Below are 115343 nucleotides of genomic sequence, written 5' to 3'. Positions count from 1 at the left end.
CCAGCGCCGAGCGCATGGAGCGGATGATCCGCCAGCTGCTGGACTTCGCCCGGGCGCGGCTGGGCGCGGGGCTGCCGGTGGTGCGCTCGCGCTGTGACCTGTTCGACGTGGTGCGCGGCGCGGTGGACGAGTCGCGCGCCAGCCAGCCCCACCGCGAGGTGTTGCTGGACATGCGCGGCGACGGGCGCGGCGCGTGGGACGCGGACCGGCTGGAGCAGGTGGTGACCAACCTGGTCTCCAACGCGCTCAAGTTCAGCCCGCCGGAGTCGCCCGTGCGCGTGAGCGCGGAGGGCCTGGCGTCCGAGGCCGTGCTGCGAGTGCACAACCTGGGCGCGCCCATTCCAGCGGATCAGCTGCCGTACGTCTTCTCCGCGTGGCGCCGCGCCGGCCGCAGCGACCGGGAGCGCGGTGCGACCGGAGGACTGGGGCTGGGGCTCTACATCACTGACCAGCTCGTGAAGGCCCACGGCGGCACCGTGCAGGTGAGCTCCACGGAAGCCCAGGGGACGACCTTCACGGTGCGGCTGCCGCGAGGCTGAAAAAGCTACGGGTCTGATGACTCGTGGACGGAAGCGTTGCGTCGGCCCTTCCGGATGCGCAGGGGCGCCCCCACCCTGGGGGCATGGTCCCATCCGAAAAGCAAATCTTCGCCCAGAGCGTGGAAGCCCTCTTCGTGCGTGCGCTGGGGCCGTACCTCACGCGGGACGGACGCCAGAAGCTGAAGGCCGCGGGCCTGAACCTCTCCGAGCCGCTGCGCCCCCACTACTCGCTGGACCAGTGGCGGCTCTTCCTGGACGTGGCGGCGCGGGACGTCTTCCCCGGCCAGCCCCTGGAGGCGGCCTACCTGGAGCTGGGCGCCCGCTACCTGAAGGGCTTCCAGCAGACGTCCGTGGGGCGGGCGAGCATGCAGCTCGTGACGCACCTGGGGCCGCGCAAGACGCTGGAGCGCGTGCCGTACAACCTGCGCGCGGGCAACAACTTCAACGAGGTCCGGGTGGAGGAGCTGTCCGGGGAGGACGCCACCCTGTGGGTGAAGGACGTGCTGGCGGACAACCCCTTCTTCGCCTGCGGGTTCCTCGCGGAGACGCTGCGCGCGTCGGGCGCGGGCTCACCGGAGGTGAAGCCCATCGCCTTCGACGGGACGGCGGCGACGTACCGGCTGACGTGGTCGCAGGCGAAGTCGCAGCGGCCCGCGGGCACGCTGGCGCCGGTGCGCCGGCTCTATGGGTAGCGCACGGGCGCGGGCGGATCATCCGGCGGCAGGGGGATGAACTCCGTCTCCTTCGGCACGGGGGCGAATCTGCCTTCCTTCCAGTCCGCCTTGGCGGCCTCCAGGCGCTCCTTGGAGGACGACACGAAGTTCCAGAAGAGGTAGCGCGGGCCGTCCATGGGCTCGCCGCCCAGCAGCATCATCCGCGCGGAGGACTCCGCCTTGAGGACAATCTCGCTGCCCGGCTTGAACACCAGCAGCTCGCCCGGCTGGAAGCGCGTGCCCTCCACGTCCAGCGTGCCCTCCACGAGGTAGAGGCCCCGCTCCTCGTACTCGGCGGAGAGCTTCAGGCGCGCTCCCGCCTCCAGCTTCGCGTCCGCGTAGAACAGGTCGGAGTGGGCGCGCACGGGGGACTTGCCGCCGTGCACCTGGCCCGCGATGACGGTGAGGTGGATGCCCTCGCCGTCGATGACGGGGAGCGTGTCCGCGGGGTGGTGGACGAAGGCGGGGGCGACCTCCTCATGTTGCTTGGGGAGGGCCACCCAGGCCTGGATGCCGAAGAGGCGGCCGCCGGCGGCGCGCGTGTCCGGGGCGGTGCGCTCCGAGTGGGCGATGCCCTGGCCGGCGGTCATCCAGTTCACGGCGCCGGGGCGGATGGGCTGCACGAAGCCCAGCGAGTCGCGGTGGAGGATTTCGCCCTGGAAGAGGTAGGTGACGGTGGACAGGCCGATGTGCGGATGCGGGCGCACGTCCAGGCCGCGGCCGGGGTCGAAGTCCGCGGGGCCCATCTGGTCCAGGAAGATGAAGGGGCCGACCATGCGGCGGCGCGCGGAGGGCAGGGCGCGGCGCACGTGGAAGCCGTCGCCCAGGTCGCGCACGCGCGGGACGATGAGCGTCTCCAGCGAGGGCGGGGGCTCACGGCCCTGCAGGTCTTCATCCCAGTTCATGGTGTGGCTCCTTTTTGAACGGGCGCAGTCTGCCCCAGTTCCGGTGGTCGCGCCGCCCTGCTTCGTCAGGAGAACCCGCAGTAGCGGCTGAAGCCGCCATCATCCGTCCTGCACGCCGAGCCTCCGGGCGAGTCGGGGCAGGGACAGACGTCGGGCGCGTCGCACTGGCTTGAGTCGGCGCAGGGCTGCTGACAGGTGTCGGCGTCGATGTCGTGCGCATGTTCGTGGATGCAGACGCGCCCCTCCGGGCAGTCCGCGTTCGTGTCGCAGCTGTGCGTGCCAGTGGTGCAGCCCGCGAGCGCCATCAGGACCGCGAGCCCGAAGAGACAACGCTTCATGTGGAGGCATCCTTTCCAGGAGTGGGGATGCCGCTTCGACCTACGCGGCCACCCCGGACGGCGGCGCGAGGGGCCGCTGGGTCATGTCCACCAGCACGCCGATGATCCGCTGCTCCCGCGCGTCCCCGGCGTGGGCCTCGCCCCACAGCGTCAGCCGCCGCACCTCGCCTCGCGCGCCCACCACGCGGAAGTCGAGCGCCAGCTTCACCAGGGGCCGGGTGGAGGATGCCAGCCGTGCGGCCACGGTCATCCGGTCCTCCGGGTGCAGCCGAGCCAGCAGCGCCGTCAGCGGCTCCTCGGCGGGCAGGGAGGGCTGGCCCAGGAGCCCCTCCGCGCCGGGGCCCCAGCGCAGGAGCCCCTCCGGCATCCGCAGGTCGAACAGCGTCACGGACGCGGCGCGGAGGGCCTGCTGGAGCCGCGCCTCGTTCTGGTGCAGGGCCTCCTCCATCCGCTTGCGCTCGGTGATGTCCCGGCTGATGCCGAACAGGCCGAACACCCGGCCCTGTTCGTCCCGCAGCACGCCCTTGGTGGACAGCCACACCCGGCCCGGCTGGCCGGACTGCGCCTCCTCGTAGGTGAGCGTCCTGCGGAAGGCCATGACCTCCCGGTCATGGGCCACGTTGGCGCGGGCCTCGGCGGGCCACAGCTCCGCGTCGGTGCGGCCCACCACCTCCTCCACCCTGAGGCCCATCAGCTGCGCGCCCGCCGCGTTGATGCGCGTGTACTGGCCCTCCAGGTTCTTCGTGTAGATGGCGTCGGTGGAGCCCTGCATCACCGCCTGGAACAGGGCGCTCGCGTGCCGCGGGGACTCCTCGCCGGGGCGCTGGTGCGAGGTGTCCTTCGTGCACGGGGCCTGCCCGGACATCGTGCCCGGGGGCGCATGGAGTTCCCGGGGCTGCTCGGTCAACCAGACGTACAGCCGTCCCTCCCGGGCGCGCGCGGCCCGGACGCGCAGTGTGTGCACCCTGGAGCCCGTGTCCCAGTGGAGCCACTGTTCCGAGCGCAGGCCCGTGGCGAGCGTCATCCCCCACGCCGCGCGCAGGCCTCCCCAGGTCCGCCGTGTGGCGAGGAACAGCGCATCCTTCAGCCCGTCCCCCAGCAAGGCCTGCGCGGCGGGGTTGGCGTACTCGCAGAGGAAGTCGTCGGGCGCTTCCGGCCCATCCCCTTCCGGCCGCAGCACGAGGAATCCATCGGGGTTGAGCGCTTCAGTCGCGAAGTTCGACGCGGAGGACGAGGACATGCCGGAGGCCTGGAGCAGGGCTGGGGATGGGCGGAACGGCGGGGGCGCCTGCGATCATCTTGCGCGTGGGCAGTGCGTCCGGATCCGTCCCCCGGGTCGCACGCGCTGTCGTCCACGAGACGCATCGGGCCCGGAGGGCGGCGCTCTGCCCGGCGGACGGTGTCCGGTGCTCGCCGCCTCAGTGAACCGAACCTGAGCGGGATTTCGGTATCACACTTACCTTCGCGTTCACGTTCCCGCGTACGTCGCTCGCAAGTCCTCCATCTTCACGAAGTAGCGTTGAGGCCACGCTATGGTCGCTGATCCTGCGCGGATGAGGACCGTGTAGTCATGCGCCTCGTAGAACGCCGCGGCGCGCGCGTTCTTCGCGTCCACGACGACGACGAGCCCTCCAATCTCCGCATTGACGCGCAAGGCCCTGCGGTGGGCGTCATCGAGCAGGTGCTCCCCGATGCCCATGCCCTTGCACCGCTCGTCGCGAGCAAGGCGCCCGATGAGGATGGCGCGAATCGGATAGTCCGGAAGCCGCCGGGTGACGGGCTCGGGCAGGCTGCTGCGCTCCAGTTGGATCCAAGTGAGCGTGTAGAAGCCAAGCACGGACGGCAGGTCGGGTCGTCCGTCGGGACGATGGATGACCCAGGTCCGGTTCTCTTCGCGCCGTCCCTGCTGCGTGGCCTGTTGTTGGAAGTAGCGGCTGAGTGCCTCTTCCTCGCAGCGGAAGCCACTCGCGGCGTCCCTGCTGGTGATGGCCGTGAGCTCAGGAAACACGAGGGAGGCCGTCATGGCGGCGCCCCCCTTCTTCTTTCCGGAGCGTCAGCGGGCCTTCTTGCGCGCGAGCTTCCGCAGCCGGGGCAGGGGCTTCGCCGGCTTCTCCAGCTCATCCACGAGCCGGTCGAAATCACTGTCGGGTAGCACGATGCGGCCTTCCTCCCGGGCGTTCCACTCCAGCCGGGTGAGGGAGGGGGAGCTGTACTCCGCGAGCACCTGATGCTTCTCGTCCACGAACGCGACGCGGCGGCCCAGGCTCGCTTCGAGCACCGCCTTGGCGAAGAAGCCCAGGGCCTCCTTGATGACTTCTGTGTTGTCGATCTGGAGCTTGCTTCGAAGCTGTTCGAGTTGGGTTCCATAGGGCGCAGGAAGGGTTGCCTGCAGGCGGTAGGAGGAAGTCGTCATGGCGGGACTCCGTTGCCAACGGCTTGAGGGGAGCAGGAGCTTCTTCTGCGCACGGGCACGGATGCGTAGGTCAGTACCCACTAAGAATTCAGTAGAAATCTACTGACGTCCCAGCTGCTTTCAATCTGCCATCAGGGGAATGCACGGAGTCAGGTGCCACCGGAAAGGCGACACCCCAGCAGGTGAACGCTGCCCGCCTGAGTGCCCTACGTCCTGAGTCCTGCAGGGGAGACGAAGCCGTCGCGATGCAGGAGGTATACGCCGGGCCTCCGACATCCCCTCTCACCTGGGCGGTCGGATGCTCCGGAAACCTGTCCGACAGTCGGACAGGTTTGGGCCTCCGGCTCTCCTGACCCGGGCGGTCGGATGCGCGACCCGCCGTCCGTTGACGCCGCGCTGTACCTGTGTTCAGGCTGGCCCTCTGGGAGCCCGCCATGTCCCCTCAAATCGCCCTCGCCTTCACGTCGGAGTTCGCGGCCCATCCGGCGCTCGCCGCCTTCCACCCGGTGGTGCGGCGGTGGTTCGCCTCACGCCTGGGCGAGCCCACCCGGCCGCAGATTGAAGGCTGGCCCCTCATCCACGCCGGCCACGACGTGCTCATCGCCGCGCCCACGGGCAGCGGCAAGACGCTCACGGCGTTCCTCGCCGCGCTGGACTCGCTGTTCCGCCTGGCGCTCGACGGCACGCTGCCGGACCACACCCAGGTCCTCTACGTGTCGCCCCTGAAGGCCCTGGGCAACGACGTGCAGAAGAACCTCCTCCAGCCGCTGGAGGAGCTGATGGCCCTGGCGCGCGAGGAGGGCTACGAGCCCCAGCACCTGCGCGTGCAGGTGCGCACCGGCGACACGCCCGCCGCCGAGCGCGCCCAGATGGTGCGCCGCCCGCCGCACATCCTCATCACCACGCCGGAGTCCCTCTACCTCTACCTCACCGCCGAGCGCGCCCGCGCCACCCTGCGCCACGTGCGCACGGTCATCGTGGACGAGATCCACGCGCTCGCCCGCGACAAGCGCGGCAGCCACTTCGCGCTGTCCATGGAGCGCCTCAAGGCCCTCACCGACGTGCGCCCCCAGCTGCTGGGCCTGTCCGCCACGCAGAAGCCGCTGGACGCCATCGCGGGCTTCCTCACCGGCACCTCCCTCACCGAGTGCAAGCGCGTGGAGGTGGGCCACCAGCGCCCGTGGGACCTGAAGGTGGAGATCCCGGACGCGGAGCTGTCCTCCATCGCGAGCCACGAGATGTGGGGACAGGTCTACGACCGGCTCATCCAGCTCTCCAGCGAGCACCGCACCACGCTCGTCTTCGTCAACACGCGCAAGATGTCCGAGCGCGTGGCGCACGACCTGGGTGAGCGCCTGGGCCAGCAGTGGGTGGCCGCGCACCACGGCAGCATGTCGCGCGAGATGCGCCTGTCCGCCGAGGAGCGCCTCAAGGCCGGCCAGCTGCGCGTGATGGTGGCCACCGCGTCGCTGGAGCTGGGCATCGACGTGGGCAACGTGGACCTCGTCGTGCAGCTGGGCACCACCAAGGCCATCTCCGTGCTGCTCCAGCGCGTGGGCCGCGCCGGCCACCACAAGGCGGGCATCTCCAAGGGCATCCTCTTCGCGATGACGCGCGACGAGCTGGTGGAGTGCGTCGCGCTCCTCAACGCCGTGCGCGAGGGAGACCTGGACGCGGTCCGGATTCCGAAGAAGCCGCTGGACGTGCTGGCGCAGCAGATCGTCGCCGCGTGCGCGTGCGAGGAATGGGACGAGCGCGCCCTCTTCAGCGTCTTCCAGCGCGCGTACCCGTACCAGGACCTCACCTGGGAGGAGTACCAGCAGGTGCTGGACATGCTGTCGGAGGGCGTGGCCGAGCGTCGCGGCCGGGGCAGCATCCACCTGCACCGCGACCGGGTGAACCAGCGGCTCAAGGGACGCCGGGGCGTGCGCATCACCGCGCTCACCAACGGCGGCGCCATCCCGGACACGTTCAGCTTCAGCGTCACCGCGCAGCCGGAGGGCAAGGTGGTGGGGACGCTGGACGAGGACTTCGCGGTGGAGTCCTCGCCGGGAGACATCTTCCTGCTGGGCAGCACCGCGTGGCGCATCCAGCGCGTCATGGGCAGCACGGTGATGGTGGAGGATGCGAGGGGCGCGCCGCCCAACGTGCCCTTCTGGCGCGGCGAGGCGCCGGGCCGCACGGACGAACTGAGCCTCCAGGTGGGCCGGCTGCGCGAGGAGTTGCTGCGCCACGATGATCCGGCGGGCTTCCTGGAGAAGCTGCTGCGCGTGCCGCCGCCCGCGGTGGATGCGCTCTTGGGCTACCTGCGGCTGGGGAAGAAGATGCTGGGCGACGTGGTGCCCAGCCACACGCAGATTGTCGCCGAGCGCTTCTTCGACGAGGCGGGCGGCATGCAGCTCATCATCCACGCGCCGTTCGGCAGCCGCATCAACCGCGCGTGGGGCATGGCGCTGCGCAAGCGCTTCTGCCGCTCGTTCGACTTCGAGTTGCAGGCGGCGGCCACGGAGGACGGCATCCTCCTGAGCCTGGGGGAGCAGCACTCGTTCCCGCTGGCGGACATCTTCGACTTCCTGCACCCGGACAACGTGGAGGAGGTGCTGGTGCAGGCCATCCTCCAGGCGCCCATCTTCGGCACGCGCTTCCGGTGGGTGGCGTCGCGAGCGCTGACGCTGCACCGGATGATGGGGGGCAAGCGCGTGGCGCCGAACCTCCAGCGCGCGCGCAGCGAGGACCTGCTGGCGGCGGTGTTCCCCGCGCAGGTGGGCTGCCAGGACAACCACGGCGGCGGGGACGTGGAGCTGCCGGACCATCCGCTGGTGAAGCAGACGATGGACGACTGTCTGCGCGAGGCGATGGACATCGACGGGCTGCGCGAGGTGCTCCGGCGCATGAAGGACGGGCGCATCCAGTTGGTCGCGCGCGACGTCCCGGAGCCGAGCGTCTTCGCGCACGCGCTCATCAACAGCCAGCCCTACACCTTCCTGGACGACGCGCCGGCCGAGGAGCGCCGCGTGCGCAACGTGGCCCTGCGCCGCGCGATGCCGGCGGAGGACGCGGCGGCGTTCGGCGCGCTGGACGCGAACGCCATCCGGCAGGTGGTGGAGGACGCCGCGCCGCCCATGCGCGACGAGGACGAGCTGCACGACGCGCTGTTGCAGCTCGTGCTGGTGCGCGCGTCGGAGGTCCCGCGAGGGCTGGAGGCGGGGCTCTTCAAGCAGGGCCGCGTGGCGTGGCTGGAGCGTCAGGGCGGGCGGTTCCTGGTGTCAGCGGAGCGGGGCAACGCGGTGCGCGCGCTCTTCCCGGACGCGGTGACGCAGCCGGTGTTGCCGGTGCTGGAGTACGATCGGCCGGTGGAGCGCGACGCGGCGGTGCTCCAGGTGGTGCGAGGCCGGATGGAGATGGTGGGGCCCACCACGGTGACGGAGCTGGCGCGGCTGACGCTGTTGGATCCGGACGACATCAACCTGGCGCTGCACAACCTGGAGAGCCAGGGCAGCGTGCTGCGCGGCCAGTTCCGCGCGCAGGACGACGTGCCGGTGGCCCGGGACGCGGATGGCAGCCCGGTGCTGGAGTGGTGCGACCGGCGGTTGCTCCAGCGCATCCACCGGCTGACGGTGGGGCGCCTGCGCCGCGAGATTGAGCCGCTGAGCCCGCAGGACTTCATGCGCTTCCTCTTCCGGTGGCACCACCTGGAGGACGTGGACGCGCTGCGAGGCTCCACGGGGTTGCTCAAGGCGGTGCGGCTGCTTCAGGGGTACGAGGCGCCGGCCTCCGCGTGGGAGCGCTTCCTGTTGCCCGCGCGCATGCGCGGCTACACGCCGGACCTGATGGAGCGCGCGTGCTACGCGGGCGAGGTGGCGTGGGGGCGGGTGACGCTGAAGGATCCGCCGAAGCCCGCGGGGCCGCGCCGGGGTGCGCCGGTGGAGGCGCCGGAGCCGGTGGTGGCGAAGCGGTCATCGCCCACGCGCAACGCGCCGTTGACGTTCACGGTGCGCGAGGACCTGGAGTGGATGCTGGCGGCGGCGCGTCCGCACGCGGTGCTGGCGGACGGGGGCGTGTGGACGCCGCCGGACCTGAGCGCGGCGGCGAAGGACGTGGTGGGCGTGCTGGAGCGGCGGGGCGCGTGCTTCTTCCAGGACCTGGTGACGCGGGCGCGTCGGCTGCCGGCGGAGGTGGAGGACGCGCTGTGGGAGCTGGTGGCGAAGGGGCTCGTCACGGCGGACGCGGTGCAGAACCTGCGCATCCTTCAGAGCCCGGCGCACCGCAAGCGCCAGAAGCTGCTCAACCGTGGCGGCCCGGGCCGCTGGAGCCTGCTGGCGCCGTCGGAGCCGAAGTCGCAGGAGGAGGTGACGGAGTCGCTGGCGAAGCTGTTCCTCCAACGCTACGGCATCGTCTGGCGCGACCTGGTGATGCGCGAATCGCTGGCGCCCACGTGGCGCGACCTGCTGTTCGTCTACCGGCGCATGGAGGCGCGGGGAGAGCTGCGAGGCGGGCGCTTCGTGTCGGGCTTCGTGGGTGAGCAGTTCGCGCTGCCCGAAGCCGTGGACATGGCGCGAGCGGTGCGGAGAGCGGCTCCGTCCGGCGTGCGCATCCAGCTATCCGGAGTGGATCCACTGAACCTCACGGGCGTGGTGACACCGGGCCCGCGCGTGGCCGCGCTGCCGAACAACGTCGTCACCTACGTGGATGGGATTCCGCAGGGCGTGGACGCGGTGGAAGAAGCGCCGGAGAACGAGGACGCGGAAGTCGATGGGCCTCTCGCGCAGGTGAACTGACTCCTCTCGCTGGAGTGGGACGCACGCGGTTTGATAGGCATCCGCGGTCACCTTGTCGCGGGACCGTGGATGCCAACGAACCTGTACTGGATGGTGTTGTTCGTGGCGCTGGGATGTTCGGCGCCGCATCCGGACATCCGTGTCCGCCAGCTCGCCAATGGCATGTACGAGGTCGAGGGACCTCTCGCGGGTCCCTTCAAGACGCGCGAGGAGCTGGCTCAAGTCGCCTGTGAGCGGATGACCCGGATGCCCGGCGCATCGACCCTGCATGGCCGGCAGGGCAAGGAGTACTGCGCGCTCTGGTACTACTCCCCCCAGGCGGAGGCCTACTTCCTCAGCTTCTTCTCGGACCTGGGAGGGGACGGGCCTGGAGGCCGGAAGTATTGCAAGGTGCCGCTGGTGCTCAGGGATGCCAACACCCACGAGCCCGTCATCCTGGGGCCCGCGCATCCGCATCCCCACAATTGGGAGTTCTCCCGCGAGGACATGGGCGCGAACCACGAGCCGGACTGGTCGCCCTGGGGCTCTGCTCGTTTCGTGGACAAGTCCGGGCGTATCTGGGAGCACGAGCTGCTGCTCTTCTACGGCCCCCGGAATGGCGGATGCCTTGCGTACGACTACAACTATTCCTCCCGGGTCGTGTCGGCATTGCGAGGTGGAAGGTGGATCCCCATCGGGAAGGCTTCTGGAGCGGCAGGGGACTTCAGCTTCGACCTGTTCGAGGGGCAGTCATGGTTGCCGTAGTCGTTCGCAGGGAGGTTTCGCGATGAAGACGTCCATGGGGATCGCTCTGCTCTGCGTTCCACTGACCGGGTGCTCCCTGCTCGGGTACCACAAGGTCAAGAAGGCCGCGTGGGCACCTCCCGAAGAGGCAGCCGCCGTGGTGTTCCCGAACTCGTTCAAGGAGGGTGTCCACCTGGGAGGCCCCATGATGGCGGCCCTGGAGGTCGCGATGAACGAGTTCCTGCCTCCGGGCGCGGAGCTCCAGACCCAGGATCCCGACAAGCGAATGGCGCAGTGTCTTTCCAGGAGAAGCTCCTACGACACCCATGTCCTCCAGTCGGGAGACGACCTGTTCTTCGTGTGGTTCTCTCCGCAACCGTCGCGCTGTGGCTTGAACGAGCCCATCCTGGATGGAGGCGCCGTCTACGCGATCGACGGACAGGGACGCATCCTGGACAGGAGGTAGCGGTGATTCGATTCGGACCGTGGAGCACCACCCTGGGACTGGCCGCGGGCTTTGGCTCGCTGGTGTGCGTGCTGCTCCTGACCGCTTCCGGGAATCGCCCGGCGAACCGGATCCTCGCCGCGCTGCTCGGCGTCTCCGTGCTGCGGCTGATGCCGTATGTGCTGGGCTTCGCGGGCTTCTATGACGCTCATCCCTGGCTGTCGTTCGCGCCGTTCGACCTGGGCCTCGCGACCGGGCCGCTGCTCTACCTCTACGTCCGCCGCCTCGTGACACCCACGCTGCCCGCTCGCGCGTGGCGGCACTTCGTTCCCGCGGGCGTCATGCTCGGCTACACGCTGTGCGCCTTCGCGCTGCCCCTCGCGGCGAAGCTGCGCTGGAACGACTCCGTGCATGCGCCGTGGATTGCTCCCCTGGAGTCCACCGCGAACATGCTCTCGCTCGCGGCGTACCTGGTGGCCACGGTCCGCTTCCATGGCCGCTACCAACACTGGCTCGTGGAGCACGTCAGCGACCGGGACGCGCACCGCCAGCCGTGGATCGCGACCGTGCTCGTGTCGCTGGAGCTGGGCTGGACCGTCACCGTGGGCTTCGCGTTCGTGGACCGGTTCCTGACACCCCTGAGCTACTACGACCGCTTCCCCCAGTACCTGCTCTTCGCTGCCATCGTCCTCTGGTTGGGACTGGAAGGCTGGCGCCATGCCGGCCACCGCTTTCCCCAATGGACACTCCGTACCGACGGCGCCCCGGTGCCCGACCGCGACTGGGCCGCCCTGGCCTCCGGATGGGAAGCACGCATCCAGGGCGCGGGCTGGTGGCGCGAACCCGGCCTGACCCTCTCCGATGTCGCCCGCCGCCTGGGCACCAATGAGAGCTACGCGTCGCGGGCCTTCAACCGGGGACTGGGCCGCAACTTCAACGCCGTCATCAATGCCATGCGCGTGGCCGCGGTGCAGGAGCGGCTGGCCTCCGGCGACCCGACGCCCCTGCTGACGATGGCGCTGGAGGCGGGCTTCGCCTCCAAGGCCAGCTTCAACCGCATCTTCCGTGAACACACCGGCCTCAGCCCCACGGGGTGGCGGACGGCTCAACAAACGAAAAACCGCACCCGTCCTGGACTTGAGACGACGGAGGAGGAAGTGCCGGCGTAGCTCTTGCGGTCATGCTGCTTCCCTCGCTGGCCCTGACCCTGCTCCTCGCGGTTCCCGCTCCTCCCTCCGTCACGCTGGACGCGGCGAAGGCGCGTGCCGACGTCGCGCTCCTCCGGCGTGCGCTGGAGACCCTCCATCCAGGCCTCCACCGCTATCGCGGCAAGGCCGAGACACGCGCCGCCTTCGCACGGCTGGAGGCGACGGCGTCACGAACCATCACGGACCTGGTGCTCTGGCGTGAGGTCTCGCTGCTGCTGGCCGGCATCCACTGCGACCACACCCAGGTGGAGCTCCCGGAAGCCCTGGACGCCTGGCGCCGCGTTCAGCCCACGCACCTGCCGCTGCGCTTCAAGCTCATCGAAGGACGGATGATCGTCGTGTCGAACGACGGTCAGCCTGGCGCCCCACCTCCCGGTGCCGAGCTCGTCACCCTCAACGGCGTCCCCGTGCCCCAGGTGTTGAGCACCCTGGGCCGCACCGTCGCCTACGACGGGAGCGCGGATCAGTCCATCGCCGCCAAGCTGGGCTCCGACAGCGACCTGATGGGAGACGACTTCAACGAAGCCTGGCCCGCCTTCCATGGCTTCCCGACGCGCTGGGAGCTCGACTGGAAACGCTCGGAGGACCGGCGGCTGTCGCACGCCACCCTGGAGCCCATCCCGTTCACCCGGTGGACCGCGCTGCCCTGGCCAGGCAGTCCCTACCGCGACGAGTTCTACAAGGCCATCCACTGGAGGCTCGACGGGAAGACCGCCACGCTGCGCATCGACACGTTCGTGAACGACCGCAACCCCGTGGACCCCGAGGCCTTCCTCGGGGGCTTCTTCAAGACGCTGAAGGCCCGCGGCGTGGGACACCTCGTCCTCGACCTGCGGGAGAGCGGCGGCGGTTCGGATGACGTGGCGGTCGCGCTGGGGCGCTACCTGCTCCCCGAGCCCTTCGTCTGGTTGAAGCCAGCGCTGCTCAAGGCCATCCGCTACGGAGACCTGCCCCAGCACCTGGAGAGCTGGGGCAATCGCCAGGAGCTCTTCGAGCCGCCGCTCGACGGCTTCCGCCGCACGAAGGATGGAGCGTGGGAGCGGCTGCCACGTCAGGACGAAGCCGCACGGCAGCTCCAGGCCCCGTCGCCGGACCGCTTCACCGGAAGGGTCACGGTCCTCACCGGCCCCATGAATGCCTCGGGCGTGACGATGACGGTCGCGCTGTTGAAGGAGAAGGGCGGAGCGCGGCTGGTTGGGGAGGAGAGCGCGGGCAGCGCGGAGGGCCCCACGGCCGGACGCATCTTCCTCCTGACGCTGCCCCACAGCGGCCTGCGGATCCGCATTCCCAACGCCTGGAACCGGACGAACGTGGACCACTTCCTCGCGGGCCGTGGCGTGCCGGTGGACGCGACGGTCATCCCCACGCTCCTCGACTTCGAGGCGGGACGGGACCGCGTGGCAGAAGTCGCGAAGGCCTCCGCGCCACCCGCCGTTCCCACCCTTGCGTTCGCACTGGCAGGCAGCTGGAGCGGCACGCTCGACTACCGTGACTTCGGAAGCGACCGGCGTGTGGTCCTCCCCACGCTGCTCACTGTCACGGGGGAGGGAGAGGAGGCCCGCCTCGACTTCACCTTCGATGATGGTCCCGGCAAGACGGTCCGCGCGGCGCAGGTCCTGCGGATCCGCGCGGGCGGCGCCGAGCTCGAAAGCGCGGAAGGGGACGCCACCGGAAGAATGCGCATCCTCGAGCGTCGCGGAGGCAGCGACACCCGTGAGCTGACCCTGGTGGCGGAGGGCTCGGGACACGAGAACGGAACACCCGTCGAGGTGCGCACGGTGTTGAGCCGGCGCGGCGCCGTCCTCTCCCTCAGCCGGCTCACACGCCATCCCGGTGAACCGTTCCTGCTCCGCCACGTGTACCGGCTGTCTCCGCGACCCTGAGCCCCCGGACATGGGGGCGCGTGAACCGGTCCGACTGTCGGACCAGTTGGGCCGGACCCGTTGAGCGGTGGACGGCATGGACGTGAAGGAGGCCAGGCGCCACGAGCCCGCTTGGGTGCGACGCGTCATGCCCGGGGAGCCTGCCCGGCGCCCGGCTTGATGTTTGCTGGCAGACTCTCAGAGCTGAGGTTCTAGGTTTCTGGGTGATGTTTTTAGGCTTAGTTCTTCTGAAAATAGCTCATGTCGGATTGAAAATAGGCCAGTCCAGGCCTACAATGCATCGCGTCAGTTCTCTGGAGAGGTGCGGCGATGCAGAAGTGGATGGCGATGGTCCTGCTGGTGGGCGTGGCGGTGGCGGGCCTCCTGGTGGCCCCGGCGGCGCAGGTGAAGCAGGGCGGCCCCATCAACGCGGCGGACACCGCGTGGCTGCTCACCGCCACGGCGCTGGTGCTGCTGATGACGCCCGGCCTGTCGTTCTTCTACGGCGGCATGGTGCGGCTGAAGAACGTGGTCTCCACGCTGATGCAGAGCTTCATCGCCATGGCGGTCATCAGCGTGCTGTGGGTCGTGGTGGGCTTCAGCCTGTGCTTCGGCGACAGCTTCCACGGCCTCATCGGTGACCCGCGCACCTTCTTCATGTTCAGCGGCGTGGGCGGTGAGACGCACCCGGACCTGGCGCCCACCGTGCCGCTGCTCCTCTTCGCGCTCTTCCAGCTCAAGTTCGCCATCATCACCCCGGCGCTCATCACCGGCGCGTTCGCGGAGCGCGTGCGCTTCAAGGCGTACCTGCTCTTCATGGTGCTCTTCAGCGTCTTCATCTACGCGCCGCTCGCGCACTGGACGTGGCACCCGGAGGGCTTCCTGCGCCAGTGGGGCGTGCTCGACTTCGCGGGCGGCACCGTGGTGCACATGTCCGCAGGCCTCGCAGCGCTCGCGGGCGCCATCGTCCTGGGCCGCCGCCAGGTGCACCTGACGCACGCCACGCACGCGCCCGCCAACGTGCCCTTCGTGATGCTCGGCACCGGCATGCTGTGGTTCGGGTGGTTCGGCTTCAACGCGGGCTCCGCGCTGTCCGCCTCGTCGCTGGCCACGCTGGCCTTCGCCACCACCAACACGGCCTCCGCCGCCGCGATGCTCGGGTGGATCGCCTTTGACTGGCTGCGCGGCCGCAAGCCCAGCGCCATGGGCGCCTGCGTGGGCGCGGTGGTGGGCCTGGTCGCCGTCACGCCCGCCGCGGGCTTCATCACCGTGGGGCAGAGCATCCTGGTGGGCCTCGTCGCCAGCTTCGTCAGCAACGCCGCCGTGCACTTCAAGAGCCGCACCGCGCTGGATGACACGCTCGACGTGTTCCCCTGCCACGGCCTGGGCGGCATGGTCGGCATGCTCCTCACCGGCGTGCTCGCCAAGGACGTGGGCCTCCTCTACGGCCCCACGCGCACCTTCCTCATGCACCTGCTGGCGCTGGTCGTCGTGTCCGTCTTCTCCTTCGTGGGCTCGTACCTCCTCTACAAGCTCGTGGACCGCATCGTCCCGCTGCGCGTCACCCCCGCGCAGGAGGAAGAGGGTCTGGACCTGAGCCAGCACGGAGAGACGGTGGGCGAGGTCCCCACCGTGGCGCTCGCCGTGCCCACGCCGCCCGCGCCCGCCGCGAGCACGTCCACCGCCCCGGAGCACGCCGCCCCCTCGGAGCCCGTGCCCGCGTAGCAGAATCCTCCTGGTCACTCCGATGGTCACGGGGCCCCTCGCTTCACGCGGGTGGGCCCCGGGGTTCTTTGGGGCTCCAGGCGTGCGGGCCCCGCGAGGCCGGAACCTGTCGGGAAGGGGATGGGCGCAGCCCCCGCTGATCATTCGCGCGGGCAGCTCCCTGTCCGGGCCCCGACTCCGGCCTGCCATGCATTGGACGTCTGGACATGCCCGAGCGCCCGCGGCGTTGAGTCAATGCCTGCCATGGATGGAAAAGGCTGGCTTCGCCGGGGGGAATGCATGTTGCGGAAGTGCAAGGAATTGAGAATCGCCTTGTTGGGAGCCGTGCTGACGGTCAGCGGATGCGAGAAGGAGGCATCGCCCGCGCAGGCGCCGCCGGTGCGGGACACCCAGGATGACGCGGAGGCCGGCGCGGGAGGCACCGTCTCCAGCATCGGCGAGCTGCCCTTCGTGTCGGGCCTGTCGGTCGCCGAAATCTTCGCCCAGAAGCTGGAGACGCCCACGTCGCTGGGGGAGACGACGGCGGTGCACGTGAAGCTGCCGCCTCCGGCCAACCGGATGCTGGCGGACAGCCTGGTGCGCGTGGTGGGGGACCCGGACCGTCCCACGGTCCTGTTCCGCTCCGACACGCTGGCCCGGCTGGGCACGATTCCCGCGAGCCCCGGCCCGGAGTTCTTCACCCTCTTCTCGCAGCTGCCGGACTCGGAGCTGCAGCGCCGCGGCGAGAACGAGCGCCGGCTGGCGTCGGGCGAGTACGGGATGCCCACCCGGGAGACCGTCCTGTTCAACGGCCGCCACCCGGCTGCCCGTTACGAGGGGCTCCCCGTGGACGCCGACGGCTTCGGGAAGGGCGCGCTGGTGCCGTTCACGAGCTGCCCCCAGATACCGGCCTCCACCCAGGCCCAGTGGGAGCGGACGCTGATGATCCGCGACCCGGCCGTGGTGCTCGACCCCGCGCGCACGTGGGACCCGTGCACCGGCGCGGGAACGAAGGGCGGGGTGTGGACCTTCGCGCACCTCATGCGGGAGATGGCCCAGGGGTCCGGCTCGCGCCCGGAGGCCTTCGTGCTGAACTGGCTGTCGCTCTGGCTCAATGACTTCCAGGCCAACGGCGACACGGTGCCCGCGCGCCGCAAGATGTATGACGAGGTGATTGCCCCCTGGGCCACCGCCAGCGGCGCGACCTCGTCCCTCCAGCTCAACGCCTCCACGGGCCGCTGGGAGGTGACGCTGAGCAAGCCGCTGGACCTGGACATCGCGCCCTTCCGGCTGCTGTCCATCGTCAACCGCATCGACCTGGCCGGCACCGAGGACGACTCCGGCCGGCCGTCGGACCCGGGTGAGCTGCGCTTCCTCTTCGGGCTGACGCGCCCCTCGCCCTGGGGAAACGGCGGCACGGAGGCGACCTGCAACCTCAAGCCGTTCACCCTCATCTTCGAATACGGCGTGCCGGGCGAGGGGTGCCCGGCGGTCATCGGCTGGGCGCGGCAGTGGGCCGGGCTGGGGAGCTACGCCACCTTCAACCCGGCCTACCGCGCGCGGCTGGCCTTGATGACGGAGAGCGTCGTCCTGCGGGGCCGCGCTCCGGGCAAGGGCAACGGGAACGCGCTGAACCAGCTTCGCACCAACGAGGTCGCGCTGGGGTTTCCCTGGGAGCTGCGGGAGTTCCGGCTGGTGGATCAGCACCCCGTCACCGGCAAGGACAAGCCCTCCAACGGGTGTCTGCGCGTCCACACGATGGCGCTGACTCCCGATGACGCGACCCATGACTTCCGGACGGACCCCGACGTGGACGCCTTCGTGCGCACGACCGTGAAGAACGGCGTCGAGCAGCCGGTGACGGTGCCCACCCAGTGCTCCGCGAACTTCGTCGTGCCGCGCACGCTCAATGGCAGGCCCTTCCTGGGCGCCAACTCGCAGGTGGCCCCGCCCACGCACTGGGAGGCGCTCAACGTGGTCCCCACCGACGCCACGGAGGTCTGCGCGCGGAAGGAGTTCTCCGCCAACACCTGCAATGGCTGTCACTTCAAGGACACGGGCACCAACGACTTCTCCGGCGTGAACAACCTCGCCTTCACGCACGTCAGCCCCACGTCGGGCATCCCGGCCCGGCAGTCGAAGTTCCTGACGGGCGGGGGCAGCGGCTTCATGTTCGTCGTGCCGGACGCCCAGTTCGGGGCCGCGGTGACGTCGTGGCCCTTCGCGGACCTGCTGCGCCGGCACCAGCGGCTCCAGGAGCTGGCCGGCTGCACCACGTGCGGATGGTTCATGGACCTGGACGCGGGCTACCTGTCCCGGATGGAGGCGCTCGCCGGGAGCGTACCCCTGGACATGCCGTCCGGCTCACCGGCCCCGGCGCTCACGGTGGGCCCCATCCGCGACGTCGAGGTGGTGAAGCAGCTGCTGGAGATGCGCCCTGGCTTCAGGACGCGGCTGCGGGAGCGGCGGCTCGACTTCCTCCTGCCGCCCGCGGCCCGCGTCCACTGACGGGGCGCGGCCCTTAGAACGCGCAGTCCTGGCCGCGCGTGGGCAGCACGGAGGCGGCGCCGGACAGCCAGGTGTCCAGTGCGCGCGCCGCCTCGCGGCCGTCCGCGAGCGCCCAGACGATGAGGCTCGCGCCCCGGCTGGCGTCACCCGCGCAGTACACGCCCGGCGCGGAGGTGGCGAACTTCGCGTCCACCTGCACCGTGCCGCGCGGCGACAGCGTCACGCCCAGCTCCTCCGCCAGCCGGTCCGTCTTCGGGCCGGTGAAGCCCATGGCCAGCACCAGCAGGTCCACCTCGAACACCTGCTCGGAGCCCGGCACCTCCACCAGCCTGGGCGCGCCGCCCGGTTCGCGCTGCACCTCCACGCGCACCGCGTGCAGCCGCTTGAGCTGGCCGTCCTCGCCCTCCAGCCGCTTCGTCATCATCGCGAAGGCGCGCTCTCCACCTTCCTCCTGGCTGGAGGACGTGCGGAACACCAGCGGCCAGCGCGGCCACGGGTTCTCCTTCGCGCGCACCTGCGGCGGCGCGGGGAGGAGCTCCACCTGCATCACGTTCGTCGCGCCCTGGCGCAGCGCCGTGCCCAGGCAGTCCGAGCCCGTGTCGCCGCCACCCAGGATGATGACGCGCTTGCCTTGTGCCTCCAGGCGCGCGTCCGGTGGCGCTCCCGCCGTCACCACCTGGTTCTGGTGCTCCAGGTAGTCCATGGCCTGCACCACGCCGGATAGCTCGCGGCCCGGCACGTCCAGCTCGCGGGCCTTGCGCGCGCCCAGGGCCAACACCACGCCGTCATACTGCTCGCGCAGCGCGCGCCAGCCCGGAGCCGCCGCCACGTCCTCGCCGACGCGGAAGACGATGCCCTCCGCCTCCATCAGCGCGATGCGGCGGTCCAGCACCGCCTTCTCCAGCTTGAAGTCCGGGATGCCGTAGCGCAGCAGTCCTCCGGCGCGAGCGTCCTTCTCATACACCGTCACGCTGTGCCCGGCCGAGTTGAGCTGCGCCGCCGCCGCGAGCCCCGCGGGGCCGGAGCCCACCACGGCCACGCGCTTGCCCGTGCGCCGCGCGGGAGGCCTTGCCTTCACCCAGCCCTCCGCGAAGGCGCGCTCTGAAATCTCCTTCTCCATCTGCTCGATGGTGACGGCGTCCCGGTCGATGGCCAGCACGCACGCGGCCTCGCACGGCGCGGGGCACAGCCGCCCGGTGAACTCCGGGAAGGTGTTGGTGCGGCTGAGCACCTGGTACGCCTCCCGCCACTGGCCCCGGTACACCGCGTCGTTGAAGTCCGGGATGAGGTTCCCCAGCGGACAGCCCTGGTGGCAGAAGGGGATGCCGCAGTCCATGCAGCGCCCCGCCTGCCGCTTCGCCTCGTCCGGCGCCAGCGGCAGGTGCAGCTCCCGCCAGTCCTCCAGGCGCTCCGCCTTGTCCCGCTTGGGTGCGGGGACGCGCTGCCACTCCATGAACCCCGTGGGCTTGCCCATGGCTCAAGCCCCCCCGCCGACGACGTGGAGCTGCTGCACGCCCGTGGCCGGTGGTGGCCTGCGCGCCGCCCTGCGCGCCTGGAGCACCCGCTTGTAGTCGGAGGGCATCACCTTCATGAACTGCGGCACCATCAGCTCCCAGTTGTCGAGCACCCGCCGCGCCAGCGCGCTGCCGGTGTGGTGCAGGTGGCGTTCAATCATCCCGTGCACGAGCCAGATTTCCGACTCGTCCACCAGCGACTCCAGCTCCACCATCTCCAGGTTGCAGCGCTCGCGGAAGGTGCGCTCGCGGTCCAGCACGTACGCGGTGCCGCCGCTCATGCCGGCCGCGAAGTTGCGGCCCGTCTGGCCCAGCACCACCACCACGCCGCCCGTCATGTACTCGCAGCCGTGGTCGCCCACGCCCTCCACCACCGCCTGCGCTCCGCTGTTGCGCACCGCGAAGCGCTCGCCCGCGAGCCCCCGCAGGTACACCTCGCCGGCCGTGGCGCCGTAGAGCACCGTGTTGCCCACCAGCACGTTCTCCTCGGGCGTGAAGCGGCTGCCCTCCGGCGGGTAGACGATGATGCGTCCGCCGGACAGCCCCTTGCCCAGGTAGTCGTTGGTGTCGCCCTCCAATTCCAGCGTCACGCCCGACGCGAGGAACGCGCCGAAGCTCTGGCCCGCGGAGCCCTTCAGCTTCACCCGCAGCTTCCCGTCCGGCAGCCCCTGCGCGCCGTGGCGGCGGGCAATCTCGCCGGACAGCATGGCGCCCACCGCGCGGTGCGTGTTCGCCACCGGCAGGGACAGCATCAGCGGCGGCCCGCCCGCGAGCACGGACTGCGCCTTCGCCAGGAGCTCGTGGTCCAGGTGGTCCGACACGTCCTTGCGGTGCGGCGCCTGGCAGTGGCGCGGCTCGGTGGCCGGCGCGGCCGGCGCGGCGAGCAGCGGGGACAGGTCCACCTTGCGCGCCTTCCAGTGGTCCACCGCCGCGCGCTGGCGCAGCAGGTCCACGCGGCCCACCAGTTCGTCCAGCTTGCGCGCGCCCAGCTTCGCCATGTGCCGGCGCAGGTCCTCCGCCAGCAGCAGGAAGAAGCTCACCACGTTCTCCGGCGTGCCCTGGTAGCGCTCGCGCAGGGCCGGGTCCTGCGTGGCGATGCCCGCCGAGCAGGTGTTGAGGTGGCACTTGCGCAGCATGATGCAGCCCACGGACACGAGGCTCGCCGTGGCCAGGCCGAACTCCTCCGCGCCCAGCAGCGCCGCCACCAGCACGTCGCGCGCGGTGCGCAGGCCGCCGTCCACCTGCACGCGGATGCGCGAGCGCAGGCCGTTGTGCACCAGCACCTGCTGCGTCTCCGCCAGCCCCAGCTCCCACGGCAGGCCCGCGTGCTGGAGGCTGGAGAGGGGCGAGGCGCCCGTGCCGCCCTCGTAGCCCGCCACCACCACGCAGCCCGCGCCCGCCTTGGCGACGCCCGCGGCGATGGTGCCCACGCCCACCTCGCTCACCAGCTTCACGCTCACGCGCGCCTTCGCGTTGACGGACTGGAGGTCGTAGATGAGCTGCGCCAGGTCCTCGATGGAGTAGATGTCGTGGTGCGGCGGCGGGGAGATGAGCGTCACGCCCGGCGTGCTCCAGCGCACGCGGGCAATCCGCTCGTCCACCTTGTGGCCCGGCAGCTGGCCGCCCTCGCCGGGCTTGGCGCCCTGGGCCATCTTGATTTGAAGCTCGTCCGCGTTGACCAGGTACTCGGCGGTGACGCCGAAGCGCGCGCTGGCCACCTGCTTGATGGCGCTGCGGCGCGAGTCGCCGTTCGCGTCCTTCGTGTAGCGGCGGGACTCCTCGCCGCCCTCGCCGCTGTTGGACTTGCCGCCCAGCCGGTTCATCGCGATGGCCAGCGTCTCGTGCGCCTCCGCGCTGATGGACCCGAAGGACATGGCGCCGGTGACGAACCGCCGCGCCAGCTCCAGCGCGGGCTCCACCTCCTCCAGCGGCACCGGCGTGCAGCCGTCCGTCACCACGTCCAACAGGCCGCGCAGGTTGCTGTGCTCGCGCGTCTCGTCGTCCGCCAGCTGGGAGTACTCCTGGAACCGCGCCGCGTCGTTCGTGCGCACCGCCTCCTGGAGCTTCGCCACGGTGGCGGGGTTCCACTTGTGCCGCTCGCCCTGCCGGCGCCAGCGGAACTGCCCGCCCACCGGCAGCAGGGCCTCCTCGCCGTCCGCGCCGGCGCCGAAGCCGCGCGCGTGCCGCTCCGCCACCTCGCGGCCCAGCTCCGGCAGGCCCACGCCCTCCACGCGCGACGACGTGCCGGTGAAGTGCTTCTCGATGAGGCTTCGCTGGAGCCCCACCGCCTCGAAGAGCTGCGAGCCGCGGTACGACTGGAGCGTGGAGATGCCCATCTTGGACATCACCTTGAGCAGGCCCTCCTCCAGGCCGTGGAGGTACTGGGCCTGCGCCTTGTCCGCGTCCGCCTTCAATTCGCCCGCGTCCGCCAGCGCGCGCAAGCTGTCCAGCGCCAGGTACGGGTTCACCGCGGACACGCCGTAGGCGAACAGGCACGCGAAGTGGTGCACCTCGCGCGCCTCCGCCGTCTCCAGGACGATGCCCGTGTACATGCGCGTGCCGTCGCGCACCAGCCGCTGGTGCACCGCGGACACGGCCAGCAGCGCGGGGATGGCCGCGTGCGCGAAGTCCACGCCCCGGTCGCTCAGCACCAGGATGCTCGCGCCCGCGTCCACGGCGTCCACCGCCGCCGTGCACAGCCGCTCCACCGCGACCTCCAGCGCCGTGGCCGCGCCGCCCGCGTGCGGGTACAGCAGGCTCAAGGAGCGCGGCTCGAAGAGGCCGGTGTCGCCGCGCAGGTTGGCCAGACGCGCCAGCTGCCCGTTGGTGAGGATGGGGCCGGGCAGGGACAGCCGGTGGCACTGCTCCGGCGTCTCCTCGAAGGTGTTGCCCTCCGGGCCCAGCGCGGTGGCCAGCGTCATCACCAGCGCCTCGCGCAGCGGGTCGATGGGCGGGTTGGTGACCTGCGCGAAGAGCTGGTGGAAGTAGTTGAAGAGGGTGGGGGCCTGGTCGCTCAGCACCGCCAGCGGCGTGTCCGTGCCCATGGAGCCCGTGGGCTCCTTGCCCGTCTCCGCCATGGGGATGAGCGTGGTGCGTACGTCTTCATCCGTGTAGCCGAACGCGCGCTGCAGCCTCCACAGCGCCTGGCCCTTCAGGCGCGCGGGGGCGGGGACGGCGGGCAGGTCCTCGAAGGTGAAGACGTTGCGCTGGAGCCAGCGGCGGTAGGGCCAGCGTGACGTGATTTCACGCTTCACCTCCTCGTCCTCCAGGATGCGCCCCTCCGTCGTGTCCACCAGCAGCATGCGGCCCGGCGTCAGCCGGCCCTTGCGGCGCACCTGCGACGGGGGCACGTCGATGACGCCCGTCTCCGACGCCAGGATGATGCGGTCGTCCTCCGTCACCAGGTAGCGCGCGGGGCGCAGGCCGTTGCGGTCCAGCGTCGCGCCAATGAGCTGCCCGTCCGTGAACGCGATGGCGGCGGGCCCGTCCCACGGCTCCAGCAGCGACGCGGAGTACTCGTAGAAGGCGCGGCGCTCGTCGCCCATCTCCTTGTTCCCCTCCCACGCCTCCGGAATCATCATCATCATCGCGTGGGGCAGGGTGCGGCCGCCCAGGTAGAGCAGCTCCACCATGTTGTCGAACTGCGCGGAGTCGCTCTTGCCCGGGACGATGATGGGCCACAGCGGCTCCAGGCTGCCGCCCAGCTTCGCCGTCTGGAGCAGCCCGCGCCGCGCCGTCATCCAGTTGCGGTTGCCACGCAGTGTATTGATTTCACCGTTGTGCGCGATGAAGCGGAACGGCTGCGCCAGCTCCCACGTGGGGAAGGTGTTGGTGGAGAAGCGCGAGTGCACCAGCGCCAGCGCGCTGACGAACTCCGGGTGCCGCAGGTCCGCGTAGAAGCGCGGCAGCTGCCGGGGCAGCAGGAGCCCCTTGTAGATGAGCGTCTCCGACGAACAGCTGGCCACGTGGAAGCGCCCCTGCGGATCCACGCCGCGCGCCTGCACGCGGTTCTCCACCAGCTTTCGGATGCGGTAGAGCTTGCGCTCGAAGGCGCTGGGCACCACGCGGCGGCGCGCGATGAAGAGCTGCCGGATGACCGGCGCGGCCTGGCGTGCGAGCGGCCCCAGCTCCTCCGGCGCCACCGGCACGTCACGCCAGCCGAGCAGCCGCTGCCCCTCCTCCTCCACCACGTCCTCGAACAGCGCCTCGCACGCGCGGCGCGCCTCCGGCTCCGGCGGCAGGAACACCTGCGCGACACCGTACTGGCGGCGCGGCGGCAGCTCGAAGCCCAGCCGCGGCGCCTCATGGTTGAAGAAGCGGTGCGGCAGCTGGACCAGGATGCCGGCGCCGTCCCCCGTCTCCGGGTCGCGGCCTGCCGCGGCGCGGTGGCTCAGCCGGTTGAGCAGCTCCAGCGCGTCCTCCACGATGCCCCGCGAACGCTGCCCCCGGATGTGGGCCACGAACCCCACACCGCAGGCGTCGTGCTCGGTCTCCGGCTCATACAACCCGTAGCGCGGAGGGAGGGTGAACGGCATCGTCGGGACCCCTTTCCCGCATGACGCGGGAAGCCAAGCTGTGGAGCTTGCAGGCTAACGCGGCGTGTCGCGCCCCGTAAAGACAGGGTGGGACGGGGGGTCGAGTCACCGCGTGGAGTGGTGCCGGGGGAACAGGCCCCACGTGAAACCTCACGCTCAGTGCGCCCCTTGCCGCGTGCATCGGTGGAAGGGCAACAGTCGTCTACGATGAACGGCCAACATTCAGCGCGATTGGTTCTTTTCAGCGGCCGGGCTGCTTCCCATCCTCCGGGGACCTTGGCACTGCTGCAGCGGTTGAAGACGGAGACGCGCCCGCACCACGAGCGCACGGAGGGCGTGGTGCGTCTCATGGACGCGCGGCTGACGCCCGCGGACTACCAGCGCCACCTGGAGGACTTCCACGGCCTCTACGCGCCCCTGGAGGCGCTGCTCGCCGGGCCCCTGTCGGCCCTGGAGCCGGCGCTGGACCTGGAGGCGCGCTGGAAGACGCCGCTGCTGGAGGCGGACCTGCGCGCCATGGGGCACGACACGGCCTCGCTCGCGCGGCTTCCTCGCGCATCCCCGCTGCCGGCCCTGCCGGGGCTGGCGGAGGCGCTGGGCTGCGCGTACGTGCTGGAGGGCTCCACGTTGGGCGGCCAGCTCATCCTGCGCCACCTGACGCGCCACTTCGGCCCGGACGCGCGCGTGGGGAGCTTCGCCTTCTTCCGGGCCTATGGCGACCGGGTGGGCCCCATGTGGCGCGCCTTCGGTGACGTCGTCACCCGGGCGTCCGAACGGGCGGCCTCCGAGTCCTTCGACGCGGCCGTCGTGCAGGGCGCCCGCGACACCTTCGACACCTTCGCCGCCTGGCTGATGCGAGAGCACGATGTCCCCGTCCGTCTCTGATGCCGACCTCAGCGTCTGTGACCGTGAACCCATCCACCTGCTGGGCGGCATCCAACCCCGGGGCGTGCTCATCGCCTTCGGGAAGGACACGGACGCCATCCGCGTCGTGAGCGCCAACGCGGCCGCGCTGCTCGGCGCAGGGCCGGACGCGCTCCTGGGCAAGCCCCTCGCCGGCGTGCTGCCGCACGGGCTGCTCGCGCGCGTGGAGGCGGGCGCGGGGCCGGGCCCCGTCACCGTGGAGGTGTCGGGGCAGCGCTGCTCCGCGCTCCTGCACGACAGCGACGGGCTGCGCGTGCTGGAGCTGGAGCCGCTGCCGGACGAGGACGTGGGCGCGGAGGAGAGCGCGCTGGGCGCGGTGCAGCGGCTGGTGTCGCCGTTGGCGCGCGCGAAGGGGACGGCCGCGCTGCTCCAGGAGGCCGCGGACGCGGTGCGCGAAGTCATCGGCTACGACCGGGTGATGGTCTACCGCTTCCACGCGGACTTCCACGGCGAGGTCGTGGCGGAGAGCGTGCGCGAGGGCGTGGACTCCTTCCTGGGCCTGCACTTCCCGGCGAGCGACATCCCCGTGCAGGCGCGCGCCCTCTACACGCGCCACCCCGTGCGCCTCATCGCGGACGTGGACGCGAAGGTCGTGGGGCTGGTGCCCCCGCTGCTGCCCGGCACCCAGCGCCCGCTGGACCTGTCCGGCGCCGCGCTCCGCAGCGTGTCGGAAGTCCACCTGGAGTACCTGCGCAACATGGGCGTGGGCGCGTCCTTCAGCGTGTCGCTCCTGAAGGACGGGCAGCTCTGGGGCCTGATGGCCTGCCACCACCTGACGCCCCGGAAGGTGTCCGCCGCGCGGCGGCAGGCGTGCGAGGTGCTGGCGCGGCTGCTGTCGCTCCAGCTGGCCGCGGAGGAGCGGGGCCTGGAGGCCGCCGCCCAGGCACGCCGCGCGTCGCTGCTCAACGCGCTGGTCATGCCGAAGCTGGGCGAGCGCACCCCCGCGCGGGCGCTGGAGGCCCAGGCTCCGCTGCTGATGGAGCTCACGGGCGCCCACGGCGTCGCGCTGGTGCTGGGCGCGAGCGCGGGCCCCGAGTCGTCGCCGCTGCTGCTGGGCACCACGCCGTCGGCGGAGGAGGTGCGCGCGCTGGTGGCGTGGCTGTCGGAGCGGGAGCTGCCGGACGACGTCCTCCACGTGGACCGGCTGGGGGACGTGTACCCGCCGCTGGCCTCGCGCGCGGACGTGGCCGCGGGCCTGCTGGCGGTGCGCCTGGATCCTTCCGTGCCGCACTTCGCGCTGTGGTTCCGGCCGGAGGTGGCGCGCACCGTGTCGTGGGCCGGCAACCCGAACAAGCCCGTGCGTCCGGAGCCCGGCCATGAACGGCTGCGCCCCCGCGCGTCCTTCGACGTGTGGCGCGAGGAGAGGCGGGGCGCGTCCATGCCCTGGTCCATGCAGGACCTGGAGGCGGCGCGCGCGCTCAAGGGCGCGCTGGTGGGCGTGGTGCTGCGGCACGCGGAGGAGCTGGCCCGGCTGTCGCGGGAGCTGGCCCGCTCCAACGCGGAGCTGGACGCGTTCGGCGGCACCGTGGCGCACGACCTGAAGGAGCCCCTGCGCGGCATCCTCCAGTACAGCTCCTTCCTCCAGGAGGACTTCGGCCCCGTGCTGGGAGAGGACGGCCGCGCGCAGCTGGAGTCGCTGACGTGGCTGGCCAGGCGCACGCACGGCCTGCTCGACGACCTCTTCGAGTACAGCCGCCTAGGCCGGCTGGACCTGTCGTGGGAGGAGACGGACCAGCAGGCCCTGGTGGACGACGTGCTGAAGACGCTGGGCGCGAGGCTGGAGGAGGGCAGGGTGGAGGTCCGCCTGCCCCGCCGCCTGCCGACAGTGGCGTGTGACGCCGTCCGCATCCGCCAGGTGTGGGCCAACCTCATCACCAACGCGGCCAAGTACCAGACAGCCGAGCCGCGCTGGGTGGAGGTGGGCTTCGTGGGTCCGGGAGAAACGCGGCCACAGGCGGCGCGTCATGCCTCCGCGCCCTACCTTTTCTACGTGAGAGACCCCGGCATCGGCATCGCACCGCAGTTCCACGAAGCCATCTTCGAGCTGTTCCGCCGCCTGCACCCCGCGCAGGCCTATGGCGGCGGCACGGGGGCGGGGCTCGCCATCGCGCGCCGGCTGGTGTCGCTGCATGGCGGCGCGCTCTGGGTGGACTCCGCGCCGGGGAAGGGCTCCACGTTCTACTTCACGCTGGGCGAGGGACCGCGCTCATGACGCCGCTGCTGCTGGTGGAGGACAGTGATCCGGACGCGGAGGCGCTGATGCGCATCGCGAAGCGTATGCCGCTGCCGGTGCCGGTGGTGCGCGTGCGCGACGGCGAGAACGCCTTGGACTACCTCTACCAGCGCGGCGGGTACGCGGACGCGGAGCGCCCGGTGCTCATCCTGCTGGACCTGCACATGCCGGGCATCGGCGGGCGCGAGGTGCTCGCCACGCTGAAGGCGGACCCGGCCCTGCGCTCCATTCCCGTCATCATCTTCTCCTCCTCCGTGGAGGTGGAGGACGTGGACGGCGCCTACGCGGACGGCGCCAACAGCTACCTCTTCAAGCCGGAGGTCGGTCCCCAGCTGCAGGCCACCGCCGAAGCCCTCCATGCCTTCTGGTTCAAGGCCGCGCGCCTGCCCGTGTCCCAGGCCCAGGAGCCGGAGGCATGAGCCTGCGCGTGCTGCTCGTCGACGACGGCATGGCGGACCGCCTCGCGGTCAGCCGCGCGCTGGCGCGTGACCCGGACATGAAGTGGGAGGTGGTGCCGGTGTCCTCCGCGGAGGACGCGCTGGCGTACCTGTCCGCCAACGGCGTGGACGCGATGCTGCTCGACTACCACCTGCCCGGCATGAACGGCGTCTCCCTGCTCCAGCAGCTGTCGGCGCTGGGGCTGCCCCAGGTGCCCGCCGTGGTGGTGCTCACCGGCAGCGGCAACGAGCGCGTGGCGGTGGACGCCATGAAGGCCGGCGCCCAGGACTACCTGGTGAAGGAGGCCTTCAGCCCGGAGCGCCTGCGCCGCAGCCTGCGCGCCGCGGTGGAGACGATGCGCATGACGCGCGAGCTGGAGGAGCGCCGCCTGCGCGCCGAGCGCGCCGAGGCCGCCGCCCGCGAGGCCCTGGCCGTGCGCGACGAGCTCTTCTCGCTGGCGACGCACGACCTGAAGGGCCCGCTGCAGATCATGACGCTCAACGCGCAGGTGCTGCGCCGGCAGATCCCCGCCGCTTCGATGACGCCCGCGCTGGAGACGCGCCTGGGCCACATCGTGCGCGCGGCGCACCGCATGGGCGAGCTCATCGACCACTTCCTGGAGGTGACGCGCGGCCAGGAGCGCCCGCTCAAGCGCGAGCCCCTGGACCTGCTGGCCATGGTGCGCGGCAAGGTGCGCGAGCTGGAGGCCAACGCGTCGCGCCACCACTTCATCCTGGAGGTGCCGGACGGGCGCGACTTCACCGGCGAATGGGATTCGCACGCCCTGGAGCGCGTGCTGGAGAACCTGATGGGCAACGCGGTGAAGTACAGCGCCGCGGACTCCACCGTCATCGTGCGCCTGTCGGTGGAGGACGGGGACTCGCAGCAGTTCGTGCTGCTCGCCGTGACGGACCAGGGCATCGGCATCCCGGTGGCGGACCTGCCCTTCGTCTTCGAGCGCTTCCACCGCGGCCGCAACGTGTCCCAGGACGTGTCCGGCAGCGGCGTGGGCCTGGCCAGCGCGCGCCGCATGGTGGAGCTGCACGGCGGCACGCTCGCCGTGGAGAGCGTGGAGGGCCAGGGCTCCACCTTCACCGTGCGCCTGCCCCGGGGCATCCCGCTCTCCGCAGGCCCCACGCCGGCCCCGCCAGGGCCCGCGCCCACCAGCGGCGGCCCCGAGTACACCGCGTCGTGACGCGAAGGCCTCAGGGCACCGCGGGCACGCCGCCGCGCAGCATGAAGAACACCACCACGCCCGTCACCGACACGTAGAGCCAGATGGGCGCCAGCCACCGCGTCACCTTGCGGTGCCGGGCGAACTGCTGCCGCCAGGAGAAGTAGAAGGCCACCAGCGCCAGCGGCAGCACCGGCATGGACAGCAGCACGTGGCTGGCCAGCAGCGTCAGGTACAGCGCGCGCAAGTCGCCCACGTAGCGCGTGTCCCCGTGCACGAAGTGGTAGGCGAGGTAGCCCACCAGGAACAGCGCGGACGCGATGAACGCGCTCACCATCAGGTTCTGGTGCACCCGCCGCGCGCCGCGCTTGATGGCCACCCACCCGCCCAGGAGCAGCGCCGCCGCCGTCGCGTTGAGCCCCGCGTTCACCGCCGGCATGAAGCGCAGGTCCACGCCCATCCCCGCGCCTCCGCGCCGGATGAGCAGCAGCCACGCCAGCAGCGCCAGCGCACCGGCGGACACCACGCCGATCGCGATGAAGAAAGAGCGGTCGCGGGTGGACGAGGACGACGGGGACAGCCCGGAGGCGGCGTTGGACATGCCCCCTTGTGGCCTGCGTCCGGCCCGGCTTGCAACAGCGCTTCCGAGGGGAGGCCTACAGACACCGATATGTCGGTTGAATGGAATCGGTTAGGTCGGCTGGATTACAAACCGGAAATTCCCTCATACTCTCAGACACTGCGTCACCCCCGACCCCCCCTCTCGGAGGTTCACCGTGTTCAGCGTGCGTTGTCTTGCCCCCCTGGCGAGCGCCGCCCTCCTGCTCGCCCTGCCCGCGGCCGCTGAAGAAGCGGTGTGCGCGCCCGTGGCGAAGGTTCCCTTGGAGCGGCACCTACGTCAGCTTTCTCTCGATTTGCTGGGACGTCCTCCGACGATGGAGGAGTACAAGGCGTTCCAGGCCAAGGGCTCCGTCACGGCGGACGACGTCCGCAAGATGATGAAGGACGAGTCCTTCTACACGCGGATGCGCGAGTTCCACCGCGCCCTCCTGCGCTCCAACATCAACGGCAGCGTGCAGGGCAACGGCGACTACCGCGTGTCCGGCACGCCGCTGAGCTTCGCCGGCAACAACTCCAACGCGCTGCGCGGCGGCCAGAGCCAGCGCTGTGACGGGGAGATTGCCCAGGACGCCTGCAAGGCGAACCCGCAGGACGCGCACCAGGACAACTCCACGCCGCCCGCCTGCCGCGACGCGCAGGGCGTGCCGCTGCCGGTCAGCTACGACTACGACCCGAACTTCTACCAGTGCCGCCAGCTGGACGTGAACGCCACGGAGCCGGAGCTGAAGTTCGCGGACTGCAACGCGCTGAAGGCGAACGCGACGTACGGCAAGTACGTGAACTTCTGCGACAACCGCTACAACAGCACCGCGGGCAAGTCCGTGGGCTACCTCTGCCTGCCGGACCCGAACAAGAACACCACCAACGTGCTGGTGGCGTCGCCGGCCACGGGCGTCATCACCGCCTGGGTGCAGCCCGGCGGCGGGACGGGGCTGAGGCTGGATCGCTGCGGGTTCGACATCAGCAAGGACTCCGGCGGCAAGGACCTCCCGCTCGGCAAGTGGAGGCCGCAGACGGGCTGCGTGCAGCGCGAGGGCTACGTCACCACCGCGGTGCAGCCCTACTGGTCCACCACCACGGACCCGGTGAAGGTGTGCGCGGTGGAGGCGCAGGACCGCCCGACGAACCCGTACACCGGCGAGTCCTGTGAGACGGCGCGCTTCAACGGCGACCGCAGCTGCGGCTGCGGCGACAAGATGCGCCGCTGCGAGGTCAGCGACGTGCACACCGCGCGCGTCGCCGCCTTCAACGAGGAGCCGCTCTTCATCACGGACTCCGTGGTGCGCAACGACGAGCCCTACTTCAACATCCTCACCACCCGCCGCTCCTACGTGAACGGCCCGCTGTCGGAGTTCTACCGGCAGCGCCAGGGCGTGGGCGTCTTCAGCGTGAAGGCCCCCGCGGACAGCGCGGTGCTGCCCGCCGTGACGTACGCGAGCACCACCCAGTGGAGCGAGTACGTGCGCGACAGCACCCACTCCGGCGTGCTCACCACGCCCGCGTTCCTCTACCGCTTCCCCACCCAGCGCGCCCGCGTGAACGAGTTCTACGAGGCGTTCCTCTGCAAGCACTTCGCCCCGGCCGCGGACGCGTCCCTGCCGCCCCCGGACGACGCCTGCAACCGCGAGAACAACCTGGCCAAGCGCTGCGGCTGCAACTACTGCCACGCCACCATCGAGCCCACGGGCGCGCACTGGGGCCGCTACGCGGAGCGCTCCGCGCTGTTCCTGTCCCCGGACCAGTTCCCCCGCCTGGACGTGAAGTGCCGCGACTGCGCCCTCAACGGCGACACCGGCTGCGGCGGCGAGTGCAGCCAGTACGTGATGCAGGCCTTCGACGGCGACGGCGCCAACTCGCTGGGCCTCCTGAAGACGTACCTCTACCGCACCGCGGACGAGGAGAAGAACATCGAGGGCGGCCCGCAGGCGCTCGTGCGGCGCATGATGGAGACGGGCGACCTGGAGCGCTGCACCGTCAAGCGCATCTGGAACGAGTTCCTGGGCCGCGCGATGACGGCCGAGGAGCAGCGGCTGTACCTGCAGACGCTGTCGCAGGACTTCGCCAAGAACAACCACAGCCTCAAGGGCCTCATCGAGCAGGTGGTGATGTCCGACGCGTACCGGAGGATCGACTGATGCGCCGCCTACTGTTGACCGCGCTGCTCGCGCTCGCCACGGGCTGCACGCAGGGCTCCGTGGACGTCCCCGCCAAGCCCGTCCCGCTGGACGCCCAGCTGGACCCGGTGCCCAACCCGCACGGGAACACGGACTCCATCGACCCCCTGCCGGACCCGGAGGCCCAGGGCGGCAGCGTGGGCCGCGCGCCCCGGCGCCTCACCGTCGCGCAGCTCAAGGAGTCCATCCGCATCGCCGTGGGCATGGAGTGGGATGAGCTGGAGGCGCGCGCCCAGTCGCTGGGCCGCGCGGACTACGCGCTCATCACCACGGAGAACACGGAGCCCAACCTCGTCTTCGCCCGCTTCCTGGACGACGGCGCGCGCAAGGTCTGCATCGCCCAGGCGCAGAAGGACATCGCGCAGGCGGACGTCACCCTGCGCACCCTGGGGCGCACGCTGCCCTCGCCCATGAGCGACCTGACGAAGCTCACGGACGCGCAGGTGAACGAAACGCTCGTGTACCTCTCCACCCGCTTCTGGGGCGCGCCCCTCTCCGGTGACGAGCTCACGCGCTACGCGACGTTCTTCCGCAAGGCCGCCGCCCGGGCCGAAACCCTCAAGAAGCGCGACCAGGCGCTGGCGGTGGTGTGCATCGCCATGCTGACGGACTCGCGCTTCATCACCTACTGACCTTGACGGTGCCTGCGATGAAGAAGACGCCCCAAGACGAACTCAGCCCCGAGCGCCGCACCTTCCTCAAGGCCGGAGCCGGCTTCATGGGCTCCCTGCTGCTGGGAGGCATCCCCTTCAAGGCCGTGGCCCAGGCGACGAACCTGGCCGCGCCCGACCGCTGCTTCGTGTTCGTGTACTTCAGCGGCGGCTGGGACCAGCTGCTCGCCTTCGACCCGCGTGACCCGGCGGTGTTCACCGCGGACCGCGTCTCCGAGACGCGCATCATGCCGGGCTACAACCTGCTCACGGACTCGGCGTTCGCGCAGACCCCCATCGTCCCCAAGGAGCGCGCGGGCGCCGGCCCCGCGACCATGACCTTCGGGCCCGCGGTGGGCGCGCTGTCGGACCACTACGACCTGATGACGGTGGTGCGCGGCATCAACATGAGCACGCTCACCCACGAGGTGGGCTACCGCTACTTCCTCACCGGGAAGATGCCCATTGGCAGCGCGGCGCGCGGCTCCTCCACCGCGACGGAGATCGTGGGCCAGATGAAGCCCACGGTGCCCATCCCGTCCATCGCCCAGGGCGTGGAGTCCTACAACGACCGCTACGGCGGCTACGCCAACGCGCTGCGCGTCAGCGGCCTGGCGGACCTGGTGCTCACGCTGGATCCGCCCAGCGCGGCGCGCCAGCTGGACAGCGAAATCGAGAAGAGCCTCATCGACCTCAACGGCCAGCCCATCACCTGCGAGGAGCAGGCGCTCACCGCGCGGGGCGTGGGCACGTCGTATGAGAGCAGCCGCGCCCAGATGCAGACGGTGATGGAGAACAAGCTGTCGGACTCGTTCCGCTTCCAGCTGGCGGCCAACCAGTCCGTGCGCGACTTCTACGGGCTCAACAACCAGGCCTACCCGTACAACAGCGCCGCGGGCCGCGCCGCCATGGTGGCCACGGCCCTGAAGAAGGGCATCAGCCAGTGCGTGTCCATCAACCTGGCCGGCGGCCTGGACACCCACTTCGGCACGCAGCAGACGCACGCGACCAACCAGCGCGCGGGCTTCAACGCGCTGAACCTGCTGGTGAATGACCTCCGCCAGACGGCGCACCCCGGCGGCGGCAACTTCATGGACCACACCACCATCCTGGTGTTCAGCGAGTTCGCTCGCACGCCCACCATCAACGCCACCGGCGGGCGCGACCACCACCTGTCCAACAGCTGCCTGCTGATGGGCGCGGGCATCAAGCACAACCTGGTGGTGGGCCGCAGCGGTGACATCGGCATGTCGCCGGGCACGGTGGACCTGCGCACCGGCGCCAACGACCCGAACGGCTCCAACATCTTCCCCGAGCACATCATCGCGACGGTGCTGGCCTCGGCGAAGCTGGACTACAGCATCACGCGGGTGGACCCGCTGCGGTTCATCCTTGCCTGAACCTTGATGAGCACTCCCCTCATGCGTCCCCGGCCGCGCCACGGTTCCCCCACCGTGGCGCGTTTCCTCCCCCCCTCGCTCCTGCTGTTGTCCGCGGTGCTGTTCTCCGCGTGCGGCGAGGACGCACCGCCGGGCAGCGACCCGGCGAAGCCCGCTTCATTCACGGCCACCCAGGTCTCCACGGCGCAGTCCCTGGCCGCGGTGCCCGGCTTCGCGGACCAGTCCGGCGGCGGCATCTTCGCCACCGCTGACGGCGCGGCCGTGCGCCTGCGGTTGGACGGCACCAAGGCCGCCCTCGCCGCCCACCCGCGGAACACCGCGACGCCAGGCGCCGTGCGCGCCACCTTCCGCCTGGGGCCGCACAGCGCCCTGGTGGAGACGGACAGCGGCCTGTTCCTCGCGGACCAGGGCTGGCTGATTGAACCGCTGTGGCAGGAGGTGCTGGGCACCGGCATCGTCGCCACCGCGCAGACGGCGGACGGCGCCGCGTGGATTGCCCACCCCACGGGCCTGTTCCAGATCCAGGGGGGCGTGCTCGCGTCGCTGAAGCTGTCCGGGCAGCCGCTCACCGGCATCACCACCATGACGGCCGCGCCCGCGGAGGACGGCCTCCCGGGCCTGTGGTTCGCGCGCGAGGGCAAGCTGAACGTGGTGGTGGCGTCCGCGCCGGGCGTCTACCAGGTGCGCGGCACGGACGCGCCGCTCGCCGGCGGTGAGACGGTGCAGACGTTGGCCGGGCTGAGCGCCGGCACGGGCACGGCGGGCGAGACCTGGGTGCTCACCAGCACCCGCCTGATGCGCCGCAACACGGACGGCTGGAGCACCGTGGCGCTGCCGTCGCGGCCGGAGCAGCTCTTGGGCGCGGGGCGCTACCTCTGGGCCCGCGCGGGCGACCGGCTCTACACCTACGACGCGGACGCGAAGGTCTGGGGCGTCGCGGAGGGGCTGCCTTCCGGCTCCGTGACGCTCCTGGCTGCGGACGAGAGCGGCTGCGCGTGGGTGCGCGTGGGCGACAAGGCCATGGCCGTCAGCCAGACGCCCGCGCCGCGCGTGACGGGGATGCACCAGGGCATGCTGGTGGTGGAGGAGGGGCTCGTCGTCCAGGCCCACCTGCCGCCGGGCAGCACGCCCAAGAGCGTCCACTTCCAGCTGGAGGGCCAGGAGGTCCAGGCGACCGGGCCCGCGTACAGCTTTGGCGGCCTGGAGGCGGACGGGGAGACGCTCAAGGCGTTCTCCTTCGCCAGCCTGCCGCCGGGCGGGCACACGCTGGCCGTGGTGTCCCGCTTCGAGGACGGCACGGAGGCGCGGCGGAACCTGCCCTTCACCTACCAGCCGCTCACCACCACCCCCAGCTACGCGCGCGACATCCGGCCCATCCACGAGGCCCGCTGCGCCAAGTGCCACACCACCAGCCCCGGCCGGCCGCTGAACACCTACGAGCTGTGGAAGTCCAACGCCCAGCTCATCAACGCGGCGGTGCGCGACCTGCGCATGCCCGCGGACGGGCCGTTGGATCCGCAGGGCATCGCCCTCATCCAGCGCTGGGTGTCGTCCGGCGCGCTGCCCTGACGCCCCCTGCTTCACGACGGCTTCTCCTGATTGCATGCGCCCGTCCTCCTCCCCGGGAGGACGGGCGCCCCCTTCCGAGGCACCCCCATGAAACGTCTCATCCGCGCGGCCCCCCTCGCCGCGCTGCTGACCCTGGGCTGTGACGGTGAGCTCAAGCCCGCCGAGCAGCTCCCCTACGTGGGCCCGTGCGACGGCCTCGCCCCGCTGACGCTGTCGGCGGAGCCGACGACGGTGCGCTCCGCGGGCGTGGCCACGCTGACGGCGGGCGGCGGCAGCGGCCACTACAGCTTCCGCGCGGAGCCGGGCGGCTCCTCCGGCGACATGCGCGGCAACCGCTTCGTCGCGGGCGCCACGCCCGGCGAGGACACGCTGACGGTGGTGGACGACCAGTGCGGCGGCGCCACCAGCGTGCGGGTGAAGGTCATCGCGGGCTTCGGCGTCGCGCCCGCGCGCGCGATGCTGCGGCCGGGCACGTCCTTCCAGATTGCCCTCGAGGGCCTGGTGGGAACGGCGACCTTCACGCTCACCACCAACGGCTCCGGCGCCACGCTCACCGACACGGGCGTCTACACGGCGGGGCAGGTGGAGGCGCAGGACGTCCTCACCGTGCGCGACACGAAGTCCGGTGACACGGCGGTGCTCCAGTACACCGTGAGCAAGGCGGCGAAGCTGGTGGGCGACCCGCCGTACCTGGGCGTGCCGGCGGGCTCGTCCGCGCCGCTGGGGACCTCGGGCGGCACGGACCGCGTGACGTGGACGAAGAAGTCCGGCCCCGGCTCCATCGTGAACGGCCGCATCGTGGTGGCGGCGGGCGCGTCCGGCACCATCGTGCTGGAGGCGAAGGACGCCTTCACCCCCGACGTGGCCACGGTGTCGGTGCGCGTGCTGGACGAGCTGACGCGGCCCCTCCTGGCGCACGGCAAGCTGTCGGACGTGGCCACGCTGGTGACCGCGGACTTCGACGGTGACGGCATCCAGGACCTGGCGGTGGGCCAGCGCGAGAGCGAGCTGTCGCGCCCCACGGGCGGCGCGGTGTTCGTCTACAAGGGCAGCGCGTCCGGCCTGCCCGCGAAGCCCACCTGGGTGTTGATGGGGGAGACGGAGGGCGCGCTCTTCGGCGACATGCTGGCCGCGGGCGACCTGGACGGTGACGGGCGCGCGGACCTGGCGGTGTCCTCGCCGGGCGCGGACGTGACCATCGGCGACTCGGGCGCGGTGTACCTCTACACGTTCAAGGCGGGCCAGGCGCCCGCGCTGCTGAGGCCCGCGCTCACCGGCCTGGGCCGCGGCGGGTTCGGCACGGGCCTGGCCATCGCGGACGCGGACGGCGACGGCGACCTGGACCTGTTCGTGGGCTCGCCCGGCGGCGACCTGTCCACCCTCTCCGGCATCAGCCGGCGCGGCGTGGTGGACATCTTCACCCTCACCAGGGGACAGCCCATCCCGGACCTGCCGACGGTGCGCCTGGGCGGCCAGGACCTGGAGGCGAGCGGCAAGTTCGTGCTGCGCAGCAACACGGAGCTGGGCCGCGCGCTCGCGGTGGCGGACCTCAACGACGACGGCCGCCCGGACCTGGCGGCGCTGCACCGGCTGACCCGCTACAACGCGGACGGCAGCACCAACGGCCAGCAGATGGCCGTGGCGGTGTACTTCGCGCGCGCCTCGGGAGCGCGCTACCGCTCCGCCGCGGACCTGTACGTGCTGGCGTCCAACACCGCGGTGGAGACGCTGAACAACGAGGGCACCTGGCGCCTGGGCACCATCCCCGGCGAGGGCAGCCGGCCGCCGTTCCTCGTGGTGATGGCGGACAAGGCGGACTCGCCGGACCTGCGCACGTCGGGCGGCGTGGCGGCGCAGCAGGACGCGGGCGGCGCATACCTGTTCGACCTGCGGGGCGCGAAGCTGGTGGACGACCCGGCGGCGGTGAACCCCCCGACGGTGGCGCTCTCGAACGCGTTCGCGCGCTTCTATGGCGACGCGCGGAGCATCACCGCGACGCGCAGCTGGGCGGTGATGGACGTGGACGGCACGGCGGGGCCGGAGCTGCTGCTGGGCGCGCCGTACGCGTCGGTGACGGTGGGCACGACGACGCTGGGCAACGCGGGCAAGGTGCTGGTGTTCCCGCTCACCGGCCTGGCGAAGGACACGGTGATGAACAAGCCGCTCGCGGCCCTGGGCGGCGCGGCGAAGTCGGAGGTGCTGGGCGCGGGGCTCGCGGCGTGGACGCTGCCGTCCGGCCCGGTGCTGGCGGGCTTCTCCGGCCGCGCGTCGTCCGCCACGGGCGCCTTCACCGGCCGCGTGGACGTCTTCACGAAGGCCGGCGCGACGGTGGCGGACTGGACGCGCAGCGGCCTGGACGTGACGGCGAAGGCCAGCGTGGAGCGCTTCGGTGAGTCCGTGGCGGTGGCCCGGCTGGGCAGCCGCGTGATGGCGCTGGTGGGCGCGCAGGGCTTCTCCGGCCCGGGCCCCAACAACGACGGCGCGGACCTCACCGTGGGCCGCGCGTACACCTTCGACACCGCGGAGCCCGGCAAGGCCACCGTGGCGGGAGAGGGCGCCAGCTCCCCGTGGTACGGCGGCCGCAACGTGGGCGTGGACGTGGCGTTCACGGACTTCAACGGCGACGGCCGGCCGGACCTGGTGGCCGGCGCCACGGGGCTCGTCATCCCGGCGACGAACTCCGCCGCGACGGAGCGCGACCCCTACGTGCAGAACGCCTGCATGACGACGAGCACGCAGTCGCTGGGCGGACTGCTGGTGTCGGCGGGGCAGGCGGACGGCACCTTCAAGCCGGCCTGGCGCGTGTTCGCGCCGTCCGTGGTCGCCACCTGCGACGACGCGGCGGCCACGAAGTGCAAGCGCACCACCATCGGCCGTGGCGTCGTGGGCGGCTTCGACTTCAACAACGACGGCAAGGAGGACCTGGCCGTGCTGCGCGACCGCGGCATGGACGTGTTCCTGGGCCGGGCGCCGGAGGACGCGTCGCTCGCGAAGCTCACGCTCGCCTGCGACCCCGCGTACTCCTGGCCGTCCACGCCCATCGTCTGGCCGCCCGCGCAGTGGAGCACCACCTCGCTGCCGCAGACCTCCGCCATCGCCTCCATCGGCGACCTCAACGGGGATGGCTGCGACGAGGTGGCGTGGCGCTACTCGGACAACACGCACTCGGGCATCGTGATTGCCTATGGCCACGACGCGGGTGGCACGCGGTGCGGGGGGCGCACGACGGGGGCCACCGTGCGCATCGCGGGCGACGCGGAGGTGTCGCGCGCGCTGATGAACCTGGGCGTGGCCACCACGCGCGCGGGGCGGTTCCTGGGAGACGCGCGGGACTTCCTCGCGGTGAGCGCCAACAACTACCTGGTGGACGGCGTGAGCCAGCAGGCGGTGCTGCTCATCCCGACCTCCGCGCTCACCCCCCCCGCCTCCGGTGAGAAGCTGCTGGACGTGGTCGACCTGGCCCCGCTGAACCTCACCTGGCGCGCCCGCGCGGTGAGCTTCGGCACGTCGCTGTCGGGCGGCAGGGACCTCACCGGCGACAGCATCCCGGACCTGTGGGTGGGCGCGCCCAACGCGTCGGTGGCCGCGGACGGCGACGGCGCGGCGTTCCTCTTCGCCGGCGGCGCGAAGTCCACGGGCCCGCTGTCGCCCTTCCTGCTGGTGGTGGGCGACGGCGCCGAGCGCTCCTTCCTCGGCCAGTCCATCTCCGTCGTCCCCGGCTCCGGAGGCTCGCCGCCCACGGCCGTCATCGGCGCGCCGAGGAGCTACCGCACCGGCACGCAGAACGGCACGGCGTACTCGCTGCCGCTGCCGTTCTGAGTCACGGCCTCACGCCGCGGGCGGGGCTTCCGGAGGCACCTTCGCCTCCGGGGCCTCGTCGCGGTTGGCGAGCGCCGCCGCCGTGAGGATGAGCGCGCCGCCCGCCAGCAGCGACGGCGTGAGCGGCTCGCCCAGGAGCGCCACGCCCAGCGTCACCGCCACCAGCGTGTCCAGCAGCGCCATGGCGCCCAGCGCCGCCAGCGAGATGCGCGGCAGCAGCCAGTACAGGCACTGGTAGGTGAGCACCGTCCCGCCCAGCGCCAGGTACAAGAGCGCGCCCACCGCCCTGGGCGTCCAGTGCGCCGGCTGGTTCCACTCCAGCAGCGCGGACGCGGAGAGCAGCAACACGGCGCTGCTCAAGGTCTGCACCAGCGTGAGCAGATGCGGCGGCACGTGTGTCATGTGACGGCGCAACAGCACGTTGGCCACCGCCACCACCGACGCCGCGAACAGCGTCATCAGGCAGCCCAGCACCACCTGCCCGGAGAAGCTGAGCGACGCCAGCTCCTGGTGCTGGAGGGCCACCACGCCCGTCAGGCCCAGCGCGGCGGCGAAGAGCTTGCGCGCGGTGAGGTGCTGATCCGGAAAGACGATGCGGCCCACCAGCAGCAGCCACACGGGGAAGGTGGAGAAGAGGAGCGCGGACCAGCTGGAGGGGATCCACTGCTGCGCCACGAAGAGCAGGCCGAAGGGCACCGCGAGCTGGAGCACGCCCAGCCCCGCGATGCGCCACCCCGTGCCGCCCCCCAGCGCCGTCCCGCGCGAGCGCGCGAAGGGCAGCAGCGCCACCCCGGCGACGAGCATGCGCGTGCCCACGAAGCGCAGGGGCGGCAGGTCCTCCAGCCCCACCTTCACGGCGGCCCAGGTGGAGCCCCAGAGGATGAAGCAGGTGGCGTAGGCCAGGGACACCTTCCACCGCGGCGCGGGCTTCGCGGCGGGGGTCACGACGGTCACGGACGACATGGCGGCGCGGGCAGTAGCACGCGCCGCCCCCTTCCGGGAAACATCCGCTCAGGGAGCGGCGCGTCAGCCGTCGGCTCACTCGTCCGGCAGCAGCTGCTTCACGCGGAGCACGGGCGCGAACAGGTCCCCCACCGCGTCCAGGCGCTTCTTCAGCGTCTCCAGGCGGAAGCGGTGCGGATCCAGGCGGCCGTTCACCTCGCTCCAGTCCAGCGGCGCGGAGAAGGGCGCGCCCTCCACGGCGCGCAGGGAGTAGGGCGCCACCACCGTCTTGCCGCGCGCGTTCTGGCCCGCGTCGACGTAGAGCCGCCCGCCGCGCCCGCGGATGGAGCGCTCCGTGGTGGCGATGTCGCCCAGCTCCTCCTCCAGCTCGCGCGCCCGCGCGTCCGCGAACGCCTGGGTGCGCGCGTAGGTGTGGCCCGGCGCCAGGGGTACCAGCACGTGCAGGCCGCGCTTGCCGGACGTCTTGGGGAAGGACTTGAGGCCCAGCTCGTCCAGGCGCGCGTGCAGCAGGGTGGCCACCTTCACCACGTCCTTCCAGCCGCCGGTGCCGGGGTCCAGGTCGAACACCACGAAGTCCGGCTGCGCCAGCCGGGGCGCGTGCGACAGCCACATGTGCAGCGTGAGCGCGGACTGGTTGGCCAGCCACAGGAGCGCGGACGTCTCCTTCACGTTCACGTGGCGCAGCGTCTTGTCCTCGTGGCGCACGCGCAGCGTGGGCATCCACGCCGGGATGCCGGACAGCTCGTGCCGGAAGAAGCCCGGCGCCTGGATGCCCGCGGGCCACTGCTGGTGGGACAGGGGCCGGTCCGCGAGCACGGGCAGCAGCAGCGGCGCCACCTGCTCGTAGTAAGCAAACACGTCCGCCTTCGTCAGGCCGGACTCGGGGAACAGCACGCGGTCGCCGTGCGTGAGGGCCACCTCCGGCGCGCGTGCGGACTTCGCGCGTGTCGCCTTCGCGGCGGGCGCCTTCCGGGTCGCGGTGCGCGCGGCGGTCTGCGCCGGTACGCGGCGCGAGCCCCTGCGCGCGGCGCCCTCGATGGGGGCCGGGTGCTCCCGCACGACCTCCTTGGGCGCCTTGTCGATGCGCAGCCCCTGGAACACGGGGTGGCGCAGGCGGCCGTCCTTCGTCCACTCCGTGAAGTTCACCTGGGCCACGTACTTCGGCTTCACCCAGACGGTGTCCGTGTTCGTGGGCGCATCCACGGCGGACGGCTTCTTCACGCGCGTGGCGTCCAGCAGCCAGCGCAGCTCGCGGCGGTCCTCGGACGTGTAGCCCGTGCCCACCTTGCCCACGTCGTGGAAGCCGTCCTTGCCGCGCACGCCCACGCGCAGCGCGCCAATCTCCGACTTCGCCCGCTCGTTCTTGATGGGCAGGTACCCCAGGATGACGACCTCCTGGCCCGCGACCACCTTCAGCTTCAGCCAGTCCCCGGAGCGCGTGCCCGTGTAGGGCGCGTCCTTGCGCTTGGCGATGATGCCCTCCCACCCCTTGCGCCGCGCCTCCAGCAGCGCGCGCGACAGCGACAGGTCCAGCTTGTCGGAGAGCTGCAGCGGCGGCTTCACGGAGGCCATCAGCCTCTCCAGCCGCGCGCGGCGCTCCTCGTAGGGAAGCTCGCGCAGGTCCTCGCCGTCCAGCCACAGCAGGTCGAAGACGACGAAGCGCTGCTCCGCGCCTTCCTCCGTGTGCTGCAGCAACTGGAAGCGCGAGCGGCCCTTCTCGTCGAGCGCGACGACCTCTCCGTCCACCACCACGTCGCGCGCGGGCAGCTGCCGCAGGCACGCCGCGAGTCGCGCGAAGCGGCCCGACAGGTCGTTGCCCCGGCGGCTCTGGAAGGCGAGCTTCCCGCCCGTGACGGCGCACACCGCGCGGAAGCCGTCGTACTTCACCTCGTAGGCGTGCGTCTCGTCGTGCACCTCGTCGGACACCGCCAGCCGCGCCAGCATGGGCGGCCACACGCGCTCCAGCAGCTTCTCCGGCGAAGACGGTGGGCGGGCCGCCTTCGAGGGCTTGCGCACGGTCTTCTGGCGGCGGGCCCCGGGCACCGCGCGCACGGGCGCGGCGGGCTTCTTGTGGCGCAGCACCCCTGGCTTGCGCGGGCCGTGCGTCTTCACCTGGCCGCTCTTCACGGACTCGGGGCGCTCCACCGTGACGTCGTAGCCGGGCTTGGCGTACTCATCCTTCGCCTTGAAGAAGAGCCACTGCGCCTTGCCGCCGCGCGGACGCGTGCGGATGAGGTGCCAGCGCCCCTTGAGCTTCGCGCCGTGCAGCAGGACCTCCAGGTGCCCGCGCTTCAGCTGCGTCGCGGCATCGCCGGGAGGCACGACCTCGAAGGTGCCGGACTCCCAGAGCAGCGAATCACCGCCGCCGTACTGCTCATCCGGGATGTGCCCCTCGAAGTCCGCGTAGGAGCGCGGGTGGTCCTCCGTCTGGACCGCGAGCCGCTTCACCGCGGGGTCGTGGCTGGGGCCCTTGGGGATGGCCCAGCTCACCAGGACGCCGCCAATCTCCAGCCGCAGGTCGTAGTGCAGCCGGGTGGCGTCGTGCTTGTGGATGACGAAGACGGGAGCGCTCGACTTCGGGGCCCTCACGTCCGGGGACGGCTCGGGCGTCAGGTGGAAGTCACGCTTCGTCTTGTAACGGCGCAGCCGGCGCTGGGTGTCTGAAGTCTTCACCCTCCAACGCTCTGCACAGGAGAGCGGGCGCGCAATTCCTCACATCGGTTGGTGAGCAGGCAGGGAGGCAGGCGCTCCTCGCGCGGACCTCGCACCTGATTTTCCGGCCACATCCCCGGAATGGCCCCAGGCAGCCCGCTCGCCCTGGGCTCGAAGGAGGGGTGAGGCAGGGGACGGCGGTTGGTTCCGGGAGGATGAATCCCCACATTGTTCGGGCCCGAGCATTCGCATTCCCGGTTGGAGGAGGCACCCCATGGCCAACAAGTCCGAAGTGGATCGCCTGCACAGCCTGGCGCAGCTCGATGCCGACGCCGTGGGCGCGTACGACGTGGCCATCGCCCGCATCGGACCGGCCCTGGTGCGCGAGCGCCTCAACCACTTCCGCGCGGACCACCTGCGCCATGTGCAGGACCTGAACACGCTCATCCGCCACTTCGGGGGGGAGCCGGTGACGCTGCGCCCGGACCTGAAGGGCTCCGCGATGAAGGGCCTGACGGCCATGACGGGGCTGATGGGGACGGAGGCCACGCTGTGGGCCATGCTCGGCAACGAGGAGCTGTTCGACCGGGCCTATGAGCTGGCGCTCCAGTTCGAGTGGACCCCGGAGGTGAAGGTCCTCATCCGGAAGCACCGCGAGGACGAGCGGCGCCACGGCACGTGGATCCGCGACGCGGTGCGCACCCGTCCCTGGGCGCAAGCCCGCGTGCCCTTCATGGACGTCGCCGAAATGGGCGCCTGAAGCCGCTACCGCGCGTCGCGGCGAACTGGCATACGCTGCCGCGCGTGAGCGACATCACTGTCTACCAACCCGACTTCCTGTTCGTGGACGGGCGTTTCCACGAAGGCCGTGCGCTGGCGGTGGGCGCGGATGGCCGAGTGCTCGGCGCGGTGCCCGAAGGGGCGCGCGTGGAGCGGCTGGCGGGGCGGGCGCTGCTGCCGGGGCTCGTCAACGGCCACTCGCACGCGTTCCAGCGGCTCATCCGCGGGCGCACCGAATACGTGGCGTCGGCCGGCGGGCAGGACGACTTCTGGTCCTGGCGCGAGGCGATGTACCGCGCCGCGGAGGCGCTCACGCCGGAGGAGATCCACGTCGCCTCCCGGCAGGTGTTCCTGGAGATGGTGCTCGCGGGCATCACCACGGTGGGCGAGTTCCACTACCTGCACCACCAGCCGGACGGGACGCCCTACGCGGACCGCAACGCGCTGGCGCACGCGGTCATCCGCGCGGCCACGGACGTGGGGCTGCGCATCTGCCTGCTGCGGGTGGGCTACGCGCGCGCGGGCTTCAACGTGCCCGCCAACCCGCGCCAGCGCCGCTTCATCGACGCGGACGTGGACGCGTTCCTGTCCACCACGGAGGCGCTGTCGCACGCGGTGCGCGGAGACGCGCGGGTGAGCGTGGGGCTGGCGCCGCACAGCGTGCGCGCGGTGTCGAAGGACTGGCTGACGCAGGTGGCCCGCACGGCGCCCGCGAGCATGCCCATCCACATGCACGTGGCGGAGCAGCCGAAGGAGATTGAGGCGTGCCTCGCGGAGCACGGCCGCCGTCCGGTGGAGCTGGTGGCGGACGTGGGCCTGTTGGGGCCGCGCTTCACGGCGGTGCACGGCGTGCACCTGACGGACGCGGAGGTGACGCTGCTGGGCCGCGCGCAGGCCACGGTATGCGCGTGCCCGTCCACGGAGCGCAACCTGGGCGACGGCATCGTGCCGGCGGACGCGCTGGTGAAGGCCGGGGCGCGCGTGAGCTTCGGCTCGGACAGCCAGACGGTGGTGGACCTGCTGGACGAGGCCCGTCAGCTGGAGCAGCACCTGCGGCTGGTGCGGCTGCGCCGGGCGGTGCTGGACCCGGGGAAGGGGACGCTGGACGGGCTGGCGGCGCGGCTCTTCGACATGGCCACGGTGCAGGGCTCGCGGAGCCTGGGGATGGGCACGGGCACGCTGTCGCCGGGGGCGCAAGCGGACTTCTTCACGGTGGACGTGCAGCACCCGTCGCTGGTGGGCGCGAGCCCCGCGTCGCTCCTGCCGGGCATCGTCTTCGGGGCGGCGGGAGGCGCGGTGCGCGACGTGGCGGTGGCGGGCCGGCTCCTGGTCCGGGACGGCCGGCACCCGCTGACGGAGGAGAGCGGCCGCGCCTTCCAGCAGCTCGCCCGGCGCCTCTACCCGTAGAGGGGGACGGGGTTCGATATGGCGGGCTCGCCACTGCGTTGACGGCCCATGGCGCGGGATTTTCCGCGGGAGGACGTGGATGCGTGCAGGAGTCTGGCTGTCGCTGGTGATGCTGGTGGGGCTGGCGGTGGGGGGCTGCGCCGGGCGGCAGGACCTGGAGACGCCGGACTACGAGGCCATCTACGACCTGCCGCTGGAGGAGATGTGGCCCCTGGTGCGCGAGTACTTCACGGACGCGCACCTGCCCTACCGCGAGGACCGCGGCAGCCTCGTCCTGGAGACCGAGTGGAAGCAGGAGTTCGGCGGCTCGAAGATCGCCGGCTACTGGCACCGCTACATGGTCATCGGCAAGCGGGAGACGCCGACGAAGAGCAAGCTGTGGATCATCCGCATCACCAAGTCCGTCAACAAGACGCTGGCGCAGCCCGGCAGGCAGCTGGACTGGGGCACGAATCGGGGACTCGGAGGCGACCCCTCGCAGCGGGATCAGTTCTCGCTCGGCAACGGTGATTACTCCATCTCCGTCGAGGACGAGGCGGACCGGCTGGCCTTCCCGGTGGGGGAGAACGCCTTCTACGTGGACTCCGGGCAGGGCACGCGCGACCTGACCATGGAGTGGCGCGTGTTCCGGGGCATCATGCCCAAGCTCGCGAAGAAGCAGCAGGTGAGCGCAGAGCAGCAGGTGGCGAAGGCCCCGGGCGCGAAGGACGCACCGGCGTTCACCGAGTGCGGCCAGTCCATCCTCGGCCTGAAGAAGCAGGCGAAGGCGGGCGGCGTGCTGCTGCTGGGTGAGCTGCACGGCACGCAGGAGGTGCCGCGCTTCATCGCGCAGTCCGTGTGTCAGCTCGTCACGGTGGGCATGCCGGTGACGGTGGGCCTGGAGCTGCCGGTGGAGAACGAGGATCGCATCACCCATTTCCTCCAGAGCCAGGGCGGTGATGTGGACTGGCTCAAGCTGATGGAGGCTCCCTTCTGGCGCAGTCCGTACCCGGACGGCCGGGGCAGCGAAGCGGTGGCCAACATGCTGGAGCAGCTGCGCCAGCTGCGAGCCCAGGGGCTGGACGTGGCGGTGTTCGTCTACGACCACCCGAAGCTCTCCGGGCAGAAGCGGGAGGAGGCGCTGACGCAGACGGTGCTGGCTCAGGTGAAGGCGACGCCACAGCGCTTCCACCTGGTGGTGAGCGGCAACGTCCACTCGCGCACGGCGAAGGGCCTGCCCTGGGACAAGCAGTACCGGCCCATGGGCTACCTGCTGAAGGACCAGCTCGACGACGTCACCGCATTGGACATGGCCTACGACAGCGGCACGGCGTGGATCTGCGCGGCGGATGCGCAGGGGCGCAAGCTGGACTGCGGTGTGAAGAGCGCGAAGGGCAAGGACAACGGCGACCGCTTCTTCGTGCACACCTGGAGCTCCGCGAACAAGGACGGCTACCACGGGGTCTTCTACGTGGGGCACGTGAGCGCGTCCGAGCCCGCCATCCACAAGGGGCTGGGGAATCCGGACGCGGCGCCCGTGCCGGAGTCCGCACCGGGCTTGTAGCTGGCGCGGTGGCGATATGCGCCCGGCGCGCGCGGCGTTCTTCATCACATCGCGGCACGTGATGGAGGCACTGCGAATGCGCTCGATGCTGAAGCTGGGATGGCTGGCGTTGCTCTTGATGGTGGGCTGTGCCGGACGGCAGGAACTGGAGACACCGGACTACGAGGCTGTCTACGACGTGCCGCTGGAGGAGATGTGGCCGTCGGTCCGGCAGTACTTCACCGACGCGCACCTGCCCTACCGTGAGGACCGGGGCAGCATGGTGCTGGAGACCGAGTGGAAGCAGGAGTTCGGCGGCTCGAAGATCGCCGGCTACTGGCACCGCTACATGGTCATGGGCAAGCGCGAGACGCCCACGAAGAGCAAGCTGTGGATCATCCGCATCACCAAGTCCGTGAACAAGGCGCTGTCGCGGCCCGGCAAGGAGCTGGACTGGGGCGCTCCCCGGAGCCTTGGCAATGGCCCTGAGGAGGTCACGGACCTGAGCGTGGAGGACGACGCGGACCGGCTCTCCTTCCCGGTGGGGGAGAACGCCTTCTACATGGAGGCAGGGCAGGGCACGCGCGACCTGACCATGGAGTGGCGCGTGTTCCGCGGCATCATGCCCAAGCTGGCGAAGAAGCAGCCGGTGAGTGCGGAGCCGCAGGTGGCGAAGGCGCCGGGCGCAAAGGACGCCCCCACGTTCACCGAGTGCGGCCAGTCCATCCTCGGCCTGAAGAAGCAGGCGAAGGCGGGTGGGGTGATGCTGCTCGGGGAGCTGCACGGCACGCAGGAGGTGCCGCGCTTCATCGCGCAGTCCGTGTGCCAGCTCGTCACGTCGGGAATTCCGGTGACGGTGGGCCTGGAGCTGCCGGTGGAGAACGAGGCGCGCATCACCACGTTCCTCCAGAGCCAGGGCGGTGAGGTGGACTGGCTCAAGCTGATGGAGGCCCCCTTCTGGCGCAGCCCGTATCCGGACGGCCGGGGCAGCGCGGCGGTGGCGAACATGCTGGAGCAGCTGCGCCAGTTGCGCGCACAGGGCCTGGACGTGGCGGTCTTCGTCTATGACCACCCGAAGCTCTCCGGCCAGCAGCGCGAGGACGCGCTGACGAAGACAGTGCTGGCGCAGGTGAAGGCGACACCCCAGCGCTTCCACCTGGTGGTGAGTGGCAACATCCACTCGCGCACGGCGAAGGGGCTGCCGTGGGACAAGCAGTACCGTCCCATGGGCTACCAGCTGAAGGACCAGCTCGATGACGTCACGGCGCTCGACATGGCCTACGACACGGGGACGGCGTGGATCTGCGCGGCGAACGAGCAAAGCAGCAAGCTGGACTGCGGCGTGAAGGAAGCGAAGGGGAAGGACAACGGCGACCGCTTCTTCATGCACACCTGGAGTTCCGCGAACAAGGAGGGCTACCACGGGGTCTTCTACGTGGGCCACGTGACGGCATCCGAGCCCGCCGTCCTCAAGGGCCTGGGCAACCCGGACGCGGCGCCCGCGCAGGAGTCCACGTCGTCGCTGTAGCGAGCGCGGTGGCGATATGCCCAACGCTCACACGGCGTTCTTCATCACATCGCGGAACGTGATGGAGGCACTGCGAATGCGCTCGATGTTGAAGGTGGGATGGCTGGCGTTGCTCCTGGCGGTGGGCTGCGCCGGACGGCAGGAGTTGGAGACGCCGGACTACGAGGCCGTCTACGACGTGCCGCTGGAGGAGATGTGGCCGTCGGTCCGGCAATACTTCACGGACGCGCACCTGCCCTACCGCGAGGACCGGGGCAGCATGGTGCTGGAGACCGAGTGGAAGCAGGAGTTCGGCGGCTCGAAGATCGCCGGCTACTGGCACCGCTACATGGTCATGGGCAAGCGCGAGACGCCCACGAAGAGCAAGCTGTGGGTCATCCGTATCACCAAGTCGGCGAACAAGACGCTGTCCCGGCCCGGAAAGGAGCTGGACTGGGGCACTGCCGCTGGCCGGACCATTGACTCTGACGGTAGCGGTTCCGAGAACCTGAGCCCTGAAGACGAGTCGGACCGGCTGGCCTTCCCGGTGGGGGAGAACGCCTTCTACATGGAGTCGGGGCAGGGCACGCGCGACCTGACCATGGAGTGGCGCGTGTTCCGGGGCATCATGCCCAAGCTGGCGAAGAAGCAGCCGACGAAGACGGAGCAGCCCGTGGCGAAGGCGGCACCGGCGTTCACCGAGTGCGGCCAGTCCATCCTGGGGCTGACGAAGCAGGCGAAGGCGGGTGGGGTGCTGCTGCTCGGCGAACTGCACGGCACGCAGGAGGTGCCGCGCTTCATCGCGCAGTCCGTGTGCCAGCTCGTCACGTCAGGAGTGCCGGTGACGGTGGGCCTGGAGCTGCCGGTGGAGAACGAGGCGCGCATCACCACGTTCCTCCAGAGCCAGGGCGGTGAGGTGGACTGGCTCAAGCTGATGGAGGCCCCCTTCTGGCGCAGCCCGTATCCGGACGGCCGGGGCAGCGCGGCGGTGGCGAACATGCTGGAGCAGCTGCGCCAGTTGCGCGCACAGGGCCTGGACGTGGCGGTCTTCGTCTATGACCACCCGAAGCTCTCCGGCCAGCAGCGCGAGGACGCGCTGACGAAGACGGTGCTGGCTCAGGTGAAGGCCGCACCCCAGCGCTTCCACCTGGTAGTGAGCGGCAACATCCACTCGCGCACGGCGAAGGGCCTGCCGTGGGACAAGCAGTACCGGCCCATGGGCTACCTGCTGAAGGACCAACTCGACGACGTCACGGCGTTGGACATGGCCTACGACAGCGGGACGGCGTGGATCTGCGCGGCGAACGAGCAGAGCCGCAAGCTGGACTGCGGCGTGAAGGAAGCGAAGGGCAAGGACAACGGCGACCGCTTCTTCATGCACGCCTGGGACTCGCCCAACAAGGAGGGCTACCACGGGGTCTTCTACGTGGGCCACGTGAGCGCGTCCGAACCCGCCATCCTCAAGGGCCTGGGCAACCCGGACGCGGCGCCCGCGCAGGAGCCCACGTCCGGCCTGTAACCGAGGGGCACGGGCGCACTGGCGTCGCGGCGCGGGCGGTGGCATGGAGGTGGCCTGACTGGAGGCCGTCCCATGAGCGACACGCTGCCCGCGCTGCGGGCCACCCTGGCGGAACTGGTGGCGCTGGACACCACGTCCTCGCGCCCCAACGCGCCCCTCATCGACTACGCCCAGGCGCGGCTGGAGGCCGCCGGCTTCACCGCCGAGCGCCAGCACTACACCGACGACGCGGGCGTGGCGAAGGTGAACCTCGTCGCGCGCAAGGGCGACGCCGACCGCGCCGCGCTGGCCCTGGTGGGCCACTCCGACTGCGTGCCCTATGACGCCGCCTGGACGGACGCGCTGCGCCTCACCGAACGCGACGGCAAGCTGTACGGCCGCGGCGCCTGTGACACCAAGGGCTTCATCGCCTGCGCGCTGCACACCGCCACGCGCAAGGACCTGCCGAAGCTGGACGCACCCCTCCTCGTCATCCTCACCGCCGATGAAGAAGTTGGCCTCGTGGGCGCGAAGAAGCTGGTGGCCGCGGGCCTGGGCCGCGCGAAGCACGCCATCGTCGGCGAGCCCACGCGCCTCATCCCCGTGCGCGCCAACAAGGGCTACTGCCTGGCGGAGGTGGAGGTGCTGGGCAAGGAAGGGCACAGCGCGTACCCGGAGCTGGGCGCGTCCGCCATCTTCCGCGCCGGCCGCTTCCTCCAGAAGCTGGAGACGCTGGCCCACACCGTCCTGCGCGAGGACCGCGACGAGGGCTTCCAGCCGCCCTTCACCACGGTGAACGTGGGCCTCATCCAGGGCGGCAAGGCGAAGAACGTCCTGCCCGGCTCCTGCCGCTTCACCGTGGAGTGGCGCCCCATCCCCGGCCAGGCCGCCGAGCGCGTCCCCGAGATGATGGAGCACATCCGCCAGGAGCTCATGCGCGACGAGCCCGCCTACGAGGCGCGCATCAAGGTGCTGCGCATGGACCGCGGCGTCCACACGCGCGGCGACGCGGACGTGGTGCGCTTCCTGGAAGAGGTGAGCGGCAACGCTTCCGAAACGGTGTCCTTCGGCACGGAGGCCCCCCAGCTCACGGAGCTGGGCGCGGAGGCCGTGGTGTTCGGCCCCGGCGACATCCGCGTCGCGCACCAGACGGGCGAGTTCGTCCCCATGGAGGACCTGGTGCGCTGCGAGGCCGCGCTCACGCAGGCGGTGGCCCGCTTCTGCGCGGGCCGCTGAGGGCGCGGCGCTTCAGGGCTTCTTCGGCACGATGGCGTCGACGACCTCGACGTTGCGGAAGCCCTCGCACGCCTCCTTGAGGCCGAGCACGTACTTCAGCGAGCGCAGCTCCAGCGTCAGCTTGCGCCACAGCTTGCGCGGCAGGCTTGGGCGCGGCGCGGGCACGCTCGCCACCAGCGTGCTCAGGTCCAGGTAGTGCGTCGCCGTGCGGCCCATGCCCTCGAAGTCGTGCTCCAGCCCCTGGCTGAGCTTACGCAGCTCCGGCTCCAGGCCCTGGTGCACCGCGTCCGTCATCAGGACGTACTCGGACACGGGCACGTCGTTCTTCAGCATCCGGTGCACCAGGATGACGTCCACCCCCGCCAGCTCCGTGAGGTGCTTCACCTTCTGGAAGGCCACCTCCCCGGCGTGGGCCACGAACTTGAGCGTCAGGGCGCCCACCTGCGTGCACCCGTCACACCGGCACATGCGGTCGATGACGAGCTGCTCCTTGCGGGCCAGGAAGGCCCGGCGGATGGCCGCGACCTGCCGGGCCACCGGCGTGACGTCGTCGCCCACGGCGTAGAAGAAGGCCGCGTCGCCTTCCAGCTTCGCCAGCTTGAACCGGCCGGACGCGTCGATGACGGCCTCCAGCAGCTGCGCCACCGTGTCCTGCGCGTGCGCGAGGCCGAAGCGGTGCTGCCGCATGAAGCGCGTGTAGCCGCCGATGTCCGCGATGAGCAACAGCGCCTTCTCAATCGCCATTCGGCGGCCAGCCTAGCTGAAGTCCCCCCGCGTGCGTCAGTGCCGGGGCAGCGCGCAGGTGCCCACGTCGCGCAGCAGCTTGTGCGCCTCCGCCAGCAGCGCGTGCCCCTTCACCTCCGCGGGCACGCGCGCGATGAGCTTCATGTCCGGCGTCAGCCGGTAGAAGCCCTTGGAGCGCTGCACCAGCCCCGCCACCTTCGCGCCGTCCAGCAGCGCGTCGCCGCCCAGCGCCAGGGACAGCCGGCCGGGGCCCGCCTCCAGCGCGCGCAGCCGCAGCTCGCGCATGTCGATCTTGAGGAGCGTCACCTCGGAGAGGGCGTCCACCTCGTCGGGCGCCTCGCCGTAGCGGTCCACCAGCTCCGCGCGCAGGTCCGTCACCTCGTCCGGGTGGCTGGCCTGGCTGAAGCGCTTGTAGAACACCAGCCGCTGGTGCACGTCCGCCACGTAGTCGTCGGGGATGAGCGCCGGCATGGGCAGGTTGATGTCCGGCTCCACGTGCACCTTGGGCGGCATGCCCTGGAGCTCCGCGACGGCCTCCTCCATCAGCTGCGCGTACAGGTCGAAGCCGATCTCCGCGATGGCGCCGGACTGCTTCTCACCCAGCAGGTTGCCCGCGCCGCGGATCTCCAGGTCGTGGCTGGCGATGGAGAAGCCCGCGCCCAGCTCCGTGAAGTTCTGGAGCACCTCCAGGCGCCGCTGCGCGTCCTTCGTCACCGGCCGGCGCGTGGGCACCAGCAGGTACGCGTACGCGCGCTCCTTGCTGCGGCCCACGCGTCCGCGCAGCTGGTAGAGCTGCGCCAGGCCGAACTGGTCCGCGCGGTTGACGATCATCGTGTTGGCGCTGGAGATGTCGATGCCGCTCTCGATGATGCTCGTGCACAGCAGCACCTGGAACTTGTGCTCCGTGAACTGGAGCATCACCTTCTCCAGCTGCCCCTCGCCCATCTGGCCGTGCGCCACGCCGATGGAGACGTTGGGCAGCAGCTTCCTCAGCTCCTGCTCCATGGAGGGCAGGGATTCCACGCGGTTGTGCACGAAGAAGACCTGGCCGCCCCGGGCGATCTCCCGCTCGACGGCCTCCTTGATGGCGGCCTCGTCGTACTTCATCACGAAGGTGCGGATGGCCCGGCGGTCCTGCGGCGGCGTGGCGATGATGCTCATGTCGCGCACGCCGGACATGCTCATGTGCAGCGTGCGGGGAATGGGCGTCGCCGTCAGCGTCAGCACGTCCACCTGTGTGCGCAGCCGCTTGAGGGCCTCCTTCTGCTTCACGCCGAAGCGCTGCTCCTCGTCCACCACCAGGAGCCCCAGGTCCTTGAAGGACACGTCGCCCGCCAGCAGCTTGTGCGTGCCGATGACGATGTCGACCTTGCCCTCCTTGGCGCGGCGGAGGATGTCGCGGATCTCCGGCGGCTTGCGGATGCCGGAGATCACCTCCACCGTGACGGGGTAGTCCTTGAAGCGCTTCTTGAACGAATGGAAGTGCTGCTGCGCCAGCACCGTGGTGGGCACCAGCACCGCCACCTGCTTGCGGTCCAGCGTGGCCTTGAAGGCGGCGCGCATGGCCACCTCCGTCTTGCCGTAGCCCACGTCGCCGCAGACGAGCCGGTCCATTGGCTGCGCCTTCTGCATGTCCGCGAGCACGTCCTCGATGGCCTTCGCCTGGTCCGGCGTCTCGTCGAACTCGAAGTCCGCCTCGAACTGGGCGAAGTAGCGGTCCGGCGGCGCGAACGCGTAGCCCGGGTGCGCCTTGCGCGCGGCGGCCATCTGCAGGAGCTCCGCCGCCATCTTGAGCAGCTGCTCCTTGACGCGCTTCTTCGTCTTCTCCCAGCTCGTCGTGCCCAGCTTGTCCAGCTGGACCTTCTCCGGGTCCCCGCCGGTGAACTTCTGGATGAGCCGCATGCGGCCCACCGGCAGGTAGATTTTATCCCGCCCCGCGTACTCCAGGACGAGGAAGTCCCCCGGCACGCCCTGCACCTCCATCTTCGTCAGGCCCGCGTAGCGCCCGATGCCGAAGTCGGTGTGGACGATGAGGTCGCCTTCCTTCAGGTCCTTGAAGCCCGCGGCGAACGCGTCCAGCTTCTTGCTGCGCTTGACGCGGCGGCGCGAGCGGACGCCGAAAATCTCTTCGTCCGCCAGCACCGCCAGCCGGCCTTCGGGGTCGGTGAAGCCGTGGCTCACCTCGCCGGTGAACAGGTGCGCCCATATTGCCGGCTCATAGAGCTTCGCCGGGTCCTGCAGCGGCTCTGTGTGCACCTTCACCATCACGGAGCGGTCCAGCAAGAGCCGCTTGAGCCGGTCCGCCTGGCTGAGCGTGCCGCACGCCACCGCGCACGCCACGCCGGTGTCACGCCAGCGCTGGAGCCGCTCCACCAGCGGGGTGAGGGCGCCCTCCTCACCGTGGTGCGCGAGGATGGCCTCGCGCAGGTCCTGCGTCGTGCCGAAGGTGAAGGCCACGGGCGCTTCGGACTGCGAGAGCGACAGGCCTCCGCCCTCCACCACGCGCAGGGCCTTGAGGCCCGCCGCCACGCCCTCGCGCGTGAGGAAGTGGTGCTCCGGCGGGTAGGTGAGGTCCTGGCGCGCGTCCGCCTCCTCCACGCCCTTGGCCAGCTCCGCCCACAGCTCCTCCAGCGCGCGGTCCAGCCCCACCGGGTCGTCCAGGTAGACGACGGGCTCCGGGGCCCACGCGCGCAGGTAGTCGAACACCGTGGCCAGGCCGCCCTCGAAGAAGCCGGGCAGCAGCCCCTCCAGGCCGAAGCCGGGCAGGCCTTCCCGCAGCGCGTCCAGCCGCTCGCGCAGCTTGATGGTGGGCAGGTTGATGCGGTCCGCCACCGCGCGGGCGGCGGCCTCGGCGCGCGGGCGGGTGTCGTCGGTGAGCAGCAGCTCGCGCGCGGGCACCAGGTCCACGGTCTTGAGCGCGTCCACGGTGCGCTGCGACTCCGGGTCGAAGACGCGGATGGACTCGATGGTGTCCCCGAAGAACTCCAGGCGCACCGGCCGCTCGTACAGCGGGCTGAAGACGTCCAGCAGGCCGCCGCGCACGCTGAAGGTGCCCTTGTCCTCCACCAGCGGGCTGTTCTGGTAGCCCATCAGCGAGAGCTTCCGCGCCAGCGAGTCGCGGTCGAAGTCCTGGCCCACCTCCACGCGCTGGGCCAGCCCCTCCATCACCGCCAGCGGCAGCACGCGGCGGTGCAGCGCGCGCAAGGACAGCACCAGCGCGGGGAACGGCGTGCCGCGCGCCAGGTGGAACAGCGCGCCCAGCCGCTCCGTGATGGGGCCCGCCTCCGGCGACAGCTCGTCGTACGGGAGCACCTCGTCCGCGGGCAGGCGCAGCACGCGGGGCTCCAGCAGGCTGCCGGTGCCGCCCAGGAAGAAGGCCAGGTCGTGCGCGAGCGCATCCGCCGCCTCTTCATCCGCGGCCACGCACACCAGGGGCGCGCGCAGCTCGCGGTGCAGGCGGGCGAGCAGGTGGCCGCGCGCCGCGCCCTTCACCCCCTGCGTCCGCGCACGGTGCCCCGCGCGCAGGGAGGCCAGGAGCCGGGCGAAGGCGTCACCGGAGGGAGGGGGAGCGCCGCCGGGCCAGGAGGTGCCGTCGGATTTCGGGGGGAGGGAGGTATCCATTCGAGGGCCCGTGTGGGGGCCCTCGGCTAATTAGGGTGCGCCCTGTCCCAAATCAACGCTGGATGCGGTCACGTGTCGGGTCCATGGGAGCCGGGGCACGGCCGCCAGGCGGGGAGGCTCACGCGCGCCCGGGACACACGAGGGTCCCCGGGCGCGCGCAAGTCACAGCCTCAGGGCACCGCGCACGCCGTCGCCAGCCGCACGTCCTTGCGGCTGGTGTCGCTGGTGGTGGCCGCCAACGAGTCGCAGTCCATCACGCTGGACAGGCCCGTCAGCGGCTCCACCATCAGCACGCTCTTGGCGCGGTTGGAGGTGAAGCGGAACTGGATGGCACCGTCCGTTGGCGCCGCCGCCGCGACGAGCGCGGGCTGGCCGAGCTTGCCCTGCATGCAGTCCATCTTGTTGAGCGCCGGCCGGCCGGAGCCCGGCAGGAAGCACAGGTTGTTGATGTTCGAGGCGTTCATCGTGGACGGGATGATGATGTCCGGCCCCGTTTCGCTGCAGCACGCGGGCGTGTTGCGGCAGGTCTTGTTCACGCAGGTGGTGCTGGGGCACTTGTCCACGCCCCACGCGTCTGGCGTGTTGATGTCGTCACCGCACTTCAGCCGCTCCCAGCGCGCCACGGTGTACTGACGGCCGTCCGGCTGGGTGACGTTGGGCTCCACCACGATGCGCACCGGCTGGCTCGTGCTGATGGCCAGCTGACGGGCCCGCAGCGCGGACGACCACAGCTCGCGCGTGGCGATGCTCTCCCGCTGGCCGCCAATGCGGGTCTGCATTCCCGCCACCGCCAGGGTGATGAGCACGGCCACCACCGCCAGGGCGATCATCATCTCCAACAACGTCATGCCACGCGTCTGCTTCATGGGGTCACCGGGGCCGGGGGCCGCGTCAGGCCCACCGTCATGTTGCGCGCCGCGACCCGGAAGGTGTAGCGCCGCCGCGTGTAGCCGTCCTTCGCCTGGCCCTCTTCATCCGTGCCGGTCATGTCCGCGTCCCGGTTGATGCGCCGCGTGCGGATGACCAGCGTCACCTCCAGCTCGCGCACCCGCTGGCGCAGGCGCTGGATGACCTGGGGCACCGTCGTCGCGGGCGGCAGGGCCGTCCCCGTCGAGTCGCGGTCGTCCGACTTGCAGGCGCCCGAGGTGTAGCGGGCCACGGTGCAGTCGGAGATGGCCGGATGGGGGGCGCTGGGGGTCACCGTGTTGTCGCCGGGGTACCAATCCAGCTTGTTGTTCCCGCCAGCGGTGAGGTTGACGACGCCCTCGCGCACGGTGAGCTGCTCCACGTCACGGCTCAACACCGACCAGGCAGTCTGGTTCGGCGCGCGGTACTCCAGGGTGGGGATGCCGCCCTTCCAGTTCACCCGGTAGGCCGCGCCGCTCAGCCGCAGGGCCACCCAGTTCTCGATGTCGCCGGACGCCTTCGTCCACAGGTCCTTGTTGGCGCAGAGGGCCGAGCGGGGGACCTGGGCGGTCGCCGCCTTGATGACGAGCTTGGCGTTGGCCTGCTGCACGCTGTCCACCAGCACGGGGCAGGCCTTCTTGTTGCCCCCGCTGACGAGCACCGCGAGCGTGGGGTTGGTGGTGTCCACCAAGGCCGTCGAGGGATTGGGGCGCGTGCAGAAGGTGACGCCCGTCGCGACGTCCTCTTCGCGGACCCGGGACAGCGACGGGCAGGTCGCCAGGGTGATCATCCCGTTCGTGTCCCCCCAGTAGAGCTGGAGGGCGTCCGAGGCCGGGAACCCGGCGGGCGGCGGCTCGAAGGTCGCGTCCGCGCCCAGCGTCGTCCCGATGCCCGTCTTCAGGTCCGGCTTGGACCAGACCGTGATGGCCGAGCGCTCGTCGTTGGTGTCGAAGGAGATGGGCGTGTTGCCCATGCCGGTGCCGGCGCGGGACACGTCCAGCGTGAGCAGCTCCTTCACGGCCCGCCCGGTGACCTGGGCGGTCATCGTCTGTTCCTCGAACAGGGCGCGCTTCTGCATCTGCGTGCCCACCACCAGCCCCGTGGTGAGCACGATGACCCCGAGACCGCTGGCGATCATCACTTCAAGGAGCGTGAAGCCCCGGTCGTGGAGGGAGGAGGGTCTCATGGTGCCATCCGACTCTGGAGGACCACCATCTGCCGGTCCGCGCGGATGCCCGGCTCATCCCAGCTCACCGACACCCGCACGTTCACGAGCGTGCCCGCCGTGGTCCCCACGAGGTTGCGGGTGATGGCCGGCTCACCGGCCTTGCCATCCTCGATGGTGGCGGGGACCTTGGAGTTGTCCACGTCCACGGTCACCGTGTACTTGCGCGCGACGACGTTCGGATTCGCCGGGACCGTGTTCCGCAGGAGCCCCTCCGACGTCTGGTACACGTCGAAGGTCTGGTTCGTCGCGGTAGCGCAGGTGTCCGAACCCTGGCAGCCCTCCTGGAGGATGTTCTCCAGGGTCTGCTCCGCGATGATCTGCGCCTGGTTGGCGGTCAGGGTGCGGCGGTTGGCGCGGGTCGTCTGGCTCACCACGGTCATCGCCGCCGCGACTCCCACCAGCATGACGGCCATGGTGGCCATGACTTCCAGCAGGGTGACACCCCGTGAGGCGCGCTGCTTCATTGCGGCAGTCTCCCGTCGGGCAGCGGTTCCCACATCATGATCTGCGAGCGGGGCACTCCGCTCGTACCGGCCTGGTTGTTCCAGTTCTCTCCGCCCTTGACCTTCATCTTACCTGTCGCCGTGAGCACGAAGAGGTGCTCGTCGTGGACCACCGGCGAGGAGATGGCGTGGCCGTCCAGCTGGGCCCCCTGGCCGCCGACGAGCACGCCGCTCGACTGGTTGGCGGTGTAGGCCTCGCCCTTCGCGTCCGCCACCAGGCTGCAGATGTCCGCGGCCGTGCCCACCGCGGTCGCGGCGTAGATGTTCTCCGAGCTGAGCGCGACGCCGCCCCACAGCTTCTGGCCCGGGCCCATCTTCTGCACCCACAGCGGCTTGAGCTCCGCGCACGGCTTGCTGCCGGTGGGGTCCGGGTCCTCGAAGGCGAGCAGGTGGTACTGGTACGTGGGGTGCTGGGGATCCGCTTCCTTGAAGCCGTCCGTGTACTTGTCCGGGTTGTCGCTGGTGCCGAAGTAGAAGCGCACCGCGGGGCCCGAGTCCGTGGCGACGAGCTTCACCGCCATGTTGGAGTAGAGCTCCTGCAGGTCCAGCTGCGTCTGGTTCGCGTCAGCGCGGCCCGCCAGCGCGGACGACGCGTGGGCCACCATGCACTTCTTCACCTGGCTGCCCAGCTTGCGGGAGGCGCTCACGTCCTTGAGGTTGACGCGCCAGACGCTGCCGGCCGTCGTGGGCACGTACATGACGTCGTAGGAGCCGTCCTGGTTCAGGTCCAGCATCGCCGTCTCCGCCGCGATGCCGGAGCCCTGCTCGAAGGTGACGACGCCCGCGTACTTGGCGGCGCCGGGGCCGCTGCCGTACTGGAGCGGCTTGCCCGTCTTCATGTCGAGGATGTAGACGGCGCCCGCGCGCGAGTCGCCCGGCTCGTAGTCGGTGCCCACCACCGCCACCCAGCGCCGGTCCGCGTCCGCCGCGGAGCCCCAGGAGATGCGCGCGATGGAAGGCGCGTGCCGGGAGCCCGAGTTGTCCGGCATCACCACGGTCTTGGGGTTGCTGGGGTCGGCGATGATCGCCGCGGTGAAGGCGGACGTCACGTCCGTGTCCGCCAGGCTGAACTCCCACAGCGGCAGCGGGTACCACGTGTCGCTCGGGTTCGTGATGTCCAGCGCGAAGACCACCGGGCTGGCCTTGCCCGTGGCGGAGACGAGCACCGTCTTGGCACCCTTCTGCTTCTGCTCCGTGGTCGCGGGCGTCCAGGTGTAGTTGATGCCGCTGTTCCAGTCGTTGCGGTCACCCAGGTCCACGTTGGCGATGCTGGGCGAAGCGTCCATCTGCGGCCGGGGCAGGACGCCCGAGTTGCGGAAGCGCACGTACTGGTTGCGGTACTGGCCCAGCATCAGGTTGGGCATGTAGGCGAAGGCCTCTTCGCCGTCTCCGTAATCGCGGAGCGCCTGGGTCTTGTCGGAGGGGCAGGTCGTCGGGACGAAGTAGCCGCGGAACTGGGCTCCTCCCACGCAACCGTCGTTCAGTTCGTTGCGGAAGGCACCCGCCTTGAAGCTGTGCAGCACGCCCGACATGGTGCCCACGAAGGCCCGGGTGGGGCGCTCCTTCAGGGGCGTCATGAAGTTCTTGCGGTAGGTGTCGCGCTCGGCGCCCTTCGCGTTCTGGTACCAGTTGTCCTGGTACGGAGGGACCGCCACCGCCACGGTGGAAAGGTTGATGCCGCCGACGGGCCAGGGGCGGAACTGGCTGGCCTTCTTGTTCTCGTACCCGTACAGCCAGTCGATGAGGAACTGGCGGTCGCTGTAGGGGTCGTTGGCGTTCCCTGACACCGTGACGGTGCAGGTCTTGTCGAAGTTCATGTCGTACAGGTAGCGGCCGTCGATCTCGCTGTACGTGTTGCAGAGGGAGTCAGGCAGCAGCGTGCTGCCCATCGCGCTCACGTCCGCGCGCTGCCCCGAGTTGTTCATCGTGTAGAGCTTGCGAGCGGAGCCGGCCAGGGACAGCGCCATCACGCGGCCGGCTTCCCAGCGCAACTTCGGGTCGGTCTTGGCGACGCCCGGGTCGTAGAGCGACTGCATGTACAGGCGGCCGCGGATGGTGAAGTCCTTGGAGCCGTCATAGGTGCGGGTGCCGGCCGCGGGCAGGGTGCCCTCGGTGTTCCACCCCGGGCCCCAGTTCTGGCCTGGCGTCTCGTTCACGCCCCAGACGGCGACGTTGCCCAGCGTGCTGGGGCTGGAGCGCGCGTAGGAGCCGGAGCGCACCGCCTGATAGCCGATGTCGACGTTGTCGATGATGGGACGGCACAGCTCGCTGGGGCTGCTGATGTCCACCTTCCAGCACAGCTGCGACCCGGTGAGGCCCAGCGCCAGGATGTCGATCTCCACTTCCTGGTCGGGGTACTGCTTGTCGTTGTTGAACGGCACCGGCACCCACGTGGGGGTTGGGTTGGGCTGGTACACGCCACCGGCGTCCAGCACGCGGCAGTCCACGGCGATGGAATAGGTGATGGTGGGCTTCACGCCGCTCGCGGTGCAGGCGCCGATGACCTCCTCGGTCCAGCAGGGCGCCTTCGTGCAGGCGGTGACGGCGGGGCACGCCGGCCCCGTGCAGGCGGGCTTGGTGCGGATGCCGGTGGGCGGGCTGCCCGGGGTCGCGTACGGGGCAACGTCGTCCTGGCGGCGGAAGCGGACCTTGGTGATGGTGAAGTTCGGGCCCAGCTTGTCACCCTCGTTGTTCATGACGTCCGAGGACACCGTGTTGGACTTGGCGCCACCACCGTTCTCCTTGTTGATCATGAACACGATGTCGTTGAAGTCGCGGTCACCGCCGCCGTTGAGGTCCTCGAAGCCGAGGATCCACCGGAAGGGGTCCGTGGTGGGCGCGCCCACGATGACGTGGGGCATGTAGTTCATGCTGGCCATGGCCTTGGCCGCATTCGGGTCCGTGAGCTCCGCGCCCGGCGCCGGCACGGTCACGCCCTCCATGGGCATCTTCAGGTTCTTGTACGCGACCGTGTCCAGGCGGTTGAGCGTGTCCTGATCCAGCCAGCCGCACGCCTTCTTGCCCGAGGTTCCGATCTCGCAGGCAGCCGCGTCCGTAGGGGAGTTACAGCTGTCCGAGTAGCCGCAGCCGATGTTGCGCTCCGCCACCTTGTTGTCCACGGGCGCCTTGAAGTTCTGGTCCATGTTCCAGGTGGCCTTGGAGAAGAACACGGAGATGGACGTCTGCAGGTGCAGCAGGCACTTGCCGTCCTCGACGGGGTTGCCCGTGTAGGGCTTGCGCTTGAGGCAGGGTGCGACCGTGTCCTTGGACGTGTTGTGTTCCGCGTCGTAGTAGACGACGGCGAAGAAGACGATCTCCTTGCCGCCCTCGACGAGGCCCAGGTTGACCCGGCGGTCACCGGTGTTGATGTTGTTGTAGTTGACGTAGTCCGGGTCGCCGACCGGAGGCGCGGGGAGCTTGAGGCCCCGGAAGTCGTACTGGGAGACGTTGTAGTCCGGCACGCCGTCGTTGTCTTCGGTGGCGTCCTTGACGGGCCCGAGCTGGCGGTGGACGGTCTTGTCGGAGTCGTCGTCCGCCAGCAGGAAGACCATGCGCCCCAGGCCCTCGTTGTCGTTCTCCGGGGCGGCCGGCTCCAGCAGGTTGGGGATGTACGGGAACAGGCCGTTGTCGCCGTCGGTGCCGCCGACGTCGTTGGAGCCGACCCAGTCGTTGTCGATGTTGTCGTTCTCGCGGCCCGGACGCCCGTCCGTCACGTCCGTCTTCGCCTTGAAGGTCGCTTTGCAGTCGCCCTTCATCGCCAGGTCGGGCTCCATGTAATTCTTGCCACCGGACGTGAAGGACTTGTTACAGCGCCGCGTCTTGCCGATGTACCGGCGCGCGGCGGGGAAGGTGCTGTCGTCGTCCGGCGTCAGGTTGTAGATGGCTTCGTGCAGGTCGGCGATGCCGTTGCCGTTCTTGTCGAGCAGCTGGTGGGTGACGGCGTCCGCGTAGCCCGCATCCACCACGTCCTTCATGTACATGTAGCCGAGCGAGTGCGACGCACCGGCGGACTCGTACACGTAGTCGATGGTGACGTTCTGGTCGAACGGGAAGGTGATGTTCTCCGAGTCCAGCCGCTTGAGGTTGGTGTTGAGCTGGAGCCGGCCGTCGTCACGCAGTTCGATGGTCTTGTTCTGGACGGTGAGGCCGTCAGGGCCCAGCTTGAAGGTGCCCTGCTTGTCGCTGGCCAGGTCGTCCTGGCAGAGCTGCTGCGCGTGGGTCAGCGAGGGCATCGCGACCGTCAGCACCAGCGCCGTGAGGGTTCGTTGAAAGAGCGTGCGCATCACTGCTTCCCCTGGTTCTTCGGCTGGTTCTTCGCCTTCGCTTCGGCCTCGGCCTTGTCACGCGCCTTGAGTTCCGCCACCTGCTCCTCCATCTGCTTGCGCAGCCGCATCCGGCGCGGCGGGGGCGGGGCCACCACCACGGTGGACAGGTAGCTGGTGAGGGCGTCCAGCTCATCGCGCGACAGCAGGCGCGTGTCGCAGTTGGTCTTGGGGTTGATCCGGTGGGGGGACTCCACCCACGTGCGGACCTCCACCAGGGTCTTCTTGCTCAGCACCTGGTCCATGTAGGGACCCACGGGCTTGCGGACGCCGAGCGGCCCCACGCGGTTCTCCGTCGGGGTCCGGGCCTGGTGGCATTGCGCGCAGGCCTTGTTGAAGGCCACCTCGCCACGTTCCTGGGCGCTGGCGACCACTGGGAGCAGGAGCAGCAGGGGAATCAGGCGTTTCATGGGGGGCTCGTGGGGAGAGACGAGGTCACGGAAGGGTGATGGTGACGCCATCGGGCGACTTCTGGTCCGTGGGATTGTTGTAGGTCATGTCCGGGCCGCAGCCCTTGGTGATGCAGCCGGGCGCGAAGATGGATTCACCGGTCGCGTTGGTCACCAGCGCCTGGACCATGGAGCGCGTGGGACGGCCGCCCGCCGTGGTCACCTCGCCCACGGCGAGGATCCACAGCTGGCGGTTGCTGTCGACGGTGTTCTGGTCGTCGTCCGCGTCGTCCCGGACGAAGACGCGGTAGCGCACGTTGTTCTGCTCCGGGTAGTCCACGCCCGCGGGGATTTCAGACGCGCTCAGGTTGGTCTTGAGGATGGTGTAGTTGTTCCACTTGTCCGCCCCCGGTCCGGGCAGCAGCTCGTACCAGGGGGGATTGGCGGCGGCGAGCGCGGGGATGTCGGCCACCGGGGTGGCCCCTCCCAGCGCGGCGGGCAGGCCCATCGTGGAGTTGGCCCCGTTGTTGTTCAAGAGCAGGCGCACCGTCTCACGCCCTTCGGCGAGGCCCGCCTCGGCGGCGAAGAACGCCTGCTTCTGGCGGCGGGTGTCCGCCTGGGTGTCGGCCTCGCGGCCCACCACGCTGTAGCTGAGCATCACCGCCATCGTCACGACCGCGACCACGCCCAGCGCGAGCAGGAGCGTGAAGCCACGGGACTGACGGCGGAGGGTTGGGCGACGCACCATCGGGGGACTCCTTCACGTGCCCCTGGGGGGAGGCACGGCTTGGGAGCCCCTGAACAGCAAGCTTCGTGCCGGGAATTCCGCCGCTCAACCCGCCGGAATGAGGGGAGCCCGCGGAAGGGTGGGTGCCGTTTGACGTCAGCGGGCTGCGCAAACTTTGCGAGCCCGCTCATTCTTGCGAGGTGCGCCGCTGTCGGCGCCCGGCGTCAGCGCTGGCCGCCGCGCACGGCGGCGCGCAGGCGGAGCATGTCGTCCAGGACGCCGGGGTCCACCAGCTCCAGGGCGGCCCTCTGGGAGAGGGCGCGGGTCTGCTGGCGGTACTCCTCCTCGTCCTCCTCGCCGCCGCCCTTGCCGCCGCCGTCGCCGCCCTTGCCACCGCCCTTGCCGTCGCCGCCCTTGGGCATCAGCGCCACCGGCTGGGACACGCCCGGCTCCAGGCGGGGGAAGGCATTGGCGTCGGCGCGCACCGACGTGAAGAGGCTGACCATGGACAGGCAGAACACGAGGGCGACGGTGAGGGTCTTCATGGCGGCTCCAATTCTCCCACTCCCCACGACGCCTGGACGCGAGGGGTTATTCACGGAGCCTTCTCCTGGGGCTTGAAGGTGCGGATGTATCGCACCAGGGCGTCCATCTGCTCCGGGGTGAGCCGGTCCTTGTAGGCCTTCATCTTGGGGTTGTGGGACGAGCCGTTGGCGATGACGTCGCGCAGGTGGGCGTCCGACTCCGCCTTCTGCCAGGCGGCGCGGCTCATGTCGGGGATGGACTCCTTCTGGCCCATGCGCGTCTGGGCGCGGCCGTCCGGGCCGTGGCAGTTCTTGCAGCTCTTGTCCCAGAGCGCCGCGGCGTCCTCCGCGTGGGACACGGCCGGGGCGCACAGCAGGAGGGCGGACAGCAGGAACCACCGCGTCGTCATGCACGGTCTCCGAGGGAGGGGGAGCCCAGTATAGCCACGCGCTCAGGAACCGGCGCGGGGCCAGAAGGGCGTGGCGGAGCGGCCGGGCGGCTGGAGCCAGACGGACTCCAGGAAGCGCACCGCGTTCTGATCCGCCGGGTCATTCCGGGTGAACAGCGCCTGCGCGCTCGCGAGCACCGCCAGCGTCGCGAGCCCCGCAGCCCAGGCCGCCGGTGCCACCGCGCGTCCCGCCGCGTCCCGGCCCAGCGCCCAGAAGACGTACGCCGCCACGGCGACGAGCGCCGCGAACAGCACCGCGCCCGCCAGCGCCGTGGGCAGGCCCAGGAAGGCGAGGAGGTTGGGCGGGTGGTAGCCGGCCAGGAGCAGCGGCCGGGCCAGCGCGAGCACGGGGGTGGAGACGTCGTCGGGGATGTAGTTGACGAAGGTGGCCAGGCCGGTGACGAGCACGGACACCGCGCACAGCATGGCCGCGATGCCGGACAGCACCGGCCGGCCGGCGCCGCGCAGCCGCTCCAGCACCAGCCCCGCGGGCAGGAGCAGGAAGGGCACCAGCCCCGTGAGGTGCCGGGGCCCCGTCGTCCAGCCCCACGAGTCGTAGGTGAACGACGAGGTGAAGTACGTGTAGCCGGCGAGCGTCGCCGCGGACATCCAGAAGAGGGCGCGCGCCTCCGGCGACGTCCGCGCCTGGCGCTTGAGCAGCACGAGGCCGGGCAGCGCGAGCAGCAGGAACGGCGACAGGGTGAAGAGGCCCCGGAGCGGGGAGAAGAACGACAGCGTGAAGGCGCGCGGATCCGGCGTGCGGATGCCCAGGAAGCCGCCCAGGTGCCACGGCTGGTAGGCCGCGTCGTTGAGGTGCTTGTAGCCCGTCTCCAGCGGGTGCCCGAAGGTGGCCTGGTGGTAGAGCCCCAGCGCCACGATGAAGGGCAGCGCGCCCAGCACCGCGAGCCCCGTGGCCCGGCCCAGCTTCTTCAGCCGCACGGCCCACGGCTCCGGCGTGCCCAGGACGGTGAGGACGGCGTAGAGGATGAGCCCCAGCACGCCCAGCGCGCCGGTGTACTCGGCGGCGACGGTGGCGCCCGCGCACGCGCCGGCCACGACGTAGCCGCGCTCGCGCCACTCGCCCCGCGACAGCCGCCAGAGCGCGTAGAAGCCCGCGAAGAGCAGCACCGCCGTCGTCTGGTGGCTCATGAAGAGCAGCGAGTAGCTGAACGCGAGCGAGCCCAGCGCGTACGTCACCGTGACGCCGTCCGCGACGACGGGCGACAGGAACGCGCTGAGGAAACGCCGCACCAGCCACAAGAGCCCCAGCGTGGGCAGCACCGTGAGGAAGAGGCGGCTGAAGAAGACGAGCGGCACCTCCGGCACGGCGTAGCGGTGGCCGCCGCCCACGGCCCGCAGCGCCGCGTACACGGGCACCGCGGCGAAGGACAGGAGCGGCGCCTTGGACGGGTAGTAGCGCCCGTCCATCACCGACAGGTCGCCCACCGGGCCGTAGTCGCGCAGGGCGCGGTTGATCTCCAGCGTCCCGTCCTCCACCAGGGCGCGCGTCTGCCACAGGCGGCACAGCTCGTTGGGCGAGCGCAGGCCCGGGTGGTACGGGAAGAGGACCACGTAGAGCGCCGCCACCGTGGCCCACACCGCCCTCGGTAGACCGGGGGCGCGGGGCGCGGGCGCCACGGTGGGGGGCGCCGGAGCCGCGTCGACGGGCGGCGGGGTGGGGTGGGGCGCGGCGCTCACGCGGGCATCAGACGGCGCGGCCGACGGCGAACAGGCTCATGCCCACGGGCAGCTTCACCTGGCGCTCGGCCTGGGCGAACAGGGGCGCCAGCGTGTCGTAGATCTTGAGCTGGAGCTTGGGCACCGCGCGGCGGCGCAGGAGGCGGCTGTTGACGAACCAGCCCGGCAGGCCGACGAGGTTCATCCACTCCAGCGTGTCCACGCGGAAGCCGTTCTGTTCCAGCACCGCGCGCAGGGACTCCGGGGTGTAGCGGCGGTAGTGGCCCACGGCCTCGTCGATGGCGCCGAACAGCTGCGGCAGCGCCGGCACGAGGATGAGCACGCGGCCGTCCGGCTGGAGAATCTGGCGGAAGCGGCGCACCGCGGACGCGTCGTCCGGGATGTGCTCCAGCACGTTGGACAGCACGATGGTGTCCAGGTTCTCCGCCTTCAGCGACTCCCAGTCCGCCAGCGCCACGTCGGACAGGTAGGGGCGCACGTGGGGCTTGCCGCGGAACATGTTCTTCAGGCGGTCCACGTAGAAGCGCTCCACCTCCAGCGCGACCAGGTGCTCCGCGCCGCCCTCCAGCTCGCGGGTGATGGTGCCGATGCCGGCGCCAATCTCCAGCACGCGGCGGCCCATGTGCTCGCGGAAGCGGCGGCCCAGCCACTGGTTGTAGTGGGTGGCGCCGTCCATGCGCTCCAGGGTGGAGTAGCCCTCGTGCTGGTTGTCCGCGTCGTCGCGCACGGTGGCGTAGCGCACCAGCGTGCGCAGGCGGGCCAGGTGCGCGGAGGCCGGGCGGCGCGGCACGGCCTGCAGCGGCGGCAGGGCCACCTCCGTGAGGCGGAAGAGCTGCGCGGCCAGCTTCACCACCAGCTCCGCGTCCACCGCGTCGTCATCGCTGGTGAGCTGGATGGAGCGCAGCGCCTCCGTGCGGAAGGCGCGCAGGCCGGTGAGCGGATCCGTCAGGGCCACGTCGGTGACGAAGCGGGTGATGCCGCCCAGCGCGCGCTCGGCCACCATCTCCGGCGACATGCCGGGGCGACGGCCGAAGACGCCGTCGGCGGTGTCGTCGCGCAGGGGCTGCACCAGGGCGTCGTAGCTGTCCGGCGAGTAGGCGGCGTCCGGATCCTGGAGCACCGTGTGCGTGCCGGTGACGTGGGGCAGCGCGGCGCGGATGGCCGCCCCCTTGCCGCCCTGGGCGGCGAGGACGTGGACGTTGGGACCGGGCGTGACGTCCACCGGACCTTCACCCGCGAGGACGACCTGGGCCTGACCGGAGAGCGCGTTGGCGAACCGGGCGGCGGCGGCGGCGGTCGCGGGGGTGAAGGGCAGGACGACGGAAAGAGCAGGAACCATGGCGCCGCTCACTACCACAGGCGCTTCCAGGGTGCGCGTTCGCGGACCGGAACGGATGGACGAGGAGCATCCAGGCGGCGTCGGTCGGATGGACAACCCGCCCGGCCCGTTGCACGCTCCGCCTGTTATTCCCCCCAGCGCGATGTGGGTGCAGGTCGGGTCCGGAGGTCTACGGGCCGGTGGAGACCGCCCGCGGCAGCCACTTCCGGAGAGACGCGACGTGGAAGGAACGGTGTTGGACCCGGCCGGTGGGGCTCCCGGCGCGACGTCCGCGAGCGTGATGCACCGGCTGCGGGGTGTGTGGCGCCGGCGGTGGGTGATGCTCGGGGTGGCGTTGGCCGTCACGGCGCTCACGGCGGCCTGGACGCTCCGGCAGCCGCGCATCTACGCGGCCAGCACCTCGCTCATCATCGACGTCACCGCGCCGCGCATCCTCGACGGCGAGGTGAAGGAGGTGATGGGGGAGGAGCGCAGCAACTACTGGTTCAACAAGGAGTACTACGCCACGCAGAGCGAGATCATCACCTCGCGCGCGGTGGCCAGCCGCGTGGTGGACCGGCTGGGGCTTTCGAAGGACGCGGCCTTCCTGGGCCTGCCGGCGAACCAGGACCCCGCGGCGCGCGCGAAGGCGCTGGAGGGCGCGGACGCGGTGGGCCTCTTGCGCTCGCGCATCCAGGTGGTGCCCGGCAAGGACTCGCGGGTGATGAACATCGGCGTGGAGGACGTGGACCCCACGCGCGCGGCGCTGCTCTCCAACGAGGTGGCCGCCGCGTACATGGCGGAGAACCTGGCGCTCAAGCTGCGCACCACGGAGGAGGCGCGCGCGTGGCTGGAGGGGCGCCTGGATGAACTGGGCCGCCAGTCCAAGGCCGGCGAGATGGCCGTCTACGACCTGAAGAAGGACGCGGACATGCTGTCCACGTCGCTGGAGTCGCGGCTGTCCATCGTCAGCGAGCGGATCAACTCCTACAACCTGAAGCTCACGGAGGTGCGCACGCGCATCGCGGCGCAGCAGGCGCGCGTGGACGCCATCCACCGGCTGCGCAAGGACGCGGGCAACGACGAGACGTGGGCGGAGGCCGTGCCCGGCGCGAAGGACGGTCCCATCCAGGACCTCAAGTCGCGCTACGGCGAGCAGAAGGCCGCGTGCGCGGAGCTGACCGAGCGCTACCTGCCGGAGCACCCGAAGCTGCTGGAGTGCAACCGCAAGCTGGACGTCGTGCGCGCGGACCTGCTCAAGAGCCTGACCAACGTGGTGCGCTCCGCGGAGACGCAGCTGGCGGAGGCGCAGGGCGAGGAGAAGAACCTCAACAAGCTCCTGGACGAGACGAAGGCCGAGGCCTTCCAGGTGAACAAGAAGGCCATCGAGTACGGACGGCTCCAGCGCGAGTCGGACAACAACCAGCGCCTGTACGAGCTGGTGCTCAAACGGCTGAAGGACATCGAGCTGTCGGGTCTGCTGCGCACGAGCAACGTGCGCGTGCTGGACGCCGCGCAGCCGGTGATGGTGCCGGTGCGGCCGCACACGCGGCGCAACCTGATGGTGGGCTGGGTGATGGGGCTGCTGCTGGGGCTGGGCGTGGCGCTGTTCCTGGAGATGCTGGAGAACAGCGTCACGTCGCAGGCGGACGTGGAGGACGTGCTGGGCCTGGCGTTCCTGGGCGTGGTGCCGCGCATGGAGGCCACGAAGGCGCCGGGCGACCGCGACCTGTACGTGCACCGCGCGCCGCGCTCGGCGGTGGCGGAGTGCTGCCGCGCGGTGCGCACCAATCTCCTGTTCATGTCGCCGGACCACCCCTGCAAGACGCTGGTGGTGACGTCCAGCGGCCCGCAGGAGGGCAAGTCCACCACGTGCATCAACCTGGGCGTGGCCATGGCCCAGAGCGGCAACCGCGTGCTGCTGCTGGACACGGACATGCGCAGGCCTCGGCTGCACCGCGCGTTCGGCGTGCCCAACGACCTGGGCATCAGCTCGCTGGTGGTGGGCGAGGGCTCGCTGGACAAGGCGGTGAAGAGCACGGAGGTGCCCAACCTCTTCGTGCTGCCGTGTGGCCCGCTGCCGCCGAACCCCGCGGAGCTCCTCCACACGCGCGCCTTCAAGGAGCTGCTGCGCCAGGCCGGGGAGAAGTTCGACCGCATCATCCTGGACAGCCCGCCGCTCAACGCGGTGGTGGACGCGGCGGTGCTGGCCACGCAGGCGGACGGCGTGGTGATGGTGCTCAAGGCGGGCCGGACGGACCGGGGCGCCGCGAAGCGCGCGCTGCGCTCGCTGGCGGACGTGCAGGCGCGGATGTTCGGCGCCATCCTCAACGACGTGGACCTGCGGCAGCCGCGCTACGGCGACACGTACCTGGGCTACCAGGGCTATGGCCCGACGCAGGACGAGCCCAAGGGCGGGGTGGCGCCGTCGTGAAGGGCGCGGGCCTGCGGGTGCTGCACCTGGGGAAGTTCTACCCTCCGGCCTCCGGCGGCATGGAGGCGCACGTCCGCACGCTGGCGCGGGCGCAGGCGTCGCTGGGCGCGCAGGTGGAGGTGCTGTGCGCGAACCACTCGGTGGATGGCAGCGGCACGAGCCACGAGTTCCACGGGCGCAGCCCCACGCGTGAGGAGTGGGATGGGCCGGTGCGCGTGGTGCGGCTGGGGCGGCTTGCGTCCGTGGCGCGCATGGACGTGATGCCGTCCTTGCCGTTCGTGCTCCGGCGGGCGCTGGCGCAAGGCGTGGACGTGGTGCACCTGCACGTGCCAAACCCGAGCATGGTGCTGGCGCTGGACGCGGTGCCGCGCCTGCCCGCGGTGGTGGTGACGCACCAGAGCGACATCATCCGGCAGAAGGTCGCGGGGGCGCTGTTCCGTCCCTTCGAGTGGATGCTGTACTCGCGCGCGGCGCGGCTCCTGGCCACGAGCGACGCGTACGTGCGCGGCTCGTCGCTCCTGTCCACGTTCAAGTCGAAGGTGCGGGTGCTGCCGCTGGGCATCGAGCTGGACGCGTACCTGCATCCTTCGGCTGAAGCGCGCGAGGCTCGCGCACGGTGGACGGCGGAGGCGGCGGGCGGGCCGCTGTGGTTGATGGTGGGGCGGCTCGTCTACTACAAGGGTTTGTTCACGGCGCTGGAGGCGCTGGTGCACGCGCCGGGGCGGCTGGCCATCGTGGGCGAGGGGCCGCTGGCGGAGGAAGGTCGCGCGAGGGCCAGGGCGCTGGGCATCGAGGACCGCGTGACGTGGGCGGGGTACCTGTCGCCGGAGGCGCTCGCGGGCGCGTACCGGGCCGCGACGGCGCTGTGGTTCCCGAGCAACGCGCGCAGCGAGGCGTATGGCCTGTCGCAGGTGGAGGCCCTGGCGAGCGGGCTGCCCGTGCTCAACACCGCCGTGCCGGACTCCGGTGTGGCGTGGGTGAGCCTGCACGAGCGCACCGGGCTCACGGTGCCCGTGGGGGATGCGCGGGCGCTGGCGGCGGCGGCTCGGCGGTTGGTGACGGAGCCGGGCCTGCGGGAGCGGCTGTCGCGTGGGGCGCAGGAGCGTGCCCGGGCGGAGTTCGCCCATGACGTGATGGCGTCGCGCAGCTTGGATCTGTACGCGGAGGCGCTCGGACGCCAGCCCGTGGCGGAGGAGCGGAGCGATGCCTCCGTCCGGCACGTCGCGGGCGGGCGCTGAAGGTCCGCGCATGCACGGGTCGCGCGAGTCCAGGGGGGACGCGGCGGGCGGAGGTCGCTCCTCGCGTGCGTCCAGCGGCGAGCTGGATGGCGGCACTGCTTCGCGCGAACCGCGTGCGTCGGTCAGCGCTCCGCTGCGCGTGCTGCACGTCTCCAGCGGCAATCTGTATGGGGGCGTGGAGACGCTGCTGCGCACGATGGCGCTCGCTCAAACGGGCCGTGCTGGCGGCGCGGTGCATGCGTTCGCGCTCTGCTTCGAGGGACGTATCGCGGAGGAGCTTCGCGCGGCGGGCGCACCGTTGACGTTGCTGGGGCCGGCGAAGGTGAGCCGCCCCTGGCGGGTCTGGGAAGCGCGCCGCTCGCTGATGGCGCTGCTCCAGCGGGAAGCGTTCGACGCGGTGGTGTGTCACGCGGCGTGGCCTCAAGCCCTCTTCGGCCCCGTGGTGCGCACGGCCGGCGTGCCGCTGATCTTCTTCCAGCACGACGCACTCTCGGGTGCGCACTGGGCGGAGCGGTGGGCTCGGGTCACCGTTCCGGACCTGGCGCTGTGCAACAGCCGCTACACCGCGAGCACGCTGCGCAGTGTGTATCCGCGCACGCCTTGGCGTGTGCTCCATCCTCCCGTTCGTGACGGCGGCCCTGGCCTCACCGCTTCGGAGCGCTCCTCGCTCCGGGGCGAGCTGGGCGCGGATCCGCGGGATGTCGTCATCGTCCATGCCAGCCGCATGCAGGAGTGGAAGGGACAGCGGCTGCTCCTCGAAGCGCTGGGCCGGCTGCGACAGGTTCCGCGTTGGAAGGCGTGGTTCGCTGGCGGCGCGCAGCGTCCGGAGGAGGTCTCCTACGAAGAGGGCCTGAAGGCCCAGGCCGTGGCCCTGGGGCTCGGGGACCGGGTGCGCTTCCTGGGACAGCGCTCGGATGTGCCTCGGCTGCTGCGCGCGGCGGAGGTGCACTGTCAGCCCAACACCGGGCCGGAGCCTTTTGGGCTGGTGTTCGTGGAGGCGCTCTACGCCGGGCTTCCCGTGGTCACGACCGCGCTGGGCGGACCGCTGGAGATCGTCGATGCGTCGTGCGGCGTGCTCGTGCCGCCGAAGCCGGAGGCGCTGGCCCTGGCGCTGCGCGAGCTCATCGAAGATGAATCGGCGCGGCGGACGCTGGGCTCCCGTGGGCCAGTCCGGGCCCGGAGCCTGAGCGCCCCTTCCGTGTTCCTGGACGCGCTGGAGGACTCAGTGCGCTCCGTGGCGCGGGGGCTCGCCGCATGAGGGACGCCATTCCTCGTCCCCAGCTCCGTGGGCCGGGCGTGCTGCATCAGCGCTACTTGCGGCGCGCTCCGGTGTCCGCCGTGCCGGCCGTGCCTGCTCCGGCGGGGGAAGCTCCCACGGCGTTCCTCGGCTCGGGGCGCGTGGTGGTGGCCTTCATCGCGCTGCTGTTCGGCTGTCAGCTCGCGCTGCTGTTGGAGGCCTTGTCTCCGGTCCGGGTGGTGTTCCGCATCCTGGCGTTCGGCACCAGCCTCGCGCTGCTGGTGCTGGCGAAGGGGCGCCGCTTCCCGCACCCGGCGAAGCCCTTCCTGCTGGCCTTCCTGGGCGTGACGGCGCTCAACTTCGTCCAACCCGGCACGACCAGCGCGGTGGCGGCGGCGGTCCAACTGGGCATTCAGGCCTCCGTGTTCGCGCCGGTGTTCTGGGCCAGCCGGCTGCGCATCGACGAGAAGATGTTCCAGCGCATCGTCCTGATGCTCTTCCTGTTCAACATGGCGAGCGCGACGCTGGGCGTCCTCCAGGTGTACTTCCCGGGCCGCTTCCAGCCCGCGCTGTCCACCGTCATCGAGGGCCAGGGAGACGCCTACATCCGCAGCCTCCAGTTCGAGACGGCCAGCGGCGCACGCGTCTTCCGGCCCATGGGCCTGACGGATCTGCCAGGCGGCGCCGCGACCGGTGCCTTCTATTCGGTGCTGCTCGGGGGCGCGCTGTTCCTGGGCCCTCGGGGGCGGTGGAAGACGGTGCTGGGCGTGGCTGGCATCGGCGTGGGGATGGTGAGCCTGTACCTGTGCCAGGTGCGCGCGGCGGCGGTGACGCTGCTGGTGTGCATGGTGGCCATGGCCCTGGTGCTGATGCTGGGCGGACGGCTGATGCGGCTGGTGGTGCTGACCGCGGTGGTGGGCGGACTCGCGGTGGGCGCTTTCGGGTGGGCCGTCGCGGTCGGAGGCGATGCGGTGCTGGCGCGCTGGAGCACGCTCACCGCGTCGGATCCAGGCCAGGTGTACCAGGGCAACCGCGGTCACTTCCTGGACGACACCTTCGGGGAACGCCTGCCGGAATATCCGCTGGGCGCGGGGCTGGGCCGCTACGGCATGGCCAACGCCTACTTCGGCGACAACAGCGACCGGAACCAGCCCCCGCTGTGGGCGGAGATCCAATGGACGGCGTGGGTCTACGACGGCGGGATATTGGCCATCATCCTCTACCCGCTGGCCCTGCTGCTGACGATGCTGTGGAGCTTCCGGGTGGCCATCCGCCGCGACGACTCCCGGGGTGACTTCTGGCTGTGGGGCAGTCTGCTGTTCGCCTATGACCTGGGCGCCGTGGCGCTCACCTTCAGCTACCCGTTCTTCATGAGCCAGATGGGCATGGAGTTCTGGCTGCTCAACGGGGCGTTCTTCAGTGCGTACCGGAATGCGACCGTACACGCTCATCGCCGGTGACTTCGCCTCCACCGGGGGCATGGACCGCGCGAACCTCGCGCTGGCGGACTGGCTCGCGCGCCAGGGCGGGCCCGTGCTGCTGGTGGCGCACCGGGTGGAGGACTCGCTGCTGCGCTACCCGAACGTGCGCTTCGTGCGCGTGCCCAAGCCCGCCAATGCCTACCTGCTGGGCGAACCGCTGCTGGACGTCGTGGGCCGCTACCATGCCCGGCGCACGCTGGCCGAAGGCGGTCAGGTGGTGGCCAATGGCGGCAACTGCGAGGTGCCCGCCGCCAACTGGGTCCACTACGTGCACGGCGCGCATCCGCCCCAGCCCGCGGGAGGAGCGCTCCGGAGGCTCAAGGGATTCGTGAGCCATCGCGTGTTCCTGGAGCGCGAGCGGCGCGCGCTGCGCCGGGCTCGCGTCATCGTCGCGAACTCGGAGCGCACTCGGCAGGACCTGCTGGCCGCGACGGGCGTGGAGCCTTCGCGGGTCCACGTCGTCTACCTGGGCGGCGACCCTTCGCGCTTTCCCGCGACGACCCCCGTGCTCCGTCGTGAGTCCCGGGAGGCGCTGGGCTGGTCCCAGGAGCGCCGCGTGGCGCTGTTCGTCGGTGCGCTGGGAGACCGGCGCAAGGGCTTCGACACGCTCTTCGATGCGTGGACCCGTCTCTGCGCGCGGCCCGGATGGGACGTGGACCTGGGGGTGGTGGGCACGGGCGCGCAGCGGGAGTCGTGGGAGCGCGAGGCGCGAGCGCGTGGCCTGGACTCGCGCATCCGGTTCCTGGGCTTCCGCACGGACGTGCCGCGCCTGCTGGCCGCCGCGGATCTGCTGGTCGCGCCCACGCGCTATGAGCCCTATGGGCTTGGCGTGCACGAGGCGCTCTGCGTGGGCCTTCCCGCGCTGGTGAGCCGCACGGCGGGCGTGGCCGAGCGTTACCCGCCGGAGCTCCAGGGCCTGTTGCTGGAGGATCCGGACGACGTCGCGGCGCTGGTGCGGCGCCTGGAGGACTGGCGCCACCGGGGCGACGCTTGGGCGCCCGCCGTGTCCGCGCTGTCCTCCACGCTTCGCGCCTGGACGTGGGATGCGATGGCGGAGGTGTTGGTGGACCGGCTGGAGGCCTGAATCAGGCCCGGCGCTGGAGCACTTCCTCGAAGAAGTCGAGGTGCTCCCGGGCCACCACCGGCCAGGCGAAGCGGGACATCGCGCGCCCGCGCCCTCGCGTGGCCAGCTCCTGGCGCCGGGCGGGACTCTCCAGCAGCTCCGCGAGCGCGTCGGTCCACGCGCTGGCGTCCGCTTCCGGAAGGACGCGGCCCGCGTCGCCCACGGTGTGCGGAATCTCTCCGGAGTCGCTGGCGCACACGGGCACGCCGCAGGCGAAGGCCTCCGCGAGCATCCGGCCGAACTGCTCCTTCCACAGGGGCGTCGTCTGACTGGGCGCGCAGAGCACGTCCATGGCGTTGAGCGCGCGCGGCACCTCCGCGTGCTTCACGCCGGTGACGACCCGCACGCGGTCACCCTGGCGCTCCGCCCAGGCGCGCAGCTCGACCTCCAGGGGGCCTCCTCCGACGAACAGCGCGCGCCAGGGCGTGCCCAGGCCCTCCAGCGCGCGCATCAGCAAGCGCAGGCCCTTCTCCTGTACGAAGCGCCCCAGGAAGCCCACGACAGGCGGACCTTCGTGCATCCAGCCTTGAACGCGCCGGAAGTCCGCGCCCGCCGCCGCGTCCGGTTGGAAGTGCTCCACGTCCACGCCCATGGGGATGAAGCGCGAGGGCCGCAGCGGATAGCCGCCGCGCGCCTGGAGCGTGTCCCTCACCGTCTGGCCCCAGGCCACCCAACCCGAGGCGCGGTGCACGACGAAGCGCTCCACCTGCGCGAAGGGCGGTGGGTAGCGCTTGGGCAGGTTCTGCGCCGTGCAGAACACGAGCGGCACCCGGCGCGGCGTCAGCAGGGCCACCTCCAGGCCGGAGAGCACGTAGGGCTCCTCCCAGGAGTGCACCAGGTCCACGCCGCGCGACAGGTGGGCGCGCAGCTCGGGGCCGTACACGAAGCCGTGCAGGGAGCGGCTGAGGAAGGCGCGCACGGATTCGATGTGCACGGGTTCCGACGGGTCGCGCTGGAGCACCAGCGGCCCCAGGTCTCCGTGGAAGGCGCGCGGCGCGACGGCGGTGATGTCCCAGCGGCCCGCGCCCACCCGGGCCATCTCGTTGGCCAGCCGCCGGTTGAGCGTGACGACGTACGAGTGGGAGACGGTGACGAGCTTGCGTGGGCGTGTCATCCGCGCGGCTCCGACAGCACCCGCCGGTACACGCCCAGGATGTCCCGGGCATAGCGCTCGCGTGAGAAGTCGCGCACGGCTGTGTCGCGGGCCGCGCTCGCCAGCCGTTCGCGCAGGGACGCGTCCTCCAGCAACCGCAGCAGCGCCCGGGCCAGCGCTTCGGCGTCTCCTGGCTCGGTGGTCAGGACATCCTCTCCGTCATGCAGCGCTTCCGCCGCGCCGCTCGTCCGCGTGACGACCGCGGCCCTTCCGCATGACAGCGCCTCCGCGATGGTGAGGCCGAAGGGCTCCCGCCGCGTGCTCGCGTGCACGAAGACGTCCAGGGCGCGGTACACGCTCGTGGGGTCCGCCTGGAAGGGCACGAAGCCCACGCGTCCCGTGAGGCCGTGGCGCTCCACGTGCCCGCGCAGCTCCGCTTCGGAGAACTGCGAGAGCGGCGTGCGGTAGAGCGGTCCGCCCACCAGGTAGAAGCGCACGGGTAGCGTGGGGGCCTGGCGTACCAAACGTGCGGCGGCCTCCAGGAAGACGTCATGTCCCTTCCAGCGCGCGTAGGTGGCCACCAGCCCCACGCGCAGCGTGCCGGTGGGCGCGGGGGGCAGCGCGGCGAGCGCATCCAGGTGCGCGCCGTCACCCGGGCCCGGGGAGAAGCGCTCCACGTCCACGCCGTTGGGCACCACGTGCACGGGCACCCCGCCGAGCACCGTGCGCGCGTCGTCACCCACCGCCTGCGAGTTCGCGATGGCTGCCGAGGCCAGCGGATGCAGGCCGGAGAGCGCGCGACGCACGAGCGGACGTTCGCCGAGGAAGTCGTGCACATGCCACACGCGCGGAACCGGCAGCCCGGTGGTGGCCGCGCTCAGCAGGTGGGTCTTGATGCCATTGGAGTGCAGCAGGTCCGGCGCCGCGTCGCGCACCGCACGTCGCAAGTCGAGGCCGTAGCGGGCTAGCAGCAGGGGCGTGGGTGCCAGCTCGCGCGTGAAGCGCCAGAGCCCGGCCCGGCCCTGTTCCCGCAGTCCGCTGTCTCCGAGCGCGGAGAGGCGATCCGGCAGGGCGAGCACGCGGGCCTCCACGCCGAGGCCCCGCGCCGTCTCCACGAGTGGCCCATCCGTGCCCGCGATGAGGTGCAGCGACAGGTCAGGCTCCAGCGTGCGCAGGCACGCGAGCAGATCCACGAGTGCGCGCTCGGCACCGCCCAGGATTCCCACGGGGTTGAGGAACAGGATGCGCACGCGGGAGCGACCGAATCAGACCCGCCCGGGGCGGTCAAGACGATGCAGGTACGCGTCCAGCACCGTGCGCGCGTGGGCGCTCCAGGTGAAGCGCGCGGCCCGAGCACGCCGCGTCTCCGGTGATGGCACGGGCACGCGGCCGGTGAGCAGCGCATCCACGGCTTCCGCCCACGCGGCCACGTCCCCCACCGGGCAGTACGTGCAGGCGTCCGCGCCCACTTCGCGCAGCACCGGAAGGTCGCTGGCCACCACGGGAACGCCACACGCCAGCGCTTCGATGACGGGCAGGCCGAAGCCTTCCGCCTCACTGGGCACCAGCACCGCACAAGCGCGCCGGTACAGGCCCGCGAGCGTGGCCCGCTCCTGCCGGGGCGGTTGCAGCAGCGCGTCCTTCAAGCCGAGCCGCGCAACCTGTGCCTGTTGGGCCGCGTCCAGTTCGCCTCCCTGCTGCACCAGCATGAGGTCCGGATGCCGGGCTCGCAGCGCCGCGAAGACGTCGAAGAGCACGTCCAGGCGCTTGCGGCGGATGGCGCTGCCCACGTGCAGCAGGTACGGCCGGCCCTTCAGCGGTGCGAGCACCGTATCGCTGGCGTCTCCGGGAACGGCTTCGAGCCGGTACTCCGGCGACACCCCGTAGGGCGCCCACACCAATCGCTCGGGAGGCACCACGCAGTGCGCGAGCAGTTCGTCGCGCACCTGCTGCGTGCTGTGGAAGACGAGGGCCGCGCGCTCCAGTCCCTTGAGCGTGGCGCGTGCCATCAGGCGGAACCACCTGGGACGCGGTTCGCGGTGCGGCTCCAGGACGGAGCGGAAGGCATCCAGGTCATGGCAGAAGACGCCGGTGCGCTCCGCGGGCAGCGCGTGGACGAGCTGCGCGTAGGTGTGGTCCACGACGTGGAACGCGTCGTGCCCCACGCGTTCCCGCAGCAGTCGCGCGGGGTAGAGTCCGAAGCGGGTGAGCAGCCGGTCCGCGTTGAAGGCGGCCTTGCGGTTGCCCACGCGGGGCAGGGCACGCACGGCGTGGGGAATCGACGGCCGCACGCGGGTGACGGCGACCTCGGTGGGAAACGCCGCCAGCCCCTCCACGAGTGCTTCGCCCACCAGGTCCATGCTGGGCCAGCCCTCCTCGCGCGGATCCATCAGCAGCGCCAATCGCGGTGGGACGGCATGGGCGCTCATGGCGTGTCCTCCGTCCTTCGCCGCAGCAGGGCCTCCACCGTGCACTCCAGGGAGAAGCGCTCGCGGTAGAGGCGCGCGGCGTGGGCTCCCAGCGCGCGGCGGGCGTCGTCCCGGGCGAGCAGGTCCTCGGTGGCTTCGGCCAGGGCCGGTGGCGACACGCCCTCCACCAGCGCCACCGGAAGCGCGTCGCGCCACAGGGGCTCCGTGAGGTGCCCCGTGTTCGTGACCATGGGGACGCCCAGCGCCAGCCCGGCCATGGCGCTGCCCCTCCGGGTGCTGATGCCATCCGGATACGGCTGTATCAGCACATCACTGGCCCGCAGGAAGGCCGCGGCTTCACCCGGAGCCAGCGCATCCCGGGCCTGCAGCCGGTTCGCGAGGGACGGGTGTCTGGTGCACAGCCGTTGCCGGAACCCGTCGCTGCCCCTTCCGAGCAACAGCCCCTGCCTGCGGGCATCCGCCTCCAACACCGGGACGAGCACCGCCTCCAGGGGATCCGCGATGGCCTGTCCGTAGGTCCCGAAGTGACCCACCCAGATGCCTTCCGGCAGCGAGGCCCGTGCGCGGGCGCACTCCTCCGGGGACACCTCCGCGGGCAGGTTGCTGGGCACGGGCCGCCACTCCGTGCGCCGCTTCACCCTCGCGGACAGATGATCCGTCCAGGCGGGGATGGAGACGAAGACGCGGTCCGCGGCCTCGGTCACCAGCCGCAGCATGAGCCGGGTCGTGGCCGCCAGCAGCTGGTGGCGCCAGGGCGCGCGACGGCTCCACGGGTAGACGGCTTCGTGCAGGAACACCTGTCGTTCATCCTGAGGGCGCGCCGCGAACCACGCGCAGAAGGGGACGTTCATCGCCTTCAGGCCCAGCGCGTGGGGCACGTACTGGAGCAGCAGCCGGCGCGGTCCCGGACAGGCATCCAGTTCGCGTGACAGCGCGCGCAGGTCCCCTGGCGCGAACCGCCCGGGCGCGCGGTGCACCGTCACCCCACCTTCCTTCACGACGCCGTGAGGCCCCGGGGCCCAGACGTGGACCTGCTCTCCCGCGTCCGCCAGCGCGTCCGCGAGCAGCCGCGAGTGGTCCGCGACGCCACCGGCCATGGGCGGGTATTCGCCCGACAGCAGATGCCAGGAGGGCAGGGGAGCAGACACGCGGGGCTTCATCCAGGGACAGCGGGGGCAGCGCGACTCTTAACCGCTTCGCGCCTCGGGCGGGAAGCCATGTCGCCGTCCGGTGCCCGGAGTATCCTCCGGCCCTCCTGCTCCCTCACGGCATGCCCCTCTTCTCCGTCGTCATCCCGACCTTCAACCGCGCCGCGCTCCTGGAGGAGACGCTGGCGTCCGTCTTCGCCCAGACGCTGACGGACTTCGAGGTCATCGTCGTGGACGACGGCTCCACGGATGGCACCGGCGAGCTGCTCGCGCGGTACGGGACGCGGGTGCGCGTGTTCCACCAGCGGAACGCGGGGCAGGGCGTCGCCCGAAACCTGGGCATCCGCGAGGCCCGGGGGGACTACGTTGCCTTCCTGGACAGCGATGACCTGTGGCCTCCGTGGACGCTGGCGACGTTCCAGCAGGTCCTCCAGTCCCAAGGCCCGCTCACGCTGGTGATGGGGCGGGCCCACGCCTTCCAGGACGCCCGGGAGATGTCCGCCCTGGAGGACGGGCCCGTCACCGCGCGGCGCTTCGACGACTACCTGGCCAGCGCGGATGCGACCTTCATCCGCACGGCGTGCGCGGTGGCCGTGCGCACGGAGGCCCTGCGCCGCGTGGGGGGCTTCAGCGACCGGCGCATCAGCGCCGAGGACTACGACCTGCTGTACCGCCTGGGCGTCGAGCCGGGCTTCGCCTACGTGGAGTCCCCGGTGACGCTGGGCTATCGCCAGCACGCGACGTCGTCCTCGCGCGACCTGGACCGGGGCTACGAAGGCACGCTGTTCCTGCTGGAGCAGGAGCGTCGCGGGCACTACCCGGGAGGCGCCGCGCGCCGTCGCGAACGCCTGGCCATGCTGCTCTTCGGACTGCGCCACGTGACGCACTGGCTGCTGGAGCACGGCCATCGCCGTCAGGCCCTGGCCCTCTACGCGCGCGGCCTGCGCTTCCACCGCGTGCTGCCCCGGTGGCGCTACCTGCTGGGGTTCCCGCCCTGGGTGCTCGCGGTGTCGCTGCGGTCGCGCCGCTGAACAGGGCTCCGGAGCCGGTGGCGCATGGGCTCCTCGACCCACCGGAAGAGCAGCACGGACACGCCCACGACCACGGGGACCATGAGCAGCGTGAGCACGTTGTGGGGCAGCATGAACGTGCGCGTGTTCACCGCCAGCGCGTAGTTCAGCAGCGAGCCGTGGGTCATGTAGAGCGCGTAGCTGGCGCCGCCCAGCAGCACCAGCCCGCGCGTCTCCAGCCCCAGGCCTCGACCGACGAGTCCGCCCGCGAGCAGGAGGATGCTCGCGGTGAACAGCGGCACCAGCACGGCGGCCTGCACCAGCGGTGACGGCGGCCCTGGCAACACCATCAGGCCCACCGCCAGCGCACCCGCCACGAGCACGAAGCCCCCGGTCCGCGCCCACGCGTGCGCCGCCGGATGTTCGCGCCTGCAGAACACCCGCCCCACGCACAGGCCGATGAGGAACTCCGGCAGCCGCGCGAGCGGAATGGCGTCCGTGGAGATCAGCCCCCAGGCCCGGAGCAGGGCCGCCAGCGGTCCGTCCGGCAGCCGGGCAGCGGCCTCCGCCGCGAGCATGGGCGTGGTGCCCAGGGCCCACGCCCCCAGGGCGATGACGCAGAGCCACCGGGAGCGCTGTCGCGCCAGCCACGGGCCCACGAACGGGAACAGCAGGTAGAAGAACGCCTCCACCGACAGCGTCCACGCCACGATGTTCCACGTGGGCCGGTGCAGCGTCAGCCAGCCCTGCGTGAGCGTGAGCGTCGCGCCGCTGATGCGCAGCACCTCGCCCACGCTCGCGGCGGGCTCCGCCTGGAGGATGGCGCGCACGAACAGGGGCAGGTCCACGAGCAGGGACACGAGGTACACCGGGTACAGCCTCGCGAACCTCGCGCGGAAGAACTCCGTCCGCGTGCCCCGCATGCCCCCTTCGTCCAGGTACGTGTACGCGAGGATGAAGCCGGACAGGATGAAGAACAGGCTGACGGTGGAGAAGCCCGCGCCGACCAGCCGGCCTGGCCCCGTGGGCAGCGCCGGAGCGCAGGGCGCGCAGTAGCCGTGGTAGCCCATCACGCCCAGCGCCGCGAGGAAGCGCAATCCGGTGAGCGCGGGCAGCGCGGGACGTGCCACGCGCGTGCTCACGACGAGGCCCGCCGTCCGCGCACGTGCGCCACGACGGCGCGCAACTCCCCCACCAGCGACAGGCCGTGCCGCGAACGCTCGCGGACGAGCACCAGCACCGCCAACGCCCCGGCCCCCACCAGCGCCTGCACCAGCACCCCGTGCTGCCCCGTGGCGAGCCGCGACAGCCCCACCGCGAGCGCCAGCAGCGCGCCCACCGTGAGGAAGGGCTCCAGCACCTGGAACTCCAGGCCGGCCAGATGCGGGCTGCGCCGGGCCACCAGCCACGCGCTCAGGTACAGCTCCGTGAGCGTGATGGCCGTGGCGGTGACCCCAATGCCCACGATGCCCCAGTGCATCACCGCGAGCGCGCCCAGGCCGAAGCGCAGCGAGCTGGACCCGATGAGCACGTACACCCGCTCACGCGCGTGGCCGCTGGCGTACTGCTGCGAGTTCAGCAGGCCGTGCACCGCCTGCATCGCGCCCTCCAGCATGAACCACTGCACCAGCGGGATGGCGGGCGTCCAGCGCGCACCGAAGAGGACGGGGATGAGGAACGGCAGCGCGATGACGCCGAAGGGGACGACGACGAGGAGCACCGCGCTGATGCGGCGGATGGACGTGCGCAGGTACTCCGCCAGCGCCTCCGCGTCCTGCTGCATGCGGCTGTAGGCGGGATAGGCCACGCGGTTGAGCACGCTGCTCATCGCCAGCGGCACGGAGGCCAGCGCGAAGGCCCAGTTCACCAGGCCCACCGCGTCCTTGCCCTCCATGCGCCCCACCACCAGCGGCACCCAGCCGTTGAGGATGGCGGGCACGATGCCGGTGAGCTGGTACCAGATGCCGAAGCCGAGCAGCCGCTGGACGATGGCCCACCGCACCCGCCCGCGCGGACGCCACGCCGCCGCCCGCCACAGCATCACCAGCCCCACCGCGCCGCGCACCAGGCCGCCGCCGATGAGCGCCCAGGCGCCAACCCCCATCGCGGCCAGGGCGATGGTGGAGGCCGTCTGCGCGACGTTCTCCACCAGCTCCACGCGCGCGATGGCGGGGAAGTGCAGGTGGCGCTCCAGCATCATGATGGGGATGACGCGCAGCGAGTGGAAGAACAGCCCCAGCGCCACCGCGCCCACCATGGCGGCGCCGGACGGCCCCAGCTCATAGGAGCGCGCCAGCAGCGGCGCCAGCCCCAGCAGCGCCGCCACGATGGCGACGGTGAAGGCCTGGTGGCTCCAGAACGCGGTGCTGATCTCGTCCTCGGTGGGCTCGTGCTCCTGGCGCACCAGGGACGCGCTGAGCCCCAGGTCACCCAGGTACGCGCCCATGGCCGCGGTGAAGGCCACGATGGCGAAGGCGCCATAGTCCGAGGGGAAGAGCAGGTGCGACAGGGCGAGCGAACTCACCATGCGCAGCCCCAGGGAGCCGAGCGTCCGCAGGCCCAGGGCCACGATGGAGCGCTGAGCGCGGACCTTCACGTCCGAGGTGCCCACGGGTTGGGCGCCGTCGGTGACGTCCGGCGCGGAAGAGGAACGGCTGCTCATGTGGGAAACGGGGGGCTCCACGAGAGGAACTCCGGTGGAGCCTATATGCGCGCCTGCTCGCGGCGAACAGGGGGCGCGGGCGGAGGGCGCGTTCCTCCTCGTGGAAGGAGGGCTCGCATGAGACCCCGTGGAGCGGGCGGGCGGCCGCGGGGGTGCTCCGCGTGGCGGCTCCGGACGCGAAGGTGCTGCGCAGATTGTGCCGCGTGCGGCCGCGGGATGCCGCGAACCACGAGGGTGAGACATGGCCGAGGCTTCTGCGAAGAACGGGCACGGCAGGCGGAACGGGACGCCGGCCGACAAGGCCCGCATCTGGGGAGGCATCGACCTGGGGGGCACCAAGATTGAAGCCGTCGTCGTGGACGCGCGCGGTGCGGTGCTGGGCCGGGCCCGCCATCCGACGCCCGCGAAGGGCGGTCCGGGCGAGGTGGTGAAGGAGCTCTACGGCGCGCTGGGCGAGGCGGCGCAGGTCGCGGGCGTCGAGCCCGCGAAGCTCGCGGGCGTGGGCGTGGGCGCGGCGGGGGCGGTGGACGCGAACAGCGGAACGCTCGCGCACACGAGCAACGTGGCGGGCGGCTGGGACGCGCCGTATCCCCTGGCGTCGGACCTGGGCGACCTCGTGGGCGGCAGCAAGGTGGTGCTGGGCAATGACGTCCAGGTGGCGGTCACGGCCGAGTACAAGCTGGGCGCGGGACGCAACTACCGCTCCGTGCTGGGCGTGTGGTGGGGCACGGGCGTGGGCGGAGGCCTGGTGCTCAACGGCGTGCCGTGGCGCGGGCAGGGCTCCGCCGGTGAGATTGGCCACATGGTGGTGAAGCCTGATGGCGCGCGCTGTGGCTGCGGCCGGCGCGGCTGCCTGGAGGCCTACGCGGGGCGCGCGTGCATGGAGCGCAAGGCGCGCTCGGCGGCGAAGAAGGGCGAGAAGACCCTCCTCTTCGACATCATGCGCGACAAGAAGCGCACGCGCCTGTCCAGCAGCGTCTGGGCGAAGGCGTTGAAGGAAAAGGATCCGTTGGCCACGTGGCTCATCGAACGGGCCATCCGGATGATGGGCGTGGCCATCGCCTCCGTCATCAACCTGCTGGACGTGGAGGCCGTCGTCATCGGGGGCGGGCTGGGGGCGCGGCTGGCGCCCACGTACCTGGGGGCCATCGAGGACGCCATGCACCCGCACCTGTTCATGACGGAGCGCAAGCCCGCGATGCACGTCGCGGAGCTGGGCGACCTGTCCGGCGCCATCGGGGCGGCGCTGCTCGCGGGCCCGCGGATGTGACGTGCCTCAGCCGCCGGGGGTGGGCGCGACGCTTTGGCTCGCTCGCGTGAACCGTGCCAGCAGCCGGTCCCGCAGCCGCAGGCACGGCTGCTCCACCGCGCGGTACGTCACCCAGGACAGCGCCAGCGTCACGGCCAGGAAGGCCCCCAGCACCAGCACCGGAGGGGCCGCGAGGAGCCGCCGCTCGAAGACGCGCACCACGGGGCCGAACCACAGGTAGGCCCCGTAGGAGAGCGCCGACACCTGGTACACGGGCCCGCGCGCCAACGGCGGCAGCTGGACGGACTCCATGGCGACCAGCAGCCCGCTGAACCCCACCGTCAGCCCGGTGATGATCCACACGCCGCCCGGTCCATCCAGCCGGGAGCCGAAGGCGCCCAGCATCGCGCCCACGACGGCCAGGCCCAGCGCTCCGCACAGGGCGCGCGGGCGTGTGGGCCACCGGCGCCAGGTGTCCGCCGTCTTCGCCAGGAAGACGCCCGCGCACAGCCCGTCCAGGTGCTGGAAGGTGGGCCATTGCAACCGCACCCAGGCCTCCGACGGCTCCAGGCCTTCGGGCAGCGTGGCGCGCACGACGAACCGCAGCAGCAGGCTGAGGCCCGCGGGCAGCAGCCACGCGAAGGCGGGCCACCGGCGCCCGCCCAGGCCGAACGCGGCGAGCGGCAGCAGCAGGTAGAAGTGCTCCTCCACGCACAGCGACCAGCTCTGCTCGAAGTCGCGCGGCACGGTGAAGTTCTGGAGGAAGAGCGCGTAGTGCCAGCCGCCCCCGACGAACGGCGTGCCGAACGTCCAGGGCTTCAGCGCGTACGCGGCCAGCACGAGGAAGTAGAGCGGCAGCGTGCGCATCCACCGCTTCGTCCAGAAGACGCGCAGGTTCGCGCCCACTCCGCCGGGCGCCTCGGGGCCGAAGACCTGCCGGCCGATGAGGTAGCCCGACAAGACGAAGAACAGATCCACGCCCACCCAACCGTGAGCGAAGCCGGACCGCACCCATCCGGGCAGCGCGTCCCGCGCGTGCGAAGGCGCATGGAACGCGAGCACCGCGAGGATGGCGACGGCCCGCAGCACGTCCAACCCATCCCGGCGCGAGGGCCGCGCGGGCGCTCGCGGTGGATCCGCCGACGCGGATGCTGGGAGGGAGGAGGAGGGCGCCATGGGAGGCTGGCGCATTGTGTCCCATACGCGCTCCAGCGCGGCAATGACCGCGAGGCTGCCCGTCCGCCCGCGAGGCGACCCGACGTGAACCCGAAGCGGTTGTCGGGCGGGCTCGCGGGGGCGCATACTCGAGGCTTCCTTCATGGCCTCCGCGCCGCGTCCCTCGCTCCCGGCGCTGACCGGTCTTCGCTTCTTCGCCGCGCTCCACGTGGTGGCCTTCCACGTGACGCCGCGAGAGGGTCGGCCCGGGTGGCTCGGGGCCTTCCTCGACAACGGCCCCGCGAGCGTCACCCTGTTCTTCGTCCTCTCCGGCTTCGTGCTGGCCCAGGCGTACCTGGGGAGCGCATCGCCCGGCCCGGTGTCGCGGCGTGCGTTCTGGGTGGCGCGTCTGGCTCGCATCTACCCCGTGTACCTGCTGGGCCTGGTGTTGGAGGCGCCGCCGTTCTTCCTGGCCATCCTGCGGCAGGAGGGCGGGTGGACGCTCCCGGCGCTCCAGCGGCTTCTGGGCGTGGGCGCCGCCGTCACGAGCCTGACCCAGGCGTGGATTCCTCCCGCGGCCTGCGCGTGGAACTGCCCGGGCTGGTCGTTGTCCGCGGAGGCCTTCTTCTACCTGCTCTTCCCCGTGCTGGCCGGGCCCCTGGTCCGGCTCGGCGCGAAGGGGCTGGGGTGGGCCGCCGTGTGCCTGATCGCGAGCTCCGCGCTGCTGTACGGGCTGTGGTTCGCGGGGGCCGGCGGGTGGGCGGGCGAGGCCGCGCTCCAGGAGACCTGGCTGCGGGTGGGCGAGTACTCGCCGCTGCTCAAGCTGCCGCAGTTCCTGCTGGGCGTGGTGCTGGGACGCGCCTTCGTGCTGCGCCGTCCGAAGCCCACGCCCGGCACTTCCGGGCGCGGCCTTGTCGCGGCGGGGACCGCGCTGGGACTGCTGTGGGTGTCCTGGCCGGGCCAGACCTGGGCCTTCCGGGACGTGGTGCTGACGGCGGTGTTCGCATGGCTCATCTGGACGCTCGCGTGTGGGCACGGGCGGCTCGCGACCTTCCTGGCGCGGGCTCCGGTGGTCCGCCTGGGCGAAGCCAGCTACGCGCTCTACATCCTCCACGTCCCCCTGGCGTTCCATGCGCGGAGCGCGGAGCGGTGGTCCGGGGCGGCCCTGGAGCAACGCGCGCCGTGGGGCTACAGCGCGCTGGCCATCACGTCGTTCGTGCTGGTGGCGTTGGCGGTCCATGCCTGGCTGGAGGAACCCGCGCGGCGCTGGCTCCGCAACCGCTGGACGCGACCCCGCCCGGCACCCCTGCCCGTCGTCAGCGGTCTGCTATGAAGCTCGCGCATGCGCGTGCTCCTCGCCATCCATCACCCGCTGTCACAGGACCAGGGCGCGCCCGGCGTGACGCTCGCGCTGGGCCGCGCGCTCCAGGCCCGGGGCTGCACCGTGGACTTCTACAGCTACGGCGACGCGTTCCCCGGCGTGGAGCACTTCACCGCGCTCCACAACCTGCGCTTCCCGTGGATCCTCTCCGCGCACCTCGCCCGCGCCGCGCGCCGACATGACGTGCTGGACGTCACCACCGGAGACGCGTGGCCCTGGGCGCGCCTGGGCCGCCCCGGTGCCCTCCGCCGGCACGCGCTGGTGACGCGCAGCCACGGCCTGGAGCACTCCTTCTCACGGCGGATCCGCGCCGACGCGCGCGCGGGCCGGATGCGCCTGAGCTGGAGATACCCGCTCTACAACGGCGGCTTCCGCCTCTGGGAGGTGGAGCAGACGCTGCGCCTGGCGGACCACACCGTGCTCCTCAACGAAGGCGACGCTGCCTTCGCGCGCGAACAGCTGCGCATCCCCGCGGGCAAGCTGAGCGTCATCGGCCACGGACTCGACACCGCCTTCCACGGGCTGGCCCTCCCGGCGCCGCGCGAGGAGGGCCCGCTGCGCCTCGCGATGGTGGGCTCCTTCCTCAAGGCCAAGGGCGTCGATGAAGTCATCGCCGCGGTGACCCGGCTGCACGCCCAGGGGCTCTCCTTCACCCTGAGCCTCTACGGCACCGGCACCCCCGAGCCCGAGGTCCGCGCCGCCTTCCCCGCGTCCCTGCAGCCCCTGCTCCACGTGGTCCCGCGCTACGCGAACGCGACGCTGCCCGGCCTGCTCGCGCGCGAGGAGGTGCTCCTCTTCGCCAGCCGCACGGAGGGCTACGGCATGGCGCTGGTGGAGGCCATGGCCTCCGGGCTCGTGCCCGTCTCCACCCCGGTGGGCGCGGCGCCCTCCGTCGTGCACCCCGGCCGCACGGGTTTCCTCGTCCCCATCGGCGACGTGGACGCGCTGGTGGCCGCGGTGCGCGAGCTGGCGGCGGAGCCGGCCCGGCGGTACGCGCTGCGCCGCGCGGCCCAGGCGGAGGTCCAGGGACTCACCTGGCCCGACATCGCCGCCCGCACCCTTGCGCTTTACGAAGAAGTCCTGCGTGTCAGGGCAGACAGCAGGTAGGCAGGCGCGTCGTTTCGAACTTGCGACGCCGGGACATTGACGCGCTGCTCCGGTGGCCGTCACGATGCACGGTGGACGTTCCTCTCGCATGATCACCCTCTTCGTCGCCTTCCTCGTGTCGCTCCTCGTGGCCCTGGTGCTCACGTGGCGCGTGCGCGAGCGCGCGCTGGCGTGGGGCTGGTTGGACCAGGCGAACTCCAGCCGCAAGGTGCACGTGCGGCCCATTCCGCGGCTGGGCGGCATCGGCATCGTGGGGGGCTTCTTCGCGCCGCTGTGCGCCCTGTTCATCGTGGACTCGGGCGTGGGGGATCAGTTCCTCGCGCAGACGGAACTCATCGTCGGCCTCTTCGTGGGCGGCGCCATCATCGCGGGGCTGGGCTTCTATGACGACCTCAAGGGCGCGGGCGCGAAGCTGAAGTTCTCCGTGCAGTTCGCGGTGGCGCTGGGCCTGTACGCGCTGGGCTTCCGCATCGAGGTGCTGGCCAACCCCTTCGGCGCGGAGCTGACGCTGGGGCTGCTCAGCCTGCCGTTGACGGTGCTGTGGGTGGTGGGCGTCATCAACGCGCTCAACCTCATCGACGGGTTGGACGGGCTGGCGGGCGGCGTCGCGTTCTTCGGCGTGGGCACCCACTTCCTGCTCGCGCTGATGCGCGGGGACGTGCTGCTGTGCCTGCTGATGGTGGCGCTCGCGGGCGCCATCCTCGGGTTCCTCGTCTTCAACTTCAACCCGGCCTCCATCTTCATGGGGGACACGGGCAGCATGTTCCTGGGCTTCGTGCTCGCGGCGGTGTCCATCAAGACGTCGTCGAAGAGCGGCACCGCGGTGGCGCTGCTCGTGCCGGTGATGGCGCTGGGGCTGCCCATCATGGACACGCTGCTGGCCATGGTGCGCCGCTCGCTCCTGGGCAGACCCCTGTTCAGCGCGGACAAGGAGCACATCCACCACCGGCTGATGAGCCGCCTGCTCCTGTCCCACCGCACCACCGTGCTGGTGCTCTACGCGCTGTGCACGCTGTTCATGCTCACCGCGCTGGGGCTGCACTTCGCCAACAGCATGCAGAGCGCGCTGCTGCTCAGCGGCATCGGCGTGGTCATCATGGTGCTGATGCGCAAGCTGGGCTACCTGGACATGCGCCACATGAACGCAGTCCAGCAGACGCGCCAGCGCAACCAGGAGCTGCGCTCGCTGGTGCGCTCCGTCACCGCCGCGGTGCGCGCGGCCGGTTCGTTCCAGGAGGTGTGGGGCGCCGTCCGACCGCTGTCCCAGGGCCTGGGCCTGTCCATGCTGGAGCTGCGCCTGCGCCGCCCGCATGACGACGTGGGCGGAGGCGTCGTCTTCGAGTCCCAGCAGCCGGACGCCGGCGCCGCGACCGCGCTGGAGGTGCGCCTGGACGTGAAGGAGGCGGAAGCCCTGTTCGGCGCCCTGCGCCTGGTGTGGCGCGACGGCCGGTCCGCCATCGACCGCGACGAGGAGCTGGCGCTGGAGGTCGTCGCGGACGCGGTGGCGGAGCGGGTGGCGCAGCTGGTGGCGCTGGAGGCCGCGGCGCCCGAGCGCATCATCGCGCTGCGGCGGTGAGCCCATGACCTCCGCTGCGGCCCTGCTGACGCTGCTCCAGGCCTGGCCGGAAGCGCCGTCCCTCGCTGGCCCCCTGGACGCGGGCGCCTGCGACGCGCTGGTGAAGGCCGCCGTGCGCCACGGGCTCGCGGGCTTCGTCGAACACGCGCTCGCGAAGGCGGGCTGGACGCTGACGCCGGACGCCGGGGTGCTGCTCTCCCGCGAGGCCCGTATGAGCGCGGCGCGGGGCATGCGCGTGCGCTCGCTGCTGTCGCGGAGCCTGACGGCGCTGGCGGCGGTGGGCGTGACGCCGGTGCTGCTCAAGGGCTATGGGCTGGCGCGCAGGCTCTACCCGGAGCCGTTGCAGCGCGCGACGAACGACGTGGACCTGCTGGTGCCGCGCGCCCGGGTGCTGTGCGCCGTGCACGCGCTGGAGGGGATGGGGCTCACCACCCAGGCCGGCGACGTGGACCAGGACGACGCGCACCACGTGGAGCTCACCGGGCCCGGCGGCATGGTGGAGCTGCACTACCGCGCGCTCGCGGGCTACGGCCAGGCGCTGGAGGGCGACGCGCTGGTGGCGCGGGCCGAGGACGCGACGCTGGACGGCCACCCCGTGCGCTACCTGGGCGCGGAGGACGAGGCCGTGTACCTGTCCCTGCACGCGAGCAACCACCTGCTGCAGCGGCTGGCGTGGCTGCTGGACTTGAAGCTGCTGGCGCGGGCGCACCCGAAGCTCGACTGGGACCGGGTGGTGACGCGCGCGCAACGCACGGGGCTGCCCCACCTGGCGTGGTACGCGTGGGACGCCGCGCACCGGCTCCTGGACGCGCCGGTGCCGCCGTGGGTGCTCAAGGCGCTGGCGCCGCCCCGGTGGCAGCGCGCGCTGGCGACGCGGCTGTTCTCCGGGCCCCGGCTGGTGGGGGCGGAGCTGGCGCGCAGCAAGCCGGCATGGGTTGCCGCGAAGCTGGCCCTGGCCCCCCGGGCCCGGCCCATGGTGCGGTATGCGCTGCGGCGGCTGCGGGGGCTCCGGCCGCCTGTCGCCGCGGGAACGGAATCAGGGGCGCCAAGGCCCGTCCGCTCGCCTGCCGGAAGACGGTGATTGCGGCGGGCGGGCCCGGCCCATTAAAGGTGCCGCACCATGGCGCCCAGCCTCCTCGACACCTTCCGGGTCCTGTCCTCCTTCGAGCCCCCGCGCGGAAAGCTCCGGGGCGCGCCCTGGGAGGCCTACGTCGACTGGGCCATCTCGCAGGGGCTGGCGCCGCTGGCGGCGTACAACCTGGAGTACCGGATGGGCGGGGGCGAGGCGCCGGAGTGGGCCCGCGACCGGCTGATGGCCATCTACACCGGCTCCGTGAACGACAACGTCATGAAGCTGGTCCACTTCAAGCGCATCGTGGATCAGCTGGAGGGCCGCAAGCTGCTCCTCCTGGGCGGCGCGGCGTTCGCGGAGGCGCTCTATCCGCACGTGGGCTTCCGGCCCGTGCTGGACATCCAGGTGCTGGTGCGCCGCATGGACGTGGACGGCTTCGCCGGCTACCTGTCCAACCACGAGTTCGTCCCGGAGCCGGACACGGGGAACACCGGCGCGGCGCGCATCGTGTCCGACGGCCGCACGCCCATCCACCTCTACGCGGACGTGCTGGGCGCGAACCGACGTGAGCAGTTGGCCGGCATCTTCGAGCGCGCCCGACCCATGAAGGTCTACGGGCAGTCCGTCTTCCGCCCGGAGCTGGAGGACGTGCTGCTGCTCACCGCGCTGGACCAGGCCCACCACGGGTATGACGTGCCGTGGCTGTCGTTCGTGGACCTGCGCGAGCTCATCACCGGCGCCACCTGGATGGGCGGCGTGTACTCGCGCCCGCTGGACGTGCCGGCGCTGCTGTCGCGCGCGGAGGCGTTCGGCCTGGAGCGCGCCCTCTACACGTCGCTGGCCATCGTGGCGCGGCTGTTCCCGGAGGCGGAGGCGCAGGCCACCGCCGCCTTCCCGCCGCTGCGCCGCGCGACGCGTGAGCTGCTGGACAGGGGGGTGGTGGGTCCGGTGAGCACCCCCGGACGTTCGTCCGCCCTGCGGGGCGTGGACAGACTGCGGCGCCTCCTCACAGGGCGATAAGCCTGTCTGGTTGCTCTGCGTCCTGCGTGCCCGGGCTTCCTTTCGGTGCGCGGGTCGGCGTATGAGTTCATGACGCCACCTGTCGAAACCAGGACACTTAAAGAATGCGCATTGCCATTATCGGATCGGGCTACGTCGGACTCGTCGCGGGCACCTGCTTCGCGGACTCGGGCAACGACGTCGCGTGCGTGGACATCGACGAGCGGAAGATCCGCATGCTCCAGGATGGACAGGTCCCCATCTACGAGCCGGGCCTGGAGGAGCTCATCCGCAAGAACGTGAAGGAGAAGCGCCTCACGTTCACGACGAACCTGGCGGAGGGCGTGGCGAACGCCCAGGCCGTGTTCATTGCCGTAGGCACCCCTGAAGGGGAGAGTGGCGAGGCCGACCTCCAGTACGTGCTCGCGGCGGCGCAGGCGGTGGGCCGCGCGATGAAGCAGTACACGGTGGTGGTGGACAAGAGCACCGTGCCGGTGGGCACCGCGGACAAGGTCCGCGAGGCCATCGCGAAGGTGACGGACGTGGAGTTCGACGTCGTCTCCAACCCGGAGTTCCTGAAGGAAGGCGCCGCGCTGGACGACTTCTTCAAGCCGGACCGCGTCGTCATTGGCGCGGACACGGAGCGCGCGCGGACCATCATGGGGGAGCTCTACGCGCCGTTCGTGCGCACGGAGAACCCCATCCTGTTCATGGACACGCGCTCCGCGGAGCTGACGAAGTACGCGGCCAACGCGATGCTCGCGACGCGCATCTCGTTCATGAACGACATCTCCGCGCTCTGCGAGAAGGTGGGCGCGGACGTGGACTTCGTGCGCAAGGGCCTGGGCGCGGACAAGCGCATCGGCTACCCGTTCCTCTTCCCCGGCGTGGGCTACGGCGGCTCCTGCTTCCCCAAGGACGTGAAGGCGCTCGTCACGACGGCGCGCGAGTACGGCCTGGAGCTGGACCTGCTGCGCGCGGTGGAGCGCACCAACGAGCGGCAGAAGAAGCTGCTCGTGAACAAGGCCGTGAAGCACTACGGGTCGCTGGAGGGCAAGAAGTTCGGCGTCTGGGGCCTGGCGTTCAAGCCGAAGACGGACGACATGCGCGAGGCGCCGTCCATCGAGGTCATCGAGGGCCTCATCGGCAAGGGCGCGACGGTGATTGCGCACGACCCGGTGTCCTCGCACGCGGCCAGGCGCGTCTTCGGGGACCGCATCCGCTACGCGGAGGTGCCGTACGACGCGCTGGAGGGCGTGGACGGCCTGTTCGTGGTGACGGAGTGGAACGAGTTCCGCCACCCGGACTTCGACCGCATGAAGAAGCTGATGAAGACGCCGGTCGTCTTCGACGGCCGCAACATCTTCCAGCCCGCGCGCATGCGTGAGCAGGGCTTCACCTACTTCGGCATCGGCCGCAAGTAATGAAGCAGCAGTCCGGAGGTTCGCTGGATGCACTGACGGGGCTGCGCTTCCTGGCGGCCCTGCACGTCGTGTTGTTCCACTTCGGCACCCCGTGCCTCAAGGGTGTGGCGCCGGAGTGGATGGTGCAGGTGGTGGCCTCCGGCTATGCGTCCGTGGGGGTCTTCTTCCTCCTGTCCGGCTTCGTGCTCGCGTACAACTACGTGGACACGGCCGGCGGGATGCAGACCCCGCCCCGGGCGTTCTGGAGCGCGCGCGTGGCGCGCGTGTACCCGGTGTTCCTCCTGATGTTCCTGCTGTCGGCGGTGTCCACGGCGCAGGGCTCGCTGGCGGCGAACTCGCTGCCCGTGGCGGCGGCGAAGCTGGGCACGGCGGGGCTCACCACGCTGATGTTGCTCCAGTCGTGGGTGCCGAAGCTGGCGCTGTACTGGAACCCGCCGTCCTGGTCCGTGTCGGTGGAGGCGTTCTTCTACGCCGTGTTCCCCGCGCTGGCCGGCCGGCTGGAGCGCTTCCGCGGCGCGCGCATGGCGGCGGCCCTGGCGGGCGTGTGGATGTTGGGGCTCCTGCCGCCGGTGCTCTACCTGGTGCTGCGGCCGGACGGGCCGGGCACGCTGGACGCGGCGTTCGGTGGCATGTGGCTGGCGGTGGTGAAGTTCAACCCGCTGGTGCGCCTGCCGGAGTTCCTCATGGGCGTGCTGCTGGGGCTCGTCTTCGTGCGGGAGCGGGCGGCGGCGACGCCCCGGCGCTCCGGCGCGGTGATGGCGCTGGCGGGCGCGGCGCTGCTGTTGCTGGGCTTCTCGCAGGGCGCGTCCATTCCGTATCCGCTGATGCACAACGCGCTGCTGGCGCCCGCGTCAGCGCTGCTGGTGTACGGGCTGGCGCGCGGCGGCGGCGCGCTGGGGCAGGTGCTGGCGCGGCCGTGGCTGGTGCACCTGGGCGGGGCCAGCTACGCGCTGTACCTGCTCCAGTACCCCGTCAGCGAACTGGTGCACTGGATGGAGAAGCACGTGGACCTGTCGTCGCCCACGCGCTTCCTGGCGGTGCTGCTGGTGTTGCTGGTGCCCGCGTCGGTGGCGGTGCACCGGTGGGTGGAGACGCCGTGGCGCTCGCGGGTGAAGCGCGGGCTCCAGCCGTGGGTGGATGGTGCTCCCGCGCGGCCGGCTCCGGCTCCCGTGGTGCCGGGCGCGTAGTGCTTCGCGGGGTGCTCCGGGCGCCGTCCCTTCAGGGGACGGTGCTCAGCGGGCGAGGCCGCAGGCCTTCTTGCCTTCCTCGGTCTCGATGGTGCGGCAGTCGCAGCCCTCGAGCTTCGCCTCGCAGGCCACCTCGTCCTCGGCGGTGGGCTCCACGCGGCCCTCCTCGTCGGCGGCGCGCTGCTGGCAGGCCTGCTTCTCCACCGAGTTCAAGGCGCACTCGCAGAGCTTCTCGGACAGCTCGCGGCAACTGCTCTTGCACGCGGTGAGTCCGGAGAGGGAGGCGCAGAGGACGGCGGCGGTGAGCAGGAAGCGACGCATGGGGTCGGGCGAAGATGCCAGATGGGTCCCCGGATGCAAGCGGTGTCCCGGGGGGCCCGTTCATTCGACGGCCCGGGGCCGCCGCGTCAGGGGAGGGGGCGTCCAGGCGGTGCGCCTCCTGCCCGAGGGGACAGGCCACGGAGGCCCTCGAGGAGCGTGACATACTCCCGCGCCTCGCATGGCTCCTGGTCCCCACCGCGTCTCCCGGTACACCGTCTTCGCGGAAGTGGCCCTCGCGGCGCTGGTGGTGCTGGGGCCGGTGGCGCTCGGCGGCGCGGCGCATTGGGTGTCGTGGCCGCTGGGCGCGCTGTCCGGGGCCGCGGCGGTGCTGGCCTTCGTGGGCGCGAGGCGGCAGGGGGAGACTCCGCGCGTGCCGCTCCTGGCCGCGCCGCTGGTGGGCGGCGTGGTGCTGTGCGCGCTGCAGCTCGTGCCACTGCCACCCGGGTTGCTCGCCTGGGTGAGCCCGGAGGCCGCGGCGCTGCGCGAGGACGTGCTCGTGCCGCTGGGGCTCACGGGCTGGCGGCCGGTGTCGCTGGAGCCCTCCGCCACGTGGCGTGAGCTGGAGAAGCACCTGGCCTACCTGCTCACGTTCGTCGCGGCCGTGCAGGTGTGCCGGGCGCGGGCGTCACGGCAGCGGCTGCTCGCGGTGCTGGCGTTCACGGGCGCGGCGGTGGCGGCGGTGGGGCTGGGACACGCGCTGTTCCGCGTGGACACGCTCTTCGGGCTGCGCGCGTACGTGCATGCGCGGCCGCCGCTGGTGACGCCGTTCGGGAACCCCAACCACCTCGCGGGCTTCCTGGGTTTGTGCGCGACGGTGGCGGTGGGGCTCGCGCTGTCGAAGCAGCCGCGTTCACGCGCGTGGCCCTTCGCGATGGCGGCGCTCGTCTCCGGCGCCGGCGTGCTGCTGTCGCTGTCGCGCGCGGGCATCGTGTTCTTCGTCTTCGGGCAGGTGCTGCTCGCCGCGTGGTTGATGAAGCAGCGGCGCGAGGCGCGCACTCCCGCGAGGCCCGCGTGGGGCCGGGGCGCGGCGGTGCTGCTGGGGCTCTTGGCCACGCTGTCCGTGGGCGCGTACCTGGCGGCGGATCAGCTGTGGGCGGAGGCGCGCACCGTGGACGGCGTGGAGTCCCTGCGCCGGGGCAAGCTGGAGCCCTGGCCGATGATGGCCCGCGCGGCCCGCGCCTTCCCGGTGCTGGGCATGGGGCGCGGCGCGTTCGAGGCCGCCTTCCCGCGCTACCAGACCGAGCCCAACCCCAACACCTTCACGCACCCGGAGAACGCGGTGTTGCAGGTGGCGGCGGAGTGGGGCGTGCCCGGCTTGCTGCTGCTGGCACTGGGCCTCTGGGCCTTCGTGCGGCGCGTGCGGCGCGAGGACCACGGGCCGGTGGAGCTGGCGGTGCTGTCCGGCGTGGCGGCGCTGGCGCTGCACAACCTCTTCGACTTCAGCCTGGAGCTGCCCGCGTGCGCGGTCGCGGTCGCGGTGGTGCTGGGCGCGGTGGCCCGGCCCCGCGAGGCGGAGCGCATGGCCATGCGGCGCACGAGGACAGGGGCCCTGCCCGTCGTCCCCGCGCTGGCGCTGGCGGCGGGGCTCACCGTCGTGATGCTCGTCGCGCTGGTGCCGGGGCGCCGGAGGATGGCGGACGCGGAGGCCCTGCTGGCGGAGCGCGTGTCGGCCCGGGCGCCGGGCGCGGAGGTGCGAGCGCTGGGACTCCAGCTCATCGACGTGCACCCGGCGGACTACCTGCTGTACCGGCTGATGGCGATGGCCTCCGTGTCGAACGGCGCGGCGGGCGCGAAGGACGCGCTGGCCTTCGTCAATCACACGCTGTACCTGCGCCCCCTGGATGCGCCCGCGCACCGCGTGGCCGCGCGAGCCCTGCTGCACCTGGGCCGGCGCGAGCAGGCCTTCCTGGAGTATCGGCTCGCGCACGAGGCCGGGGACATGCGCGTTCTGATCAGCGAGGCCATGCCCCAGGCCCGCACGGTCGAGGAGCTGAAGACCCTCACGCCCGAAGCGCCCGGACAGGTGATGGAGCTGGCGGAGGCCTTGGTCGCCGAGCCCTCGCGTCGCGCGCTGGGACTCGCGTGGCTGGCCTGGGCGCGCGAGCACTTCGAAGGCCGGCCCGAAGCCACCGCGCTGTGGATGCAGGAAGCGCGCGGGCAGCTGGCACAGCGGGACCTTCCCGCGGCGGAGGCGGCCTGCGTGGAGGTGGAACGGCGCGCTCCGGACGCGCTGGCCACGCACCTGCTGCGCGCGGATGTATGGCGTGCGCGGGGCAGGCACGCGGAGGCACTCCAGTCGCTGGAGGCGCTCGCGAAGCGCTTCCCCCATGACGTGGAGCTGGCCTTCACGCTGTCCACGCGGCAGCAGGAGGCCGGGCTCACGCGAAGGTCCCGGGACACGCTGGCCGCGGTGGCGCCGTACCTGACCGACCTGCGTCAGCGCGCGCGCCTGCTGTCGCTGGAGGCGGACAGCTTTGAACGGGAAGGTCTGCTGGCCCGCGCGCTGGAGCAGCGCCGCTCGGTCGTGGGGCTACTGCCCGGCCCGGAGAGCCACTTCGCGGTGGCGCGGTTGCAGGAGCTGCTGTCGCGCTACGACGCGGCGGCGCGCTCGGTGCACGAGGGCTTGCGGCTCATGCCGCTGAAGGACGCACGGCGCTCCGAAGGCGAGGCCTGGGCGGCGCGGCTGGAGGCCCGCGAGCGTGCGCTCCAGGACGCACACAAGGGGGCGCTGCTGGAGGACGCGAAGGCGCGGGAGCTGGACCTGTCCGGCCCGGACGCGGTCAGCGACGCTCCCTCGCCCTGACGGCTCAGGCCGACGCGCCGGAGTCCTCCATCGGCCTTCCGTACTCCGCCTTCTCTTCCTTCTCTCGCGAGACCGGCTGGATGAAGGACGCGACCAGCGGCCACTCCAGGCGCGCGAAGTCCTGGAAGCGCATCTCCAGGGCCTCCTCATGAGAGCCGGCGCGGAACAGCAGGCGCTCGTTGACGCTCAGGGACTCGTCCATCGCGACGGGCAGTCCGTACAGCTCGCCGAAGGGAGGCTCGGCGCCCGGCTCGCAGTCAGGGAAGTGGTCGACGAACTCGGACTCGGCGGCGAGCCGCGCGGTGCGGACGCCCAGCGTGTGGCGGATCTGCCGCAGGTCCACGGTCGTCATCGCGGGCACGACGACGATCCAGGGCTGCCGGTCCGCCAGCACGATGACGGACTTGGCCACGCGCCAGCCAGGCACGTTGAGGACGTCCGCGAGCTCCATCGCGCTCACCGCCCGCGCGTGGGCGTATCGCTCGAAGGGAACACGGTGGCGCCGCAGGTAGCTTTGGATGGCTTTCGGGATCATGGGGGACATCACCTCCTTCACGTTCAAGGTGTGTCCGGACGACGCGGGCGGCCATTCGCCACCCGAACGGGGCGGCCGTGACTGCCTGCCCTCGTCCGGTGCGCCGGAGGGCAGGCAGGCGGGCCATGTCACGTCACTGCTGGAAGTCGTACACGCTGCCCAGCTTGAGCAGGCGCGTCAGCTCGTCGAGCGCGGTCATCGTCTCGCGCGCGAGCTGCGGATCCCTCACGTCCTCCGGCTTGAGCACGTCGCGGTAGTGCTTGCGCACCCAGCCCGCGAGCGACTCATGCAGCGCCGGAGAGTAGAAGACGTCCGCGGTGACGGCGGCGCGCTCCGCGTCCGTGAGCGTGATGCGCTGGCGCAGGCACGCCGGGCCGCCGCCGTTGTTCATGGACTGTCGAACGTCCAGGTAGTGCACCGCCTTCACCGGGTTGTCTCCGGCGACGACGCGCTCCAGGAAGGCGCGGGCGGTGGGCGTCTCGCGGCTCTCGATGGGCGCGATGATGGCCATGGTGCCGTCCGGCAGCGACAGCACCTGCGAGTTGAACGGGTACGCGCGCACCGCGTCCTTCACCGGCAGCTCCGCGTCCGTGGCGACCTCGAAGCGGAAGGCGTCCCCCAGCTTCTCGCGCAGCGTCTGGAGGAGCTTCGGGTGCTCCACGAACGCCAGCGCGTGCAGCATGAGGAAGCGCTCGTTGCCCACCGCGAGCACGTCCGTGTGGAACGCGCCCGCGTCGATGCCGTCCGGGTGCTGCTGCGGCAGGAGCACCTGCTCCGGCGCCAGCTGGTGCAGCCGCGCCAGGGCCTGGCTGGACTCCAGCGTCTGGCGCGCGGGGAAGCGCTGCGGCCCCTTCACGTCCTGCCACGCGCTGCGCCCCCAGGCGAGCACGTGCACGGCCTTGTGCCCCGGCGTGAAGAGGCGCGTGTGGTTGGCCGCGCCCTCGTCAGCGAAGTGGGCGGCGCCCGGCAGCGGCGCGTGCACCTGGAAGTGCTTCGGGTCCGCGAAGATGGCGCGCAGCACCGCGTGCGTGGTGTCCGCCTCGATGGCGCGGTGGAACATCTGCGTGAGGTTCGCGGGCGTCAGGTGCACCCGGCCGTCCGCGGTGTCCGCCGACGGCGCCACCGTGGCCGCGTTCGCCGTCCACATGGCGGAGGCGCTGGAGGTGAGGCGCAAGAGGTGCTCCGCGTCGCGAGCGGCGCGGGTGATGACCTCCTCGTCGGAGCCCGTGAAGCCCAGCGTCCGCAGCGTGCGCAGGGATGGGCGCGGCTGGGGCGGCAGCACCGCCTGGCCGACGCCCAGCTCCGACACGAAGCGCATCTTCTCCAGCCCCTGGAGCGCCGCCTCCCGGGGGTGGCTGGGCTGGCCGCCGTGGTGCTGTGACGCCAGGTTGCCCGGCGAGAGGCCGGCGTAATTGTGGGTCGGACCAATGAGGCCGTCGAAGTTGTATTCGCGCATGGGATATGGAGACGCGTCGTGGAGCGTCCCCCTTTAACAAAGCGCCTCAAGCGTTACCTGCGCTACCTGCTCATCGCCGGGATGTTGCGCCTGCTCCAGTTCCTGCCGCTGGCCACGGCCCGCACCCTGGGCATGACGCTGGGCGGCTGGGCCTATGCCCTGGCGGGAGGCGAGCGGAAGAAGGCGCTCAAGTCCCTGGCCCGCGCCTTCCCGGACCGGACCGACGCCGAGCGTGACGCACTCGCCCGTGACGCCTTCCGCCACCTGGCCGCGGCCGCCCTGGAGGTGGCCTCCGCGCGTGCGCTGGAGGCCGGGCTGGAGTCCCTGGTGTCCTGGCCGGACGAGGACCGCCGGGTGCTGGAGGCCGCGCTGGCCAAGGGGAAGGGCGTCGTCTTCGTGTCCGGCCACGTGGGCAACTGGGAGCTGCTGGCCCGGCGCGTGGCGAGGGCGGGCTACCCCAGCCAGAGCATCGCGAAGGAGACCAGCGACCCGCGCCTCACCGCGCTGGTGGAGGACTTCCGGGCGAAGGGCGGGGTGCGCAGCATCTGGCGCGGCCAGGAGGGCGCGGCCCGGGCCATGCTCCGCGCGCTCCGCAGCGGCGAAATCCTGGGCATCCTCATCGACCAGGACACCAAGGTGCAGTCCGTCTTCGTGCCCTTCTTCGGAGAGCTGGCGGCCACCCCGCGCGCCGCGGCGGACCTGGCGCTGCGCACCGGCGCGGCCGTGGTGGTGGGCTTCTGCCAGCGCGACGGCGAAGGCTACCGGCTCACCATGGAGGAGGTGCCGCACCCGGACGCGACGGAGCGTGAAGCGGCAGTGCAGGCCCTCACCTCCGCCCTGTCCCAGCGCATCGAGGCGGCCATCCGCCGCGCCCCCGAACAGTGGGTGTGGATGCATCAGCGCTGGAAGACGCGTCCTCCCCAGGACGTTCCCCCGGCCCTTGCCGGCGCACCGTCCGCCCCGGCGCGGTGATAAGGAGGGCCCTGTGCCGCGCCTGCTTGCCTTGAGCTTCCTGGGACTCCTCGCCACCGCCTGCGCGCCGCGCCGTCCGGCCCCGGGCGCCGCGAACGAGCCGCGCCCGGACGTGGTGCTGGAGGGCGCGCACCTGCGCTCCTACGAGGGCGACACGCTCCAGGTCTCCGGCACCGCCGCGCGCGTCCTCTACCGGCGCGCGGGCGGCGAGGTGCAGGCCACCGACGTCGTCGTGCGCCTGCCCCCCGGGAAGGGCGCCCAGGGCTCGCCCTCCACCTCGTCGAGCGGCACCACCATCACCGCGCCGAATATGGACGGCAGCCTCGCGTCCAAGACGTGGGTGGGCACCGGCGGCGTCGTCGTGCGGACGGGGGAGGGGCTGGTGGCCAACACCCCCCGGCTTACCTACAACGCCGACTCGCGGCAGGCCCATGGCGAGGAGGGCGTGACGATGAAGGGCCCCGACTACCAGATGCGAGCGGACCGCTTCACGCTGTCCGCCGCGGACCAGACGTTCACCTTCGAGGGCACGGTCCAAGCCGTGCTGGGTGGAGCGACGGAGTGATTGAGTTCCTCGTGATGGCGCTGTTCCTGGCCCAGCCCACGTCCACCCAGGCCGCCGTGCCCGCCGCCCCGGCCGTCGCGCAGGCCACCCCGGCCCCGAAGGCCGGCGCCACCCCGGCAGCCCCCGCCGCGAACACCCCGGCCGCGCCGCCGACCGCGCCGGGCACGTCGCTGGCGCCCACGGGCCTGCGCAACCCGGTGGACCTGTCCGCGGACCACGTCACTGGCGACCGCAACCAGGCGGTGCTCACCGGCAACGTGGTGGTGAAGCACCAGACCATGGACATCCGCTGCGACAAGATGACCGGCTACTACAACGCCACCCGCCAGGTGACGCGCGTGGTGTGCGCCGGCAACGTGCGCGCCGTGGACGGCGACCGGCAGGCCCGGGGCGAGCGCGCGGACTACGACGTGCCCTCGGGCGTGCTGGTGGTGACGGGCTCCCCGGAGGCCCGCCAGGGCAACACCTACCTCACCGGCACCAAGGTGCGCCTCATCCTGGGCAACGAGCGCCTGGAGGTGGAGAACGCCCGCATCCTCGTGGACTCCCCGTCCACCACCGCTGTCCCGGGCACCCGCAAGAAGGCCCCCGCGCCCAAGCCGCCGGCGGGCGCGACGCCATGAGCGGCGCGAAGCTGTTCGCCGAGGGGCTCCAGAAGTCCTTCCGCAAGCGCCAGGTGGTCCGCGACGTGTCCTTCAACGTCGCTCCGGGTGAAGTCGTGGGCCTGCTGGGCCCCAACGGCGCCGGCAAGACGACGAGCTTCAACATGGTCGTGGGCCTGGTGACGCCGGACGCGGGCCGGGTGCGCGTGGGCGACGAGGACCTCACCCACCTGCCCATGCACCGCCGCGCCCGCCGGGGCGTGGGCTACCTGCCGCAGGAGGCCTCCGTCTTCCGCAAGCTCACGGTGCGCGAGAACTTCCTCGCCGTGCTGGAGCTCCAGAAGGGGCTCACCGCCCAGGACCGCAAGCAGCGCGCGGACACCCTCCTGGAGGAGTTCGGCCTCTCCCACGTCGCCGAGTCCTGGGGCGAGACGCTCTCCGGCGGCGAGCGGCGGCGCGCCGAAATCGCCCGCAGCCTCATCCCCGCCCCCCGCTTCATCCTCTTCGACGAGCCCTTCGCCGGCGTGGACCCCATCAACGTGGGTGACCTCCAGCGTCAGATCCACCTCCTGCGGCAGCGGGGCCTGGGCATCCTCATCACCGACCACAACGTCCAGGACACCCTGGGCATCTGCGACCGGGCCTACATCATCGCACAGGGTCAGATCCTCGAAGAGGGGACCCCCGCGCAGATCGCCGGTTCGGCCCGCGCGAGGGCCGTCTACCTGGGAGACCGGTTCCGTCTCCAGGCTCCGTGAAAAGCCGTCCTCCCCGTATGTCTCCAGATGCTCGGGGTGAAGTTGGCCCCGCTTTTGCGTCGACGTTTGAACATCAGCCGAGCAGGCGGGGGTTACGGCAACCTGTCGGATTTCCAGCGGATTTTTCACGCTGCAAATCAGAAACCATGCGCTGGGGCACTGGACGTGGCCGGGGGTCCTTGTTAGGTTGGCACGGTCCTTGATTGGAACCTCCAATCAAGTGGCACGCATGCCTTCCGGAGACGCCCCCACATGGCGATGGAACTCAAACAGAGCCTGAAGCTCGCGCAGCAGCTGGTGATGACGCCCCAGCTGCAGCAGGCCATCAAGCTCCTCCAGCTCTCGCGAATGGAGCTCCTGGACCAGGTCCGCGAGGAGATGGAGCAGAACCCCCTGCTGGAGCAGCCCGAGGAGGGCATGCCCGGCGAGGTGAGCGAGAAGGAGCCTGGCGAGGCCTCGCTCGAGGCGGACAACGCGGAAATCGCGCGCGACGTGGACCTGCCGTCGGCGACGCCTGAAACGGCCCAGGAGTTCAAGGCGGACGGCGAGGGCCCCCCGGAGATTGACTGGGAGTCCTACCTCAACAGCTACCAGTTCAACGAGCCCACCACCGCCTCCAACAAGGGCAACGTGGCCACGGACGACCTGCCGTCGTTCGAAGCCAACATGGTGAAGAAGGAGGACCTGGTCGACCACCTCCAGGAGCAACTGGGCACGCTGCGGCTCAACGAGGCCGAGCGCCGCGTGGCGGTGCTCATCCTGGGGAACCTGGACGACGACGGCTACCTCAAGCTGCCGGAGATTGAAGGCGACCCGCTCATCCGCCTGTCCAACGAGGCGGACGTGCCCATGCACGTGGCCGAGCGCACCCTGCGCCGCATCCAGAACCTGGAGCCCCGGGGCTGCGGCGCGCGCGACCTGCAGGAGTGCCTGCTCATCCAGCTGCAGGCGATGAAGGACCCGAACGCGGCGCTGCTGGGCCTCATCATCAAGCGCCACATGAAATATCTGGAGAGCAAGAACCTCCCGGCCATCGCCAAGGACCTCAAGGTCACCCTGGACGAGGTGGTCGCGGCGGCGAAGCTGCTCCCGAAGCTGGACCCGCGGCCGGGCCGCAACTTCAGCGGGGATGACGCGCAGTACATCACCCCCGACGTCTTCGTCTACAAGCTGGGGGACGAGGACTACACCGTGGTCCTCAACGACGACGGCCTGTCCAAGCTGCGCATCTCCGGCATGTACCGGAACGCGCTCAAGAACGGCGCGGTGAGCCCCGGGCAGACGAAGGAGTTCATCCAGGACAAGCTGCGCAGCGCGATGTGGCTCATCCGCTCCATCCACCAGCGGCAGCGGACCATCTACAAGGTCACCGAGAGCATCGTGAAGTTCCAGCGGGACTTCCTGGACAAGGGCATCGCGCACCTGAAGCCCCTCATCCTGCGCGACGTGGCGGAGGACATCGGCATGCACGAGTCCACCGTCAGCCGCGTCACCACGAGCAAGTACGTCCACACGCCGCAGGGTATCTTCGAGCTGAAGTACTTCTTCAACTCGTCCATCGCACGCGTGTCCGGCGAGGACACGGCCAGCGAGGCCGTGAAGCACCACATCAAGCAGCTCGTGTCGCAGGAAGACCCGCGCAACCCGTACTCGGACCAGAAGATCGTGGAGTTGCTGCGCTCGCAGGGCACCGAAATCGCCCGCCGCACGGTGGCCAAGTACCGCGAGGTGCTGGGCATCCTCCCCAGCAGCAAGCGCAAGAAGTACTTCTAGCGCCGTCCCGTCGGCTGGGCGGACTGGTCCAGCCGGTTTGTCGCAACCGGCCCTGCACGCCAGGGCCGGGGTTGGGGCATGAAGCGGTCCATGGACCCCGTGCTCCCCACCGATGTCGGCGTTCCCCGCCGTGACCCCGTGCCGCTCGTCGTCCCGCCCGTCACCCTGGAGGGGCGGACGGTGCGGCTGGAGCCCATGACTCCGGAGCACGTGCCCGCGCTCGCGGCCGTCTGCGAGCCGGACATCTTCGCCCACTTCTCGCGCGTGCTGCGCACGGAGGCGGACGTGGCGGACTACGTCGCCGCCGCGCTGAAGGCGACCGCCGCGGGCACGGAGCGGCCGTTCGTCATCCGCGAGCAGGCAGGCGGCGCGGTGGTGGGCACCACGCGCTACCTGGACATCTCCCGCGAGTACCGCACGCTGGAGATCGGCTCCACGTGGCTGGCGCGGCGGGTGTGGCGCTCGCGGGTGAACACCGAGTGCAAGTACCTGCTCCTCACGCACGCCTTCGAGTCGCTGGGCGTGATGCGCGTGCAGCTGAAGACCGACCGGCGCAACGTGCGCTCGCGCGCCGCCATCGAGCGGCTGGGCGCCACCTTCGAGGGCATCCTGCGCAACCACATGCTCGTGCGCGGCGGCGTGGTGCGGGACAGCGCGTACTACGGGTTCATCGACGCGGAGTGGCCCGGCGTGAAGGCGCGGCTCGAAGGACTGCTGGCGCGGGAGTGATAGGGTGCCGGCCGCCATGACCCTCCCCGCACCGAGCCCGCGTCGAACCGTTTCCCGCCTCACCGCCCTGGGGGCGCTCGTGGCGCTCACCGGCTGTGGCGGCGGCGAGACGAAGGTGATGTCGCTGGCGGAGCTGTCGGACCGCTCGCTCACCTTCGCGCTGGCGGACGTGGACGACGCGGAGACGCCGGACGCGCAGGGCGCGCACCGCTTCACCGTCAGCTACTCGGTGACGGCGGACGGCCCGTGCTCGCGCTTCGCGGACGACGTCACGGCCACCCTCAACGGCCAGCCCATGACGCTGGTGCCGGGCGGCGCGTCGGACGTGGGGGGGCGCGCGGAGGCGTGTGAGAACAGCCGCGCCTACTTCAACTTCGACCCGGCCGCCTGGGGCCGCGAGCCGGTGGAGGACATCACCGTGCAGCTCCAGGACGCCACCAGCACCGTGCGCCTGGTGGTCCTCAAGGCCAAGGCCAAGCGCAAGTTCACGTTCCAGGGGGAAGGCACCCCGGACAAGCTGCGCGTGGGACAGGCGTATGCCTTCCTCTGGGAGCCCGCGACGGAGGTGCCCGGCCCCGTGGAGGCGCTGCTCCTGCGCGAAGGGGGCAGGGCGCCCGGCGTGCTCTCCGTCACGCAGGACGGCAACAAGGCCACCATCGACATCCCCGCCGGCACCCCGCAGGCGAACCACACCCTGACCCTGGGCGCGGACCTGGTGGGCACCGTGGGCGAGTGCACGGGCGTGGCGTCGTGCTCGGGCGCCATCTACCACTCGCAGGACTTCGTGCTCTCCGTGGTGCCCTGAGCCTGTCGGGCCGCCGGGCGCAGGCATGTTGCTCGCGTGAGGACCACGCACGCGGGGTGGGGGAGACCGGACCGGAAAATGGGACCCGGGTCGGAATCCCCACCGGGTGCCATGCAGCGGACACCAGACGTGTCCTATTGCGGTCGCTTTCGCGAGCGCGAGCCGTGGACGGGAAGTTCCAACCTGGGGGGCCGGGTTGCTTTCGGCGTGGGCTCCGTTTCTGATCTGTGACGGAGCTTACCTCTCTCCCTAGGAGGCGGCCACGCATGCAGCTCAACATCACCTTCCGTCAGTTCGGAGCGTCGGATTCCCTGAAGGAGTACGCCCGTGAAAAGGTCGATCGGGTGAACCGACTGCTGGACCGGGCTGGTGAGGCCCACGTCGTGCTCTCGTTGGAGCGCCACCTGCACCACGCGGACATCACCATCCACTCCGGCGCCTGGATCCTCCGGGGGCGTGAGAAGAGCGATGACATGTACGCGTCCATCGACCTGGCGATGGACAAGATCGAGCGCCAGCTGCGCCGCTACCGCGACAAGCTCAAGTCGCACCACGGCAAGGAGAAGGTGCACCACCGCCAGGACCTGGTGAACAACCTCAAGGTCCGCCACGACGTCTTCGAGGTCCACGACGCGGAGGAGGCCGCCGAGCCGTCCTCGCCCGCCACCCTCCAGGCCGCCCCCGCCGCGGAGCCCCGGCAGCCGGTGGCCGAGTCGGGCGTCGCCCGGCTGGTGCGCACCACGCACCTGGCCATCCAGTCGCTGTCGGTGGACGACGCGGTGATGCAGATGAACTTGATGAACAACGACTTCTACGTGTTCCAGAACCAGCAGTCCCAGGCGCTGTCCATCGTCTACCGCCGCAAGGAGGGTGGGTTCGGCCTCATCGAACCGCACCTGCCCGAAGCTCCGGTGGCCGCCACGGGCACCTGACCGCCGGTCGGCCGAACCAGGGACCGGGTCCGGGGCTTCCCCCCGGGCCTGGGCCCGGGCCCGGGCTGGGACTCGGCACCGGGCTGACGCGCAGTGAGCGAAGCGCCTGCCACCGCCCAGGCGACCCTTGCGCGAATCCAGTGTGAGGAGTAATTGCCGGCCGAGGAATCATTGCCGGCCCGGAGCGCCAAGTGCGGGAGCGCCATTGAGAATCGCCGATTTCCTCAGCCCCCAGGCGGTCGTCGCGGACATGCAGTCCCGCACGAAACCGGAGGTGCTGCGCGAGCTGAGTGCCACGCTGGCCCGGGCGCACCCGAATCTGCGCGAGGACCGGCTGGTGGCGGTGCTCCAGGAACGCGAGAAGCTGGGCAGCACGGGCATTGGTGAAGGCGTGGCCATTCCGCACGGCAAGCTGGCGGGCATGGACAGCCTCCAGGCGGCCTTCTGCGTGTCGCGGGCGGGCGTGGACTTCGAGTCCATCGACGGCAAGCCCACGCACCTGTTCTTCGCGCTGGTGGCGCCGGAGAACAGCGCGGGGGTGCACCTGAAGGCGCTGGCGCGCATCTCGCGCCTGTTCAAGAACCCGCGCTTCCGGGCGGCCATCCTCGAAGCGCCCACGGCCGCGGACATCCACGCCCTCATCGTCCAGGAAGACGCGCGGCCCTGAGGGGCTGACAGGAGACGCCCCGCATGGACGTCGTCCTGCGTCCCATCAACGACCGCTTCTTCCACGAGCAGGTCCTGCCCTTCTTCCAGCGCGCCATGGGAGATGCCGCCGGCGCGCTGGAAGCCCTCTCCAACCACCTGGGTGACGCGCAGGCGTTCACGCTCTGCCAGCGGCTGGCCTCGTCGGCGCTGCCGGGGGGCGTGGGGTCGGTGGACTCGGACGGGTGGATGGACCTGGTGGACCGGCTGGTGTTCCAGCCCTGGCACGAGGCGCCCGGCGGCTGGGAGGTGGGCGGTTCGCCCGGCGGCTACGCGGACGAATGGGACGAGGCGCTGAACCTGGCGCTGATGGTGGAGGACCCGGCCTATCCCTACTGGGACACGAAGGCGGCGCGCACGGTGCGGGACAACTTCCGCCGGCGTCCCCCGGGCGAGCAGGGGCTGGCGTCGCTGTTGGCCGGGCAGTGGGACCCCTTCCCGGAGTTCCCCCCGGACCGCGTCTTCGTCACGCAGGGCCGGGGCGAGTACGCGGTCCGCGAGCGCTTCGCCTTCGCGGACTGGGCCTGGCGGCCGGCGAAGACGGTGGTGCACTGGCAGGTGAACCTGCCGCGCAAGCTGGAGCGGCTCCTGGCGCGCGAGCAGGAGCGCATGAAGCTGCCCTCGCTGCCGGAGCGCGACGAGGTGCTGGGCTACTGGACGGGAAAGCTGGCCCAGCCGCCGCCGCTGTCCGTGCTGTTCTCCGGCCTGGGCCCCAACGCGGCCACGTGGATCCGCGAGCTGGGCGCGCTCACGCTGCACCTGCGCACCGCCGCGCAGACGAAGCAGGGGCTGGCCGCGCTGGTGACGCGCGGGACCACCGTGCGGCTGTGAGCCGCTGAAGCCTGTCCGCTGCGCAGGCACCCCCTCCCTTTCCCTGCATCGCCGTTCCCGGTCATGCTCGGGGCCATGTTCCGCCACCTCGCCCCGATGGGGCCCGTGCTCCTCGTCTCCGCCGCGCTGCTGGCGGGGGGCTGTTCCTCCTCGAAGAAGGCGGCGGAGGCTCCGCGCACGGACCACGCGTCGCTCTACGGCGCGGATGCGGCGTACGCGGTGGGCGTCACGCAGACGCTGACGTACGAGGACGCAGTCCGCCACCGCACGCTGAAGCCGCTGGTCTGGTACCCGGTGGCACCCGGCACGCCCATGGACAACCGCGCGCCGTCGGACCTGTTCAAGCCCTTCTACGGCGCGAAGGACGCACCGCTGTCGGACGCGCGCGAGCGCTGGCCGGTGGTGCTGCTGTCGCACGGCAGCGGGGGCTCGGTGATGGACCTGTCCTGGTTCGGTTCGAACCTGGCGGCGCACGGCTTCGTCGTCGTGGCGTTGAACCACCCGGGCAACACCTACGGCGACACCAGCCCGGAGGGCTTCGCGCGCGCCTACGAGCGCCCACAGGACTTCACGGTCATCCTGGACCACCTGCTGAAGGACCCGAAGTGGGGCCCGCGCGTGGATCCGGAGCGCATCGGCGCGACGGGGCACTCGATGGGCGGCTATACGGCGCTGGCGCTGGTGGGGCTGAACCTGAACCTGGAATGGATTGAGAAGCGCTGCAAGACGCCGGGCACCCGCGAGGAGATTGGCTGTGAGGGGCTGCGCGACGTGGACTACGGCCGCATCGACATGAAGCACGCCCGAGCGTCGTATCTGGATCCGCGAGTGAAGGCCGCGTTCGCGATGGCGCCGGGCATGGCGGCGTCCTTCGAGGCGCGGGACACCGCCGACATCCAGAAGCCCGTGGAGCTGGTGCTGGCCAAGGGCGACGAGCTGATGCCGCACGAAGCGCACGGCATGCATCTGGTGGGACTGCTGCCGGCCGCGACCACGACGACGGTGGTCCTGGACGACGCGGGGCACTTCACCTTCCTGCCCGAGTGCTACCCGAAGGGCTTCGACGTCATCGCGATGCTGTGCCGAGACCCGGTGGCCGGGACGCGCCCGGCCTCGCACGCGCGCACGAACGCGGAAGGCGTAGCGTTCTTCCGCCGCGCGCTGGAGGTGCGCTGATGTTCTTCGAGGACAGGAGCGGGGACCGCTTCGGGCTCCGCATCGTGGGCTACCAGTTCGCCGAAGGACAGGGGGCGGAGAACTGGCTGAACATCGAAATCGACGCGGCCTTCTTATCCGTCGAGTGGAAGGCCACGGACCCGGCGCTCGAGACCTTCGAAGTCGCCGAGCTCGCGGACTGGCTGGATGCGCTCGCGGCCGGGACACCCACGCAGGACGCCCTGCGCTTCACCGAACCCAACCTGGTGTTCGAGCGGCTCGCTGGCGACGGGAACGAAGTCCGCGTGTGCGTCCGGGTGACGGGCGAGCTGCGGCCCCAGCCAGACATTCATCCGTCGTCCAGGACGGAATTGAGCGCGGACTTCGCGCTCGACGCGGATGCGCTGAGGCGAGCCTCACGGTCCCTGCGGGAGCAGCTCCAGCGCTTCCCACCTCGTGAGGAGTCTGAGCCCGAGGACTGAGCCTTCGGAGCCATGGCTGGGGACTCCCGTGCCGTCCGAGCAGTCGAAACCTGTCCGACAGTCGGACAGGTTGGGACAACGCCGCCTGGCGGGGGCTCAGGCCGGAGCCGCGGCCTTCGGTGGGCTCTCCAGGAGGATGGTGACGGGCCCGTCGTTGACGAGCGCGACCTTCATGTCCGCGGCGAAGATGCCGGTGCCCACGGTGAGGCCTCGCTGGCGCAGCGCTTCGCACGCGCGCTCGTAGAGGGCCTTCGCTGCGACGGGCTCCATCGCGTCGATGAAGCTGGGCCGGCGGCCCTTGCGTGCATCGCCGTAGAGGGTGAACTGGCTGACGACGATGAGGTGCTTGGAGGTGTCCTCCAGCGACAGGTTCATCTTGCCGTCGGCGTCCTCGAAGATGCGCAGCGTGGCCAGCTTCTCCACCATCCACGTCAGGTCCGCGTCGGTGTCGCCCTTGCCCACGCCCAGCAGCACGAGCAGGCCCGGACCCATCTCGCTCACGCGCTGACCGTCCACCGTCACCGACGCTTCCAGGACCCGCTGCACCACGGCCTTCATGGGTTCACTCCCTTTCGTCCCTGCTTCCTGCCAGGGACGCCCGGGGCCTTCAAGTCACCGGCCCTCGTGGCGCGGATCCATCGCGTCGCGCAGCGCATCGCCCAGGAGGTTGAAGCCCAGCACGGTGAGCGCCAGCGCGATGCCGGGGAAGAGGGCCACGTGTGGCGCCACCAGCAGGTACTGCGTTCCCTGGTCCACAAGCGCGCCCCACGATGGGGTGCCCGGGGGGACGCCCAGCCCCAGGAAGCTCAGGGACGCCTCCGCGACGATGGCGCCCGGCAGCGCGAAGGTCGCCTGCACGAGCAGCGGCCCCGCCGCGTTGGGCAGCAGGTGCCGCACGAGGATGCGGCCCGGACCGCTGCCCAGGGCCCGAGCGGCCTGCACGTAGTCACGCTCGCGCAGGGTGAGCACCTGTCCACGCGTCAGCCGCGCGTAGCCCGTCCATCCGGTGAAGGAGAGCGCGAACACGACGTTCGCGAGGCTGGGGCCCAGCACAGAGGTGATGAACAGCGCCAGCAGGATGCCGGGGAAGGCGAGCAGCACGTCCACCAGCCGCATCAGCGCTTCGTCCACGAGCCCGCCCGCGTAGCCCGCGATGCCGCCCAGCGTGATGCCCACCGCGGCGGACAGCACCACGGCGAAGAAGGACACCTCCAGCGACACGCGCGCGCCGTAGAGAACGTGGGTGAGCACGTCGATGCCGTTCTCCCCCGTGCCCAGCAGGTGGCCGGACGTCGGAGGCGACAGCTCGCGCGTGAGGTCGATGGCGTCCGGCGAGTGGGGGCTGAGCCACGGCGCGAACAGCGCGGTGAACACCCAGACGCATGCGACGGCGAGCCCGAACCGGGCGCCCCAGGAGTGAAGCCGGAAGCGGTGGGCCGTGCTCACGAGCGCCTCCGCACGCGAGGGTCGACCCACGCATAGGCCACGTCCGTGAGCGTGTTGACCAGGACGTAGCTGAAGGTGAAGAGGAGCACCGTCGCGCGCACGGTGTTGTAGTCGCGCTTCTCGATGGCGGTGAGCAGCAGCGTGCCCATGCCCGGCCATGCGAACACCTTCTCCGTCACGATGGCACCGCCCAGCAACGCGCCGAACTCCAGGCCCAGCACGGTCACCAGTGGCAGCAGCGCGTTGCGGAAGGCGTGCTTCCACAACACCACGCGGGGAGACAGCCCCTTGGCCCGGGCCACGGTGACGTAATCCTCGCGCAGCGCTTCGAGCATCGTGGCGCGAGTCATCCGCGCGAGGAACGCGGCGAGCGCGGTGCCCAGCGTGAACGCGGGCAGCACCAGGTGCTTCCACGACTCCGCGCCGGACACGGGCAGCCAGTCCAGCTTCAGCGCGAAGAGGATGATGAGCACGGGGCCCAACCAGAAGCGGGGCAGGGCGACCCCCGCGACGGACACGCCCATCGCCGCCGCGTCCACCGGAGTTCCACGCCGCGCCGCCGCCATCACGCCCAGGGGCAGCGCCAGCACCAGCGACACGGCCATGGCCGCCACCGTGAGCAGCAGCGTGTACGGCAGCGCCGCGCCCAGGGCCGGAAGCACCTTGCGCTGAAACGGAGGCAGCGACGTGCGCAGCTCCCCGGTGGCCAGGTCGCGAGCGAACGTCCAGAGCTGCGCGTACCACGGCAGGTCCAACCCCACGGCCTGCCGCAGCGCCGCGCGGTCCACCTGCGTCGCCTGTTCCCCCAGCATCACGTCCACCGGGTCGCCCGGCACGAGGTGCAGGAACAGCGACACGAGCAGCAACGCCCCCACCATCGCGATGACCGCGGACATCAACCGCCGGCTCATGGCGCCCTCCGCGACGTGGCAACCCGAGCCCGCGACAGCGGTGCGCTCGCGGGCGCGATGCGCTCCGGATGCCCGCTCACGGTGTGCCCCCTCGCTCGGGCGTCACTTCGCGTGCCTTCGCCAGCGGCAGCAGCAGGCCATGCGCGCTGGGCTCGAAGTCCGCGAGCCTCGAGGACACCACAGCGACGCTCGCCTCATGCCACAGCGGGATGACGGGCAGGTCCGCGTCCAGCTCCCGCTGCGCCTCCGCGTACAGCGTCTTGCGTTCCTCCCGCGACGCCTGCGTCGCCGCGTCCAGCACGCGGTCCAGCGCCGGGTCCTTCAGCGCGCCCCGGTTGAACCCGCCCCAGTGGTTCTCCGGCCCGGGGATGTTCGCGGAATGGAACGCGCCCCGGAGCAGGTCCGGCTCCATCACGGCGGCCCACTTCAACGTGAACAGCTCGAAGCGTCCCCGGCGCACGTCCTCGAAGAACGTCCCGAACTCCAGCGCCCGCACCTCCACCGCCACGCCGCCCTTCGCCAACTGCTCCTTGAGCACCAGCGCCACCGCGCGCCGGAAGCGGTCCGTGCTCGTCTTGAACGTGAAGGACAAACGCGGCCGCCCCCCAGGCCCATCCGGATCCGGATACCCCGCCGCGTCCAGCAGCCGGGCCGCTTCCTCCGGCGCGTAGCCGCACCCTGGCGTGGCCGTGAACGCCCAGTGCTCGCGGGGCAGCATGCTGGACGCGGGCTCCGCCAGCCCGTGCAGCTTGTGCTCCACCAGCGGGCGCACGTCGATGAGGTGGCACAGCGCCTGCCTCACGCGCACGTCCGCGAGCGGCCCCTCGCGCAGGTTGAGCCCCAGGTACGTGAAGCCCGTGCCCGGCTTCGTCACCACGCGCAGGTGCGGCGCCTCCCGGAGCGCGGGCAGCACCGCCGGCGACACGTTGTTCACCACCAGGTCCGCGCGTCCCTTGAGCAGCTCCAGCACCCGCGTCGTCTCGTCGCGCACCACCCGGAACGTCAGCCGCGACACGGCGGGCTTGCCTCCATGCCAGCCCTCGAAGGGCACCAGCGTCAGGTGCTCCTCGTCCGGCCACGACTCGAACCGGAACGGGCCCGCGCCCACCGGATGCGCCCCTTGCGCCTCGATGCCTCCGGGCCCCACGCGCTCGGAAGGAAGGATGGCCGCGGACAGCTCCGCGAGCAGCGGCGCATAGGGGCGCTTCAGGTGGAAGCGCACCGTGCGGGCGTCCACCACCTCCACCCGGTCCACCGGCTCGTACCGCTCGCGCTTGGGGCTGCCCAGCTTCGGATCCCGCAAGGCGTCGAAGGTGGCCTTCACGTCCTCGGCGGTGAGGGCGCTGCCGTCGTGGAAGGTGAGCCCCGGGCGCAGGACGAACTCCATCACCGTGGGGGAGACCTCCCGGAAGGACTCCGCCAGCTGGGGCACCGGCCGGCTGGCGTCATCGAAGGTGAGGAGCCCCGGGCTGATGAGCTGCGCCAGCCGCTGTCCATGGGCCGTGAGGGCGAAGCGATCATCCAGGCTGTCCGGTGGGGCCTCCAACAACACCGTGATGCCCGCGGGCGGCGCCGGGGCCCGGCAGCCGGAGTCAAGCGCCAGCGCCAGCGCGACGACGAACACCCGGACGGCACGAAAGGGCAGGGGAGGCATGGCGTCTGTCACGAGGTGGATGTCAGGCGGAGCGTCCATGCTGCGACAGGCGCCTTCCTGTTTCCAGGAAGCAGGCAGGCGGGCAGGGTAGCAGCGGCCGTGCATTCACCCCCCACCCTTGCCGCCCCTTTCGTCCCTTCTTCATAATGGATCGCGACTTCCCCGGAGCGTGCGTGCAGGTTTTTCGAACCAGACCCTTCTGGGCAGCGACCGCCATTGCCTTGTGGCTTCCTTCCGCCACGTTGGCTGCGTCGCCGTCCGCCGACAAAAAGGCTGAACGCGAGGCGCTGAAGAACGCGCTCGTTCAGGTGATGCAGCGCACCGCGCTCAAGAGCAGCCGCGTCGGCGTGCACATGCAGAGCCTGGACGACGGCACCGTGGTGTTCAGCCACAACGCGGACGAGCTGCTCAACCCCGCCTCCAACGTGAAGCTCGTCACGTCCTCCGCGGCGCTCGTCGCGCTGGGGCCGGAGTACCGCTACGAGACGGAGTTCCTCGTCGAGCCGGAGATGCCGGCCGACGGCAAGGTCAAGACGCTCTACGTGCGCGGCAAGGGTGATCCCACCATCACCACCGAGCGCCTCTACGGCATCACCTCCGAGCTGCTCCACGCGGGCCTCAAGGAGGTGCAGGACATCGTCGTGGACGACTCCTGGTTCGACCCGGAGCGCACGCCGCCCGGCTACGACCAGGAGGACTCCGACCGCGCGTACATGGCGCCCACCGGCGCGGTGAGCCTCAACTGGAACGCCGTGGCCGTCTACGTGCGCTCCGCCCCCGGTGGCAAGGCCGTGGTGGACATGGAGCCGCCCAGCGACTTCTTCGTCGTGGACAGCACCGTCACCAGCGGCCCCGGCCGCGCGCGGCGCGTGTCCGTGAAGTCCGACGCGTTCGGTGAGAAGCAGAAGATCATCGTCAAGGGGCAGGTCCCCGACGAGCGCGGCGCCGTGAGCGTCTGGAAGAAGATCGACAGCCCGCCCATGTACTTCGGCGGGTCGCTCAAGCAGCTGCTCGTGTCGCGCGGCGTGAAGGTGAAGGGCAAGGTGAAGCAGGGCCTGACGCCGTCGCGCGCGAAGGTCGTGCACGTGTCCCAGTCCGACACGTTCGACATCGTCCTCAAGCGCCTCAACAAGCTCTCCAGCAACTTCGTCGCGGAGACGCTGCTCAAGACCATGGGCGCGGAGCTGAGGGGCGCGCCGGGCTCGTTCGCCAAGGGCATCGACGTGGTGGAGGAGTTCCTGGAGCGCGACGTGGGCATCCCGCGCGGCACCTACGTGATGAAGAACGGCAGCGGTCTCAACGACGCCAACCGCTTCTCCACCGCGCAGGTGGACCGGCTCCTGCGCCACATGTACGAGCGCTTCCCGCTGGCCCCGGAGTACCTGTCCTCGCTGGGCATCGCCGGCAAGGACGGCACGCTCAAGTACCGCTTCGACGGCACGGACGCCGTGGGCCGGCTGCGCGCCAAGACGGGCACCCTGGAGGGCGTCTCCGCGCTCAGCGGCTACGTGCAGTCCGCGGGCGGGGAGAAGTTCTCCTTCTCCATCATGGTCAACGACTACGCGGGCCGCGCCGGTCCCGTCGTCGCGGGCATGGACGCGCTGGGCGCCGCTGTCGCCGCCACCGGCTCCACGCTGGGGCCGGGCAACGCGCTGGCCTCCCTCAATGAAGGCCAGAAGCCCCAGTCCGGCCTGCCGGACATCGCCAACCGCGTGAAGACCT

At 71.3% G+C, this 115343-nt stretch carries 88 protein-coding genes (2 of these 88 running past the window's edge); 52 read left to right on the top strand and 36 right to left on the bottom strand.

Annotated elements, in window-relative coordinates:
- Together AABA78_RS22050 and AABA78_RS22045 are read left to right on the top strand one after the other, a co-directional pair.
- Window positions 1-539, top strand: the 3' portion of a protein-coding gene (locus tag AABA78_RS22050) for a sensor histidine kinase (RefSeq protein ID WP_338265418.1). Its footprint begins 922 nt before the window's first position; the window shows 539 of its 1461 coding nt (coding positions 923-1461); its start codon lies off the left edge, out of view; its stop codon occupies window positions 537-539.
- An 83-nt stretch (window positions 540-622) separates the two neighbouring features.
- The gene (locus tag AABA78_RS22045; protein ID WP_338265416.1) at window positions 623-1231 is read left to right on the top strand and encodes a DUF2378 family protein; all 609 of its coding nucleotides are present in this window, start codon (window positions 623-625) and stop codon (window positions 1229-1231) included.
- Here the strand turns inward: AABA78_RS22045 and AABA78_RS22040 are convergent.
- The 5 genes from AABA78_RS22040 to AABA78_RS22020 all read right to left on the bottom strand — a co-directional run bounded on the left by AABA78_RS22040 (window position 1222) and on the right by AABA78_RS22020 (window position 4908).
- Window positions 1222-2157, bottom strand: a complete 936-nt coding sequence (locus AABA78_RS22040; RefSeq protein ID WP_338265413.1) for a pirin family protein — start codon at window positions 2155-2157, stop codon at window positions 1222-1224. The two genes, AABA78_RS22045 and AABA78_RS22040, sit on opposite strands and share 10 nt — an antisense overlap.
- 65 nt (window positions 2158-2222) lie before the next feature.
- Entirely contained in the window at window positions 2223-2495 is a 273-nt protein-coding gene (locus AABA78_RS22035; RefSeq protein ID WP_338265411.1) for a hypothetical protein, read from the bottom strand.
- Between the two features lie 40 nt (window positions 2496-2535).
- Window positions 2536-3735 carry a PAS domain-containing protein gene (locus tag AABA78_RS22030; protein ID WP_338265408.1) on the bottom strand — a complete coding sequence of 400 codons (1200 nt, stop codon included), beginning with the start codon at window positions 3733-3735 and terminating at the stop codon, window positions 2536-2538.
- A 228-nt stretch (window positions 3736-3963) separates the two neighbouring features.
- Complete coding sequence (locus tag AABA78_RS22025) at window positions 3964-4518, bottom strand: GNAT family N-acetyltransferase (RefSeq protein WP_338265406.1); 555 nt, start codon at window positions 4516-4518, stop codon at window positions 3964-3966.
- Between the two features lie 30 nt (window positions 4519-4548).
- Window positions 4549-4908 carry a type II toxin -antitoxin system TacA 1-like antitoxin gene (locus AABA78_RS22020; RefSeq protein WP_338265403.1) on the bottom strand — a complete coding sequence of 120 codons (360 nt, stop codon included), beginning with the start codon at window positions 4906-4908 and terminating at the stop codon, window positions 4549-4551.
- A 434-nt stretch (window positions 4909-5342) separates the two neighbouring features.
- Here AABA78_RS22020 and AABA78_RS22015 point away from each other — a divergent pair, with 434 nt between their 5' ends.
- The 7 genes from AABA78_RS22015 (at window position 5343) to AABA78_RS21985 (ending at window position 18136) form a co-directional block, all read left to right on the top strand.
- Complete coding sequence (locus tag AABA78_RS22015; RefSeq protein ID WP_338265401.1) at window positions 5343-9686, top strand: DEAD/DEAH box helicase; 4344 nt, start codon at window positions 5343-5345, stop codon at window positions 9684-9686.
- A 69-nt stretch (window positions 9687-9755) separates the two neighbouring features.
- Complete coding sequence (locus AABA78_RS22010; RefSeq protein ID WP_338265400.1) at window positions 9756-10430, top strand: hypothetical protein; 675 nt, start codon at window positions 9756-9758, stop codon at window positions 10428-10430.
- Window positions 10431-10464: 34 nt separating this feature from the next.
- Complete coding sequence (locus AABA78_RS22005) at window positions 10465-10875, top strand: hypothetical protein (protein ID WP_338265398.1); 411 nt, start codon at window positions 10465-10467, stop codon at window positions 10873-10875.
- Between the two features lie 2 nt (window positions 10876-10877).
- The gene (locus AABA78_RS22000; RefSeq protein ID WP_338265396.1) at window positions 10878-12023 is read left to right on the top strand and encodes a helix-turn-helix domain-containing protein; all 1146 of its coding nucleotides are present in this window, start codon (window positions 10878-10880) and stop codon (window positions 12021-12023) included.
- Between the two features lie 11 nt (window positions 12024-12034).
- On the top strand, window positions 12035-13945 hold the full coding sequence (locus AABA78_RS21995) for a S41 family peptidase (RefSeq protein ID WP_338265395.1): 1911 nt from the start codon (window positions 12035-12037) through the stop codon (window positions 13943-13945).
- Window positions 13946-14254: 309 nt separating this feature from the next.
- Window positions 14255-15649 carry an ammonium transporter gene (locus tag AABA78_RS21990; protein WP_338265393.1) on the top strand — a complete coding sequence of 465 codons (1395 nt, stop codon included), beginning with the start codon at window positions 14255-14257 and terminating at the stop codon, window positions 15647-15649.
- A 312-nt stretch (window positions 15650-15961) separates the two neighbouring features.
- On the top strand, window positions 15962-18136 hold the full coding sequence (locus AABA78_RS21985) for a hypothetical protein (RefSeq protein ID WP_338265390.1): 2175 nt from the start codon (window positions 15962-15964) through the stop codon (window positions 18134-18136).
- A gap of 13 nt (window positions 18137-18149) precedes the next feature.
- Here the strand turns inward: AABA78_RS21985 and AABA78_RS21980 are convergent, their stop codons facing one another.
- Both AABA78_RS21980 and gltB read right to left on the bottom strand, forming a co-directional pair.
- The gene (locus AABA78_RS21980; protein ID WP_338265388.1) at window positions 18150-19610 is read right to left on the bottom strand and encodes a glutamate synthase subunit beta; all 1461 of its coding nucleotides are present in this window, start codon (window positions 19608-19610) and stop codon (window positions 18150-18152) included.
- A gap of 3 nt (window positions 19611-19613) precedes the next feature.
- A complete protein-coding gene (gltB, locus tag AABA78_RS21975; protein WP_338265386.1) occupies window positions 19614-24185 on the bottom strand; it encodes a glutamate synthase large subunit in 4572 nt (1523 codons plus the stop codon).
- Between the two features lie 276 nt (window positions 24186-24461).
- Between gltB and AABA78_RS21970 the strand changes: the two genes are divergently transcribed.
- From AABA78_RS21970 to AABA78_RS21955, 4 genes are read left to right on the top strand one after another with little or no spacing between them, the layout of a single operon-like run.
- Entirely contained in the window at window positions 24462-25070 is a 609-nt protein-coding gene (locus tag AABA78_RS21970) for a biliverdin-producing heme oxygenase (protein ID WP_338265383.1), read from the top strand.
- On the top strand, window positions 25051-27321 hold the full coding sequence (locus AABA78_RS21965) for an ATP-binding protein (RefSeq protein ID WP_338265381.1): 2271 nt from the start codon (window positions 25051-25053) through the stop codon (window positions 27319-27321). The genes AABA78_RS21970 and AABA78_RS21965 overlap by 20 nt, the downstream gene beginning before the upstream one ends.
- Window positions 27318-27761 carry a response regulator gene (locus AABA78_RS21960; protein WP_338265380.1) on the top strand — a complete coding sequence of 148 codons (444 nt, stop codon included), beginning with the start codon at window positions 27318-27320 and terminating at the stop codon, window positions 27759-27761. Before AABA78_RS21965 ends, AABA78_RS21960 begins: the two co-directional genes overlap by 4 nt.
- Window positions 27758-28975, top strand: a complete 1218-nt coding sequence (locus AABA78_RS21955) for a hybrid sensor histidine kinase/response regulator (protein ID WP_338265379.1) — start codon at window positions 27758-27760, stop codon at window positions 28973-28975. Before AABA78_RS21960 ends, AABA78_RS21955 begins: the two co-directional genes overlap by 4 nt.
- 10 nt (window positions 28976-28985) lie before the next feature.
- Here the strand turns inward: AABA78_RS21955 and AABA78_RS21950 are convergent, their stop codons facing one another.
- A complete protein-coding gene (locus AABA78_RS21950) occupies window positions 28986-29555 on the bottom strand; it encodes a DUF420 domain-containing protein (protein WP_338265376.1) in 570 nt (189 codons plus the stop codon).
- A 175-nt stretch (window positions 29556-29730) separates the two neighbouring features.
- On the opposite strand from AABA78_RS21950, the gene AABA78_RS21945 reads away from it, so the two are divergent.
- The 5 genes from AABA78_RS21945 to AABA78_RS21925 all read left to right on the top strand — a co-directional run bounded on the left by AABA78_RS21945 (window position 29731) and on the right by AABA78_RS21925 (window position 39187).
- Complete coding sequence (locus AABA78_RS21945; RefSeq protein WP_338265373.1) at window positions 29731-31710, top strand: DUF1585 domain-containing protein; 1980 nt, start codon at window positions 29731-29733, stop codon at window positions 31708-31710.
- A complete protein-coding gene (locus AABA78_RS21940; RefSeq protein ID WP_338265371.1) occupies window positions 31710-32381 on the top strand; it encodes a hypothetical protein in 672 nt (223 codons plus the stop codon). The genes AABA78_RS21945 and AABA78_RS21940 overlap by 1 nt, the downstream gene beginning before the upstream one ends.
- Before the next feature lie 17 nt (window positions 32382-32398).
- Window positions 32399-33799: a DUF1501 domain-containing protein gene (locus tag AABA78_RS21935; RefSeq protein ID WP_338265369.1), complete on the top strand. Its 1401-nt coding sequence runs from the start codon at window positions 32399-32401 to the stop codon at window positions 33797-33799.
- Between the two features lie 54 nt (window positions 33800-33853).
- Window positions 33854-35368 carry a hypothetical protein gene (locus AABA78_RS21930; RefSeq protein ID WP_338265367.1) on the top strand — a complete coding sequence of 505 codons (1515 nt, stop codon included), beginning with the start codon at window positions 33854-33856 and terminating at the stop codon, window positions 35366-35368.
- A gap of 87 nt (window positions 35369-35455) precedes the next feature.
- Entirely contained in the window at window positions 35456-39187 is a 3732-nt protein-coding gene (locus AABA78_RS21925) for a VCBS repeat-containing protein (protein WP_338265365.1), read from the top strand.
- Between the two features lie 9 nt (window positions 39188-39196).
- Here the strand turns inward: AABA78_RS21925 and AABA78_RS21920 are convergent, their stop codons facing one another.
- Window positions 39197-40150: a DMT family transporter gene (locus tag AABA78_RS21920; RefSeq protein WP_338265364.1), complete on the bottom strand. Its 954-nt coding sequence runs from the start codon at window positions 40148-40150 to the stop codon at window positions 39197-39199.
- Between the two features lie 75 nt (window positions 40151-40225).
- Window positions 40226-42823: a DNA ligase D gene (ligD, locus tag AABA78_RS21915; RefSeq protein ID WP_338265361.1), complete on the bottom strand. Its 2598-nt coding sequence runs from the start codon at window positions 42821-42823 to the stop codon at window positions 40226-40228.
- 253 nt (window positions 42824-43076) lie between these two features.
- Between ligD and AABA78_RS21910 the strand changes: the two genes are divergently transcribed.
- The 6 genes from AABA78_RS21910 (at window position 43077) to argE (ending at window position 50752) form a co-directional block, all read left to right on the top strand.
- On the top strand, window positions 43077-43562 hold the full coding sequence (locus tag AABA78_RS21910; protein WP_338265360.1) for a ferritin-like domain-containing protein: 486 nt from the start codon (window positions 43077-43079) through the stop codon (window positions 43560-43562).
- A gap of 44 nt (window positions 43563-43606) precedes the next feature.
- The gene (hutF, locus tag AABA78_RS21905) at window positions 43607-44989 is read left to right on the top strand and encodes a formimidoylglutamate deiminase (RefSeq protein ID WP_338265357.1); all 1383 of its coding nucleotides are present in this window, start codon (window positions 43607-43609) and stop codon (window positions 44987-44989) included.
- Between the two features lie 79 nt (window positions 44990-45068).
- Window positions 45069-46532 (top strand): hypothetical protein, encoded by a 1464-nt coding sequence (locus AABA78_RS21900; RefSeq protein WP_338265355.1) that lies wholly within the window; start codon window positions 45069-45071, stop codon window positions 46530-46532.
- A gap of 76 nt (window positions 46533-46608) precedes the next feature.
- A complete protein-coding gene (locus AABA78_RS21895; protein ID WP_338265353.1) occupies window positions 46609-48039 on the top strand; it encodes a hypothetical protein in 1431 nt (476 codons plus the stop codon).
- Window positions 48040-48115: 76 nt separating this feature from the next.
- Window positions 48116-49537 carry a hypothetical protein gene (locus AABA78_RS21890; protein WP_338265351.1) on the top strand — a complete coding sequence of 474 codons (1422 nt, stop codon included), beginning with the start codon at window positions 48116-48118 and terminating at the stop codon, window positions 49535-49537.
- Between the two features lie 72 nt (window positions 49538-49609).
- A complete protein-coding gene (argE, locus tag AABA78_RS21885; RefSeq protein ID WP_338265349.1) occupies window positions 49610-50752 on the top strand; it encodes an acetylornithine deacetylase in 1143 nt (380 codons plus the stop codon).
- 12 nt (window positions 50753-50764) lie between these two features.
- On the opposite strand, the gene AABA78_RS21880 is transcribed toward argE, so the two are convergent.
- From AABA78_RS21880 to AABA78_RS21825, 12 genes are all read right to left on the bottom strand, one after another.
- Complete coding sequence (locus tag AABA78_RS21880; RefSeq protein WP_338265347.1) at window positions 50765-51496, bottom strand: DUF2652 domain-containing protein; 732 nt, start codon at window positions 51494-51496, stop codon at window positions 50765-50767.
- A 36-nt stretch (window positions 51497-51532) separates the two neighbouring features.
- Window positions 51533-55117, bottom strand: a complete 3585-nt coding sequence (gene mfd / locus AABA78_RS21875; protein ID WP_338265345.1) for a transcription-repair coupling factor — start codon at window positions 55115-55117, stop codon at window positions 51533-51535.
- A 170-nt stretch (window positions 55118-55287) separates the two neighbouring features.
- Window positions 55288-55983, bottom strand: a complete 696-nt coding sequence (locus AABA78_RS21870) for a pilus assembly FimT family protein (protein ID WP_338265343.1) — start codon at window positions 55981-55983, stop codon at window positions 55288-55290.
- Window positions 55980-57209, bottom strand: coding sequence for a PilW family protein (locus AABA78_RS21865; protein ID WP_338265341.1), 1230 nt, complete (start codon window positions 57207-57209; stop codon window positions 55980-55982). Before AABA78_RS21865 ends, AABA78_RS21870 begins: the two co-directional genes overlap by 4 nt.
- Window positions 57206-57715: a type IV pilus modification PilV family protein gene (locus AABA78_RS21860; protein WP_338265339.1), complete on the bottom strand. Its 510-nt coding sequence runs from the start codon at window positions 57713-57715 to the stop codon at window positions 57206-57208. The genes AABA78_RS21865 and AABA78_RS21860 overlap by 4 nt, the downstream gene beginning before the upstream one ends.
- On the bottom strand, window positions 57712-62037 hold the full coding sequence (locus AABA78_RS21855; protein WP_338265337.1) for a DUF4114 domain-containing protein: 4326 nt from the start codon (window positions 62035-62037) through the stop codon (window positions 57712-57714). Before AABA78_RS21855 ends, AABA78_RS21860 begins: the two co-directional genes overlap by 4 nt.
- Complete coding sequence (locus tag AABA78_RS21850; protein ID WP_338265335.1) at window positions 62037-62486, bottom strand: c-type cytochrome; 450 nt, start codon at window positions 62484-62486, stop codon at window positions 62037-62039. Before AABA78_RS21850 ends, AABA78_RS21855 begins: the two co-directional genes overlap by 1 nt.
- 25 nt (window positions 62487-62511) lie before the next feature.
- Entirely contained in the window at window positions 62512-63213 is a 702-nt protein-coding gene (locus tag AABA78_RS21845; protein WP_338265333.1) for a hypothetical protein, read from the bottom strand.
- Window positions 63214-63416: 203 nt separating this feature from the next.
- On the bottom strand, window positions 63417-63737 hold the full coding sequence (locus AABA78_RS21840) for a hypothetical protein (protein WP_338265331.1): 321 nt from the start codon (window positions 63735-63737) through the stop codon (window positions 63417-63419).
- A gap of 50 nt (window positions 63738-63787) precedes the next feature.
- Window positions 63788-64126, bottom strand: a complete 339-nt coding sequence (locus AABA78_RS21835; RefSeq protein WP_338265329.1) for a c-type cytochrome — start codon at window positions 64124-64126, stop codon at window positions 63788-63790.
- Window positions 64127-64168: 42 nt separating this feature from the next.
- Entirely contained in the window at window positions 64169-65863 is a 1695-nt protein-coding gene (locus AABA78_RS21830) for a glycosyltransferase family protein (RefSeq protein ID WP_370469479.1), read from the bottom strand.
- A 7-nt stretch (window positions 65864-65870) separates the two neighbouring features.
- Window positions 65871-67202, bottom strand: a complete 1332-nt coding sequence (locus tag AABA78_RS21825) for a methyltransferase domain-containing protein (RefSeq protein WP_338265328.1) — start codon at window positions 67200-67202, stop codon at window positions 65871-65873.
- A 220-nt stretch (window positions 67203-67422) separates the two neighbouring features.
- Here AABA78_RS21825 and AABA78_RS21820 point away from each other — a divergent pair, with 220 nt between their 5' ends.
- Genes AABA78_RS21820 through AABA78_RS21800 form a run of 5 tightly spaced genes read left to right on the top strand, consistent with a single transcriptional unit; the run spans window position 67423 to window position 74655 of the window.
- On the top strand, window positions 67423-69615 hold the full coding sequence (locus AABA78_RS21820; RefSeq protein ID WP_338265326.1) for a GumC family protein: 2193 nt from the start codon (window positions 67423-67425) through the stop codon (window positions 69613-69615).
- Complete coding sequence (locus tag AABA78_RS21815) at window positions 69612-70853, top strand: glycosyltransferase (RefSeq protein WP_370469478.1); 1242 nt, start codon at window positions 69612-69614, stop codon at window positions 70851-70853. Before AABA78_RS21820 ends, AABA78_RS21815 begins: the two co-directional genes overlap by 4 nt.
- 10 nt (window positions 70854-70863) lie before the next feature.
- Window positions 70864-72111 carry a glycosyltransferase family 4 protein gene (locus AABA78_RS21810; RefSeq protein ID WP_338265324.1) on the top strand — a complete coding sequence of 416 codons (1248 nt, stop codon included), beginning with the start codon at window positions 70864-70866 and terminating at the stop codon, window positions 72109-72111.
- On the top strand, window positions 72108-73550 hold the full coding sequence (locus AABA78_RS21805) for an O-antigen ligase family protein (protein WP_338265322.1): 1443 nt from the start codon (window positions 72108-72110) through the stop codon (window positions 73548-73550). The genes AABA78_RS21810 and AABA78_RS21805 overlap by 4 nt, the downstream gene beginning before the upstream one ends.
- Window positions 73522-74655 (top strand): glycosyltransferase family 4 protein, encoded by a 1134-nt coding sequence (locus AABA78_RS21800; protein WP_338265320.1) that lies wholly within the window; start codon window positions 73522-73524, stop codon window positions 74653-74655. Before AABA78_RS21805 ends, AABA78_RS21800 begins: the two co-directional genes overlap by 29 nt.
- Before the next feature lies 1 nt (window position 74656).
- Here the strand turns inward: AABA78_RS21800 and AABA78_RS21795 are convergent, their stop codons facing one another.
- Genes AABA78_RS21795 through AABA78_RS21780 form a run of 4 tightly spaced genes read right to left on the bottom strand, consistent with a single transcriptional unit; the run spans window position 74657 to window position 79364 of the window.
- Complete coding sequence (locus tag AABA78_RS21795) at window positions 74657-75808, bottom strand: glycosyltransferase family 4 protein (protein ID WP_338265318.1); 1152 nt, start codon at window positions 75806-75808, stop codon at window positions 74657-74659.
- A complete protein-coding gene (locus AABA78_RS21790; RefSeq protein WP_338265317.1) occupies window positions 75805-77037 on the bottom strand; it encodes a glycosyltransferase family 4 protein in 1233 nt (410 codons plus the stop codon). The genes AABA78_RS21795 and AABA78_RS21790 overlap by 4 nt, the downstream gene beginning before the upstream one ends.
- A 15-nt stretch (window positions 77038-77052) precedes the next feature.
- Window positions 77053-78177, bottom strand: a complete 1125-nt coding sequence (locus AABA78_RS21785; RefSeq protein ID WP_338275854.1) for a glycosyltransferase family 4 protein — start codon at window positions 78175-78177, stop codon at window positions 77053-77055.
- A gap of 35 nt (window positions 78178-78212) precedes the next feature.
- Window positions 78213-79364, bottom strand: a complete 1152-nt coding sequence (locus AABA78_RS21780) for a glycosyltransferase family 4 protein (protein WP_338265313.1) — start codon at window positions 79362-79364, stop codon at window positions 78213-78215.
- A gap of 122 nt (window positions 79365-79486) precedes the next feature.
- Here AABA78_RS21780 and AABA78_RS21775 point away from each other — a divergent pair, with 122 nt between their 5' ends.
- The gene (locus AABA78_RS21775; RefSeq protein ID WP_338265311.1) at window positions 79487-80395 is read left to right on the top strand and encodes a glycosyltransferase family 2 protein; all 909 of its coding nucleotides are present in this window, start codon (window positions 79487-79489) and stop codon (window positions 80393-80395) included.
- On the opposite strand, the gene AABA78_RS21770 is transcribed toward AABA78_RS21775, so the two are convergent.
- Together AABA78_RS21770 and AABA78_RS21765 are read right to left on the bottom strand one after the other, a co-directional pair.
- Window positions 80338-81516, bottom strand: coding sequence for an acyltransferase family protein (locus AABA78_RS21770; protein WP_338265309.1), 1179 nt, complete (start codon window positions 81514-81516; stop codon window positions 80338-80340). The genes AABA78_RS21775 and AABA78_RS21770 overlap by 58 nt on opposite strands.
- Window positions 81513-83036 carry an oligosaccharide flippase family protein gene (locus tag AABA78_RS21765; protein ID WP_338265307.1) on the bottom strand — a complete coding sequence of 508 codons (1524 nt, stop codon included), beginning with the start codon at window positions 83034-83036 and terminating at the stop codon, window positions 81513-81515. The genes AABA78_RS21770 and AABA78_RS21765 overlap by 4 nt, the downstream gene beginning before the upstream one ends.
- 241 nt (window positions 83037-83277) lie before the next feature.
- On the opposite strand from AABA78_RS21765, the gene AABA78_RS21760 reads away from it, so the two are divergent.
- A complete protein-coding gene (locus AABA78_RS21760) occupies window positions 83278-84306 on the top strand; it encodes an ROK family protein (protein WP_338265306.1) in 1029 nt (342 codons plus the stop codon).
- Between the two features lie 6 nt (window positions 84307-84312).
- On the opposite strand, the gene AABA78_RS21755 is transcribed toward AABA78_RS21760, so the two are convergent.
- Window positions 84313-85461, bottom strand: a complete 1149-nt coding sequence (locus AABA78_RS21755) for an acyltransferase family protein (RefSeq protein ID WP_338265304.1) — start codon at window positions 85459-85461, stop codon at window positions 84313-84315.
- Window positions 85462-85603: 142 nt separating this feature from the next.
- Between AABA78_RS21755 and AABA78_RS21750 the strand changes: the two genes are divergently transcribed.
- The 7 genes from AABA78_RS21750 to AABA78_RS21720 all read left to right on the top strand — a co-directional run bounded on the left by AABA78_RS21750 (window position 85604) and on the right by AABA78_RS21720 (window position 94186).
- Entirely contained in the window at window positions 85604-86773 is a 1170-nt protein-coding gene (locus AABA78_RS21750; protein WP_338265303.1) for an acyltransferase family protein, read from the top strand.
- 9 nt (window positions 86774-86782) lie between these two features.
- Window positions 86783-87928 (top strand): glycosyltransferase family 4 protein, encoded by a 1146-nt coding sequence (locus AABA78_RS21745; protein WP_338265301.1) that lies wholly within the window; start codon window positions 86783-86785, stop codon window positions 87926-87928.
- Window positions 87929-88016: 88 nt separating this feature from the next.
- Window positions 88017-89504 (top strand): MraY family glycosyltransferase, encoded by a 1488-nt coding sequence (locus AABA78_RS21740; protein WP_338265299.1) that lies wholly within the window; start codon window positions 88017-88019, stop codon window positions 89502-89504.
- 4 nt (window positions 89505-89508) lie between these two features.
- A complete protein-coding gene (locus AABA78_RS21735; protein ID WP_338265298.1) occupies window positions 89509-90585 on the top strand; it encodes a nucleotidyltransferase domain-containing protein in 1077 nt (358 codons plus the stop codon).
- A 39-nt stretch (window positions 90586-90624) separates the two neighbouring features.
- On the top strand, window positions 90625-91596 hold the full coding sequence (locus AABA78_RS21730; protein WP_338265294.1) for a nucleotidyltransferase domain-containing protein: 972 nt from the start codon (window positions 90625-90627) through the stop codon (window positions 91594-91596).
- 104 nt (window positions 91597-91700) lie between these two features.
- Window positions 91701-92999: a UDP-glucose dehydrogenase family protein gene (locus tag AABA78_RS21725; protein WP_338265292.1), complete on the top strand. Its 1299-nt coding sequence runs from the start codon at window positions 91701-91703 to the stop codon at window positions 92997-92999.
- Window positions 92999-94186 (top strand): acyltransferase family protein, encoded by a 1188-nt coding sequence (locus tag AABA78_RS21720; RefSeq protein WP_338265290.1) that lies wholly within the window; start codon window positions 92999-93001, stop codon window positions 94184-94186. The genes AABA78_RS21725 and AABA78_RS21720 overlap by 1 nt, the downstream gene beginning before the upstream one ends.
- A gap of 45 nt (window positions 94187-94231) precedes the next feature.
- Here the strand turns inward: AABA78_RS21720 and AABA78_RS21715 are convergent, their stop codons facing one another.
- Window positions 94232-94507: a hypothetical protein gene (locus tag AABA78_RS21715; protein WP_171419285.1), complete on the bottom strand. Its 276-nt coding sequence runs from the start codon at window positions 94505-94507 to the stop codon at window positions 94232-94234.
- 178 nt (window positions 94508-94685) lie between these two features.
- Between AABA78_RS21715 and AABA78_RS21710 the strand changes: the two genes are divergently transcribed.
- The gene (locus tag AABA78_RS21710; protein ID WP_338265287.1) at window positions 94686-97310 is read left to right on the top strand and encodes an O-antigen ligase family protein; all 2625 of its coding nucleotides are present in this window, start codon (window positions 94686-94688) and stop codon (window positions 97308-97310) included.
- Between the two features lie 4 nt (window positions 97311-97314).
- On the opposite strand, the gene AABA78_RS21705 is transcribed toward AABA78_RS21710, so the two are convergent.
- On the bottom strand, window positions 97315-97845 hold the full coding sequence (locus AABA78_RS21705; RefSeq protein ID WP_338265285.1) for an aminoacyl-tRNA deacylase: 531 nt from the start codon (window positions 97843-97845) through the stop codon (window positions 97315-97317).
- A 133-nt stretch (window positions 97846-97978) separates the two neighbouring features.
- Window positions 97979-99301, bottom strand: coding sequence for an N-succinylarginine dihydrolase (gene astB, locus AABA78_RS21700; protein WP_338265283.1), 1323 nt, complete (start codon window positions 99299-99301; stop codon window positions 97979-97981).
- Between the two features lie 18 nt (window positions 99302-99319).
- Between astB and AABA78_RS21695 the strand changes: the two genes are divergently transcribed.
- From AABA78_RS21695 to AABA78_RS21640, 12 genes are all read left to right on the top strand, one after another.
- On the top strand, window positions 99320-100273 hold the full coding sequence (locus AABA78_RS21695; RefSeq protein WP_338265280.1) for a lysophospholipid acyltransferase family protein: 954 nt from the start codon (window positions 99320-99322) through the stop codon (window positions 100271-100273).
- Window positions 100274-100286: 13 nt separating this feature from the next.
- Complete coding sequence (gene lptC / locus AABA78_RS21690) at window positions 100287-100838, top strand: LPS export ABC transporter periplasmic protein LptC (RefSeq protein ID WP_338265279.1); 552 nt, start codon at window positions 100287-100289, stop codon at window positions 100836-100838.
- Window positions 100835-101461 carry an LptA/OstA family protein gene (locus AABA78_RS21685; RefSeq protein ID WP_338265276.1) on the top strand — a complete coding sequence of 209 codons (627 nt, stop codon included), beginning with the start codon at window positions 100835-100837 and terminating at the stop codon, window positions 101459-101461. The genes lptC and AABA78_RS21685 overlap by 4 nt, the downstream gene beginning before the upstream one ends.
- Complete coding sequence (gene lptB, locus AABA78_RS21680) at window positions 101458-102198, top strand: LPS export ABC transporter ATP-binding protein (protein WP_338265274.1); 741 nt, start codon at window positions 101458-101460, stop codon at window positions 102196-102198. Before AABA78_RS21685 ends, lptB begins: the two co-directional genes overlap by 4 nt.
- Before the next feature lie 252 nt (window positions 102199-102450).
- Window positions 102451-103971 (top strand): RNA polymerase factor sigma-54, encoded by a 1521-nt coding sequence (gene rpoN / locus AABA78_RS21675; RefSeq protein WP_171419441.1) that lies wholly within the window; start codon window positions 102451-102453, stop codon window positions 103969-103971.
- 90 nt (window positions 103972-104061) lie between these two features.
- The gene (locus AABA78_RS21670; protein ID WP_338265271.1) at window positions 104062-104700 is read left to right on the top strand and encodes a GNAT family N-acetyltransferase; all 639 of its coding nucleotides are present in this window, start codon (window positions 104062-104064) and stop codon (window positions 104698-104700) included.
- 16 nt (window positions 104701-104716) lie between these two features.
- Window positions 104717-105505, top strand: a complete 789-nt coding sequence (locus AABA78_RS21665) for a hypothetical protein (protein WP_338265269.1) — start codon at window positions 104717-104719, stop codon at window positions 105503-105505.
- Between the two features lie 266 nt (window positions 105506-105771).
- Window positions 105772-106437, top strand: a complete 666-nt coding sequence (gene hpf / locus AABA78_RS21660; RefSeq protein ID WP_338265267.1) for a ribosome hibernation-promoting factor, HPF/YfiA family — start codon at window positions 105772-105774, stop codon at window positions 106435-106437.
- 205 nt (window positions 106438-106642) lie between these two features.
- Window positions 106643-107104: a PTS sugar transporter subunit IIA gene (locus AABA78_RS21655; protein ID WP_338265264.1), complete on the top strand. Its 462-nt coding sequence runs from the start codon at window positions 106643-106645 to the stop codon at window positions 107102-107104.
- A 23-nt stretch (window positions 107105-107127) separates the two neighbouring features.
- Window positions 107128-107973, top strand: coding sequence for a hypothetical protein (locus AABA78_RS21650; protein ID WP_338265261.1), 846 nt, complete (start codon window positions 107128-107130; stop codon window positions 107971-107973).
- 75 nt (window positions 107974-108048) lie between these two features.
- On the top strand, window positions 108049-109149 hold the full coding sequence (locus AABA78_RS21645) for an alpha/beta hydrolase family protein (protein ID WP_338265258.1): 1101 nt from the start codon (window positions 108049-108051) through the stop codon (window positions 109147-109149).
- Entirely contained in the window at window positions 109149-109610 is a 462-nt protein-coding gene (locus AABA78_RS21640; protein ID WP_338265255.1) for a WapI family immunity protein, read from the top strand. The genes AABA78_RS21645 and AABA78_RS21640 overlap by 1 nt, the downstream gene beginning before the upstream one ends.
- Window positions 109611-109706: 96 nt before the next feature.
- On the opposite strand, the gene dtd is transcribed toward AABA78_RS21640, so the two are convergent.
- From dtd to AABA78_RS21620, 4 genes are all read right to left on the bottom strand, one after another.
- The gene (gene dtd, locus AABA78_RS21635; RefSeq protein ID WP_120524611.1) at window positions 109707-110168 is read right to left on the bottom strand and encodes a D-aminoacyl-tRNA deacylase; all 462 of its coding nucleotides are present in this window, start codon (window positions 110166-110168) and stop codon (window positions 109707-109709) included.
- Between the two features lie 54 nt (window positions 110169-110222).
- Window positions 110223-111056 carry an ABC transporter permease gene (locus AABA78_RS21630; RefSeq protein ID WP_338265253.1) on the bottom strand — a complete coding sequence of 278 codons (834 nt, stop codon included), beginning with the start codon at window positions 111054-111056 and terminating at the stop codon, window positions 110223-110225.
- Window positions 111053-111967, bottom strand: a complete 915-nt coding sequence (locus tag AABA78_RS21625; protein ID WP_338265251.1) for an ABC transporter permease — start codon at window positions 111965-111967, stop codon at window positions 111053-111055. Before AABA78_RS21625 ends, AABA78_RS21630 begins: the two co-directional genes overlap by 4 nt.
- A gap of 76 nt (window positions 111968-112043) precedes the next feature.
- Complete coding sequence (locus tag AABA78_RS21620; RefSeq protein WP_338265248.1) at window positions 112044-113660, bottom strand: ABC transporter substrate-binding protein; 1617 nt, start codon at window positions 113658-113660, stop codon at window positions 112044-112046.
- A gap of 134 nt (window positions 113661-113794) precedes the next feature.
- Here AABA78_RS21620 and dacB point away from each other — a divergent pair, with 134 nt between their 5' ends.
- A protein-coding gene (gene dacB, locus AABA78_RS21615) for a D-alanyl-D-alanine carboxypeptidase/D-alanyl-D-alanine endopeptidase (RefSeq protein WP_338265246.1) crosses the window boundary here: on the top strand, window positions 113795-115343 show its 5' portion. Its footprint extends 689 nt past the window's final position; the window shows 1549 of its 2238 coding nt (coding positions 1-1549); the start codon lies at window positions 113795-113797; its stop codon lies beyond the right edge, outside the window.

The organism is Corallococcus caeni, from assembly GCF_036245865.1.
Taxonomy (GTDB): Bacteria; Myxococcota; Myxococcia; order Myxococcales; family Myxococcaceae; genus Corallococcus; species Corallococcus caeni.
This window is presented reverse-complemented; position numbering and strand designations above follow the sequence as displayed.

What these genes read in the sequence shown, in the direction of transcription:
- AABA78_RS21665 (WP_338265269.1), top strand. Translation starts at nt 104,717, where the DNA reads ATGACCCTCCCCGCACCGAGCCCGCGTCGAACCGTTTCCCGCCTCACC.
- AABA78_RS21795 (WP_338265318.1), bottom strand. Translation starts at nt 75,808, where the DNA reads ATGACACGCCCACGCAAGCTCGTCACCGTCTCCCACTCGTACGTCGTC.
- AABA78_RS21715 (WP_171419285.1), bottom strand. Translation starts at nt 94,507, where the DNA reads ATGCGTCGCTTCCTGCTCACCGCCGCCGTCCTCTGCGCCTCCCTCTCC.
- AABA78_RS21835 (WP_338265329.1), bottom strand. Translation starts at nt 64,126, where the DNA reads ATGACGACGCGGTGGTTCCTGCTGTCCGCCCTCCTGCTGTGCGCCCCG.
- AABA78_RS21960 (WP_338265380.1), top strand. Translation starts at nt 27,318, where the DNA reads ATGACGCCGCTGCTGCTGGTGGAGGACAGTGATCCGGACGCGGAGGCG.
- AABA78_RS21910 (WP_338265360.1), top strand. Translation starts at nt 43,077, where the DNA reads ATGGCCAACAAGTCCGAAGTGGATCGCCTGCACAGCCTGGCGCAGCTC.
- AABA78_RS21810 (WP_338265324.1), top strand. Translation starts at nt 70,864, where the DNA reads ATGCACGGGTCGCGCGAGTCCAGGGGGGACGCGGCGGGCGGAGGTCGC.
- AABA78_RS21710 (WP_338265287.1), top strand. Translation starts at nt 94,686, where the DNA reads ATGGCTCCTGGTCCCCACCGCGTCTCCCGGTACACCGTCTTCGCGGAA.
- AABA78_RS21730 (WP_338265294.1), top strand. Translation starts at nt 90,625, where the DNA reads ATGGCGCCCAGCCTCCTCGACACCTTCCGGGTCCTGTCCTCCTTCGAG.
- AABA78_RS21865 (WP_338265341.1), bottom strand. Translation starts at nt 57,209, where the DNA reads ATGAGACCCTCCTCCCTCCACGACCGGGGCTTCACGCTCCTTGAAGTG.
- AABA78_RS21705 (WP_338265285.1), bottom strand. Translation starts at nt 97,845, where the DNA reads ATGATCCCGAAAGCCATCCAAAGCTACCTGCGGCGCCACCGTGTTCCC.
- AABA78_RS21935 (WP_338265369.1), top strand. Translation starts at nt 32,399, where the DNA reads ATGAAGAAGACGCCCCAAGACGAACTCAGCCCCGAGCGCCGCACCTTC.
- rpoN (WP_171419441.1), top strand. Translation starts at nt 102,451, where the DNA reads ATGGCGATGGAACTCAAACAGAGCCTGAAGCTCGCGCAGCAGCTGGTG.
- AABA78_RS21955 (WP_338265379.1), top strand. Translation starts at nt 27,758, where the DNA reads ATGAGCCTGCGCGTGCTGCTCGTCGACGACGGCATGGCGGACCGCCTC.
- AABA78_RS21855 (WP_338265337.1), bottom strand. Translation starts at nt 62,037, where the DNA reads ATGCGCACGCTCTTTCAACGAACCCTCACGGCGCTGGTGCTGACGGTC.
- AABA78_RS21900 (WP_338265355.1), top strand. Translation starts at nt 45,069, where the DNA reads ATGCGTGCAGGAGTCTGGCTGTCGCTGGTGATGCTGGTGGGGCTGGCG.
- AABA78_RS21785 (WP_338275854.1), bottom strand. Translation starts at nt 78,177, where the DNA reads ATGGATCCGCGCGAGGAGGGCTGGCCCAGCATGGACCTGGTGGGCGAA.
- AABA78_RS21920 (WP_338265364.1), bottom strand. Translation starts at nt 40,150, where the DNA reads ATGTCGTCCGTGACCGTCGTGACCCCCGCCGCGAAGCCCGCGCCGCGG.
- AABA78_RS21890 (WP_338265351.1), top strand. Translation starts at nt 48,116, where the DNA reads ATGCGCTCGATGTTGAAGGTGGGATGGCTGGCGTTGCTCCTGGCGGTG.
- AABA78_RS22010 (WP_338265400.1), top strand. Translation starts at nt 9,756, where the DNA reads ATGCCAACGAACCTGTACTGGATGGTGTTGTTCGTGGCGCTGGGATGT.
- AABA78_RS21760 (WP_338265306.1), top strand. Translation starts at nt 83,278, where the DNA reads ATGGCCGAGGCTTCTGCGAAGAACGGGCACGGCAGGCGGAACGGGACG.
- AABA78_RS21735 (WP_338265298.1), top strand. Translation starts at nt 89,509, where the DNA reads ATGACCTCCGCTGCGGCCCTGCTGACGCTGCTCCAGGCCTGGCCGGAA.
- AABA78_RS21980 (WP_338265388.1), bottom strand. Translation starts at nt 19,610, where the DNA reads ATGGGCAAGCCCACGGGGTTCATGGAGTGGCAGCGCGTCCCCGCACCC.
- AABA78_RS21620 (WP_338265248.1), bottom strand. Translation starts at nt 113,660, where the DNA reads ATGGACGCTCCGCCTGACATCCACCTCGTGACAGACGCCATGCCTCCC.
- hpf (WP_338265267.1), top strand. Translation starts at nt 105,772, where the DNA reads ATGCAGCTCAACATCACCTTCCGTCAGTTCGGAGCGTCGGATTCCCTG.
- AABA78_RS21775 (WP_338265311.1), top strand. Translation starts at nt 79,487, where the DNA reads ATGCCCCTCTTCTCCGTCGTCATCCCGACCTTCAACCGCGCCGCGCTC.
- AABA78_RS21805 (WP_338265322.1), top strand. Translation starts at nt 72,108, where the DNA reads ATGAGGGACGCCATTCCTCGTCCCCAGCTCCGTGGGCCGGGCGTGCTG.
- AABA78_RS22045 (WP_338265416.1), top strand. Translation starts at nt 623, where the DNA reads ATGGTCCCATCCGAAAAGCAAATCTTCGCCCAGAGCGTGGAAGCCCTC.
- AABA78_RS21765 (WP_338265307.1), bottom strand. Translation starts at nt 83,036, where the DNA reads ATGAGCAGCCGTTCCTCTTCCGCGCCGGACGTCACCGACGGCGCCCAA.
- AABA78_RS21755 (WP_338265304.1), bottom strand. Translation starts at nt 85,461, where the DNA reads ATGGCGCCCTCCTCCTCCCTCCCAGCATCCGCGTCGGCGGATCCACCG.
- AABA78_RS21995 (WP_338265395.1), top strand. Translation starts at nt 12,035, where the DNA reads ATGCTGCTTCCCTCGCTGGCCCTGACCCTGCTCCTCGCGGTTCCCGCT.
- AABA78_RS21870 (WP_338265343.1), bottom strand. Translation starts at nt 55,983, where the DNA reads ATGAAGCAGACGCGTGGCATGACGTTGTTGGAGATGATGATCGCCCTG.
- dtd (WP_120524611.1), bottom strand. Translation starts at nt 110,168, where the DNA reads ATGAAGGCCGTGGTGCAGCGGGTCCTGGAAGCGTCGGTGACGGTGGAC.
- AABA78_RS21845 (WP_338265333.1), bottom strand. Translation starts at nt 63,213, where the DNA reads ATGGTGCGTCGCCCAACCCTCCGCCGTCAGTCCCGTGGCTTCACGCTC.
- mfd (WP_338265345.1), bottom strand. Translation starts at nt 55,117, where the DNA reads ATGGATACCTCCCTCCCCCCGAAATCCGACGGCACCTCCTGGCCCGGC.
- AABA78_RS21880 (WP_338265347.1), bottom strand. Translation starts at nt 51,496, where the DNA reads ATGGCGATTGAGAAGGCGCTGTTGCTCATCGCGGACATCGGCGGCTAC.
- AABA78_RS22025 (WP_338265406.1), bottom strand. Translation starts at nt 4,518, where the DNA reads ATGACGGCCTCCCTCGTGTTTCCTGAGCTCACGGCCATCACCAGCAGG.
- AABA78_RS21670 (WP_338265271.1), top strand. Translation starts at nt 104,062, where the DNA reads ATGGACCCCGTGCTCCCCACCGATGTCGGCGTTCCCCGCCGTGACCCC.
- AABA78_RS21800 (WP_338265320.1), top strand. Translation starts at nt 73,522, where the DNA reads ATGCGACCGTACACGCTCATCGCCGGTGACTTCGCCTCCACCGGGGGC.
- AABA78_RS22015 (WP_338265401.1), top strand. Translation starts at nt 5,343, where the DNA reads ATGTCCCCTCAAATCGCCCTCGCCTTCACGTCGGAGTTCGCGGCCCAT.
- argE (WP_338265349.1), top strand. Translation starts at nt 49,610, where the DNA reads ATGAGCGACACGCTGCCCGCGCTGCGGGCCACCCTGGCGGAACTGGTG.
- AABA78_RS21850 (WP_338265335.1), bottom strand. Translation starts at nt 62,486, where the DNA reads ATGAAACGCCTGATTCCCCTGCTGCTCCTGCTCCCAGTGGTCGCCAGC.
- AABA78_RS21745 (WP_338265301.1), top strand. Translation starts at nt 86,783, where the DNA reads ATGCGCGTGCTCCTCGCCATCCATCACCCGCTGTCACAGGACCAGGGC.
- AABA78_RS21990 (WP_338265393.1), top strand. Translation starts at nt 14,255, where the DNA reads ATGCAGAAGTGGATGGCGATGGTCCTGCTGGTGGGCGTGGCGGTGGCG.
- AABA78_RS22040 (WP_338265413.1), bottom strand. Translation starts at nt 2,157, where the DNA reads ATGAACTGGGATGAAGACCTGCAGGGCCGTGAGCCCCCGCCCTCGCTG.
- AABA78_RS21895 (WP_338265353.1), top strand. Translation starts at nt 46,609, where the DNA reads ATGCGCTCGATGCTGAAGCTGGGATGGCTGGCGTTGCTCTTGATGGTG.
- AABA78_RS21645 (WP_338265258.1), top strand. Translation starts at nt 108,049, where the DNA reads ATGTTCCGCCACCTCGCCCCGATGGGGCCCGTGCTCCTCGTCTCCGCC.
- AABA78_RS21860 (WP_338265339.1), bottom strand. Translation starts at nt 57,715, where the DNA reads ATGAAGCAGCGCGCCTCACGGGGTGTCACCCTGCTGGAAGTCATGGCC.
- AABA78_RS21825 (WP_338265328.1), bottom strand. Translation starts at nt 67,202, where the DNA reads ATGGTTCCTGCTCTTTCCGTCGTCCTGCCCTTCACCCCCGCGACCGCC.
- AABA78_RS21650 (WP_338265261.1), top strand. Translation starts at nt 107,128, where the DNA reads ATGGACGTCGTCCTGCGTCCCATCAACGACCGCTTCTTCCACGAGCAG.
- AABA78_RS21740 (WP_338265299.1), top strand. Translation starts at nt 88,017, where the DNA reads ATGATCACCCTCTTCGTCGCCTTCCTCGTGTCGCTCCTCGTGGCCCTG.
- lptB (WP_338265274.1), top strand. Translation starts at nt 101,458, where the DNA reads ATGAGCGGCGCGAAGCTGTTCGCCGAGGGGCTCCAGAAGTCCTTCCGC.
- AABA78_RS22020 (WP_338265403.1), bottom strand. Translation starts at nt 4,908, where the DNA reads ATGACGACTTCCTCCTACCGCCTGCAGGCAACCCTTCCTGCGCCCTAT.
- gltB (WP_338265386.1), bottom strand. Translation starts at nt 24,185, where the DNA reads ATGCCGTTCACCCTCCCTCCGCGCTACGGGTTGTATGAGCCGGAGACC.
- astB (WP_338265283.1), bottom strand. Translation starts at nt 99,301, where the DNA reads ATGCGCGAATACAACTTCGACGGCCTCATTGGTCCGACCCACAATTAC.
- AABA78_RS22030 (WP_338265408.1), bottom strand. Translation starts at nt 3,735, where the DNA reads ATGTCCTCGTCCTCCGCGTCGAACTTCGCGACTGAAGCGCTCAACCCC.
- AABA78_RS21750 (WP_338265303.1), top strand. Translation starts at nt 85,604, where the DNA reads ATGGCCTCCGCGCCGCGTCCCTCGCTCCCGGCGCTGACCGGTCTTCGC.
- AABA78_RS21965 (WP_338265381.1), top strand. Translation starts at nt 25,051, where the DNA reads ATGTCCCCGTCCGTCTCTGATGCCGACCTCAGCGTCTGTGACCGTGAA.
- AABA78_RS21940 (WP_338265371.1), top strand. Translation starts at nt 31,710, where the DNA reads ATGCGCCGCCTACTGTTGACCGCGCTGCTCGCGCTCGCCACGGGCTGC.
- AABA78_RS22035 (WP_338265411.1), bottom strand. Translation starts at nt 2,495, where the DNA reads ATGAAGCGTTGTCTCTTCGGGCTCGCGGTCCTGATGGCGCTCGCGGGC.
- AABA78_RS21720 (WP_338265290.1), top strand. Translation starts at nt 92,999, where the DNA reads ATGAAGCAGCAGTCCGGAGGTTCGCTGGATGCACTGACGGGGCTGCGC.
- AABA78_RS21950 (WP_338265376.1), bottom strand. Translation starts at nt 29,555, where the DNA reads ATGTCCAACGCCGCCTCCGGGCTGTCCCCGTCGTCCTCGTCCACCCGC.
- AABA78_RS21925 (WP_338265365.1), top strand. Translation starts at nt 35,456, where the DNA reads ATGAAACGTCTCATCCGCGCGGCCCCCCTCGCCGCGCTGCTGACCCTG.
- AABA78_RS22005 (WP_338265398.1), top strand. Translation starts at nt 10,465, where the DNA reads ATGGGGATCGCTCTGCTCTGCGTTCCACTGACCGGGTGCTCCCTGCTC.
- AABA78_RS21840 (WP_338265331.1), bottom strand. Translation starts at nt 63,737, where the DNA reads ATGAAGACCCTCACCGTCGCCCTCGTGTTCTGCCTGTCCATGGTCAGC.
- AABA78_RS21625 (WP_338265251.1), bottom strand. Translation starts at nt 111,967, where the DNA reads ATGAGCCGGCGGTTGATGTCCGCGGTCATCGCGATGGTGGGGGCGTTG.
- AABA78_RS21640 (WP_338265255.1), top strand. Translation starts at nt 109,149, where the DNA reads ATGTTCTTCGAGGACAGGAGCGGGGACCGCTTCGGGCTCCGCATCGTG.
- AABA78_RS21725 (WP_338265292.1), top strand. Translation starts at nt 91,701, where the DNA reads ATGCGCATTGCCATTATCGGATCGGGCTACGTCGGACTCGTCGCGGGC.